Genomic DNA, 108025 nt, shown 5'->3' with positions numbered 1-108025 from the left:
GGCAGTTAACGGCACATTCTCGTCATTTAGGGCTGCCCGGAGCGCCTCATTAATCGCGGTCTGATAGCCAATGCCTCTGGCTTCAGCCCGCGCTCGAAATGACTCAATAATGTCGTTGTCAAGCATGATGGTGATGCGGGTCTTCCCGGGAGATTCTACGGCAGGGCCTCGTTTACCCTTACTGAAGTCATACTCTTTACGCATGGTAGTTCCTTGCCTCGTTTCGGCTGGCTTTTCGCGCGGAAATGATTCGGACCCGATCATCCCGCGGGGTGTGGACTACGACCAGAATTCGTCCCAGGGAATCTGCGCCAAGAGTGACGAAGCGGAGCTCACCTTCCGAGTCGGGATCCTCAATGGTGAGGCCAAGTGGATCGCGGAGCGCCTGCTCCGCATGCGCAAAGCTGACGCGGTGTTTGCGGAGGTTAAATGCCGCCTTTTCCGGGTCGAATTCGATCTCCATGCGCCTGGTATGCACATGATATGCATATCAGTCAAGTGCGCCCAACGCCGCGCTCACCGGCAATTTTGGAGCGCAGCGGAAAAATTGTCCGAGTGCAGCGCATTGTTAGCACTTAAACGCGCTGAACAACATAGGAAGCGGAGTTATCGGACACCTTTATTTCATTCTCCGACCAGCTCAAATTTATTGACTTCGGAAAGTAAATTTCAACTTCTTCAATGCCTTGAATCGCAGGTCGTATGTAGTTTTCTATGAAAACTGAAATAACTTCACCTGCTTCTTCTTCCATGTGCTGCCAAGCAGCTTCGCCGTGGTAAAAAGCACCTCCACATGACATGTATTTTTCTGATAATTCAGTTAGCCGAGTAGAGGGTGTTGGATCGAGCACCAAAAGAACAGGGGTAAAACCGGCAGCTTGGCTCTCTTCTGCAAAAGATAGCTCCTCGCCGAATCGGCCTTGTCCGCTAGCTGCAATGGTAACTCGTAGCTTTAGCTCATAAGTTCTATTATTGCCTGGTACCAGACAATCAATTTGCCTACCTTTGTTAGTTGGTTGCCCATTCGAGTCTAATCGCTTTACTGGTGAATTTCTCGATCCAACAGGTTCACCACCAAGACAACTAGCCAAAAGCGGTTCAAATAAATAGCCCGTTTCCTGTGCCGAGCGATTATCAACGTCATATATCCACTTTCGCCAGACCATCCAGTTGGCGAGCAAAGTGGATTCACAGCACCCGTACTCCAATAATGATCTTGGCCCAATCTGATCCATGTTTGGCATGGGTTGTGCCGCTAAAATTCTCCTATATTTGACTCTTCGCCGATGAAGCGCGGTCAGATTCTCTATGTATAGCCCAAAGTCATTATCTTTCTCAAAAGCAGATCTCAAAACGCTTTCGACTTCACTCGCCGTAATACTCGATTCAGCTTGCTGATCAAACCAGCTCAAAGGGATTTTATAATAGTCCGGATTAGGCGTAGAAACCCGACTGGCCCCAAAATCTGCGTGCGACCATGCCAAATCATCGATCGCGATGGAAAGAAGCGCATACAGCTCTCCATCCGATATCACTACCTGCGCTTCACCAGCACCGTGCATTTTGCATTTAGCATACAGATTACGAAAAAATGCTGAGTTGGTCATATATCATCCAAATAGTACGTGTTGTTTCTGGCTTTGATTAGTCATGAGATCCAGCAACAACATGTCTGTTGCTTTTAGCGCAGGACTCATCGCCCCTGCCTTCGTTAATAAGTACCCTAAAAGCTTACCTTCATTGTTGGGTGCCCCTGAGAAGCCATAATCGTCTCGAATATGTTCGGCAAAAATTCGGGCAAGCATAGGGGGAATAGCATTTCCGATTTGCTGTATTTTTTGGGACGAAGTCCCACAAAATACAAAGTCATCTGGAAATGTTTGTATTCTAGCGGCCTCTCTGATCGTCAAAGGCCTATCCTCAACTGGATGGATTAATTCTCTTGTAGCTGCGCCTGTAATCGTAAGACTTGGCTCATTATCTATTAATCTTTTCAAGCCAGAAGGCGCACCGCCGCGCTTTTCCGTTGGTGTCCCATCCGCCACCCGTCGATTTGCCCGTTTTCTAAATGACTCATGCTGGAGATGGTCAGGCAAGTCCTTCATTGTTTGACCAGGCTTCAGCGTGGAAATTCTTTCTAGCTGAATACCTTTAATCACAGGACAGTAATGGTCTGTGATTTCTACTGCATTACCTCTAAGCAAAACGTCAAACTTATTTCGGGCAGGTTCGAGAATAGGTTTTAATAATTGATCTTTTGAATTAGCTGCTTTAGGCAGAGTATCAATTGCATGGGAAATGGTTATATCTGAATTTCTAAATATTTGGCCTGAAACCTTTATTGTTCCCTCCGGCATTTTATAGTTATGGCCGATTCTGTTGCCAACAACTAGAACCCTTTTTCTTCTCTGAGGAATCCCATACTCTTGTGAATATACTTTTTCTATCCTTATAAAATAACCAACCTCAATAAACGCCTTAGCCGCCTCATAAACATACTTCCCATTGTTTGAAGTTAACAACCCTTCAACATTTTCCATTATGAACCATTTGGGGCGCAAAACCTCTAAAGCTTTGATATAACTCTTCAAAAGATGATTTCTTGGATCATCCCAAAATCTAGTCCCAGCAGTCGAAAACCCTTGGCAGGGTGGGCCGCCAATAAGGACATCAAGGTCACCAGGTTCAACCTTGATATCTTTCAATATTTGGTTGAAATTAAGATTGTTAATATCTTCATTGCTACAAACAGCGTCGGGGAAGTTTTGTTTGTAGGTTTTGATAGCTGCGGAATCTTTGTCATTCGCATACAGTATCTCGTAACCTGCTTGTTTGAAGCCCAGAGAACATCCACCTGCACCACAAAATAAGCTAATCGCTGTTGGTTTCTTCACTCTTTAGCCACCATAGGTAAATCCAAAACTGTTAATAATGCACCGAGGGCTACGTTATTGGTAGTGCTAACTACAACTATCTGGAAAAAGTCAGAACCGTCATTTAGCCTGAAAAATTCTGTTTAGGCTGCAGCGGGACGGGCAGTCTGGTGGAATGCTTCGTGGATTCATGGGGTTAACTCCTGCGGGCGCCTCTTTGATTATGACTTCTATCCGGTTAGTTCGCAAATTTCCTACAGCCGAAAGCGTGATTCTCTGATTTTGCTTCAAGGTGACTGCTGGTCCAATCGGGTCAGGCACTACTGTCCGTTCTGTCTATGGCCCGCAAGCTTCTTGATTTAATGCGCGATGCCATTCGCGCTCGACATTACAGCTATCGCACCGAGCAAACCTATGCGCATTGGGTTCGGCGCTTTATCCTGTTCCATGGCAAGCGTCATCCAAGGGAGATGGGCAAACGCGAGATCGAAGCGTACCTGACTCACCTTGCCGTAGATCGGCACGTGGCTGCGTCTACGCAAAATCTGGCTCTGAGTGCCATTTTGTTTCTTTATCGACATGTGCTTGAAATCGAGCTTCCATGGCTGGACGACGTGGTCCGCGCAAAGCGCCCCGCACGTATTCCGGTGGTTCTTTCGATTGACGAGGTCCGGAGGATTCTGGCCCACTTGCCACCGCCGCATGACCTGGTGGTCAAGCTGTTGTATGGCTCGGGGCTGCGGATCATCGAGGCGCTCCGGCTCAGGGTAAAGGACGTTGATTTTCGTCGGCGCGAGTTGATCATTCGGGATGCCAAGGGGGCCAAGGATCGGGTGACGGTGCTGGCGGACTCATGTATCACTGCCTTGCAGTCCAGGGTGGAACAAGCCGTGGAGTTGGCGGCACTGGATCGGCAACTCGGCCAAGGTGGGGTACTTCTACCGACCGCGCTGGACCGCAAGTATCCGAATGCTCGCTTTGAGCCCGCTTGGCAATACCTGTTCGCTGCGCGCGGCTTTGGCCGCGATCCGCGCTCTGGCCGCATGGGGCGACACCACGTGCTCGACAGCACGGTTCAAAAGTCGGTCAAGCGCGCCGCGCGAGCTGCAGAGATCCGCAAACCGGTCACCTGCCATGCTTTTCGCCACAGCTTTGCCACTCACCTGCTGGAGTCAGGCGCCGACATCCGCACGGTTCAGCAATTGCTGGGCCACTCGGACGTGCGCACCACGATGATCTACACGCATGTTATCAATCGCGGTGCGCTGGGCGCGCGTAGTCCGCTGGATATGGCCTGATCCTTTTGTTTCGTCCACGCTACCGCAGCGCGGGTGCTCAACGCAGCGCGCTGTCCGGGCGCTGGTCGGCTGGGGTTTTTCAAGTCTGGTCTACCCGCCGCGCGCCCCGGCCTTGAGTCTAGCGCCGGGGACGGGCGTAATCCAGTGAGCGGCCCGACTGGAGGCTAGCCGGCGATCTCGCTTAAGACTTTCTCGGCCGCGGCCAGCGTTTCGATGACGTCGGCCGGGGAATGGGCGCTGGAGACAAAGCCGGCCTCGAACGCGCTGGGGGCGAGGTAAATGCCTTCGGCCAGCATGCCGGTGAAGAATTTCTTGAACCGCTCCAGGTCGCAGGCGGCGGCCTCGTCGAAGTTGGTCACACGCTCAGCATCGCTGAAGAAGAAGCCGAACATGCCGCCCACGGCAACCGTGGTCATCGGTATGCCGGCCGCGTCGGCCTTGGCCTGCAGGCCGTCGGCCAGGCTTGCCGTGATTTGGCCGAGATGCTCGTAGAAATTGGGCTGGCCGAGCAGCTCGAGGTTGGCGATGCCGGCGGCCATGGCGACCGGGTTGCCGGACAGGGTGCCGGCCTGGTAGACGGGCCCGGACGGGGCGACCAGCTTCATGTATTCGGCCTTGCCGCCGAAGGCTCCGACCGGCATGCCGGCGCCAATGACCTTGCCGAAGCAGGTCAGGTCCGGGGTGATGCCGTACAGGCCCTGGGCGCCTTTCGGGTGGACGCGAAAGCCGGTCATGACCTCGTCGAACAGCAGGGCTGAGCCGTAGCGGTCGCACAACTCGCGCAGGCCCTCCAGGAACCCCGACTCGGGCAGGATGCAGTTCATGTTGCCGGCGATCGGTTCGACGGCCACGCAGGCGATTTCGTCCGGATACTGCTTGAACAGGGCCTCGACCGAATCGAGGTCGTTGAAGCGCGCGTTCAGGGTCAGCTCGGCCAGGGCCTTGGGCACGCCCGGCGAGGTTGGTACGCCCAGGGTCTGGGCACCGCTGCCGGCCTTGACCAGGAAGCTGTCGGCGTGGCCGTGGTAGCAGCCCTCGAACTTGATGAAGCGTTCGCGCCCGGTCGCCGCGCGGGCCACGCGCATGGCGCTCATCGCGGCCTCGGTGCCTGAGTTGACCATGCGCACCTGGTCCAGCGAGGGGATCATCTCGCACAGCATCTCGGCCATGGTGACCTCGCCCGGCGAGGGCGTGCCGAAACTCAAGGAATTGGCGGCCGCATGCTGGACCGCTTCGACGATCTTCGGGTGAGCGTGGCCACAGATCATCGGCCCCCAGGAGCCGATGTAGTCGATGAAGCGCTTGCCATCCACGCTCCACATGTGCGCGCCTTCCGCACGCTCGAAAAACACCGGCTCGCCGCCGACGGCGGCAAAGGCGCGCACGGGTGAGTTGACGCCGCCGGGCATGTGGACGCGGGCGCGGGCGAACAGGTCGTGGCTGAGGCTCATGTCAATCTGGCTCCGTTGTCATCTTGGGGTGGGTGGCAGCGCCGACCTGCGCGAACGGGCTGCCGATGCATTCATTTACAATAGCGCGCTTTGTCGTTACGCATTACAAGAGGAATGATATCCGTGAGCGAGGAACAGGAATTCAAAAGCTGGATGTGCATCGTCTGCGGCTGGATCTACCACGAGGAAGAAGGCGCGCCCGACGACGGCATTCCGCCCGGCACGCGCTGGGAAGACGTGCCCGAATCCTGGGTCTGCCCGGACTGCGGGGCGGGCAAGGAAGATTTCGAGATGGTCGAGATCTAGAAAAACCGCCGCCCTATCCTGCGCTGACGATGCCGCTGAGCCAGCGGCCATCCGGCCACAATCGGAACCAGCGCGCCTTGGGCCCGGTCGGGTCGAGCGTAAAGCGGTCCATGCCGGGCTGACTGTTGGCCACGCTCGAGGGCGCAGAAAGGCAGGCGATGCCGCGATGCTGGCCGCTGAACGCCTGGTGCACGTGGCCGAAAGCAACGACCTTGACCGCCTGCGGGTTTAGCATCGCCCAGAAACGCTCCGGTTCGATCAGCGGATACTTATCGATCCAGGGCGAACCCACCGCGATCGGCTGGTGATGAACAAACACGATGGTCGGGCGCTCGGCCGGCAGATCCTGCAGCGGCGCCGCCCGCACATCGTCCAGGTGTCCCTCGGGCCGATCCGAAACGGCCGAATCCACCAGCACGATCCGCCAGCCGCCCCAATCCAGCAACGGACCGGCCCGGTAGCCAGCTGCATCGAACACCTCGCTCATCGTGGCCCGCTCATCATGGTTGCCCGGGATCCAGGCCGTGTCTGGGGCCAGGCCAGCGATCATCCGGGCGGCCCGGCGGTAGGCTTCGGCGGAGCCGTCCTCGGCCACATCCCCGCTCAGCACCACCCCGTCCGGCGCCAGCAGCCGGCAGGCCGGCAGCAGGCTGAGCAAATTGGCATCGGCGTTCTGACCGCGGTACTCAGCGCCTGGATCGGCCGACAGATGGCAGTCGGACAACTGCACAAGAGTGAAGGGCTTGGTCATCGGGAAAGCAATCCGCTGCGGTCGCTCGCTCATTTTCGCAGATCCGTATCAAAGGGCATAATGCAGTCTGACTTCGACGTGGAGCGCTATCGATGAACTTCTCCACCCCGGATCTGTGCGACGCCTACCCCGAGCAGGTGGAGGTGGTCACCGGACTGCACTGGCGCAGCTACGGCGGCAAGACCGCCTTCTACGGCCCGATCGAAACGGTCAAGTGCTTCGAGGACAATTCACGGGTCAAGGACTGCCTGTCCGAGAAGGGCGATGGCCGGGTGTTGGTGGTCGACGGCGGCGGCTCGCTGCGTCATGCCCTGATCGGCGACCAGATCGCGGCCACTGCGGCCGACAAAGGCTGGTGCGGCGTCATCATCCACGGCGCCTGCCGCGACGTGGACGTGCTGTCCGGGATCGACTTCGGCGTCATGGCGCTTGACGCGGTGCCGATCAAGAGCGTGCGCCGCGGCGAGGGCCAGGCGGGCCTGCCGGTGTCTTTCGGTCGCGTCCTGTTCAAGCCCGGCGACTGGGTCTACGCCGACGTCAACGGCATCATCTGTGCCCGCCGCGAGTTGACCTGAGCAGGTCGCCTCAGTCACGCGGCTCATCAATGTCCTTCTGGGCCTGATCCTGACGACGGGGTTTGCTGTAGCGGCGAATGAACAAGGCCAGGAAAAAGGCGAATACACCCAGAATGATCGGGCCAATCCACACTTCCAGGCTGGAATCGGCCGGATTGAGCGCGGCCAGCGGCGAACGTTCATCGGGGTCCATATAGCCGGAGGGCTCCGAATCATTCGGTGGCGTTTCATCCTGCGCGGAAGAATAGCCTGGCACCGCCAGGCCAAGGACCAGTAACAGGAACGAAGTCGCGATCAATCGCATGGGTCTCCTTGCGGGTACGTTCAGTTTTACCCTAACAGCGGCAGGGCGAAGAATTCAGCAAATCGCGCTTAGAAGCTGCCGCGTTGGCCCCGGCTGGCTTCAGGCACGTCGCGACAATCCGATCACGGCCAGCAGCACCAGCGCAAACCCGATCCACTGTAACCAGACCAGCGACAGGCCGAGCAGGGCGATTTCACCCATCAGCGTCAGCAGCGGCGCCAGCGCGATCAGGCTGGCCGCGACCGTGGCGAAGGTGCGATTGAAGACCTGGTACAAGGCGACGGTAAACGCAGCCATGCACAGGCCAGCCAACAGCAGCCAGGGCCAGGTCTGAACAACCGCATCGCCGCCGTCACGAACAATCCAGGGCAGCGCCAGGACGAGAATCAGCGCGCCACCGATGGCACGGCCGGCAGCAACCACATCGGGCTCCTGATCGTTGAGCGAGCGTTTGGCGATCACATCGGCCAGTCCGATCATCGGCAGGGTGGACAGCAGCAGCCAGAAGGGCCATCCGGTCAGCGACAGCGCGCCGTTGCGCTCCAGGTTCATCAACAGCAGGCCGGCACAGACCAGACCGATCCAGGCATAGGCGCGCAAATCCAGGCGCTCGCGCAGCAGCATTCTCGCCGCCAGCGCCGTCGCTGCCGGGTAGGCGGACTGGAACAAGGCGCGGTTTGCGGCGCTGGTCTCGGTCATGGCCAGAATCCCGAACAGGGACACCAGACCGCTGCCCAGGACGCCGATCAGCAGAAGCGAAACGGCTTGCCGGGCGCTGATCGATCGCAGCCGGCTTACCTGACCGCGCGCAAGCAGCCAGCCGACCACCGCGGCCGCCGTGACCAGCGCACTGGAAAACGCCACCAGCAGCGACGAGGCACCCTGGGCCAGCGCCATCTTGTGGGCCAGGGGTGCCGCGCCCAGCGCGAGAACGGCGACCAGCAGCCAAGCCCATAGCCAGACAATGCGGTCTTTCAGAATTGGAGGCTCCAGCCTGAATACAAGGTCTCACGCTAGCGTGATTGCATGAGTGTCGCGCAAAAGGAAGACGGATCGAATGAACCTGTGCGGGTGGCGAGCCCGGAATGGCGGTGAAGCCGGGTCTCCGGGACCGTCAGGGGATCGCGGCAATCGTCAAAAATGCAGCGAAAATGACGAGGTGAAGCCCACCCTGCAGGATCGTTGTTCGACCCATGGCCAGCGAGAGGGTTGCAACGAACAGTGACAACAGCAGCAACACGATATGCTCCGCCTCCAGCCCCAGCGTCAGTGGCTGACCCAGGGCAATGGACAGGAAGGCCACCGCGGGTATGGTCAGGCAGATGCTGGCCAGGGCCGAGCCCAGCGCCAGGTTCAGGCTGGTCTGAAGTCGATTGGCGCGCGCGGCGCGCAGCGCAGCGGTGCCCTCGGGCAGCAAAACGGTCATGGCAATCACGACCCCGACGAGGGCGGCGGGCAGGCCGGCGCGCTCGACCGCGTGTTCAACGCTCGGCGCCAGGATCTCGGCCAGCAAGACCACGCCCAGGAGTGCGGCAGGCAACAGGAACAAAGCAATACCCAGCGCCCGCCCTCCTGGCTTGTGCTCCGCGAGCTCTTCCACGCGCGGATCGCTGAAATCTCCGCGATGACGCACCATCTGCACGAACAGAAACAGCGCATAAAGCCCCAGCGACACAATCGCCACGAACAGCAATTGAGGTGTGGCGTAAACGGGGCCCGGCACCGCAAGCGTGTAGTTGGGTAGCACCAGGGCGAGAACGGCAACCGTGGCTAAAACGGCGAGCGCCCCGACGGCACCGCGCGCGACGAAATCCTGTTCGCGGAAACGAATGCCGCCGACCAGAAGGCAGATTCCAACAATCCCATTCAACACGATCATGATCGCCGCAAACACCGTGTCGCGGGCAATTTCGCTGGTTCCAGCCGGCGCCTTGAGCAGCACCGAGACAATGAGCGCAACCTCGATCATGGTCACGGCAAGCGCCAGCAAGATCGCGCCATAGGGATCACCCAGGCGCGCGGCAATGGTCTCTGCGTGATGCACGGCCGCCAAAACCGTGGCCAACAGCAGCAGACCCGCGAATGGCACCAGCCACCCCGGCAAGGGCCCCGACCACAGCACCATAAACGCCGCGGCAACGACCAGGGCGAACACCGGCACCAGCACTGACCTCAGCGGGACCGGAAAAAACTTGCGTACCGCGCTCACGCGCCCAGCCACTCGGTCAACACCATCGTCCCCATCTCTTAGTTTAGGCCCACGATCATAGGGTAACCATATCAGCAGGGCGGATTGATTCGCCATCTGATCGGGTAAGCTTTGCCGATGTCTTGTCGTGCCTCGGTGGCGGCTTCAACGCGGGAGCAAATCCATGTCTGGCTGCTGTCGGCCTACCACGCCGACAGCCATGCCGCCTGGGCCAACTGGCTGACCGCGACCTTCCCCTCTATCGACTGGCAAATGCTCACTCTGCCCGGGCGTCACTTTGCCTGGCGCATTCGTGGCAATCCATTGAGCTGGCTGGATGCTCTGCCCGAACGGCGCCCTGACCTGATCATGGCCACCTCCATGGTTGACCTGGCCACGCTCAAGGGTCTGCATCCGCAGCTGCACGATGTACCCAGCTGGCTGTACTTTCATGAAAACCAGTTCGCCTACCCGCAAAGCCAGCGCCAGTTTCGCAGCCTGGACCCTTGCATGGTTCAGCTCTACGCCGCGCTGGCCGCCGATCGCTTGCTGTTCAACTCGCGCTTTAACCGCGACAGCTTTCTCGCCGGGATCGAGGCACTGATGCAGCGCCTGCCCGATCATCAGCCGGCGGGGTTGCGGGCTCGCCTGGAATCCCGCTGCGACGTGCTGCCAGTACCTGTTCGGTCGATAAAAGCCGGCAAAAGCCGCGATTGTAGGCTGATTGTCTGGAATCATCGCTGGGAATACGACAAGGCGCCGGATCGTTTCGCCGCGGCGATGATGGCGCTGGACGCTCTCGGGGTGGATTTCCGGGTGGCCTTGCTCGGGAAGCGGTCCGAAAGCGCCCCGGAAGCATTGGTCCGCATCCGAAAGCAACTCGGTCACCGGATCATCGCCGACGGTCATCTGCCCCGCGACGAATACGAGTCCTTGCTCGGCCGGGCCGGCATCATAGTCAGCACCGCCTTGCACGAGTTTCAGGGGCTGAGTGTGCTGGAAGCCGCCAGCGCCGGCGCCCGGCCACTTGTGCCGGATGCGCTGTGTTATGCCGAACAGTACCCGGCTGAGTATCGCTATCGGCCAGACGATCCGAAGGCGCTGAGCGAAAAACTACAACACTGGCTGACCGGCACCTTGCCGCCGCAATTTCGGCCTGATGACTGGCTGGTACCATCGCTGGCGCCAAAATGGAAGGGCCTGATCAACTCGATCGAAAAGCGTTGAGCATCGCCTGCCGCGCCAGCGCGCTCGTCAGTCCGAGGCCAGCTGGGTCTCGATCTCGCTCAGCCTTTCGCGCGCCTCAATCGTGCGATGAAAATCCACGCCCGCGGTGGCTTCCAGATCGACGACCGCCTGAGACAGGGCGCGCTGCGCTTCTTCAAGCAGGCCGGCATCCCCTGCACTACGCCCCAGGCCAAGGCGAAACATACCCAGCCTGAAGCGATTGTCCGGCTCCAGGCGCTCGGCTTGCGCCAGCGCGCTGCGGTGCAAGGCCAAAGCTTCCCCGGTCCTGCCCAGGTCGAGCAGGCAGTTCGCCAGGTTATAGTCGGTGACAAGGCTCTGGCCGTGTTCGGTCCCGTAGATTTCATGGGCGCTGTCCCGGGCGCGCTGGTAGAACGGCAGCGCCTCTGCGGGTCGTCCCTGCTGGCGAAGGCTGCCGGCGAGATTGCTGACAGAAGGCAGCACCATTGGATGGTCAGGACCAAACAGGTCTTCCCCCATGGCCAGCGCACGGCGCAGCAGTGGCTCAGCTTGAGCGTATTCCTGCTGGCGCAGATAGACCACGGCCAGATCGTTCAGGGTGCTGATCTCGGCCGCTTCCGCGCGCGGATCCTCCCAGATCGAAATTTCTTCCAGGACCTGGCGATAGCGCTCGATCGCCGAATCGAAGCGGAAATCATCGGAATACACCTGCGCGAGAATACGCAGCGCGCTCATGCGCTCGGCCATGGCTGTGCCGTCGTCCAGTCCCTGCGAAAACTCGACGGCCTCCAGCAGCAAGGCCTCGGCGTCGGCGTAGCGCTGCTGGGCCTGGAACGCGCTCGCCTTGACGGTGAGCGCCGCCAGCGCGAGTGAATCGGATGGGGAAAACTCCGACCGGATCGGGCCCAGCGCACGGTCGATCTGCTCCAGGGCCTGTTCGGGCCGCCCCAACAGCAACTCGATCTGGGCCAGTTCCACGAGTGCACCCAGATAGACTCGACGTGGTCCAGCCGTCTCGCTCAGATCGACCGCCGAGGCGATCTGCTGGCGCGCGACCTCATGCTCACCCACGGCCCGGTAAGCCGCGCCAATGGTGTACTGAATGTCGGCCAGCACCTGCGGCTGTTGTTCCAGCTCGATCGCTGCGCGTTCAGCCCCCTGGCTGAGTACCCGGCGAAGCAGGGCGGTGTCGAAACCCTCCGCCCAGACCGGATCGACCGAGCGGAAAAGGTTCTGGACAAACCGGGCCGTCTGCTCTGCCCGCTCTGCCTGGACTCGCGCGCGGTCGCGTTCTTGCTGGGCCTGGGTCAGGCCCCAGGTCGCCAGCGTCAGCCCGGCCAAAAGGGCGACCAGAATCGCCGTCGCGGCGGCCACCGGCAGCCGGTTGCGGCTGAAGAACTTGCGCCATCGGTATCGCAGGGTAGGCGGCACAGCTTCGACCGGTCGGTTGTCCAGATGGCGTGAGATCTCGTCAGCCAGGGCAGCGGCCGAGGCATAGCGCCGCTCGCGGTTCGGCGAGATCGCGCGGGCAATGATCCAGCGCAGTTCCTCGGGCAGTTGGCGGGCAGCGGCCACGGCTTCCGGCGAAAAGCCGGTCTCTGGCGAAGCCGCTGGCCAGGCTGTCCGTGTCTCGAGAACCTCGCAGAACGAACTCAGGACATCTCCGGAACTGTCCGCCAGCGGCCGCAGGCCGGTGAGCAGCTCGAACAACAGAATGCCCAGCGCGTACACGTCGGTCCGGGTATCCAGACTGGCCGGATCACCGGCCAGCTGCTCGGGGCTCATGTAAGCCCGAGTACCGGCACGCTCGGTCCGGATAACGCCTGATTCCAGCTCACCCAGCAGGGTGGTGGCCACCCCGAAGTCGATCAGCTTGGGCAGGGCCCGACCATCGACTTCGCTGACCAGAATATTGGCCGGTTTGAGATCGCGGTGAATTATGCCGCGCTGGTGGGCGTGCTGCACGCCCTGACAGACGCGCAGAAACAAGCTCAGGCGGTCGTCGGCACCCAGTGCTTGATCGTCGCAGTAGTCCAGAATGGGCTCCCCGCGAACCCACTCCATGGCAAACCAGGGCCTGCCCTGCTCGGTCTGGCCGGCATCCAGCACCTGGGCGATGTAGGGATGGTGCATGCGCGCCAGCAGTGCACACTCGACCTCGAACAGCGTACGGCCCGCCGAGCGGCTGAGCTCGGCCCGGATCAGCTTGATCGCGACCTGGCGCTCCACCGGCTCGGTCTGTTCGGCCAGGTAGACCTCACCCATGCCACCAGAGCCCAAAAGACGCTGCAGTCGATAGGGGCCAATGCGGGCCGGCGCGTTCTGACCGCCAACCGGACCCGTCTCACCCTGTCCTTCGACCTGGGTGCGATCGTCTTCCGGCTCGGTTTTCTTCGACGTACTCACGTCCCGGATTATAGGCCGCCGGCGGTTTGCGCAAAGCCGATCGCTATACTGTGGTTTCCGAGTTCACGCAGAGCGATCCCACATGAACAACTTCGTCGAATTGCTGGCGGCCTGGGCGCTGTTCCACGAAAGCGCCGACGAGGGCTGGAAAGCTGCGGTTGCGCGTGGTCGTGCACAGACGCCGGGCGCAATGAAGGACGGACCCGATGCGTTCGTGGAAGGACTGGCCGCGCTGGTGGACGAGGAGAAAGAGCGCCTCAAGCAGCGTCTGGCTGAAGAATCGACAACACCAGAAAAGGGCACGCCGTCAGAGTCGGCCGAACGGCTCGAGCAGCTGGGCTTCGAGATCGCCGAACTGCGCGGCCAGGTGGAATCTCTTCAGGCATCCATCGATGGCATCGCAGACCAACTGCAGCGTTGACATCCCTGCGGGCCGTGGTCGGCGCATCCTGGCTCAAGCCGCCGCCGGCCTGCTTCGAACGCTCTGGCACTGTCGCTTCGGGCTTGTCGATGCCCAGCGGCGCCGGAAAATCGTGGGCCAGCAGGCGCGGCGTTTCTGCGAAGCGATGGGACCCTCGTTCATCAAACTCGGTCAGCTCGCCTCGGTGCGGCCCGACGTGTTCGCTCCGGAAACCGTATTCGAACTGGAGCGGCTCCAGGATCGGATCGCGCCGGTATCGACCCGGGTCATTCGAGAAGCGATCACCCGGCAGCTGGGGGCCGACCCGGATCGCGTATTCGCTGATTTCGACGACGAACCGTTGGCCGCCGCCTCGGTGGCCCAGGTACACCGTGCCCGCCTGCGCCAGGCATACCGTCCGGTCCGCGGCGCTGTGCTGCCGGCTGGCACCTGGGTGGCGGTCAAAGTGTTGCGCCCCGGCATTGACTCGATCATCGCCGCCGATCTGGCCATTGCCCGAAGATGGGCGCAGCGGCTGAGCCGCTTTCGGCGTCTGGCGCGATGGGGTCCGATCGAACTGGTCGATGAGTTTGCCGACATGCTGGGACGCGAGCTTGACCTTCGCAATGAAGGGCGCACCGCCGATCGCTTCGGCCACGACTTCAAGGATGATCCGCAGGTGCGCGTGCCGCGCATCATCTGGCGGCACAGCACCTCCAGGATTCTGGTCAGCGAGTTCGTCGAGGGTTGGCGGCTCAATGAACTGGGCGCGGCTGAACGAGCGGGCATCGATGCGCGCAGACTGGCCATACACGGGGCCGACGTCTTCATGCGCCAGGTGCTTGTGCTCGGTTATTTCCATGCCGACCTGCATCCGGCCAACCTCTTCGTCACGCCCGAGGGGCAACTGTGCTTTCTCGACTTTGGCATCGTCGGCACGACCACCGCCGCCCAGCAGGAGGCCATCGCCCAGGTGCTGGCCGGGCTGGTTTACGGGGATGCAGCGCGCGCACTGCGGTATTCTCGAAAACTCGGGCTGGAGATTCCGGAAACGCAGGTCGAGCCGATTCGCGCAAAAATCGAGCAGTTGGTTCATACCCACCTGCTGGCGCCGGCCACGGCCGACGTGCGCGGCTTTGCGCTGGGCTTTTTGTCCACGCTGACCGACTTCCGGGTTCGAATCCCCGCGGGCTACGGGCTGTTGATCAAGGCGCTGGTCACGGTGGAAGGTGTTTCGCACGCCATCTATCCGGATCTGGATCTGATGGAAGCCGCGCAACCGTTCGCCACGCGATTGATCGCGGCGCAGTTAATGCGCCCGGAGCGCCTGCGGGAACGCGTTGCTGCAGCGCGCAGCGCGGCTATGGAAGCGCTGCTGGCGTGAAGAAACTCAGCCCAGAGCGCCCGGCGGAAAGAGCAGGAGCATCACTTCGGCCAGGCTCCACCCAATCAAGGCCCCCACCAGCACGTCGGTCGGGTAGTGCAGCCCCAACAACGGTCGCGACAGCGCGATCAGACCGGCAAACACAAACAGGGCCGGCGCCAGTATCGGAAACCAGGCCGAACCCATGACCGCGAAGAAAACGGCGTGCAGGGTATGGCCAGAGGGGAAGCTGTAGCGATCCAGCGGCGCGGTCAGGCAGTTGATGTCGGCGTGAGAGATGTATGGACGCTCGCGCACCAGGGCTACCTTCAGCCCTTTGTAGATACCCAGACCGGCCACGGCACCCAACGCCATGACAAGTGCGGCTTCCAGCCCGGTTCGACCAGCCAGAATCGGCAAGCCAAGCAGGAAGGCATACCAGATCGGACCATTTCCCAGGCGACTGATGGCCTGGAAGGGGTAGCGCACCATCGGCCAGCGGCCAGCGCGATGAATGAACACGCACAAGCGGTATTCGAACAGCCCGATGGTCGCGAAAGTTCGAATCGGTTGGGACATGCGCGTTTCCTGGGTCAGTTTAATCGTCAGCTTATTTGGCAGAGTGCCGCATCCAGACAACCGTTGTATGGCAAAACGGTAACAGTTTGGTGACGCAACAAGCTGCCGCTGTCACCGCTTCTTGATGAACCGGTAATCGCCACGTCATGCACGCTGGCCACTATGCTGGGCATGAAAATCCTGCTCATCAGCGATGCCTGGCAACCCCAGATCAACGGCGTGGTTCGCACCCTGGAAAACACGCGGGTCGAACTTGCCGCAATGGGCCACGAGGTCCTTGTTATAGGACCGGACAGGTTCCATTCCGTTCCAATGCCCGGGTATCGGGAGATCCCGATTGCCCTGCGCCCTGCCGGTCGGCTTGCCAGGCTGATCGAGTCGTATGGGCCGACCTGCATCCATGTCGCGACCGAGGGACCGCTGGGGATGGCGGCGCGCCGCTGGTGTCTTCGTCACGAGGTTTCTTTCACGAGTTCATATCACACCCGTTTTCCGGAATATCTGCGGGTGCGCGCCCCGGTGCCGACCGGCTGGACCTATCGCTGGTTGAGGCGGTTCCATGCCGCGGCGACCAAAACCCTGGTGCGCAGCCGCACCCAGATGAAGCTGCTCGCCGCGCACGGGTTTTCCAATTTAGGTGTGTGGCCTGGCGGGGTGGATATCCACCTGTTCCGACCACGGCGGGAACGGGTGCTGGATCTGCCCCGCCCCATTGCCCTGTATGCAGGGCGGGTGGCGCCGGAAAAGTCACTCGAGGCGTTCTTGTCAGTCGACTTTCCCGGCAGCAAGGTCGTTGTCGGAGACGGGCCGGCTCGGAACACGCTGCAGAAACGCTTTCCGGGCGCGCATTTTCTCGGTTACCAACACGGTGAAGCGCTGGCCCGACACATCGCCTCCAGCGACGTGTTCGTCTTCCCAAGCCGGACCGACACCCTGGGCCTGGTAATGCTGGAAGCGATGGCTTGCGGGGTGCCGGTGGCCGCTTTCCCGGTGCCCGGGCCGGCTGACCTGGTGCTTCACGGCGTCAGCGGCTGCCTGGACAATGATCTCGCAGCGGCGATGCAAGGCGCGCTGGAACTCGACCGCAGCGATTGCCGGGTTTTTGCCAGCGAGTTCTCCTGGCGGCGCTGTACACAGACTTTTCTCGACCAGTTGCAGCCGGCCAACATCCACCCGTCCAACATCCCCGACCCTCTGGCGGCCGCCAACGCATAGCTCGGAGCGAACCGTGCGCGACGCTGCGGCCATTCCAGGCGCCTGATTCAGGGCAAGACAGAAGCTATCGAAAAAGGAAAGTGGGGGCCCCGGCCTGGAGATTGAGGAGGAGGAAAGGAGGAGAGCCGGCCGGGGCACCCCGCGCGTTGTCTGAACGCGAAACCATGATAACGAAAACTATTTGCACTTGCAAGTGGTTCTCATAAAAATTCCTGTTCATAAGGCAAGGCGCTGCCGGACCGGCAAAATCCGGCCGGATTGGCCGATACCGGCGTTCTTTCAGCGGTGTAAAGATCCGGGCACGAATTTTGCTCAAGTCCCGTCGTGGCCCACAACGAAAAAAAAATCGGACTGACATGAGCGCCAATCCCATCATTTCCATGGCCGGCTACTCGGCCGCTCGCAGCTTCGAGCCCGCCCACTTGTTCGGGAGCGATCCCGACCGAGCCGATCTGTTTGATTTCCTTGTCGGGTTGCAAACCTCGATGGAGATTGCGGTGTTGCTCGAAACCTTCAGCCTCCGATTACAGGCCGACTATGCCCATCGCGGCGTGCGCTTCGAGACGCTGTGGGCCGACGCCGGACAATCTTCGAGCGACTTCATGTTCGGTCAGCTGGACGGACACTGCAAGCGACTGCTGCTCCATGTCGGCGGACAAGAACTGGGCTGGCTGGAGATCTATTCCTCCACACCGCCGGATTCCGGCCAGCAGCGCATCGTCGATCGCCTGCTCGCCTGCCTGATCCATCCGCTGCAAAACGCCATCCGCATTGAGCGCCTCACCCGCCAGGCCATGCTGGACGACCTGACCGGCGTCGGCAATCGACCCGCGCTGATCAAAGCGCTGGGTCACGAAATCGCGCGGGCCGAGAGAAGGGAGGAATACAGCGCGCTGGCCCTGATGGTGCTTGACCTCGACGGCTTCAAGGAACTCAACGATCGCCAGGGTCACCTGGTTGGCGACGAGGGGCTGCGTCAGTTCGCCCGGGTCTTGAGAAAACATCTGCGCGATACCGACCAGCTGTTCCGCTACGGTGGCGACGAGTTCGTGGTGATTCTCCCCGACGCCGATGAAGCTGCCGGTCTCGAGATTGCCGCCCGTCTGGAAGCCCGTGTCGGCGCCGAATGCGTCAAGCCTGCGCTTCGCACCAGTACCGGTGTAGCCCAGTGGAAACGCGGAATGTCGGGCCGGGATCTGTTCCAGGCCGCCGATGCGGCCATGTATGACCGCAAGCAGCAAAAACGGGCCGATCAGACCAGTTCGTCGATCAGATAGCCCAGCACCTCGCTTTCGGTTCGAACGACCTGCACGGCTGCCTCGACGTCGCGCTGGGCCGCCTTCATGTCGACCACGCTGGCGGCAAACCCGGGCGCGACGGGTCCCTGGCTCACTTTCAGCGCCGCCTCGCTGACCCGTTCCATCGCCGCCTGGACGGGACCGGCGGATATATTCACGCTCATGGCTTTTCCTGCCGAGTGATCAGTGGATCACTATAACAGCGGGCACCCGCAGCGCAAAGCAGGTGCCGTCTAAAGCCGTCTCACGTGAATCCAACGCTTCGTGGCATACCCTCGTCCGGTAAACTGAAGGTCGGCGGGACACTCGAAGCGTTTCAGCTCATGCTCCTTATTATTGGTTGGGTCATCGTACTGGTCGTGGTGTTCGGCGGCTTCGTGTTGTCCGGTGGACACATCGCGGCGCTGATCCACCCGGTCAAGATCGTCATGATCGCCGGCGCCGGAATCGGCGCTTTTATCGCTTCCTGCAGTCCCGGCGCGTTAAAAGCGGTCAAAGAAGCGCTGCCCAAAGCGCTCAAGGGCGAAAAATACACCAAGGCGGTCTATACCGAACTGCTGTGCCTGCTTTACGATCTGCTCAACAAGGTACGCCGCGACGGCCTGATGTCGATCGAGGGCGATGTCGACGACCCGGCCGAAAGCGAATTTTTCTCCAAATACCCCAACCTGCTGTCCGAGCATCACCTGATCGATTTCATCTGCGACTATTTCCGGCTGATGCTGTCGGGCTCGATGGACGTCCACGAGCTCGAATCGCTGATGGACCAGGAAATCGACACCCATCACGAAGAGGCCGAAGTGCCGCTGAACCTGCTGACCAAGATGGGCGATTCCATGCCGGCTTTCGGCATTGTGGCCGCGGTCATGGGCGTGGTCATCACCATGAGCTCGCTGCATCTGCCGCCGCAGGAGCTGGGCCCGATGATCGGCGCCGCCCTGGTCGGCGCTTTCGTCGGCATCCTGTTCGGCTACGCCATCGTCGGCCCCATCCCGGTGGCGTTGGAGCACAAGGTCACGGATGAAGCCAAGGCGCTGGAGGCGGTCAAGGCCACGCTCCTGGCCAGCATCGCCGGTGCTCCGCCGGCCGTCGCGGTCGAACACGGTCGAAAGATGCTGTTCAGCGCCCACCGCCCGAGTTTCCAGGAGCTGGATGAAGCCGTTCGCGGACCGCGCTGACGCCTGAGCATGAGCAACGAAAAACCGGTCATCATCAAGCGCGTCAAGAAGGTCAAGGGCCACGCCCACCATGGCGGTGCCTGGAAGATCGCCTATGCCGACTTCGTGACCGCCATGATGGCCTTTTTCCTGCTGATGTGGCTGCTGACGGTGGCGACCGAAGAACAACGTCGCGGCATTTCCGATTACTTTGACAACCCCCTCCAGGTTTCGATGATGGGTGGGGAAGGCGTGGGCGAGCAGACCCGGCCGCTGCCCGGTGGGGGAGAGGACCTGAGCCTGAGCGATGGCGAGGTGCGCTGGGGTGACCCCTTGCCGCAGGATGTCGAGGAAATGTTGCGCGAACAGGAACAAAAAGAGCTCGAAGCGCTGGAAACCACCATCCGCGAGGCGATTGAATCAACTCCATCTTTAAACCAGTTCAGCGAACAGCTGCTGATCGACATCACCGATGAGGGCCTGCGCGTTCAGATCGTCGATAAGGAAAATCGCCCGATGTTCGAGATCGGCAGCGCCCGGCTGCAGCCTTACGCCGCCGAAATCCTGGCCGAACTGGCGGATCTTCTCAACGAAGTCGGCAATCGGGTCAGCATCACCGGACATACCGACGCTGCGCCCTACCCCGGTGGCGCGGTCGGCTACAGCAACTGGGAGCTTTCCAATGACCGCGCCAATACGGCCCGGCGCGAATTGATCGCCGCTGGCCTGGATCCGGACAAGATCCTGCGCATTGTTGGATTGGCCTCGACAGTACCGTTGGACCCGGATAATCTCCTGAGTCCCATCAACCGGCGCATTTCCATCCTCGTGGTCAATCGCCAGACCGAGCAGGCCATCGTGGAAGGGCAGGCCGCGGCAGAAGACTGATGCGGCCTGCCTGGCTGGTGCTCTAGCGCCAGCCGGCGCGATCGAATACCCGTACCGCTTCGGGATTGGTGCGACCGAGCACGTCCATGCCCAGTTCGTCAAATTTCATCTCGCCCAGCGCCTCCAGGGTGGGATGTTTCTCGACACCGTCGACCACCGGGAATTCGTAGGTTTCGTTGGCGAACAGTTCCTGGGCCTGATCCGAGGCCAGGAACTCCAGGAAACGAACAGCATTTTCGCGATTGGGCGCACCGGCGACCACGCCGGCACCACCCACGTTAACGTGTACGCCACGGCCCTCCTGGTTGGGAATGATCAGCGATACTTGCTGGGCCACGGCCCGGTCTGCCGGATCCTCCGAGTTGACCAGGCGCAAATAGTAGTACTGATTGCCAACAGCGACATCGCATTCTCCAGCAGCCACCGCCCGAATCTGATCGGTATCGCCACCTTCGGGCGAGCGGGCCATATTCGCGACCACACCCCGGGCCCACTCCTCGGCCGCTTCGGCCCCGTGGGCCTCGATGATGGACGCCATCAGCGACTGGTTGTAGATGTTGTTTGAAGACCGGATGCAGATGCGGCCTTCCAGCTCCGGCCGGGTCAGATCCTCATAGCTGCTGACCAGGCTCGGGTCAAAGCGCTCGGGGCTGTAGTAGATCACCCGCACACGCTGGCTCAGGCCGAACCACAGCCCCTCGGGATGACGCAGGTAGGCCGGGATTCGATCATTGAGAAACTCCGAATCCACCGGCTGCAGGATGCCGGCGTCTTCGGCCCGCCACAGGCGTCCTGCATCAACGGTCACCAGAACATCAGCCGGACTGGCCATGCCTTCACGGCGAATCCGCTCGACGAGCTGATCGGAACTGCCTTCGAGGACCTGGACCTCGATGCCGGTTTCTTCGGTAAACGCATCGTAGAGCATCTGATCGACATCGTAGTGACGGGCCGAGTAGACATTCACCACCTCCGCCAGCGCGAAACTGCCTGGAACGAGGAATACCAGCAAGGCCACGACGTGAATCAGGCGACGGGATAGAGCAACACTCATAGCTAAGAATCTCCTTGGGGATAAGGCAACGACAATCATTCTCATTATAGTCTCATAACCGCTCTTGGTTTACAAATGATTCTTGTTTGCCTAAACTGGAGGGCCGCCCATGTACGGGGGATAGCGACCGATCCGTCCGGTCGGTTCCTTTCATCGACAGGCCAAACCGCATGAGCCAGACCGCCACTCACGTCGCCGCAAGCGTTTTCAGGCAGCCGCCCATCGACAGCGTGGCCGACCATGCGATGCTTTACATGGAAGGCATCTGTCACGACTTCGGCAACCTGCGCGCGGTCGACCGGGTCACGCTGGATGTCCAGCCGGGCGAAGTGGTTTGCCTGCTCGGACCGTCCGGCTGCGGCAAATCAACCTTGCTGCGCATCGCCGCTTCGCTGGAAGAACTGCAGCAGGGACGGGTCTTCATCAACGGCGAGGACATGCGCTCGGCCTCGGGCCGGCTGGTACCACCCGAGCAGCGCAATGTCGGCCTGATGTTCCAGGACTCGGCCCTGTTTCCGCATCTGTCCGTGCTCGACAATGTCAGCTTTGGACTGGGTCGGCTCGCCGGAGCCGAACGTCGCAAACGGGCGCTCGAACTGCTTGAAACGCTGGGTATGGCGGCTTACGCAGACCGCTACCCGCATATGCTCTCCGGCGGTCAGCAGCAGCGCGTGGCGCTGGCCCGCGCGCTGGCACCCGGTCCCGGCCTGATGTTGCTCGACGAGCCGTTTTCGGCCCTGGATGCCCGGCTGCGCGATCGCATCCGCGACGATACGCTGCACCTGCTCAAAAAAGCCGGCGCCGGCACCCTGCTGGTCACCCACGACCCGGAAGAGGCCATGTTCATGGCCGACCGGATCGCATTGATGAAAGACGGCCGGGTGCTGCAGATGGATCGACCGGTCGATCTGTACTGTCGCCCCAAAGACCCCTTCGTGGCCACGTTTTTCGGCGAGGTCAACCGCATGGAAGGGGTGGTTCACAACGGCGCTGTCGATACCCCGCTGGGTCAAGTCGAGGCGCGCGAACTGCCCGAAGGGACGCCGGTGCTGGTCATGGTTCGTCCCGAGGCCATTCGCGTTGTCGTCGTCGGCCAAGCGCACAAAGGCCATCGCAAGAGCCACGTCATCATGTCGCGGCTGCTCGGCCGCAACAGCATGGTGCACATCTGCCTGCACGATCGCGACAACCGGGAGTTCCACATGCACTCGACCATGCCGGGTGTCTTCCTGCCTCAGGAAAACCAGCAGGTTGAACTGCACCTGGATCAATCCCAGGCTTTTGTCTTCCCGCTGGAGGCAGCCAACGACTAAGCGCCAGGCGCGCTTACGAGTTCGGCATACCGCCACCCGGGCGCGACTTGCGCATCGCGATACTCAGCAGGATCACCGGCACGATTCCCACAACGACGATGCCCAGCGCCGCGGTCGAGGCCTGCGCCAGGCGTTCATCGGAGGCCAGTTCGAAAGCACGCACGGCCAGGGTGTCGAAATTGAACGGCCGCAGGATGATCGTCGCCGGCAGTTCTTTCATGACGTCGACAAACACCAGGATGGCGGCTGCCAGGAGACTGGAGCGCATCACCGGGAGGTGTACCAGCGCCAGCGTCTTGGCGGCCGTCTTGCCCAGCGTGCGCGAGGCAGCGTCCATGTTGGGGGTAACCTTGGTCAGGCTGGCCTCGACCGTGTTGAACGACACCGCCAGAAAACGCACGACGTAGGCATAAACCAGGGCCACCATCGTGCCGGTTAGCAGCAAACCCGGCAGCACGCCGAAATATTCACGCGCAAACAGGTTGATCTGCTGGTCCAGCCACCCCAACGGAATCAGGATGCCGACGGCGATCACCGAGCCCGGAATGGCATAGCCCACCGAAGCCATGCGCGCGGCCGTGCGGGTCAGCGCCCGCGGCTTCAGGCGCACGCCGTAGCCGATCATCACCGCCAGACTGACCGCGACGATTGCCGTCACCGTTGCCAGGATCAGGCTGTTCCAGGCAAAACCCCAGAACCGGCTGCCCATCAATGGATCGCCAACGCGAAAATGCATTTCCAGCAGCAGCGCGGCCGGCACCGCGAAGCCGATCAGGATCGGCAGCGCGCAGGCCAGAAACGCCAGTGTGGCCGCGCCCTTGCCAAGTCGGTACTGCGGCAGCTCGCGATAGCGACCGGTCGTGTGATGAAACCGGGCCCGACGGCGGGAAAAGCGCTCGAGCATCACCAGCACCAGCACGAACACCAGCAGGCAGGCGGCCAGCTGGGCGGCCGCGGCGGCCTCGCCCATGCCGAACCAGGTCCGGTAGATGCCGGTGGTAAAGGTATCGACGCCGAAAAACTGCACCGCCCCGAAGTCGTTGAGCGCTTCCATCAGCGCTAAAGCCACGCCACCGACGATGGCTGGCCGGGCCAGCGGGATCGCCACCGAGGAAAACAGTCGCCACGGTCCGCGTCCCAGCGTGCGGCCCACCTCCAGCGCGCACACCGACTGTTCCATGAACGCCGCCCGGGTCAACAGGTAGACGTAGGGATAGAGCACCAGCGACATCAGCGTGATCGCCCCGCCCAGCGAACGCACGTTGGGAAACCAGTAATCGGCTCGACCCCAATCGAACAGCTCGCGCAGCCAGGTCTGCACCGGCCCGGCAAACTGCAGGAAGTCGGTGTAGGCGTAGGCGATGACGTACGTCGGCACGGCCAGCGGTAGCAGCAGCGCCCACTCGAACACCCGTTTCCCGGGGAAGCGGCACATGACGACCAGCCAGGCCGTACCCACACCGATCAACAGGGTGCCCGCGCCCACGCCCAGCATCAGACCCAGCGTATTGGCCACGTACCGAGCGAGCACGGTTTCGTAGAGATGCGACCACACTTCGCCGGAGGGCACCAGTACGTGCAGAAGTACCGTGATCACCGGTAGCGCGACCAGGCCGGCAACGGCCACGGTCAGGAGCGTCCAGCCGTCTGGCCGGAAGCGGCGGGGCGTCGCGTGCGGCTCGGCGGCGTGTTGAGGCGTGATGGACAAGGAAAAACTCGGGGCGGTTCAAAGCAGAGGAATGATAACGGTTTCCAAATAAGCCCGTAGCGTCGGGCTGCTTTCATGCCACTGCCTTAACCCTCTGGGCTTTATCCTGACGCCCCTTCCCGCAGCATTCTGACCGAGCTTGAATTCCACCCGCACCTGGCCAATTGCCCTGGGTATCTTTCTGATCATGCTGCCGGTCACGGCCGTGGTGCCGCTGCTTTTCGAACTCACAGAAGGCCGGTTTCCCGGAAGATCCGAACTGGACCGGCACCTGTTCATGTCGGCCAACATGGCCGGCTCTCTGCTGGTTGCTCTGTTCGCCGGCCTGGTCTCCGACCGCCTGGGCCGCCGCAAGCTGCTGGTGATACCGGCGCTGTTTGTTTATGGCGGCTGCCTGCTGCTGATGTACGGGCCCTGGCCTTATCCGGTGCAGCTGGGCCTGCGCTTCGTCGAGGGCGCCGCCCACATGACCGCGCTGGTGCTGGCCATGACCATGATTGCTGACCAAGCCGCCGGGGCGCAAAAAGGCAGGGCCATGGGCATGGCAGGCGCGGCGCTGAGCCTCGGCGTTGCCGCCGGCACGGTATTGGGCGGGCGCATCGGCTCGGAAGCCGCCACCAGCGTGTTTCTTTTCGGCGGTCTGCTGATCATGGCGGTTGCCATCACGGCAACGCGAATCCTGCACGACGTTGAACTGCATCGCTCGGCCGAACGGCTCGGCGATATGGCCCGGCTGGCGCTGCAGCACCGGGCCTTGCTCGTTCCCTACGCCTTTACCTTCGTCGACCGGCTGACGGTGGGCTTCATCATCTCCACCGTTTCGCTGTACTTCGCCACGGCTCTTGACTTGCCGCCGGCCGGGATCGGTCTGGCCATGGCCGCGTTTTTACTGCCCTACGCGGTGTTGACCTATCCGGCCGGCCTGCTTTGCGACCGCTTCAGCCCCGTGGTGTTGATGGCGGCAGGCAGCCTGGGTTACGGATGTTTCCTGATCGGACTGGGCTTCACCGGCGCCGATCATCTGATTCCGGTCATGGCCGGCGGCGGGATCATCGCCGCCCTGATGCTGGCGCCATCGCTGGTGCTGACCGTTCGCCTGGCCGGCGCCGCCCAGGCCACCGGCATGGGCGGCTTCCACCTGACCGGCTCGCTGGGCTTCATGCTCGGACCCCTGCTGAGCGTGGCCCTGCTAACGTCGCTGCGCGCGCTCGACCTCGAGCCTTATCCAGCGGTTTTCGTGGTCTTCGGCCTGTTCGAAATTGGTTGCGTGGTGCTGTTACTGCCCTGGCTCTGGCGTCTTCATCACGGCGGGCGCGAAAGCGTGCCGGCGTCGTGAAGAAAAAAGCGCCGCGGCGCCGGCTTTTGCAAACTCATTGCGAATCGGATCAAGGCGCTTGGATTCGAATCAGCGATACTGGACGGCATGATCATTCAATCGCTGCTCGACACCGACATCTACAAGTTCTCGATGATGCAGGCGGTGCTGCACCAGTTTCCCGGCGCGGAGGTGGAATACCGCTTCCGGTGCCGCACCGAGGGCGTCGACCTGCGGCCGCTCAAAAGCGAGTTGGAGCGCGAAATCGCCCACCTGTGCAGCCTCAAGCTTGCGCCCGAAGAACTGAATTTCCTGAGCAGCCTGCGCTATCTCAAGTCCGACTTCATCGAGTTTCTGCGCCTGTTTCACCTCCAGGCGCGATTTATCGACATCGGCGAACAAGATGGCCAGCTCAGCCTGGTCATCCGCGGCCCCTGGCTGCACACCATCTTGTTCGAGGTCCCGCTGCTGGCCATCATCAGCGAGCTCTACGCCCGCCATGCCCACCCCGACCATGACCTGGACGAGGGCCGGCGACGGCTGAGCGAGAAGATCGAACAGGTGCAAGCCCTGGACCGGCCAGACGAGTTCATCTTCGCCGACTTCGGAACCCGCCGGCGCTATACCCGAGCCTGGCACGATGAGGTCGTCACCACCCTGGCCGGCGAGATCCCCGCCAGCCTGCGCGGCACCAGCAACGTCCACCTGGCGCGCATCCTAGGGCTGGTGCCGATCGGCACCATGGCCCACGAGTTCATCCAGGCCTGCCAGGCGCTGGGTCCGCGCCTGGCCGAGACCCAGCGCTTTGCTTTCGAGGTCTGGGCGCGCGAGTACCGGGGCGATCTGGGCATCGCGCTGTCTGATACCTACAGCCTGAAGGCCTTTCTGCGCGACTTCGACCTGTATTTCTGCAAGCTCTTCGACGGCGCGCGCCAGGACTCCGGCGACCCCTTCGCCTGGGGCGAGGCGATGCTCGAGCACTACCGCGCCAACCGCATCGATCCGAAAACCCGCAACCTGGTGTTTTCCGACTCGCTCACGATCCCCAAGGCGGCCGCGATCTGGCAGCGCTTCCGCGACCGCATCAACGTCACCTTTGGCATCGGCACCAACCTGACCCACGACACCGGCGTCGAGCCGATCAACATCGTTATCAAGATGACCGAGTGCAACGGCCAGCCGGTGGTCAAGCTGTCGGACTCCCCGGGCAAGGTGGTCTCGACCAACCAGCAGTACCTGGCCTGGGTGCGCCAGGCATTCGATACGCCGGAGCCGGAATAAGGCCGACGCCGGGAGCCGACCTGTCAGGGCTGGCGATGGGGCGTGAACAACGGCTGGCCGGCAATCCGGAAATCGGCAATGCGCTGCTGGCCTTCATCGGAGAGCAGCCAGTCGATGAACGCCTGGGCCATCTCGCTCTTGACATTCGGGCAGCGTCGCTCATTGACCCGGATCACCCCATACGGATTAAACAGCGCCGGATCGCCCTCGACCAGGGTCGTCATTCGACCGCGGTTGCCGAAACTCAGCCAGGTGCCGCGGTCGGCCAGGGTGTAGCCATCCATGGCGCTGACTATATTCAGGGTCTGGCCCATGCCGGCGCCGGCCTCGCGATACCAGCTGCCGGCAGCCGCGGCCCATTCGATCCCGGAGGCTTCCCACAGCCGCAACTCTTTTTTATGCGTCCCGCTGTCGTCGCCGCGCGACACGAACGGCACTCGAGCCTCGGCAATACGGGCCAGCGCCTTTGCCGCACTGTCGAGTTCGGCAATCCCGGCCGGATCGCTCTCGGGGCCGACGATGATGAAATCATTGTGCATCAGCGAATGGCGCTCGAGCCCGTAACCGGCGGCAACAAACTCTTCTTCCGCCTCCGGGGCATGGACCATGACGACGTCGGCATCGCAGCGTCTCCCATACTGCAGCGCCGCACCCGTGCCGACCGCGATCACGCGCACTTCGAACCCGGCCTGCTTTTCGAAGGTCGGCAGCAGATGGCCAAACAGACCGGAGTTTTCGGTCGAGGTGGTCGAGGCAACAAGGATGAAATCGCTCGCCCGGGCCGGCCCAATCACACCCGAACCCAGGGCGAGGGCAGCGGCAATCAATAACAAGCTGCGGAAAAACATGCTGACGAAATCCTGATTGGCCGACCACTTTGGACTGGACGCTGGGGGCAGGCGTTCCCAAGGTACGAGTATATCGGGCCATGGAGGCTCAAGAGAAGGCCAGCGTCTACAACCCATCGATAAGCTGATGGTTAACATGAGAAGATAGCAGGCATGAACGAAAGAACAAACGGTCAAACCCGCTGGGCGGCGATCGGGTTGCTTGCAATCGCCATTCTGATTTTCGCCGTCTACAAGAGTCTTCAGCCTGATCGGCTGGACCTGCCGGATTTCGGCGAGATCGAGCAGGTCGAACAGCGCAAGACCGCATTCTTCGAGTTCCTGGCACCGATCGTGGCCGAGGAAAACCAGCGCGTACTGGCGCAGCGCGAGCGTCTGCTTGCTCTGGCCGAAAGCCTGGAGGCCGGTGAGCGCCTGCCGCCGCTGCACCGTCGCTGGATGCGCGACCTGGCTCGAGAGTACGAGCTGGAATGGCCGGGCGAGTCGCGCGAGGAAACGCTTTCGGCACTGCTGCGCCGGATCGACACCGTCCCGCTGCCGCTGGCCCTGGTGCAGGCGGCCAAGGAATCGGGCTGGGGCCTGTCGCGCTTTGCCCGCGAGGGCAACAACCTGTTCGGCCAGTGGTGTTACAGCCCGGGCTGCGGCATCGTCCCGGCCCAGCGCGCGGCCGGCGCCCGCCACGAGGTCGCCGCCTTCGACTCGGTGCGCAAGGCCGTGCGGCGCTACGTCAACAACCTCAACACGCACGAATCCTATCGGCCGCTGCGCGAGCTGCGCCAGGCCGAGCGGCTGGCCGGCAGGACGCCGACCGCGCTGAACCTGGCCGACGGACTGATCCTGTATTCCGAGCGCCGCGAGGCCTATGTCGAAGACATCAGGGCCATGCTGCTGGCCAACCGGGACCTGATTGTTGAGGCTGCCAAGGGGGCCGAAGGCGCCACGCGGTTCGCTGGAGAGAACCGGACATGATCCGTTGTGCCTGCATCGCCCTGGTGCTGGCCGGCGCGCTGTGGTCGGGTTCGGCCACGGCGGCCGTGGTGCTGGTCTATCACCACGTCAGCGATCAGACCCCGCCGTCGACCAGCGTCACCCCGGCACGCTTCGCGGCCCACCTGGACTATCTGGACGAAAACGATTTCGAGGTCTGGCCGGTCGAGCGCCTGCTGGCGGCGGCCATAGACGGGGCCGAGAGGCTGCCCGAGCGGGTGGTCGCCATCACCTTCGATGATGCCTACGCATCGGTTCATCGCACCGCCTGGCCGATGCTGCGCGAGCGCGGCTGGCCGTTTGCGGTGTTTGCCAACACCGACGCCATCGACGCCGGCCACGCGCCCTACATGGACTGGGAGGCACTGCGCGAGCTACATAATGACGGCGCAAACATCGGCAACCACAGCGCCAGCCATGCCCACCTGATCGCGCGCCAGCCCGGCGAAAGCGCCCGGGCCTGGCGAGAGCGCGTGCGCGCCGATCTCGACCAGGCCCGGCAGCGCATCAGCGAAGAAATCGGCCTCGAGCCTGAGATTTTCGCCTATCCCTACGGCGAGGATTCGTCGGCGCTGGCCAGGCTGGTGGGCGAGGATCACGAATTCGCCCTGGTCCAGCGCTCGGGCGCCGTGGGCGCCCACACCGACCCGCTGACCGTGCCGCGTTTTCCCATGGCCAGCGGCTTCGACAGCATGGAGCGCTTCAGGCTGGCCGTGCATTCGCGCGCCCTGCCGGTCACCTCCGCTGAAGCCTCTCCGCCCGGCGACGGCGTGCGCGATCCGGTTCAAAGCCTGCGCCTGATCCTTGCCGAAGGTGACTACCGCGCAGGTCAGATCGCCTGCTTCTCCAGCGCCGGCGCGCGGCTGGAGACGCGGCTGGCCGAAGGACCCCCGCACCGTCTGGACATCGCCGTCGACGGCCAGGGCTCGGTCGGCCGCAACAAGATCAACTGCACCGCCCCGGCCGCCGACGGCAGCGGCGATTTCTTCTGGTACTCGTTCCAGTGGGTACAAGAGGCGGTGCTCGACTGAACCAGCCGCCGGCAGAGTCAGCGTAGCGGATTGCGAGCCGCCAGCGCCCTGCCTATACTCGCAGACCCGCCACCGTCAATAGCCCATCCATGACCCTGTACCGCCTGCTCCTGCCGATCTTCTGTCTTGCCCTGAGCCTGCCGGCCTGGGGCCAGCGCACGCCGCGCGAGGTCTCCGAAGCCGAAGCCTGGGCGGTGCACGAGCGGGTGCTGACCATCGACACCCACGTCGACATCGCGCTCGGCTATGCCACCCACCGGCTCGATCCCGGCGGTTTCACCCGGGCCCAAGTGGATCTGCCCAAGATGCGCGCCGGCGGGCTCGACGCGGCCTTCTTCGTCGTCTACGTCGGCCAGGGACCGCTGACCGAAGCGGCTTACCGCAGCGCGCGCGAAGCCGCCGAGCGGGGATACCGGGCGATCGAGCGGATGGTGCGGGGCTATCCGGACCAGATCGGCCTGGCCCGAACCGCCGACGAGGTCGAGGCCATCCACGCCAGCGGGCGGCGGGTTGCGCTGCTGGGCATGGAAAACGCCTATCCGCTGGGCACTGCCACCGATGACGTTGCACTATGGGCCGAGCGCGGGGTGCGCTACGTCGGCCTGACCCACATGGGCCACAACCAGTTTGCCGGCAGCTCCAATCCGCGCGCCGAGCTTGGCGATGATGAGCATGACCCCGGCCTGAGCGAACTGGGCGGCGAACTCGTTCGGGCGCTCAACGATCACGGCATCCTGGTTGATGTCTCCCACGTCGGCAAACGCTCGATGCTCGAGGCCGTGGCGCGATCGCGCGCTCCGGTCATCGCCTCACATTCCGGCGCCATGGGCCAGTTCGCCAACGCCCGCAATCTCGACGACGAGCAGCTCAAGGCCATCCGCGACAACGGCGGCGTGGCCCAGATGGTCGCCTTCCGCAGCTACGTCGCTGCGGTGCATCCAGACATCGAGCGCGGCCAGGCGGCGTTGCGCGAGCGCTACCTGGCCGACGGCTGGGGCAATGCCAGCGCAGCCGAACAGCAGGCCTACCGCGACGGACTGGCCGCGCTCAGGCGGGCCCATCCGGACGTCACCCTGGCCCAGTTTGTCGACCACATCGACTACGCGGTCGACCTGATCGGCATCAACCACGTCGGTATCGTCGCTGATTTCGACGGCGGCGGCGGTGTGAAGGGCTGGGACGATGCCTCCGAAACCGTCAACGTGACCCGCGAACTGCTGCGCCGCGGCTACGACGAAGACCAGATCCGCGCCCTGTGGGGCGGCAACGTGCTGCGCGTCCTGCGCGCGGCCGAAGCCGCCCAGGCCCAACGAAGCGCGCCATCTCCGACAGCCAAGCAGGGGAAATGAGGTCGGCACAGCGATCGATTAGGGCCTCGATTCCGGCTGGTGGCCGGCGCATCCATCACTCTTGAGAAGCGCGTTGGCGCAGGCGCCGCGCGACAACCCCGCGCTGCGGCGCAAACAGAAATGCCAGCAGGAAAAAGGCGGTGGCGACCAGCACGATGGCGCCGCCCGAAGCGACGTTGAAGCGAAACGCCAGAAACAGGCCGAGCACCGCTGAGACCACGCCGATCAGGGTTGCCAGCATCATCATGACCGGCAGACGGTTGACCAGCAGGTAGGCGGTCGCTCCGGGGGTGATCAACATGGAGACCACCAGAATGATGCCCACGGTCTCCAGACTGGCGACGATGGTCAGCGTCAGCAGCAGGATCAGCCCGTAGTGAATCACGCGCGTATTGAGGCCCAGCGAGCGCGCCTGAACCGGGTCGAAAGCGTAGATCAGCAGCTCTTTGTAAAACAGCAGGACAACGGTCAATGTCACCGCCCCGGCCGCCAGGGTCAGCATCAGCGCGGGGTAGCGCACGCCCAGCACGTTGCCGAACAGGATGTGCATCAGGTGCGTGGAGGTGGCGATCTGGCTGATGATGACCACCCCGAGGGCGAACGCGGCGGTGAACATCAGGCCCATGGCTGCATCGGACTTGATGCGGCTGTTGCGCTCGATCACGCCGATGCCCAGCGAGGTCAGCGCCCCGGTCGCGAACGCGCCGATGAAGAACGGCCAGCCCAGCAGGTAGGCGATCGCCACGCCGGGCAGCACGGCGTGGGAAATGGCATCCCCGAGCAGCGCCCAGCGTTTGAGAATCACGTAGCTCGACAGCAGGCCGCAGACGGCGCCGACCACGATCGAGGTCAGCAGGGCCCGCTGCATGAACGCGTACTGGAACGGCTCGGCGAGGGCTTCGGGCAGCAGGTTGACCAACACCATCAGCCCGGCGATAAGGAAATCAATGATCGCCTCTGCGGGCGCAAGGAATGAGACCCTCATGTCGATTCGAGGGGTTCGGGCCGAGCCGCGCTGGAGGCGTGCTCGCCCAGCCAGGCGGACGTGGCGGTGAAGGCCAGCTGGTCGTCGGTCAGCACCGTCTTCGGATCGCCGGCGTCAATGACCCGCCGGTTGATGAGAACGGCAAAGTCCGTGTCCCGCCGGGCGCCGGCGATATCGTGCGTCACCATCACCACCGTGCGGCCCTGATCGCGGGCCTGATGCAAAACCTCCATGATCAGCGCCTCGCTGCGCCGATCCACCCCGACCAGGGGCTCATCGAGCAGCAGCAGCCGGGCGTCCTGGGCCAGGGCCCGGGCCAGCAGCACGCGCTTGCGTTGGCCGCCGGACAAAGTGTCGATCGAGCGCTGCTCGGCCTGGTCCAGGTCGACGGCCGCCAGCGCCTGGTCGACCGCATGCCGATGGCGGTCGGGCACCATTGGAATGGGGAGAAAACGGCGCCAGCCGTCCTCGATCCGGATGCGGCCATAGCGCCCGGACATGACCACGTCGCGCACCGACAGCGGGAAGTCCCAATCGACCTGCTCTTGCTGGGGCATGTAGGCGATCCGGCCACGGCGGCGCTGGCGTTCGGCCTGTTCGCCGAAAATGCGCACCGTGCCGCGGCTGGGTTTGAGACTGCCGACCAGGGCCCGCAGCAGGGTCGACTTGCCGGCGCCGTTGGGCCCGACCACGCTGATCACACGAGCTGCCGGCAGCGACAGTTCGACCTGGTCCAGGGCGACCGCCGAGCCGTAGGTCACCGACAGATCCTGGATCTGGATCGCCGGCGGCGTTTCCGGGCGCGTTTTAGCCGTCATCCAGCAACGCATCGCGAAGAACCCGGACATTCTCGCGCATCATGCCGCGATAGCTGCCCGCCGGGGTGCCAACCTCACCCAGGGAATCGACGTACAGCGGGCCGTCGTAGGGCACACCGGTATCGGCCGAAACGCTTTCCACGGTGCGGCTGGAGACGGTGCTCTCCCAGAACAGCGCCGGCGGCCGGCGCTGGTCGATGAGATCAATGATGCGCATCAGCTGGCGCGGGGCGCCCTCGCTTTCGGCGTTGTTGCCCCAGATACCGTCGTGGAGAAAATCGAAGGCCTCGGCAAAGTAGACGAAGGCGGCCTCGCTGCTGATCAGCACCCGCCGCTCGGGCGGGATCACGTCAAGCGCATCGGCCATTTCCCGATAAAGGTCGTCCAGTTCCTCACGGTAAGCCTTGGCATTGGCGCGAAACGTCGAGGCCCGGTCCGGTATCACCCGGGACAGTTCCCCTGCTATCGCGACAACGTATTCGCCGGCCCGGCGCGGGTCCATCCAGGCATGCGGATCGGCCTGGCCGCGGTAGTCGCCGGACACGATCGGCAGGGTCTCGACCCCGCTTTCGGCCGCAACACTCACCACCGCCACATCCGCGCCAACGACCGCCCGCACCTGGCCCATCCACTGTTCCAGTTCAAGGCCGTTGTAGAACACCAGTTCGGCCTGCTCCAGGGCCCGGAAATCACCGGGTCGGAGCTCGTATTCGTGCACCTCGGCACCGCGGGGCGTCAGACTCACGATCTCGGCGTGTTCGCCGGCTACCCGCGCGACAAAATCCTCAAGAACGCTGAAGGTCACAACAACCGTCGGTCGGTCTTGCGCCCAGCCAAGGGGTGACAACAGCGAGGCCAGCAGCAGGATCAGGAATCGGCGCGTCATGATCAGTTTCAAGTCCCGGCTTTCCATTCTGTGTCCGCGGGTCAGAAAACGCAGCCTAAACCAAGAAAGTCGCCCTATGCAAAATTTTTTAGCACTCGCTAAGTTTGTCGATGGATTGTGGCCGGCAATGGCGTCGGCTAAGATGGGGTCAATGAGTCGATCCGAACCCCTGCGCTCCCGCAACGCTGAACAAAAGGCCACCGACGTGCTGCCACCACCAGAACAGCACGCGCGCCAGTACGCGGCCGTTCGCAGCGCCCATGAAACCGAGCTGATCGAGGACTACGTCGAGTTGATCGGCGACCTACTCGAGCACAGCGGGGAAGCGCGCGCAACCGACGTCGCAGCCAGAATGGGCGTCAGCCAGGCCACGGTGGCGCGGATGGTGCGTCGCCTCAACGAACTCGGCTACGTCAGCAACGAACCCTACCGATCCCTCTTTTTGACCGAGGAAGGCCGCCGGATGGCGGCGTGGTCGCGCGAACGCCACGCCATCGTGCTGCAGTTCCTGCGCGCTCTGGGCGTCGACGATGCCACCGCGCGCATCGACGCCGAAGGCGTGGAACACCACGTCAGCGAAAAGACCCTGGAATTGATGCAGCGGTTCGCGAACGAGCGCGACCGCGGCACCTGAAACGCCTGCTTTGCCTCCAGCGATTGTTCGCCCTAAGCGGCTACCGCCGCACGAGGATGTAGGGATCGCGCGCCGGACGGCCAGGGTTGGTGGCATCGACAATCATGTACTTGCAGCCTGGCTCGGCGCTGCATTCGTTGTCGTCGGCCACGCGTAGCTGGGTCTGGCCGGAATCACCGACCTGGAACTGGAAGACCCGGTTGCCGCGCTCGTCGATGAAGGGCGTCTTGCCGGTGAAGATCACGCGCGCGCGCACGTTGGTGGAAAAGGTCACCATCTCGCCCGCTTCGACTTCCAGCGTTTCAGGCCTGGAACCCGGTTCCTGGCCCTGGTTTTCGGGAACATCGATGCGAACACCGCACCGTGGCGGGCACTGTTCGCGGTCGGCAGGCTGAGCCGTAGCAGGGCCGACGGCAAGGCAGGCCCACAGGCCTACAGCGGCGAGGACCGCGTTCTTTGTTATATTTTTCAACTGCTTTCTCCTTCGGTGACGGGGGTGGGGTTGTGATGCCGCGCGGCCAGGGCGGCGAAATCGACGTCGTTCCACGCGGCCTTCAGCCGTGGGTCGGCTTCCAGCAACGAAAACGGCAGGCCCTTATCGATGGCGAGGTCAAAAGCCTGGACGGCGCGCGCTTTTTGCCCGAGCAGATAATGGGCAAAGCCGGTGGTCATGAGCACGTTTTCGTCCAGCTCGGCGTAATCGCCCAGCCCGACCAGCGCCGCCTGGGCGGCGATGTCCTGATCGAGGGCGGCCAGGTGCAGCGCCATCACCGACCGGGCTTCGTTGTCGCGCGCGTTGATCGCCAGGCGCTCGGTGGCGTTGCGCACGACCGCCCAGTGGTGGGGCGCGGCATCGGCCTCGCGCCCGGCCTGGGCACGGATCGACCAGGCCAGAAAACCGGTTTGGCGCGGGTCGTCAGGCGCCAGTTCGACGGCGCGCTGGAACATCGCCTCGGCCCGGGCGAGCTCGTTGGCGAAGAAATAGTTGGTGCCGGCGTTGGAATAAGCCATGGCGTTGGGTTCTTGCTGAATCGATTGTTCGAAGGCATCGCCGGCTTTGAGGAATTGCCCCTGGGCAAAATAAATCGCGCCGAGCAGGTTGAACGGCGCGGGGTTGCTCGGACTTAAGCGGATGGCCTGCTGCGCGGCATCGAAGGCTTCGTCGAAGCGACCGGCGAAGTAATGGATGGTGGCCAGCTGCGAATGGTAGAGCCAGTAGGCCGGATCCATTTCGATGGCGCGGCGGATTTGCCGCTCGGCCGCCTCCAGGTCGTCGCGGCGCAGCAGCGCCTGGGCCAGCCCGGCGTGCGCCTCGGCGTTGTTGGCCTCGCGTGCCAGGGCGCGGCGAAAAGCCTCCTCGGCCGCCTCGGGTTGGCCGGTGCCAAGCAACAGCGAGCCGATCGCGATCTGGGTCTCGGCCAGGTTGGGGAAACGCTGCTCGGTCTCCTGGCATCGGGTCATGGCCAATTCGGCCATCTGCGGGTCACGCAGAAGCTCGTACTGCTCCCAGCGCGCCCGGCACAGGCCGGCGGCGGCCAGGGCAAAGTCGGGGTCCGCCTCCAGGGCATTCTGGAAGAACTGCACGGCCTGCTCGAGGGTGCGCCGCGAGCTGAATCCGCGGAGCTGATCGCGCCCGCGCAGGTACTGATCGTAGGCTTGCGCATTGCCGGTGGCGATCTCCTCAATGCCCGGAAGCCTGAGCTGGACCTGCATGACCCCGGCGATGGCACGCGAAATCTGGTCCTGGAGTTCGAATACGTCGGTAAGTGCGCCCTCGAAGGTCTCGCTCCAGACCTGGGTGCCGGAGTTGCCGTCAATCAGCCGGGTGCTGATGCGAAGACGGGATCCGGAGCGACGCACGCTGCCTTCCAGCAGCGACTCCACGCCCAGCCGCCTGGCGGTGTCACGGGCATCCAGGCCGGCACCGCGCAGCGCGAAACTGGAGGTGCGCGCGGCCAGCTGGATACCGGCCACCTGGGCCAGGCGGTCCATGATGGCCTCGGCAATACCGTCGGCGAAATACTGGTTGTTCTGTTCGGCGCTGAGGTCGCTGAACGGCAGCACGGCAATGCTCGAGCCCACGGCCGGGCGGTAGCCGTCGCGCTGGACCAGGACAAACGCCAGGATCAGCACCAGCGCAGCGATGATGACGTAATCCACCCAGCGACCACCAAGGAGTCGTACCGGCACGGCGCCGGCATCGAGCTCGGCAAGGTCGTCGGTTCGGCGCACGCCTTCGGTGGTGAGGTCATAAACCCAGGCCAGCGCGAACACCACCGGGGCACCGACGATGCCGATGCCGATCAGCACCAGCATCACCCAGTCGGGGGCACCCAGCGGCGCCAGGATCACGTCCCCGACCTGCAGCACCACCCAGAAGCTGACCACGTATCCGCCCATCACGCGGAAAACGTGACGACGCTTGAGTTCGCGCAGGAAGTGGTTGAACCCCTGGCTGATTTCGGTCATAGCCGGCCGCTCCAGCGAGCCTTGACTGCCGCTGCCACCCCGCCCCGGCCGCATTAGTCCCAAGGTCGTCCGGTCAGAAACCGGCGACCCTCAAGCCGGTGAGTATACCGGCGGCTCCGGGAATGTGAAACCTCGCACTTTTTAAACCGCTTTTAGCGCCCCAGTTCAGTGGGCAAAGGCGGCGGCTCGCGCGGGATGTCGTCGCTGTAGGTTTCCAGCATCTGCAGAATCTCGTCAATGGCCCGCTCCAGCTGGGAATCGCGGCCCTCGTTGGTGGCAACCGGGTCAAGTTCGACGCGAATGTCGGGCGCAACCCCTTCGTTCTCAATCGTCCAGTTGTCGTCGGTATCGACAAAGCGGAAATGCGGGACGGTCATGACGCCGCCGTCGATCAGCGGGGGGTTTTTGAAAATGCCGATCAGGCCGCCCCAGGTGCGCGTGCCCAGCAGCGGCCCGATGCCCAGCTCCCGGAAAGCGTAGGGCAGGTAGTCACCACCCGAGCCGGCGTCCTGGTCAATCATCATGAGCTTGGGTCCGTGCAGGGCACCCATGGGCGTGGTGGCCATAATGCCGTCGCGGTAGACCCAGTTGGACAGGTGCGGTCGTGACAGTACCTCGACGATGTAGTTGGCCGCCTGGCCGCCGCCGTTGGCGCGCTCGTCGATGATCACGGCTTCCCGGTCGAGCTGGGCATAGAACATGCGGTTGAAGAAGGTATAGCCGGGGCCGGCGGTATTGGGCAGGTAGACGTAGCCAACCCGTCCGTCGGTAGCATCATGCACCGTCTGGCGGTTGACCTCGATCCACGCCCACAGCCGCAGCGCGCCCTCGCTGCTGATCGGCTCGACCAGCACATCGCGCGCATCGCGCCCGTCGGCTTGCGGGCCGATGGTCAGGGTGATCTGTTCATCGACCGCGTTGTGGAGGTGCCTGAACAGGTTGTCCTCGGCGGTCAGTTCGCGGCCGTTGACGGCCAGAACGTATTCGCCGGCCTCAGCTTCCGAGCCGGGGCGGGCCAGCGGTCCTTGAGCGAACGGCGTCCACGCCTCACCCGAATACACCCGGCTGATCTGCCAGCGATCGTTTTCGATGACGAAGTTGGCGCCGAGCAGACCGACGCCGGGTCCGGACTCGCGGTGAACATCGCCGCCGCCAACCCGGTTGTGGCCGGCGTGGAGCTCGGCGATCATCTGGACCATCAGGTCGTTGAGGTCCTCGCGCCGACCGACGTGGGCCAGCAGTGGCCGGTACTGCGCGTAGACCGCGTCCCAGTCCAGCCCGTGCAGGTTGGATGCGTAGAAGAATTCGCGCTGGAAGCGCCAGCCTTCATCAAAGATCTGGGCCCACTCCCGCGCCGGGTCGATGTACATGCGCAAATCGGACAGGTCGAGGTTTTCCGGCTTGAGGGTTTCGCCGACCTCGGCCACCGCCAGGGCACCGGAATCGCGCTGGATCAGCACGTGCTTGCCGGCGGCCGCCAGCTGGTAGCCGTTGAGGCCGCTCATGACGGTCGCAGCCTCGCGCTTGTCGAAGCCGAAACGCTTGAGCTCGTTGTTGCGCGCAACGCTGTCGCCGGGCTGCTCGACGGTCGCCCCCGGCTGGACCCGGTGCATGTAGAACAGGCCGCCGTCGTGGGCGACCTGGAGGTCGCCGTAGTTGCCCAGGGCCACCGGCAGCGCCACCTTGCGCGCGATCAGGCCGTCGAAATCGATGGCGACCGCGGCAGGCTTGTCGTTCTGGTCCTCACCGTTGTCGTCGTTCTTGCTGTCCTCGTCGCCCTCGACCGCGACTTCCTCGTCGCCGGTGCGCGGAGCCAGCGGGGATTCACCGTCAGCCTGCAGCACCAGGGCATACAGCCCGGCCCGGAACGGGCGCTCCTGGCTGGTCATGTCCAGACCGAATCGGGTCGGTCCGGCGTTGGTGGAAGCGGCAAAATACAGGTAGGCGCCGTCGGGGCTGAAGGCGGGCGAGGCGACGTCAGCCATGCCGTCGCTGACGGTCTCGGCCTGGCCGGTCTCGAAGTCGAGGATGCGCAGATCGCGCAGGTAGTTGGGCTGGCGCAGGGTATAGGCCAGATAGCGCCCGTCCGGCGAAAAAGCGACATCGAACCCGCCCTGACGCTCGCTGTGGGCGATTTCGGTGACCTCGCCGGAGGCCAATTCGATCACGTGCAGGTGCATGCGGTTGTCCTCGAACACGATTCGGCCCTGCTCGGCATCCCAGGCCTCGAGGCTGTAGAAGTCCGGGCCCAGGTCGAACTCGCGGGTTTCGTTCAGACCCGACTGATCGGCCACGACCAGGGTCTGGCCTTCCAGCGACTCGACGATCCAGGCAACCTGGTCGCCGGCCGGGGACCACAGCGCGGTGTACTCACGCACCCCGTCGGTCCCGGTCAGGTTGCGGGTCGAGCCATGCTCGACCGGGACGGTGAAGACCTCGCCGCGGGCCGTGACCACCGCGCGCTTGCCGTTGGGCGACAGGCCGACGTTCTGAATCTGGCCGCGCACGTCCTTCCATCCGGGACGGCGCTGCGGCAGATCGGGATTGAGTTCAATCTCCAGCGTGCGCTGGCTCTGGGTACCGATATCGAACTCGTGCAGACGACCGCCGGCCTCGAACACCACGTGGTTGCCGCGCAGCGCGGCCCAGCGAATGTCCCAGGTATCCTGGTCGGTCAGCCGGACGAGCTGGCCGGTCTCCAGGTTGAACAGGAAAAGATTGAAGACCTTGTCGTCGCGATCGGATAGAAACAGCACGTAATCGCCGAACCACAGCGGGTTGAGATCGTTGACGCGCTCACCGGGGATGGCGACGACCTCGCCGCTGGACGGATCGAGAATACGGATCGAGGGCGTGGTGCCGCCGCGATATCCGCGCCAGCCGGCGGTGCCGCCGTACAGGCCGTTGTAGGCCGGGCCGTGATCGATGTAGGCCAGGCGCTCGCCAGATGTATCCCACTGGCCGCGGAAAAAGCGCGCTTCCATCTGCCGGACCGGCGCGCCGCCTTCGAGCGAGACGTGGTAGAGCTGGGCCGAGCGGCCGTGGTCGGTCTCGCGCCGCGAGGCGAAGGCGACGGACTCGCCGTCGGCCGACCAGCCCACCGGGATATCGCTGCCGGGGTGCCAGGTCAGACGGGTCGGGTTACCGCCGTCGACGCCGATGACGTAAACGTCGGTATTGCCCTCGTAGTCGGCGGCAAAGGCGATCATCCGTCCGTCGGGCGAGAAGTGCGGATTATTCTCCTCGGCCGGGCTGGTGGTCAGGCGGCGCGGATCAGCGCCGTCGCGATCCGACACCCACAAATCCCCCGCATAGACGAAGGCCACGTGATCGGCCGAGACCGTGGGCTGGCGCAGCAGGTGGGTGGGTTCGGCGGCCAGGAATCCGGCCAGGGACCAGAGCAGCAGGGCGGCAAGAAGTTTCGAGCGCATCGACATAAGGTTTCCAGGATAAAAAAAGCAGGGCGGAATCATAACTCAGCGCGGCACGACGCTATCGGTACCGGTCAGCGCGGGTTTCATAGCCGAGTCCTTGCCATCGTTGACGCGCACTGTTTATTCTTCGCAGGCCTTCACGCCGGAACACGGAAATTTGAAGCCGATTACCGTCCATGTCTGGGATCTGCCGCTACGGCTGTTTCACTGGTTGTTACTGGTTGCCGTGGCCGGCGCGCTGATTTCGGTGCAGCTGGAGGCCATGGAATGGCACGGACGCTTCGGGCTGGCGGTGTTGGGCCTGCTGGTTTTCAGGGTCTTCTGGGGCTTCATCGGTTCGACCCACGCACGTTTTGCGTCATTTGCGCCGGGTCCTTCCAGCCTGGCCGATTACCTGCGCGGCCGGTGGCAAGGCCTGGGCCACAATCCGCTGGGGGCGCTGTCGGTGTTTGCCATCCTCGCGGTACTGGCCTTCCAGGCCGGCAGCGGACTGTTCGCCGACGACGTCATTGCCTATACCGGGCCGCTGCGGCGAGCGGTCTCCGGCGATACCTCGAGCTGGCTGACCGGCTGGCACATGCGCATGGAGTACGTGATCTACGGCCTGATCGCGCTGCACCTGGGCGCGATCGCGTTTCATGAGTTCATCAAGCGCGAGCGCCTGGTCCGGCCCATGATCACGGGCCGCAAGCAGATCGAGACCACCAGCCCGCAGGATGCCCGCGGCGGCGGCTGGATGGCGTTCTTGATCGCGGTGCTGATCGCCGCCGCGGCGGTGTGGTTGGCCAACGGCGCTCTGCTTTCACCCCCGCCACCGCCGCCGCAGGATCTGGGCTGGTAAGCCTCGCCCGCCGTCCTGGTCACGCCGGCGGCGCTATCCTTTCAGCCATGAACGACGTCAAACTCGATATTCTCTTTCACCGCCGCACGCCCGAACAGGATGACCGCGAACGCCTGATCTGCGAGCGCTGCGGCTTTGTTGACTACGAAAACCCCAAGATCGTGGTCGGTTCGGTGGCCACCTGGAAAGACAAGATTCTGCTGTGCCGTCGTGCCATCGATCCCCGCGACGGCTACTGGACCCTGCCGGCCGGCTACCTGGAACTTAATGAGAGCCCGGAAACCGGCGCCTTGCGCGAGGCCTGGGAAGAAGCCCGTGCAAGGCTCGAAATCGATCAGCTGCTGGCGACCTACGCGATCACGCGCATCAGCCAGGTGCAGCTCATCTACCGCGCCCGCCTGATCACGCCCGAGATCTCGGCCGGACCGGAATCGCGCGAGGTGGGGTTGTTTACCTGGGACGAGATTCCCTGGGACGAACTGGCGTTTCCCTCGGTGCGCTGGGCGCTGGACCACTTTTGTCAAACCAGGGACCAGCCGACTTTCGCGCCACTGGGACAAAGCGACGCCGGCGCAGGCGGCCTGTAGCCGAGCCGCGTGTCGGGATTCTTTCAGCGCGCGAACACACGCTGCAACGCGGGCCGCAGCCGCAAAAAGACCCGGTACATTCTCTCCAGCAGCCACAGGATGGGCGGAAAACGCGCGAGCAGACCCAGCGGAAGCAGCACGGGGATGGCGCGCCACATCGCGGCAAAGGCTTCGGCACCATCGACGACGCGACCGTCCTCGCTGGCGTGAAAACGCGCCAGCAGCTGGTCTCGATCCAGCGGACAGGGGGTGGATTCGGAAGCAACATCGACAAAATCGATGTTTGCACGCCGATCAAGGCGGCGCATCAGCGCGATCTCGCGCTGGCACAAAGGGCAGGCGCCGTCGTACCAGACGGTCACCGGTGCATTTGCCGTACTCATTTCATGAGCCTAGCGGATCCAGGCCGACAGCCCGTGAATCCCGTCGACCCGAGCGCGACAGGAAAGACAAGGCGGGGCACGCAACGCGCGCCCCGCCCGCGCCAGCGCCTTATTCGGCGCGGTAGCTCTTGTGGCAGGCCCCGCAGGATTCACCGGTGGCCTTGAACTGCTCGGCGATGGCGTCCGGATCCCCACCCTCGGCGACCTCGGCCAGGGCGTTGGCCTCGCGCACGAAGTTACCGGCGATTTCGCCGACCTTGTCGAGCTCGTCGAAGAACTCGGGCTTCAGGCGGGTCGGCTTCCAGCCGGTACCCTCGACCGAGGCCGGGCTGTACATCGCGCTCATGCCGGAGTTGGCGGTCGCGGCAATGGCGTTGGCCCAGCCGCGCACCTGGTCGGCGTTGAACTCGACTTCCTTGTCGACGACCTGGGCCTTGATCTGGCCCATGTTCCAGCTCATGAAGGTATAGGCCGACTGGCGGGCCTTGATCTGGTCTTCGACGCTGGGCTGGGCCAGCGCCATCGTGGTGATGCCGAGTGACAGGACAAGCAGCGCGGTCAGCGCGATGCGGGTGTTCATGGTGGTTTTCCTCCTTAAGGTGTCGGTGAAAAGAGCGGCAGTTTTACCGCAGGTGATGGCGGCGTCAAGTGAGCGTGACCGTTGCGTAGACAGCAAAAGGCCCCGCGGGACGGGGCCTTTTGCCTTGGCTCTTGCTTTGTGACCGTCAGGTCGGGCGATCAGAAAACGACCGTGACGGTGTCGGAGCACACGTTGCTGCCGGCTTCGCACACCTGGAAAGTGTAGCTGGCGCCGCCGCGGTTGTTGCTCGACCAGGTGTAGGCGCCATCGTTGGGGGTCGTGGTCAGCACGCCACCGTCGAGGTAGATGTCGACGTTGTCGGACGATGCGCCGCCCCAGGCCAGGTCGACGTTGTGACGGCCACGCTGCTTGTAGCCGGTCGCCGACAGCGTGATGCCGCCGGTGGCCGGTTCTTCGACCGTAACCTCCTGGCTGGCGGTGTCGGTCGCGCCGTCATCGTCGGTGACCGTCAGCGTGACCGTGTAGGTGCCGCCGGCCGCGTAGCTGTGGCTGGCGGTCTGCCCGGTCGCCGAACTGCCGTCGCCGAAGTCCCAGGCGTAGCTGGCAATCGTGCCGTCGCTGTCGCTGGAGGCGCTGCCGTCGAAGCTGCAGGAAAGGTCAGTGCAGTTTGAGTCGAACGCCGCGGTCGGCGCTTCGTTGACCGGCTCGGCGCCGCTGACCGACACCAGGCTGCTGTCCGAACCGGTGGCGCCGGCGTCGTCGGTGACCGTCAGGGTCACGGTGTAGCTGCCGTCGCCGTCGTAGGTGTGGCTGGCGGTCTGCCCGGTTGCCGAATTGCCGTCGCCGAAGTCCCAGGCGTAGCTGGCAATGGTGCCGTCGCTGTCGCTGCTGGCGCTGCCGTCGAAATCGCACGACAGATCGGTGCAGCTGAAGGTAAACAACGCCGTCGGTTCGGCATTGGTGTCGCCACCGCCGTCACCGCCATCACCGCCCAGGAAGGCCACCGCGTCGGCAGCCTGGACCAGGCCGTGTCCGTAGCTGTCGTCGCGCCCGGCGTCACCGAGATCTTCGGCGCTTGCGGCCAGCGCGTTGCGGATATCGGCCGCGCTCGCGCCCGGGTTGCGGCTCCACACCAGCGCGGCCACGCCGGCCACGTGCGGCGTGGCCATAGAGGTGCCGTCAAAGAACTCGTAGCCGTCGGCCGGCGCCGTGGTTTCAGTGGAAACCGTCGCGCTTGCGCCCAACTTGTTGCCGACCAGGAATTGGCCATCGGCCTGGCTCATGCTGACCGCCGGGATCGCCGAGCAGGCCCGGAACGACGGGCCGTTGCACTCGAGCGTGCCGAGGAAGCTGCCCGATGCATTGTTGTAGACGATCGCCGCGGCGCCGCCGCCGGCTTCGACATTCGCGACCTTGTCGCTGAACGAGATGGCGCCGCGTTCGCACAGCACGGTATTGCCGTTCCAGTTGCCGGCGCTGTCGCACAGCCCACCGTCGACCAGGTTGCCACTGGCGGTGGTGCTGGCGGCCCGATCGAACGCCGATACGGTGTAATCGGTGCCGTCTACCCGGGCGTTGGCGCTGATCGTCGGCACCGTGCTCAGCACGCCCACGCCGGGTCCGGCCAGTTCGACCTGGCTGTTTTTCTGCGAGAAGTCGGCGACCACCTTGTTTTCGTCGATCGCGGCCACCGAGACCACGGCCGGGTAGCTGGCCGGGTAGCTGAGCGTGGTGGTGCCGTCGTTGCCGGCCGCGGCGATCGAAAGCACGCCCTGGTCGAGCAGGTCCTGGAAGCCCTGCTCGGCAGTGCTGGAGGCGCCGCCCCCGCCCAGGCTCATGTTGATCACGTCGGCGCCGGCGTCGCGGCAGGCAAAGGCCGCCTCGATGATGCCGGAGGTGTAGCTGTAGCCGCACGAGCCGGAAGTCCAGCTGTCGTCGCCGAAGACCTTGGCGATGGTCAGCGTGACGTTGCCGCCGGGCAGGACGCCGATCACGCCGTCGCCGTTGTTCAGGGCCGCGATCGTGCCGGCCACGTGCGTGCCGTGGCCGCAGGAGTCGATGAACGGGTCTCCGCTGCCGCTGAGCTCCAGGCCGATGACGTTGGTGTCCTGCAGGTCGAAGTGTCCGATGTGGTAACCGGAGTCGATGACGCAGACGTTGAGCGCGCCGGCGTCGGCGTCGCTGACCAGGTCGGACTGGGTCATGGTGATGCCAAACGGGACCGTTTCGGCCATCGGGTAGACGCGGGAATCCTCTTCAATCTTGACGATGTTCGGGTTTCTATCCAGCGCCCCCAGCGCGGCTTTTGGAATCGTGATCGCCATGGCGTTGATGGATTCATCGGTCAGGTCGATCTCGACCCGACCACCTGCAGCCTGGACGGCGGCCTTGCCCTGGCCGGCCGCGCCCGGCGCGAACTGGATGATGTAGCGGTTATCCTCGGCCAGGGCCGCGGTGCTGCCCAGGGCCAGGCCGAAGACGGCGGTCAGCGCGGGCAGCAAACGATGTGATGCACTCATGCGATCTCCCTTTGAATTCTTGCTGGATTCGGATTTAATTCAATGCAGTCGGACGCTGTTTTCAGCCCAATCTTTTTACTGTGCCGAGAGCATCGGGTGAAAGTCAAGTGAAAAATGCATCTTTTGGCGGGCGTCTGTACAGCGTGACGACACGCGGCGGCCACTGCTGCTAGGCTACGAGCAAGCTTCTGAAATCCATGGCTTTCCCTGCAGACATGCCCGCGGCACCCCGCTTCGACAACAGCTATGTCCGACTGCCGGATGCGTTCCATGACCGCATTCGGCCCACGCCCGTTGCCCGTCCGGAACCCATCATGCTCAACCGGGCGCTGGCCGAAGAACTGGGCCTGGATCCGGACTGGCTGGCGGGCGACGAAGGGATGGCGATGCTTTCCGGCAATGCCCTGCCGAGCGGCTCCGACCCCATCGCCATGGGCTATGCCGGCCACCAGTTCGGCCAGTGGGTGCCGCGTCTGGGCGACGGGCGCGCCATTTTGCTCGGCGAAGTGGTCGACAATTGCGGCGAGCGCCGCGACATCCAGCTCAAGGGCGCTGGCCCCACGCCTTACTCGCGGCGCGGCGATGGCCGGTCCTCGATCGGCCCGGTAGTGCGCGAATACCTGGCCAGCGAATTCATGCACGCCCTCGGCATTCCGACCACGCGTGCGCTGGCGGCGATCTCGACCGGCGAAGATGTGGTCCGCCAGAAGATTGAGCCCGGCGGCATTCTGTGCCGGGTAGCACGCAGCCACGTGCGCGTGGGCACCTTCGAATTCTTCGCCCGCAGCGGTCGCGGGGAGGAAGTCCGGCAACTCGCCGACTACGTCATCGACCGTCACTACCCCGACTGCCGCGAGGCCGAGCACCCCTATCGCGCTTTGTTATCCGCCGTCATCGAGCGCCAGGCCCGCCTGGTGGGTGACTGGCTACTGGTGGGCTTCATCCATGGTGTGATGAACACCGACAACTGCTCGATCATCGGCGAGACCATCGATTACGGACCTTTCGGCTTCATCGACCGCTTTCATCCAGGCACGGTCTACAGCGCGATCGACCGCGGCGGCCGCTATGCCTACAACCAGCAGCCGGCGATTGCTCACTGGAACCTGGCCCGCCTGGCCGAGTGCCTGCTGGACTTGCTCGACGACGACCGGCAACAGGCCATGGAACAAGCCAATCGGATTCTCGGCGAATTCCCGCAACATTTCGAGGCGCATTTTCACCGCGGCCTGGCCGCCAAGATCGGGCTCTCGCCCGCTGAAGCGCACGCCAAACTGGCCCTTGATCTGATGGATGCCATGGCCGCAGGAGAAGCCGACATGACGCTGGTCTTTCGTAACCTGGGCGCGTTGCCGGCCAGCGGCCCGGAAGAAAATCAACCGGTGCGGTCGCACTTCAAGGACCCGAGGCTTTTCGACAGCTGGGCGCAGCACTGGCGAGCGCATCTGGCCGCCGAAGGCCGCGACGATGACGAGCGGCGCGCGGCCATGGATCGGGTCAATCCGGCCTTTATCCTGCGCAATCACCTGGCCCAGCATGCGGTGGACGCGGCCATCGAACGCCTCGACTTCCAGCCAATGCACGAACTGCATGCGGTGCTGTCCCGTCCCTACGAGGATCAGCCGCAACACGCCGACCTGGCGCAACCGCCGCGACCCGATCAACAGGTGCTGACCACGTTCTGCGGAACCTGAGCTGGCGGCGCTCTCGGAAGGACGAATGACTGTGTCAGACTGTCGTCATGGATCTTCATTCCGTCACGGCGCCCTGCCGAAAGACTCTGGTTCTGGCCGCCGTGATCGCACTGTCGCTGATGGCGTTTGCAGCCATCGGTCAAACCGACCGCGCCGAGCTGCTGGAACAGGCGAAAAGCCTGCGCAACGACGATCCCGAGGCGGCGCTGAAGCTGCTGGATCGGGCCCTGGCTGATCAGCAGACGGATCGATATAGCGCTCGCGAGCTCGCCACGGTCGCGGGGCTGCTCGAAATGCGGGCAGCCGTGCAGCGGGGTCGGGCTGAGTATGATGCCGCCAGCGCCGACGCGCAGCGGCTGGGTGAGCTGGCCAAGCGCAGTAACGAGCCCGGCCTGGCGGCCGACGCGGCTTTCCTGCAGGGCAGCATCGAGGCCGAGCGCGGACAATTCGCTGCGGCCCTGGACCGCTTTCACGCCGCCCGCCGCCGACTGGAAGGCATCGACCGGCCGGTCGAACTGGCACGAATCTTCAACGCCATCGGCGTCACCCACAACTTCACCGGCGACCAGGCCCGCGCCCGCGAGTACTTCCAGCGCGCCGTGGACGCCGCCCGGGACGCCGGGGCAGAGGGAGCGGCCGCGACCTACCTGGGAAACCTGTCCCTCACCGTTGCTGAACTGGAGGGGCCAAGAGCAGCCTTGCCAATGCTGCGGGAAGTACTGCAACTGAGTGAAGAAACGGGTGCCGAAACCACGGCGACGATGGCGCGGGCCAACCTCTGCGATCAACTGGTCAAGCTCGAAGAGCATGATGAAGCCGAAACCACGTGCCTGGCCGCCCTGGACGAAGTCGATCGCATGCACCAGGCACGGTGGCAGGCAGGCATCCGGCTGACCTTGGGCCACCTTCGACGCGATGAGGGTCGGTTGGAAGAAGCGGTTGACTGGTACCGCGAAGCACTGGCCATTGCCTCGGCCTCGGTCCCCACGATCGAGGACGAGGTTCTCGCGTCCTTGAGCGAAGCGCTTGAGGACCTGGGACAGACCGCCGAGGCGCTGACCTTGACGCGTCAACGGGTGGCACTGCGCGACCAGCAGCGCCAATCCGAGCGCCGCGAACTGGTCGAGGAACTGGAAGTCCGGTACGAAGTAGAACGCAGCGAGGCCGACCTTGAGCTGCTGCGCCTGCAGTCTGCGCTGCAGAAAACCCAGCTTCAGCAACGCAACATGATGCTGATGGCTCTGCTGATCGGGCTCGCCGTCACCCTTCTGGCCGCCATCGGGGCCGTGCGCAGTTACTGGATCACGACCCGCTTGAAACGTGATCTGGCAACGCGAAACAGCGAACTGGAACAAGCGGTTGCCGAGATCACCGATCTGGCACGGCACGATAGCCTGACCGGTTTGTTCAATCGGCGCGCACTGGAAGAACTGGGGCAACGCGAGGTCAACCGACAACAACGCCACGGCGAACCGCTGTCGGTCATGCTCATGGATATCGACTACTTCAAATCCATCAATGACCGCTTCGGCCATGCCGTCGGTGACGAAGTGCTGCAGAGCCTGGCTGCGCTGCTGCGTGAAAACCTGCGCGACACCGATCTGGTCGGACGCTGGGGCGGAGAGGAGTTCCTCTGCATCCTTCCGAAAACGGATCTGGCAGAGGCCGAACATTCAGCGCACCGCATCCAGTCGGCACTGGAGGCAGCTCCCATTCAGACCGCCGGCGATCCCGTTCGCTTAACGGTCACCTGCGGGATCGCGGCGGTCGACACCCGACTGGATCAGGCAATACAGCGAGCCGACCAGGCCATGTATCGCGGCAAGCACGAAGGCCGTAACGTCATCGTGGTTGCGGGTCGAGGCGCGCCGGATCCAGGCTGAGCCGAACTCAGCGAGCTGGAAATCGGATCGCGCGATCATGCGGCCGGTGAAAATCAAGCGCTGGCCCCATGGGAATGATGTAGTGCGGGTTGATGGTGTCGTGACTGCCGTAGTAGTGCATCTTGATCGCCCGCAGTTCCACGGTCTCGGCAATACCCGGCATCTGGTAGAGCTCGCGCACGTAGTTTGAAAGATTGGGGTAGTCGTCGATCCGGCGAATGTTGCACTTGAAGTGGCCGACGTAGACCGCGTCGAAACGAATCAGGGTCGTAAAGAGTCTCCAGTCGGCTTCCGTCAGGCGCTCGCCGCATAGATAACGCTGGGTATCGAGCCGTTTTTCCAGAGCGTCCAGGGTTTCGAACAGCGGGACGACAGCTTCTTCGTAAGCCTGCTGGGTGGTCGCAAAACCGGTTTTGTAGACTCCGTTGTTGACGTTGTCGTAGACCACCGCGTTGATTTCATTGATTGGCTCGCGCAGGTCTGGCGGATAGAAGTCACCCTCGGCCGCACCGACTGCGTCGAAGGCCGAATTGAACATGCGAATGATATCGGCCGATTCGTTGCTGACGATGGTCTCTTGCTGCTTGTCCCAGATCACCGGCACTGTCACCCGACCGGAATAGTCGGACTTGGCTGCTGTGTAGACCTGATGCAGAAACTGCGCGTTGTGGATGGGATCGGGCACGACCTTGTAGCCATCCCGGAAGGTCCAGCCGTGTTCGCGCATGATCGGGTTGACGACAGAAACAGTGATCAGGCCTTCGAGTTTTTTGAGCTTGCGAAAGACCAGCGCGCGGTGCGCCCAGGGACAGGCGTAGGCTACGTAGAGATGGTAGCGATCCGGTTCGGCCTTGAAACCGCCGACGCCTTCCGGTCCGGCGCTGCCGTCGGCTGTAATCCAGTTGCGAAATGCGGCCGCCGAGCGCTCGAAACGCCCGCCGGTGGAATCGGTGTCGTACCACTGATCCTTCCACTCGCCGTCGACCAACAGTCCCATGAGTCTGGCTCCGTCATTGCATCATTGGTTTCAAGTGTAACAATCACCACGGTAGCGTCGTGTGGGCTTGGCAGCATCAGGTGCGGCCAATGAGCGCTCGCATGCGGTTTTCGACGCTGGCCAAATAGCCGCCGCCGAACAGATTGGCGTGGTTGAGCAGGTGATAGAGCTGATAGAAATCGCGCCGCTGCTGCCAACCATCGGGCAAGGGCCAGGCCCGCTGGTACGCATCGAAGAAGTCAGCGGCGTATCCACCGAACAGGTTGGCCATGGCCAGGTCGCACTCGCGATCGCCGTAGTGGACGGCCGGATCGTAGATCACGGGCGTACCGTCGGGCAGGGCGGATGCATTGCCGGCCCAGAGATCGCCATGCAACAGAGACGGTTCGGGATGATGATCGGCGCTGAGCGTCATCCATGAATCCAACAGTGCCTGGGTCAAATCTTCCAGGTTTCGTTGGCGACAGGCTCGGCGCAAGCGCTCGATCTGCGGAGCCAGGCGATGCCGATGGAAAAACTCACTCCAGCTCGAAACGCTCGTGTTGGACTGAGGCGCGGGACCCAGATAGTTGTCGCAATGCCAGCCGAACGCCTCCCCGCGATGGCGATGCAGTGCGGCCAGCTGCGTGCCCAAACGCTGATCGACGGACCGGCTTCGCGGTTGCAGGTCCAGCGCTTCCAGCGCCAACCAACTCCCCTGGCCGACCTCGAAGCCCGCGTGGCCCAGGACCGCCGGGACGCGCACGGTGCCGGTCCGGGCCAGCGCGCCCAGACCGTCGGCTTCGGCCGACAATAGCCCGGAACGCGCTGGCGCCTCGCACTTGATGAACACCGAGCTGCCGCCGGCCCTGATCAGGAAGGCCTGGCTGGTGTCTCCGCCAGCAACTTCACGAACACGCGGGTTGTCGTCAGCCAGCCCCAGCCGGCGAAGAACGCTGGCCGCCTGGTCCGTGGTCATGCCCATCGCAACATGCGTCCTTTTCGGCGCTTACTTGCCGATACAGAAACTCGAGAATATCCGCCCCAAAAGCTCGTCCGCGCTGATTCTGCCTGTGATTTCGCCGAGGGCTTCGGCGGCTTCGCGCAGGTCTTCGGCCAACAGCTCACCCGAACCGCTGGCAGTCAGTTCCGCCACGCCGTGATCGACCCGGTCAAGCGCGCACTGAAGCTGGTCAACGTGGCGCTGGCGAGCCGAAAACTCGCTGTCGCCCGAATCCGCCAGGCCCAGCTCCGCTATAACCAGCTGCTCGAGCAGATCCAGTCCGTCACCCGTGGCCGCCGACAGCCAGACCGAGCGCTGCTCCGACTTTGCCGGATGACCCGCCAGATCAATCTTGTTGTGGATGCGGATCAGGGGTACATCGGTCGGCAACCCCGGCGGCGGCAGCGGCTCGGGTACGCTGGCGTCGATCACCCAGAACACCAGGTCCGCGGAACGCATTTCACGTCGCGCGCGGCGCACGCCCTCGGCCTCGATGTGATCGCGGGTCTCGCGCAGGCCCGCGGTATCGGACAGGGTAATGCTCAGTCCGGCGATCGAGATGGTTTCACGCAAAACGTCGCGGGTGGTGCCGGGCGTTTCGGTAACGATGGCCGAATCCCGCCGGCTGAGGGCGTTGAGCAGGCTGGACTTGCCGGCATTGGGCGGGCCGATGATGGCAATGTGGATGCCATCGTTGAGCAGGCGACCGCCATCGGCCCGATGGAGCAGTTCGGCCAATTGACCGCGAAGCGCCTCGACCCGGGACAGGACGTCACCATCGGCCAGAAAGTCCACGTCCTCGTCAGGAAAATCCAGTGCCGCCTCGATCCACACCCGCAGTTCGGTCAGTGCTTGTGCCAATCCGTCGACGCGGCGGGAGAACTCCCCTTCCAGACTGCGCTGGGCGGCCCGTGCGGCCTTTTCGGTATTGGCCGCGATCAGGTCGGCGACCGCTTCGGCCTGGGCCAGGTCCATGCGCTCGTTCAGAAAGGCACGTTGGGAAAACTCGCCCGGGCCGGCGCGACGGGCGCCGGCGGCCAGGCAGGCAGCAGTCAGCAGTTCCAGGACCACCGGCGAACCGTGGGCCTGAAACTCGACCACGTCTTCGCCGGTAAAAGAGGCCGGACCGGGGAAGAGCAAAACCAGTCCCCGATCAATCTCCCGGCCCGCATCGTCGCGGAAGGCGCGAAGGCTGGCCGTGCGCGCCGGCGGCAGCGATCCGCTGATGCGCTCGGCGATGGAGAGGCTGTCAGGGCCGGAAAGCCGGATCACGCCGACCCCCCCGCGACCGGGCGGGGTGGCGATGGCGCAAATGGTGTCAGCCTTCGCGTTCAAGCCGCTTGAGGATGTACCACTGCTGAGCCAGCGAGACACCGGCGTTGGTTGCCCAGTAAAGCACCAGCCCGGCCGGGAACAGCGCGAACATGAAGGCAAAGACCACCGGCAGCCACATCATGATCTTGCGCTGCGTCGGGTCCATGCCGGCCGTCGGCATCAGGCGCTGGGTAATGATCATGAACGCGCCGTTGAGGATCGGCAGGATGAAATAGGGATCCGGGCGACTCAGGTCTGGCACCCACAAGAACGATGTCTGGCGCAGCTCGACCGACTCCAGCAGGACCCAGTACAGCGAGATGAAGATCGGGATCTGAACCAGGATGGGCAGACAGCCGCCGAGCGGGTTGACCTTCTCTTTTTTGTAGATGTCCATCATGGCCTGACCGAACTTCTGGCGGTCATCGCCATAGCGCTCCTTGAGCTGCTGGATGCGCGGCTGCAGTTTGCGCATCTTGCCCATGGAGCGGAACTGCGCTTCGGTCAGCTTGTAGAAGATCAGCTTGATCAGCAGGGTCAGCACCACGATGGACCAGCCCCAGTGGCCAATGACGATGTGGATCTTGTCCAGGGCCCAGAACAACGGCTGCGAAAGGATGCGGAACCAGCGGTAATCGACGCTCAGCACCAGACCGTCGGCGATCTCGTCGAGCCGGTTCTGCAATTTCGGACCGGCATAAAGACGGGCGGCGAAACTGTGGCTGTCGCCGTCAGCCACGGTCACCTGCGGGGAAGTTGCGGCTATGACATGGCGCGGCAGTCGATCGGCCGACACATAGCGGGTTGAGTAGCGATGCGTCTGGTCTTTCGGCGGAATCCAGGCGGCCAGGAAATAGTGTTGAATAAAGGCCGCCCATCCACCTTCGAAGGTGTCGCTGTGGCTACGCGATTCGATATCCTCGAAAGGCAGTTTACGCATGCCGTCCCCGGGACTGAACCAGGCACCGCCGTTGTAGCTGAACCGTTCGGGGTTGGTGAAGGCCGGGCCGGCGTCGCTGAAATCCGGTTCCGTGCGCTGCAGCTGGACATAGCGCGCCCCGCGCCATTCCTGACCGCTACCGTTGCGTACTTCGAATTCCAGGTCGACCACGTAATCGCCCCGGTAGAAAATCCAGGTGGCGACCACTTCCAGGCCGGATTCATCGCGCCAGCTCAAAGGCACTTCCAGCCGATCACTGCCCTCGGGTATTTCGTAGTAATCGCGCTCAAATTCCCAGCGGCTGGTGTGGTTGGGCGCCGGCATGCCGTCGGCCAGCAGCCCGGCCTGGGCAACGAACAGCTCGGGCAACTGCTCGACCAACAGCACGAACGGTTCATCGGGCTGATCCACGGCGACCGGATAGTCTTTGAGGCGCAGGTCAACCAGGGTGCCGCCATTGGCGTCGATATCGACTTTCAAGACATCGGTCACCACCTCGATCCGGCGGCTGGCCCTGATTTCGGCGGGCGGTGGGGTCGCCGCCTCGCTGTCCGGCGCATCTTGCAGCGTCGGCAGATCGGGCAGGTCGGCTACCGACTCGGTCGAGGGCTCCGGTTCTGACGGGGAAGAATCCGATGCGGTATCGGTAGACGGCCGCGGCGGGGCAGCATAGTCGCGCTGCCATTCCATGAACAGCAGGAAGCTCAGGATTCCGAGCGCGAGAATGAAGAAAGTCCGAGTATTCATGCTGTCAGATAAACCGCTGCCAAAGTTGTTCCAGCGCCGTTCGCAGGGCCGCCCGGTCGAGTTCAGCCGCAGATGGCTGCGCGAGGACCACGTAATCCATGCGGGCCAGTCTCGGTCGGTTCAGGCGGAAGGTTTCGCGAATCTGTCGCCGGATGCGATTACGGACCACGGCCCGGCCGGAAACCCGGCGAGAGACCGCCATGCCCAACCGGGCCTGCGTCGATTCGGCGAAGTGAATCCGAAAAACGGCGTTGCCGTGTCGTCGTCGACTCTCAAAGACCCGCTGAAACTCCGGGCCCGAAAGCAGGCGCGCGGAGCGGGGCAGGTCATGCACGCCAGCCGGCTTAGCGGCTGTTGCTTGCCGCCAGTCGCTTGCGGCCCTTGGCCCGGCGTGCATTGATGATCGCGCGGCCGGCACGGGTTGCCATCCGGGCGCGGAAACCATGCCGGCGGGCTCGCTTGATTCTGCTGGGTTGAAAAGTACGTTTCATGACGTTTGTCCTTGAATCCTGCCGAACTCTACGATGTAAGATGGAGCGCGGCGTTCGGCCAGCCTGACTGGCAGACACAAACCCGCAACAAAAGACGTCAAGGATAGCGTTTTCCGGACCTCCCAGTCAACGCTTTTGACGGAACCCATCGGAGCAGTATGAACAAGTCCGTCAACAGCCCATCTGCCTCAGTCCTCTGGCAACAGTGCCTGGAGCGTCTGGAGCGGCAGGTGCCGCTGGACGAACTCAACACCTGGCTGCGTCCCCTGCGCCTGACCCATCAAGGGTCTTCGCTCTTCCGTCTCAACGCGCCCAATGATTTTGTCCGCGACCAGGTGGAAGCCAATTACCTCGGCATGATCCGCGACTTTCTGGCCGGCCAGGGGATCGATCGAGAGGCGGTTTCGGTGGCCGTCGATGACGGTCCACGCCCGCGCCCCCCGGGAAATCGCAGTCGACCGAAGGGAGAAAAGCCGGCGCTGGACGACCGCTACCAGTTTGATAATTTCGTGCTGGGCAAGTCCAACGAGCTGGCCTTTGCGGCCGCCCGCCAGGTGGCCAAGAATCCGGGTACGGTCTACAACCCGCTGCTACTCTACGGCTCGACCGGGCTGGGCAAAACCCACCTGCTGCACGCGGCCGGCCAGTTCATTGTCGAGGCCAATCCCGAGGCGCGGATTCTGTACCTGCATTCCGAGAAGTTCGTTTCGGAGATGATCCAGGCGCTGCGGCGCGACAGTATCGATCAGTTCAAGCGCCGCTATCGGTCGGTGGAAACCCTGCTTATCGACGACATCCAGTTCTTTGCCGGAAAAGATCGTTCTCAGGAGGAATTTTTCCATACATTTAATAGTTTGCTGGAATCCAGACAACAGATTATCCTGACCTGCGACCGCTATCCGAAAGAGGTAGACGGGATTGAATCGAGGCTGCGATCGCGCTTCGGCTGGGGATTGACTGTTTCGATCGAGCCACCGGATTTCGAGACTCGGGTTGCGATCCTGCAAAAGAAAGCCGCTGAACGCGGCCTGGACCTGGAAGAGGAAGTCGCCAGCCTGATCGCCAAGCGCATGCGTTCCAACGTGCGAGATCTGGAGGGCGCGCTCAATTCGCTGATTGCCAACGCCCGCTTTTCCGGGCGTCGTATCGATCTCGACTACACCCAGGAAATCCTCCGCGACGTTCTGGCCGTGCACGATCGCCTGATCACGATCGAGAACATTCAGAAAACGGTCGCTGACTTTTACCAGTTGCGTGTCGCCGATTTGCTGTCGAAACGGCGGACCCGCTCCATCGCTCGCCCACGGCAAATGGCCATGTTTCTGGCCAAAAATCTCACCGACCACTCTCTCCCCGAGATCGGCAGCGCCTTCGGCGGACGTGACCATACGACAGTGTTGCACGCTTGTCGTAAAATCGAGAGTTTGTGCGAAACCGATGGCCGCTTGCGCGAAGAGCGGGCACGACTGACGCGGGAGTTGTCCTCCTGATGGGGTTAGCAAACGGTGATCAAGCTGTGGATAATGCAGGAGTGCAAACTTATCCACATTTCCCTCACAGCTTTGGCACCCATGTCGTCGGCAAGCAAAAAAATCGCAAGGGTTTAAAACTATTAATAAAAATAGGCTATCCACAGTATGCACAAGCCCTATTACTACAGTCTTTTTCTTTTCTTTCTTTAACCAACTGATGTTCTGACCTCGTGTCTTCATCCGACCCGGACCTGCAAGGAGCCACCATGAAGTTCTCCATCCAGCGCGAAGCATTGCTTGCACCGATTGCCCAGGTGGTCAATGTGGTGGAGCGTAGACAGACCTTGCCGGTACTGGCTAATTTCCTGATCGAGGCGGTCGATACCGGTTTACGGATTACGGGCACCGACATGGAGGTCGAGCTGGTTGCGCGAGCTCGCGCCGAGGTCGCGCAAACCGGGAGCATTACGGTGCCGGCGCGCAAGCTGGTCGATATCTGCCGGGCCTTGCCTGAAGGCGTGCAGATCAACGTTCAGCTCAACCAGGACAAGCTGGCGCTGCATGCCGGGCGCAGCCGATTCACACTGGCAACGCTTCCAGCCAGCGAGTTTCCATCCAGTGATCAGGCAGAGAGCCTGCAAACCTATTCGGTTCCGCAGGGCAGGCTGCGCTGGCTGATGGAAAAGACCGGCTTTGCCATGGCGCACCAGGATGTTCGCCATTACCTCAATGGCCTCCTGCTTGAATTTCGCGAAGGCGTGGTGCGAGCGGTGGCGACGGACGGGCACCGGCTTGCGTTGGGCGAGATCGAGGCCGGGACCAGTGGCGAGGTACGCAGCCTGATCGTCCCGCGAAAAGGGGTGATGGAGCTCAATCGGGTACTGGAGGACAGCGATGAGGCGCTCAGCCTGGTGGTTGGCCAGGGCTTTTTGCGGGTCGATCGAGAGCGTATCGTGCTGACCACCAAGCTGATCGATGGGCGGTTTCCCGATTACGAGGCGGTGGTACCCATCGCGACCGACCAGTCGCTGGTCGCCGATCGCGGCGCGTTCGTCCATGCGCTGCAGCGGGCCGCGATCCTGTCGAACGAAAAATATCGGGGTGTGCGGCTGGAAATGACGCCCGGGCTATTGCGAATCATCGCGCACAACCCGCAGCAGGAAGAGGCCACCGAAGAGATCGAGGCAGAGCACACCTACGAAAACCTCAAGGTGGGCTTCAACGTCAATTACCTGCTGGACGCCTTGGGTTCCATCGACGGTGATCAAGTTCGCCTGGCGCTGCGGGACGCCAACAGTTCCTGCCTGGTGACGGCGACCGACAACGAAGCGGTACGTCAGGTCGTCATGCCGCTCAAGCTCTGACCGCTATTCAACTCCAGCTCGCCGGATCGGGGTCGCGATGGGGCGTTGATCGGGGCCGCGCGGTTCAGTGAGCCTGAAGCGTCTCAGCATCGAGGGGGTGCGCAACCTGGCACCGGTAGAGATTGCCCCCGGGGAGAATCTGAACTGGTTTCACGGCGCGAACGGGGCCGGCAAGACCAGCGTTCTGGAAGCGGTTTTTCTGCTCGCGCGGGGGCGCTCTTTTCGCAGCCACCGGATTTCCTCGGTGATCCAGCATGGCCAGGATCGCGTGCGCGTTGTTGCTTGTCGTTGGCCAGACGGAATGACGCTGGGTATGGAGCGCTCCGCGGGTTCATGGCGGGGTCGCATCGGTGGCAAGGAGTGCCTGCGCTTGAGCGAGTTTGCCGCTTGCCTGCCGCTGGTGCTGATGCAGCCCGACAGTCACCGCCTGATCGACGGTGGGCCGGAGCATCGACGACAGTACCTCGACTGGCAGTTGTTTCACGTGGAACCTCACTATCTCGAAACCTGGCAGCGTTATGCCCGATATTTGCGCCAGCGCAATGCGGGGCTGAGGTCCGGCGCCAGCGACGCGGTTTTACAGGCTTTGGAGCAGCCGATGGCCGAAGCGGGGGAGCGCATGAGCGCGTTCCGGGCTGGCCTCGTCGATAAAGCACGCGTCGTGATCGACTCGCTGGCGGCAACGCTGGGGATTCACCTGCCTGGCGCAGTCGAGTTTCGCTATCGGCGGGGGTATCCGGCGGAGGAAGGGCTGCTCGGCGCGCTGTCGGCATCGCGGGCGCGAGACCGGGAGCTGGGCTTTACCCGCCCGGGTCCGCATCGAGGCGAGCTGGTGATTCAGTGCGCGGGGCAGGCCGCAGCGCAAGAGCTTTCCCGGGGGCAGCAAAAACTGCTTGCGCTTTTGCTGCAGCTGTCGCAGCTGGATGGGCTGGTGGGCGAAGGGGTGCGGCCCCTGCTGTTGCTGGATGACCCGGTCTCCGAACTCGATGGTCGGCATTTTGGTCTGGTGCTGGACTGGTTGGAGCAACAGCCGGTGCAGGCCTGGGTGACCGCGACGGTGCCTTGTCCGACGGCCGGCCGGATGTTCCACGTGGAACAGGGCAAAATCGAGCGGGTGCTATAATCGGCCGATTGTTCAGAGCGGATTTGCAATGACCGAAGAAAGCTACGGATCCGGCAGTATCAAGGTTCTCAAGGGCCTGGATGCCGTTCGAAAACGGCCGGGCATGTACATCGGGGATACCGATGACGGCACCGGGCTGCACCACATGGTGTTTGAGGTCGTCGACAACTCCATCGATGAGGCGCTGGCGGGACACTGTGACGAGATCAGCGTGGTCCTGCACGATGACGGTATGGTCAGCGTGTCCGACAATGGCCGCGGCATTCCGGTTGACCTGCACGAGGAAGAGGGGCGGTCTGCGGCAGAAGTCATCATGACCGTGCTCCATGCCGGCGGGAAGTTCGACGATAACTCCTACAAGGTCTCCGGCGGGCTACACGGGGTGGGGGTCTCGGTCGTCAATGCGCTGTCCGAAAGACTGGAGCTGGTCATTGACCGCCAGGGCAAGCGCTGGGTTCAGACCTTTGAAGACGGCGTGCCGGTGGCGCCGTTGTCCACCACCGGTACGAGCGAGCAGACCGGGACGACCATTCGCTTCCTGCCGAGTCGGGAGACGTTCTCGGATATCGAGTTTCACTACGACATCCTCGCCCGGCGCCTGCGCGAGCTGAGTTTTCTCAATTCCGGAATCGCGATCAACCTGACCGACGAGCGCAGCGGCCGCGAAGATCGTTTTCGCTACGAAGGGGGTATTCGCTCATTTGTCCAGCACCTCAGCGACAAGAAAACACCGCTCCATCCCAACACCCTGCATTTTAAGGCGGCCTCGGACGATATCGAGGTCGAAGCCGCGCTGCAGTGGACCGATGCGTACCAGGAAAGCGTGTTCTGCTTTACCAACACCATTCCGCAGCGCGATGGCGGCACCCATCTGGCGGGGTTCCGGGCGGCCCTGACGCGCACCTTGAATGCCTACATCGACGAGTCCGGCATCGCCCGGAAGTCCAAGGTTCAGACCACCGGCGACGACTGCCGAGAAGGTTTGATTGCCGTGCTGTCGGTGAAGGTGCCGGACCCGAAGTTTTCCTCCCAGACCAAGGACAAGCTGGTTTCTTCGGACGTCAAGTCTGCCGTCGAGGCGGTGATGGCCGAACAGTTGCGCGATTTCCTGCTCGAGCACCCGGCCGACGCCAAGGTTATTACCGGCAAGGTGGTCGAGGCGGCCCGGGCCCGGGAGGCCGCGCGCAAGGCGCGCGACATGACCCGCCGCAAGGGCGTGCTGGACGTCGCCGGCCTGCCCGGCAAGCTGGCCGACTGCCAGGAAAAGGATCCGGCCCTGTCTGAACTGTTTATTGTCGAGGGTGACTCGGCCGGCGGTTCAGCCAAGCAGGGGCGCAACCGCAAGTACCAGGCCATTTTGCCGCTCAAGGGCAAGATTCTCAACGTCGAAAAGGCCCGGTTCGACAAGATGCTGGGTTCGGCCGAGGTCGGCACCCTGATCACGGCCCTGGGCACGGGCATCGGCCGGGACGAGTTCGACCCGGACAAGCTGCGCTATCACCGCATCATCATCATGACCGATGCCGACGTCGACGGGTCCCACATCCGGACGCTGCTGCTGACGTTCTTCTACCGCCAGATGCCGGAACTGATCGAGCGGGGCCACGTATACATTGCCCAACCCCCGCTGTACAAGATCAAGCAGGGCAAACAGGAGTGGTATCTCAAGGACGAGGCCGAGATGAACCGCTACCTGCTCGAGCGCGCGCTCGACGGCGCGCGCTTGTATCCGGGCGAAGAAACGCCCCCGCTTAGCGATACTGCCCTGGCTGATCTGTTGCGAAATTTCCAGCAGGCCGCCCAGGTTGCCGAGCGGTTGAAGCTGCGCCATGATCACACGGTGATTGGACAACTGATTGATTTTGAACCATTTCCTCTGGACTCCCCGGGTTCTGTGGAAGGCTGGTCGGATCGATTCCGGACCCGCCTGGAGCAGGCCACACCACCGGGCGTGGTCTGGCGCATCCAGGCGCTGGGGATGGGTGGTGTCGTGATATCGCGCCACGCCCAGGGCGTGGTCCAGGACACTTTGCTGGACGAGGCGTTTTTCCGGTCTCCGGAATATCGCCACCTCGCCCGCGTCGGCGAGGTGGTTGGCGACTTGTTCGGACCCGGCGCGCGGATTGAGCGCGGCAACCAGTCGGCTCGCGTTTCCCGCTTTGCCGAGGCCTACGACTGGCTGATGGCCGAATCCCGCAAGGGCAGGAGCTTCCAGCGCTTCAAAGGGTTGGGTGAAATGAACCCTGATCAGCTGTGGGATACCACGGTCAACCCCGACACGCGCCGCTTGCTCAAGGTCACCATCGAGGACGCCGTGGCAGCCGACGAGGTCTTTTCGACTTTGATGGGCAATGAAGTCGAGCCCCGGCGGGCCTTTATCGAGTCCAACGCCCTGCGCGTCAGCAACCTGGACGTCTAAGGCCGCGGCGAGGCCTGTTCCGGCGGCATGACCGCCGCGAAACAGGCGAAATTCAGGCACTGGAACCAGTCAATGACCTGCTCGAAACCCGCCGCGCGCAAACGTTGGTGGTGGGTTTCGCGATCCTCGGCAATCAGAACGTTTTCCAGCGCCTGACGCTTGCGCGCAATTTCCAGGTCGGAATAGCCCTGGGCGCGCTTGAAGTCGTGGTGGTGCGCATCCAGCCAGGATTGCTGGGCTGGCGCAAAGCTCAGTTTTTCGGCCAGCAGCAAGACACCGCCCGGCAACAGCCCCGACGCGATTCTTGCGATCAGAGCGTCGCGCCGAGCCGGCTCGATGAACTGCAGGGTGAAGTACATCATCACCAGTGAGGCGCGTTCAATCCGGAGATTGCAGGCGTCGCCTTCCAGAATATGAACAGGGACGATCGAGTTGTCTTCTGCAACGATTTGTCGGCAACGTTGCACCATCTGTCGCGAACTGTCGATACCAATGATTTCCACATCGGGGCTCTGGACGGCCCGTCTGGCCGCCAGCGTGGCCGCCCCCAGCGAGCAGCCAAGATCATAGATGCGCGATCCTTTGCCGACCGCTCGACGAACGATCAGGGGCGTGAGCTCCAGCAACTGTCGGTAGCCCGGGACTGAGCGCTCAATCATGTCCGGAAACACCCGCACCACCGACTCGGTGAATTCGAATGGCGCGACGCCGCGGTCCTTGCCGGCGTAGATTCGGTCCGTACCCATGCCTCAGTCGGTCTGCCGAGCGGGGTCTTGTTCAACCAGCTCGGCGAAGCGGCCGAGCACTTCTTGCCCGGAGGGGGTGGGCCGCAGCGAAGCGAGCAGGCGATCGGTGTAGATGCCTTCACCGCTCAGCACGGCCGCCCGCGAGCGAATGTAGCAATCCATGATCTCGACGTTGAACTCGGGATGGAACTGCAGGCCCCAGCTGGCCTGGCCAAAATACAGGCCGTGGTGGTCGTCGCCCTCGCTGCGGGCGATGATCTTCGCGCCCGGCGGCGGCTCCAGCACGGCTTCAACGTGCGTGGCCTGGAAATGCCGCGATGGCGCGAAGCCGCCCAGCAGCGGATCGGCCGGTTCGACGATATCGACCTTGAGGCTGCCCATGCGCCGGCCGTGCGGATTGGGACCGACCCGTCCGCCCAGTGCATGGGCGAGCAACTGGTGTCCGTAGCAAACGCCGAGCATGGGAATACCGGTGGGTTGCGCCTCGGCCAGCCACGCTGCCGCGCGCTCCGACCACTCGTGGCGATGCGAGACCATGGCCGGCGAACCGGTCACGATCACACCATCGAGTAAAGCACACTCGTCGGGCAGCGGCTGGCCCTCGTAGACGTTGACCGTCGTGAACTCGAATCGATCCCGACCGATGCTGTCGATGAACCAGTCATCGAAGTCCCCGAAGCGCTCCCCGGCTGCCGGCACGCTGGAGCCGGTCTTGATGATCATCACTCGCTTGCCCATGGGGCCAATGATACGGCCTTGCCCGTTATACTGCGCGTTGACCTCAAGCGCTCTTGTCGGGAAGCCCGCCACCGTGAACTTTCAGGATTTCATCCGCGCTCTGGACGACTACTGGGCCGGGCAGGGCTGCGTGTTGACCGCACCGCTGGACCTGGAGGTCGGCGCCGGGACGTTTCATCCGGCCACCTTCCTGCGCTCGATCGGCCCCGAACCGTGGAACGCGGCCTACATCCAGCCCTGCCGTCGCCCGACCGACGGCCGCTATGGCGAAAACCCAAATCGCCTGCAGCATTACTACCAGTATCAGGTGGTGATGAAGCCTTCGCCGCTGAACTTCCAGGAGCTCTACCTGGGCTCGCTGGATGCGGTTGGCATTGACCCGAAAGTGCACGATATCCGCTTTGTGGAAGACAACTGGGAATCACCGACGCTGGGCGCCTGGGGCCTGGGCTGGGAAGTCTGGCTCAACGGCATGGAGGTCACCCAGTTCACCTACTTCCAGCAGGCCGGCGGTCTGGAGTGCCGGCCGGTCATGGGGGAGATCACCTACGGCCTGGAACGACTGGCGATGTACCTGCAGGGCGTGGAAAGCGTATACGACCTGGTCTGGACACAAGGTCCGTTCGGCCCGGTCACTTACGGTGAGGTTTATCACCAAAACGAGGTGGAGCAGTCAACTTACAACTTCGAGAAAGCCGACATCGTCAGTCTTTTCGGCTGGTTTGATACCTGCGAACAACAGGCCCGCGACCTGGTGGCAGCGGATCTGCCCCTGCCGGCTTACGACCAGGTGCTGAAAGCCTCGCACACCTTCAACCTGCTCGACGCCCGGCAAGCCATATCGGTGACCGAACGCCAGCGCTACATTTTGCGGGTGCGCGATCTTTCGCGCCTGGTGGCCGAGGCCTACCTGGCCCGCCGCGAGGCGCTGGGCTTTCCCGGCCTGAAGCGCTCGGGGGAAGCCGCATGAACGCAGCCAGCGAAATGGATTGCCCACTGCTGATCGAGCTGGGCTGCGAAGAATTGCCCGCGGGCCAGATCGACAGCCAGCTGAAACTGCTCGGTGAGGGTTTGCACGCGCGTCTGCAAGAAGCCGGTTTGGTCGAAGCCGGAACGGCGCCGATATTGCTGGGGACGCCGCGGCGGCTCGCTGTCCGTTTCGACGCGGTTCGCGCTCGCCAGGCCGACCAGGTCCTGGAACGGAAAGGCCCGGCAGAGTCTGTGGCATTCGAGGCCGATGGCAAACCGACCCGGGCCGCCGAAGGCTTTGCCCGCAGCGTCAATGTCGCAGTCGAAAACCTTGAGCGAATCGAAAACGAACAGGGTCGCTGGCTGTTTGCCAGGATTCACAAGAAAGGTGAATCGCTGACAGAGCTTCTTCCGGACATGCTCGATTCCACGGTGCGCGCCATGGCTGGCGCGCGCAGCATGCGCTGGTCAGATCGCTCTGAGCGCTTTCTGCGTCCGGTTCGCTGGCTGATGATCCTGCACGGGGACCGCGTGGTGCCGGTATCGGCTTTCGGCCTGGATGCCGGCCGCGAAACCCGGGGCCATCGCATCCATGGGCCCGGAGCACGGGTTGTCGACCACGTCGATCAATACAGCGCCGTTCTCCGGGCCGGTTTTGTCGAGCCCGATGCCGGCGAGCGCCGAGACCGGATTCGCACCGGGGCTGAGCGGCTGGCGCGCGGAGCAGGCCTTGAGCCGGTCATCGAGGAGCGCCTTCTCGATGAGGTGGCGGGTTTGACCGAATGGCCGATGGCCGTGCTCGGGGGGTTCGATGAGCGCTTTCTGGAGGTGCCGGCCGAGGCGCTGATTTCATCCATGCAGCAGCACCAGAAGTGTTTCCCGCTGCGCCATCCTGATGGCCGCCTGGCACCGCATTTCATTGCCGTGGCCAACATTGAAAGCACCGATGTTGCTGCCATGACGGCGGGCTTTGAGCGTGTGATCCGACCGCGCCTGGCCGACGCGCGGTTTTTCTTTGAGCAGGATCGGCGGATCCCGCTGGCCGATCGCCTTGATCGCTTGGCATCGATCAAGTTTCAGGAAAAACTGGGTTCGGTCGCGGCCAAGACGAAGCGGCTGCAGGAGTTGGCCGCATCCATGGCCAATCTGTTCGGCGCCGAGCTCGAAACCGTGAAACGGGCCGCGCGGTTAAGCAAGTGTGACCTGGTGACCGAGATGGTCGGCGAATTCCCGGAACTGCAGGGCATCATGGGTCGCTACTACGCGTTGGCCGACGGCGAGCCGGAAACGGTGGCGACCGCGGTGGAAAGCCACTACCTGCCGCGCCACGCGGGGGATACTCTGCCGCAGGATGCGGCCGGCCGGGCGCTGGCACTGGCCGACCGGCTGGATACCCTGGTCGGCGTCTTCGCCGCCGGGCAGAAGCCGAAAGGCGGCAAGGATCCGTTCGCCCTGCGCCGGGCTGCGCTGGGCGTGGTCCGCATTCTGGAAGCGGCGGCGATCGAGGTCCCGGTGCGCGATCTGCTCGGACGCGCCGGCCGAGCACTGGCGGCCGACCTGGGCGACATGCTGACCATCGACGAGGCTCTGATCGCGGAGGTTGACGATTTCGTTGCCGAGCGCCTGCGTTCCCATGCCGCCGATGCCGGCATCGAAGCCAATACCGTGCACGCCGTGGCCGCAAGCGGTGAGCGCACTGTGGTTGACTTCATGGCCTGTGCCCGGGCGGTTCAGGCTTTCGCCGCCGACCCGCATGCCGACAGCCTGATTGCCGCCAACAAGCGTATCGCCAACCTGCTGCGCCAGGCGGGAGATCCGATATCCGGGACCGTGACAGGCGAGGCGCTGGTCGAGCCCGCCGAGAAGGAGCTGGCCGAGGCCGTGACCGAAACCGCACGGAATCTTGATGAAATTCTGGCCCGAAACGACTATACCGCGGCGCTGGAAAATCTCGCGCAGCTGCGCGATCCGGTCGATCGCTTCTTTGAGGCCGTGATGGTAATGGCTGAGGACGACGACCTGCGCCAGAACCGGCTTGCGCTGCTGGCCGGCTTGCGCCAGCAGTTTCTGCGAGTGGCCGATGTGGCCCGCCTGGGGCGCTGATGGTGGCGTCTGGGCCGGTTCTGGTGCAGCGCGGGCTGCTGCTTGACCGGGCGCGTGTGCCTGATCCCGATCGTATAGCCGAAGTGGTTGCTTTCCAGCGCTCTGGCCACCGGGTTCTGCTGCTGGCGCGACAACCCCAGCGTTGGCGACCCACGCGAAATTCGATGGATGCCGACCTGGGTCTGCAGCAGCAGCTGCATCAGGCCTTTCGGCGCGCCGGGGCCGAGCTGGACGGCACTTTGTACCTGGCCACCGGCCTGTTTGCCCGGCGCCAGAGTCGGACCGAAGAGCTGGCCCGGGCCGCGCGCCGCTATGGCGTGGAAGCCGGGCAACTGATCGCCGTGGGTTCTGACGATACGCTACTCGACAGCGTGGTCCAGTCCGGTGGTCGTGCCCTCAACGTGGGTTCGGTCCGCGTCGCCGGTGCCAGTCGGCACCGGCACCTGAAGGCGGCGCTGCTCGCGCTCGACTGATCGGGATGGCGGGTCCCGACGCCGAGCTTGCCCAGACCCTGCGCGCCGCCTTGGCGCAGACCTGCAACCCGGAAACGGTCGATGACCTCCTGGCCGCGCATTCGAATCATCTGTCCCGGCACGGCGATTTTTCCCGTTGGCAGAATCACCTGGCCGGATTGCCGCCGGTGCACCGTGACTGGCATATCGATGGCGGCACCCTGGTCGCCGGGCGACGCGTGGGGAAGGCGGAAGCGCTGATCGAACACCTTCGTTCGTTCATTCCTTGGCGCAAAGGTCCGCTACGGCTGGCCGGCGTGAACATCGATACCGAGTGGCGCTCGGATTGGAAATGGGACCGCATTTCCCCCCATCTTGATCTGACGGCCAAGCGGGTCCTGGACGTGGGTGCCGGCAACGGCTACTTTGGCTGGCGCATGCTTGATCAGGGTGCCGAGGCGGTGATCGGCTGCGATCCAACGCCGCTGTTTGTGATCCAGCACGCTGTGATTCGCCACTTTGCCGGGCCGGCCGCAAACCATTTGCTCGCTCAGCGGCTGGAAGACCTGCCGCAAACGCTGGCGGATTTTGACGCGGTTTTTTCCATGGGCGTGCTCTATCATCGACGTCGCCCGATCGACCACCTGACCGATCTGCGAAAGCGCCTGAAACAGGGCGGAACGTTGATCCTGGAAACTCTTGTCGCGCCGGGTGATGCCGCACAGCTGCTGCCCACGCCGGATCGCTACGCGGGGATGCGCAACGTGCACGGATTACCCACCGTGGCGCTGTTGCACCAGTGGCTGGAGCAAAGCGGCTTCAGCACGGTTCGCTGCGTGGATCGCACCGCGACCACGATCGAAGAGCAGCGCAGCACCGACTGGATGCCCTACCACTCCCTGGCCCAGGCGCTCGACCCGGCGCGCCCGGGATGGACGGTGGAAGGTCTGCCCGCCCCGGCGCGCACGGTCTGGCTGGCGCGCAGTGTCTCACCGCCGGACAGCGCTTGCTGATATGCTCCGGCTGCCATGATCAAGCAAGCCCTGATTACCCTGCTGGTGGCCGTGATCGTCATCGTTGTCGCGCGCATGAAGCGCGGCCGCGAACAGGCGCGCGAGCGCGGCGATGCCGCCTCTGCAGATGAACAGCCGTGGTATCAGTCCACGACCGCGATTGTCGGATTTATCTTTGCCGGTATCGTAATTCTGTCCACCGCCGGAGTGACCTGGCTGCGCTACCAGCACGCCAACGAGGTGGTTCGGGTCGAGGTGGTCGAACCCTCCTCGGGCACCCGCTCGGTCTACCAGGTGCGACGCAAGGACCTGGGCGAGCGGGAGTTTCGTACCGTGGACGGCCGCCAGGTTTCCCTGGCCTCCAGCGACCGGGTCGAGCGGATCGAATAGTTTTTCCGGCCGCCTAGAAGACCCCGAGAATACCCGCCATCACCACCAGGATGAGCAGCGGCGTGACGATGCGGGTCAGCCATAGCCAGCCCTTGAACGCCCAGTCGTGCATCTTGTCGTCGAGCTCCTCGCGGGTGATGGTCTTCGACAGGACCCAGCCGGCAAAAATCGCAGTGAGCAGACCGCCGATGGGCAGCATGATGTCGGCCGCCAGAAATTCGATCGCGTCCATGACCGACTTGCCGCCGACGGAGACTTCAGACCAGATATTGAACGAGAAGACCGACGCCAGCCCCGCCAGCCAGCCCAGTACAGCGACGGTCAGAGCGGCGGACTTGCGCGAAAGGTTGGTGGATTCCACCAGGTAGGCCACGGCTGGTTCCATCAGCGAAATGGCACTGGTCCAGGCGGCTACAGAAAGCAGCAGGAAAAACGCCATGCCGTAGGCGATGCCGAAAGGCATCTCGGCAAAGGCCAGCGGCAGCGAGGTAAAGATCAGTCCGGCGCCGCCGCTGCCTGGGTCGATGCCGAAGGCGATGATGACCGGAAAGATCGCCAGCCCGGCGATCAGCGCCACTGCAGTATCGGACAATGCGACGGCGGTGCCGACCTTGGGTACGTGGACGTGCGAGGGCAGATAGGCTCCGTAGGTCATGATGGCGCACATGCCCAGGCTCAGTGTAAAGAAGGCCTGGCCCATGGCGGTCACGATCATGCCGCCGGAGACCTGCGACCAGTCTGGTTTGAACATGAACGCCACCGCGTCCATGAAGTGTCCGGTACTGACGCCGTAAAGCAGCAGGATCAGCAGCAGAACGAACAGCACCGGCATGAGGATACCCACCGCCCGTTCCAGGCCCTTTTCGACCCCGAGCGCAACCACACCGACGGTCATGACCATGAACACCCCGTGCCAGAACGTCAGTTCCCCGGCGTTGGCCAGCAGGGCGCCGAAGGTTGCGTTCGGGTCGGTAATCCCCGCCCCACCGAACAACTCCTTGAGATACAGGAAGCCATAGTGCAGCGTCCAGCCGGCAACCACCGAATAGAACGACAGAATCAGGAAACCGGCGAGGATGCCGAGAAAGCCCAGCCCCATCCAGGCGCGTGAGGCGCCGACGTCGTCGGCCAACTCGCGCATCGAGTTGACCGGGCTCATTCGCCCGCGCCGCCCGATGACGATCTCGGAAAACATCACCGGCAGACCGACCAGGGCGATGCAGATGAGATAAACCAGCACGAATGCGCCGCCGCCGTTTTCAGAAGTGATGTAGGGAAAGCGCCAGATATTGCCGAGGCCGACTGCCGAGCCGGTCGCTGCCAGCACGAAGGCCAGCCGGGATGACCACATCCCGTGGATGGAAGAGGTTTTCATGGTGGGCGTTGGGGTTTGGTCCCGCGTTGTTGTTGTCACCAGGCCGTCATTGTGCTTCAAGCGACCCGATGGCGCAAACGATGGTGATCAGGTGCTGGAACCTTCGGCTTGCGGCAGCCGGCAAGAGCCCGACTTGAGGTTCCAGTAGTGGGCACCGGCCAGCAGGATGCCGGCAGCCAGGGTCACCAGGCCCATCCACTGGTTGGCGAAATGCAGCGAGGTGGCAACCACCAGCGTCATGAGCACCAGCGATGCCGTGGCCAGCACGGCGGGTCCGACCCGTCGATGGCGAAGCCAGCCGCTCAGCATTGCGGCGATCACCAGCAGCCAGGCGGTGACCAGCAGACCCCACTCCAGCCACAGCAGTTTTTGCCAAAGACCCATTTCCCAGTATTTCCGGTTCATCCACAAAGCCGGGTAGAGGATGAACAGCAGCGATAGCGCGGCGCAATGCACGCCACAACCGGCAGCGACGAACATACCCAGACGGTCGGCCCAGCGCGTATCCAACATGAAACCCCGGAACTTTGTTTTTACGGTAACCTTGTTACAAGGTAACACCTCCCCTGATGCAAATTGGAGTTTCGAACATGATCAAGCGACAAATGCTGGCCCTGGCTATTCCCACGGTCCTGTTGAGCGGTGCGGTGATCGCACAGCTGGACCGGCAGCACGACGCTCACAGCCACGGGACAGCGACCGGCAACCTGTCTCTTGATCAAGGCGATTTGCGCCTGGAGCTGGAAATTCCCGGCATCAACCTTGTCGGCTTTGAGCACGCCCCGAACAACGATGAGCAGACCGCTGCCCTGGATTCAACTGAGAGATTCCTTCGCAGCGCCGACTGGCTGGCTGCTGATTCCCGGGGTGGCTGTGAAATCGCCAGCATCAGTGCGCACAGCCACGGTTTTGGCGAAGACGACGCCAATCAAGCCGATTCCCATGAGCATGACCACGATCAAGGTCACGACCATCATCATGACGGCGGAACTGAGCACGCCGAATTTCATCTGGTGGTGACGATGGAATGTGCAACACCCGATCGCCTGGGCTGGATCGATCTGCGGCTGTTCGAGAACTTTCCCGGCAACGAGGAAATGGTCATCAATGTGCTGACCGACGCCGTGGCCACGCAGGCTCGTCTAACGGCCGGCAACGAGCGCATCGGGCTGGATTAGTGGTAGTCTCGGCGCCCCGATGAGCATGCTGCTAAACATCGAAGATCTGCGTTTTAGCTGGCCGGGGGACACCCGACCGGTGCTGGCGATGGACTCCCTGGCGCTGACTGCGGGCGAAAAAGTATTCATGTTCGGACCCAGTGGGTCGGGGAAATCGACCCTGCTGGCGTTGATCGGCGGTCTGGTCCGTCCACAGGCCGGGCGGATCTTGTTTCAGGCACAGGACCTGACGGCGCTGGGCGGGGCCCGGCGCGATCGCATCCGGGCAGAACATCTGGGCGTGATCTTCCAGCAGTTCAATCTGCTGCCGTGGTTGGACCTGAAGGCTAACGTCATGCTGCCGTGCCGCTTTTCGCGGGCTCGCGCTGCCCGCGCCGGTGATGTGGGGGCGGCAGCGCAGAACCTGCTGGGGGCCATGGGCCTGGACCCTGTCCTGTGGGGCCGACGCGCTGATCGCCTCAGCGTCGGCCAACAGCAGCGGGTCGCCGCCGCCCGGGCGCTGATTGGTCGCCCGGCGCTGATCCTGGCTGATGAGCCGACCTCGGCGCTCGACCATGACCGACGACAGGATTTCCTGGATCTGTTGTTTGGCCAGGTCGAGGCGGCCGGCAGCACCTTGCTGTTCGTGAGCCATGACCGAGAGCTTGCCGGACGCTTTGATCGTGCCGTGGATCTGACTGAACTCAACCAGGCGGGGGTGGCGGCATGAACCTGCTGGGTCTGGCCTGGCGATCGCTGGTCAATCGCCGCTTTGCCGTCATTTTGACCGTGTGCACTATCGCGCTGTCGATCGGTCTGCTCGTGCTGGTCGAGCAGCTTCGAAGCGAGGTTCGTCAGGGTTTTTACCGCTCCGTGTCGGGCGTGGACCTGATCGTGGGCGGGCGCACGGCACCGGTCCAGCTGTTGCTTTACTCGGTGTTCGGCATCGGCGATGCAACCAACGACATTTCCTGGCAAACCTACACCGAACTCGAGGATCTGCCGGAGGTGGAATGGGCGATCCCCATGGCGCTGGGCGATTCTCATCGGAGTTTCCGCGTGCTGGGTACCAGCACGGCGTTTTTCCGGCACTATCGCTTTGGCGACGGGGAGGCGCTGGCATTGGCCAGCGGTCAGGTCTTCGACGACCTGTTCGATGTTGTCGTCGGCGCCCAGGTCGCGCGTCAGCTTGGATATGAAGTTGGCGACCGGATCGTCCTGGCCCACGGTACCGGCAACGTTTCGCTGCAGGGACACGACGACCATCCATTCACCATCACTGGCATTCTCGCACCGACCGGAACGCCGGTCGATCAGCAGCTCTACGTCAGCCTGGCGGCCCACCGCGCCATCCACATCGGCTGGGAGCGCGGCGTACAGATGCCGGGTTCGGCGATCGACCCCGATCGGGCCCGGGCCGAGGCCGAAGCGCTGACCCCCACTTCGGTGACCGCGATCATGCTGGGCCTGACGACGCGGGCTGCCGTTTTCGGCCTGCAGCGTCGGATCAACGAATACCGCGAGGAGGCCTTGAGCGCCATCATGCCCGGCATCACCCTGCAGCAGCTGTGGCGGATTACCGGTCTGGCCGAACAGGTGCTGCGCGTTGTCGCCGGGCTGGTCGTCCTGGCTGGACTGCTCGGCATGCTGACCGTTCTGTTGGCCACCCTGGGCGAGCGCCGGCGGGAAATGGCGATTCTGCGCGCCAATGGCGCCCGACCCTGGCAGATCGCCGGCCTGCTGGTGTTCGAGGCCGGTCTGATCGCCGCCGCGGGTATCGTTCTGGGCGTTTTGCTGGCGATCCTGGTCCAACTCGCAGCCGCACCCTGGCTGTTGGCCAATTTCGGCCTGCACGTCGGTCTGAGCTGGCCGGCGCCGTGGCAGCTTGGCGTCCTCGGGCTGATTTTCCTGGCCGGTCTGCTGGTGGCGCTGGTGCCGGCCCTGATGGCCTACCAGCGAACGCTGGCCGACGGCATGCAGGTCAGGACTTGAACGCGTGACCTGAATCGCTTGTCTGTAGAATCGTGCCCATACAATCAGGAAGCTCAAGGAGCGAAATGATGAATTTCAAAAACCTGGTCGTCCTGGCCGCGGCCGTCGTGGCCCCGCTGCTGGTGCAGGCCGAAGTGCGCGAACTCGAGTGGCTGGAGCTGATGCCGGAAGAGGAGTTCAATTCCTGGCTTGAGGAATCCGAGCAGGTCGATCATTCCGGTTTCGGCTCGCCCGAGCCGTTCCAGTCCTTCCGCACCATGCCCGAACTCGATGGCCTCGAGGCGCGCATCCCTGGTTTCGTGGTGCCGATCGAAACCGACGGCGAGGGGAACCTCAAGGAGTTTTTCCTGGTCCCGTACTTCGGCGCCTGCATCCACGTGCCGCCGCCGCCGGCCAACCAGATCATCTACGGCCGGCTGGAAGAGCCCATCCCCATGGTCAACATCTGGGACGCGTTCTGGATGGAGGGCACGCTCAACATCGAAGACATCTCCAACGATACCGCGGCCTCGGCCTACACCATGGACGTGACCAAACTCGAACTGTACTAATCGCCAAAACAACAAAATCGAATAAAAAAGGAACAATCGTATGCTCAAGCAAATGTTCTGGATTCTCTTGCTGGTGCCCATGCTGGCCTCAGCGCAAGACACCCGACCGCTGTCGGTCGACGTTCTCTGGGAAATGGATCGGGTCGGCTCGCCGGTGGTCTCCCCCGCTGGCGGCGACGTCGTGGTCCCGGTGACCAGCTACGACACTGAGACCGACGAGTCCGAGACGCGGCTGTGGCTGTTGTCGACCGAAGGCGAAGTCCAGCGCCCGCTGACCCAGTCTGGTGCATCGGCCGGTAACCCGGTTTTTGCTCCCGACGGCAAGACCCTGGCCTTTACCGCCCGGCGCGACGAGGACGAAGCCGCCCAGATCTACCTGCTGCCCATGGACGGCCCGGGCGAGGCCACCCGCCTGAGCGAAGTCCCGACCGGCGTGTCTGCGCTCAAGTGGGTGGGCGAACACATCTACTTCATCAGCCGGGTCTGGCCAGACAAGACCTGGCAAGAGATGGCCGAGCAGCGCAAGGCCGACGAAGAGTCGAAGGTCTCGGCCCACCAGTGGAACGCGCTGCCCTATTCGCAGTGGGATCACTGGATCGAGGAGGACCGTCAGGCGCACGTGTTCCGCATACCTGCCGCCGGCGGCGATGTCGAAGCGATCACCCAGCCGCTGGGCCGCGAACTGCCGCGCTCATCCCAGGGCACCGGCAGCTACGACATCCATCCCGACGAGACGCATATCGCCTTTACCTCCAACAGCAGCGAGCAAAGCGTCCATCCGGAAATCGACCTGTTCCTGGCCAGGATCGGCCAGGGCGACGCGCGCAATCTGACCCCGGATAACCCGGCCGGCGACGGTAACCCGATGTTTAGCCCCGATGGTCAGATGCTGGCCTGGGGCAGCCAGGCCATCCCCGGCTTCTACGCCGACACCGTCAACATCATGGTGCTGGATCTTGACAGCGACGAGCGCCGCAACGTGACCGCCGACTGGGATCGCTCACCCGGCGGGCTGGTCTGGGCGGCCGACAGCACCGGCTTTTTCGGCACCGCGGCCGACAACGGCACCACCCGCGTGTTCCACATTGCCCTGGAAGAAGGCCGGGTGCGCGCCATCACCGATCAGACCGACTTCGGCGGCCTGAGCATCGCCGAAGACGGCACCTTGGTCGGCAGCAACCAGAGCTTTCTCTATCCGCCGCGGGTGGTTCGCATCAACGCCGACAACGGCGCGGCGCTGCGGCTCGATACCTTCAACGACGAAGTCCTCGCCAACGTAGATCTGGGCACCTACGAATCGGTGACCTATACCGGCCACAACGGCGCCGACATCCAGATGTGGGTGCACTATCCGCCCGGCTTCGACCCCGACGGCGAATACCCGCTGTTCCTGCTCATCCACGGCGGCCCGCACAGTCCGATCACCGATGGTTTCCACTTCCGCTGGAACGCCCAGACCTTCGCGTCCTGGGGCTACGTGACCGCCTGGCACAACTTCCACGGTTCGCCCGGCTGGGGCCAGGATTTTGCCGACTACATCAACCCCGACTGGATCACCGCGCCCTACAACGACACCGTCGCGGCGGCCGAATGGTTTGCCGACAAGGACTGGATCGATGACGAACGCATGGTCGCCGGCGGCGGCAGCTACGGCGGTTACCTGGCGTCGATCCTGCTGGGCAAGGAACATCCCTTCAACGCCTTGTTGATTCACGCGCCGGTCTACAACATGTACTCGCAAATGGCCGCGGACTTTGCCGTGCACTCCGCCCGCTTCGGTGATTTCTGGGACGAACCGCAGATCTACCGCGATATCTCGCCGCATTATTTTGCCGAAGACTTCGACACGCCGGCGCTGATCATTCACGGCCAGAACGATCTGCGGGTGCCGGTGGGCCAGGCCTTCGAGCTGTTCCGGACCCTGCAGAGCAAGGGCATCGAGTCGCGCCTGATTTACTACCCGGACGAAAACCACTGGATTCTCAAGCCCAACAATTCCGTGTACTGGTACAACGAGGTCCAGCGCTGGATGGAGCAGTTTGCCGAGCCGGGTCCGCGCTGATCTGATCGTGGTTCGGTAGTCGTTTCCGGTATCGACGATGGCGCTGGAAATCGAGCGAAAATTTCTGGTGCGCGGCGATTTTCGGCCGGACGTGGTCAACAGCACCCGTATCCAGCAGGGCTACCTCTGTTCAGCCCCTGAGCGGTGCGTTCGCGTCCGGCTGACCGGAGATCAGGGATTTCTGACGATCAAGGGGGGCACAAGCACGTCCGGTCTGACCCGCTACGAGTGGGAGCATCAGCTGCCTGTCACCGAAGCGCTGGAGTTGCTGTCACTGTGCGAGCCCGGGCGGATCGAAAAGGTTCGTCATCGGGTCGATTTCGCCGGCAAGACCTTTGAGGTCGACGAGTTCGGGGGCGACAACCAGGGCTTGATGATCGCCGAACTGGAACTTGAGTTCGAGGATGAGCCGTTCGAGCGTCCGGGCTGGCTGGGACAGGAAGTCACCGGAGATGCTCGCTACTACAACAGCAGCCTGATTCGAAAGCCCTATCGGGACTGGTGAGAACCACCCTCTGCCTGTCTGGCGAGGCGGCGGAGTTCGGCGAGCATTTCAGTGCCCTTCCGGCGCTGCTCCTGAAGGATTCGGATCTTCTTGCGCAGCTTGCTGGCAGTCTCGACGTCGTGGCATTCGGCCAGTTCCTCTTCCAGCTCCTTTTGCTTTTTGCGCATCTTTTTCAGTATTTTGTGGAGCTTCTCGCGCTTGAGGATGCGTTCGCGCTCTTCCCTGGAAAGGAACTTTCGGAACTTCTCGATCACGGATTGGCTCATGGGGAATCTCCGGTCTGGCGGCCGCTCGCACCGTTTATTTCATTGAGGATGTCGCGGACTTCGTCGGGGCGAAGTTCCAGAGCCTGACGAAGCTCGGCATCGATTTGTTCAAACGGCAGAAAGGTTGCACGCGCCATGGCCAGCAGATTCTTGGCGATCCGATAGCCGTAGGCGGTGTCGTTCATCAGCGAAGTGGCCTGCTCGGCGCTGATTCTGCCCTGTCGGATGAGGTCGTCCAGGCGGCCGTTGTGGACGATGTCGCCGGCCTCGATCTCCGAGTCCAGATCGGCCAGTTCCAGTTCCAGGTCCAGGTCCTCGTCGCCGGCTTCGGCGCGGGCGGCCATCCGATCGAGCTGGTGCAGCAGGTAGCCCAGGTTGCAGCGAATGGCGAGGTATTCAGCCTTCAGGTCACGGTTGTTCGCGGTCAGCGATGGAATCATGTTTTTTTGCAGGTGTTTGGCGTCTTTGACGGCTTCGATCAGGTCCTGGGCGGCGACCCGCAGCATGACCAGTTGTCGAGCGCGGTGCCCCTGGACCGGCAGTCGGGCGAGATAGTCAAGGATCAGGCCGTGCAGCGGCTTGATCTGTTGTCGGTATCGATCGTCCACATCCACAACCCGAATGCGTCTGGGCTCGATGGCCAGCTCGGCGTTGCTGGTTGGCTGCCTGAGCTGGCCGGTTTCGTAGTTGAGTACCTTGGCAATCAGGCTGAAGGCCCGCCGGAACAGTCGCAGCAACTCCCGCCGGGTGGCCTCAAGCGCCGCGGCCGGGGTTTCGAGCATGGTCTCACTGATGAATTTCGGCTCATCCAGAGTAGTGGGCCGAGGTTGCATCTTTGTTTCAAGGAGCTCAACCAGCCGATTGACGAACGGCACCATGATGACGATGCCGGTCAGGTTGAACAGGCTGTGGAACAGCGCAAGTTTTAGCGTGTGATTATCGGAGGCGATCCCCAGCCAGCTACTGACCGTATCTACTGCGCCAAGAAAGGCCTGGATGAAGACAAGCGCGATCAGTCCGGTGGTGACATTGAAGATTACATGCGCGGCCGCCAGTCGTCTTCCGGCGATGTTGGCGCCCCCTGCACCAATCAGCGCGGTGATGGTGGTACCGACGTTTGCTCCGATCGAAAGGGCAAGCGCGTTCTCGTAGCCGATCTGGCCGGCAGACAGTGCGGTGATGGTCAGAATCAGCGTGGCGTGGCTGGACTGCATGACCACCGTCGCGACCATGCCGATCAGGATGTAGAGAAACAGCCCGGGCACGCCGCCGACGGCATACCGGGCCAGATCGATACCCTGCTGATAGGCCTCGAAGCCCTCTTTCATGTAATGGATGCCGAGAAAGAGAAAGCCGATGCCGGCCAGCACGTAGCCGGCTCCCTTCAGCGATCGAGAGCGGTTGAAGATCAGCAGCACGCCGAAGATCAGCAGTGGCATCGCGTAGGCAGAGATATTGACCCGGATGCCAAAGCCGGCCATCAGCCAGGCGCCCGAGGTCGTGCCCAGGTTGGCGCCAAAGATCACTCCGATCCCCTGCCCCAGACCCAGCAGGCCGGCACTCAGGAAGCTGATGGTAATGACAGAAACCAGCGAGCTCGATTGGGTCGCCGTGGTAGCCAGTGCGCCGAACGCCAGGCCTTTCCAGAGTCGGTCGGTGGAGCGCTTGAGCAGATTTTCGAGCACTCCCCCGGTGAAGGTTCGAAAACCCTGCTCAAGAATCAGCATCCCGAACAGGAAGATGGCAATGCCGGCCGCGATTTCGGTCAGCGTGGGACTCGCCAGCAGGGCCCAGCCCAGCAGCGCCATGGCGAAAATCAGCGGTAGCTGCCTGAAGCGCAAGAGATCTCCCCAACGGTCAGGCGATCATGCCAGCCCCGCCTGCCTTGGCAGGCAGAGCGGCCGGGCGCAGACGCGGCGGTGTGACTTTCGCCGCCGCGCCGGAAGGCCGTACCGTTCAGTACTTGATGGTGCAGCCATAAGGTCGGGTGACGGCCTGAGCGACCTCGCGGCCAGCCGCCAGGTCTTCGAGTGCGGTCACCACGTACTGCGTGGCTTCGGGAATATCGGCCGAGTGCCGGCTGGGATTGGAGTCGATGCCGCCCATGTAGCGCAGGATGCCTTCGGGGTCGATGATGTACATGTGCGGGGTGACCCGGGCGTCGTAGGCGCGGCCCATGTCGCCGGACTCGTCCAGTAAGACCGCGCTGGGGTTCGCTTCGCGGCGCGCGGTCAATTCATCGGCCTGCTCCGGACTGACGTGACCCTGCTCCCCGGCGCGCGAGGAGATGACCGTCAGCCACACGGCATCGTGCTCCTCGCGGGCAAGGCGCTGCTGGTCCTGCATGTTGCCGGCGCTGTAGTGCTTGACCACGAACGGACAGTCATGGTTGGTCCACTCCAGCACCACGAGCTGGCCGGCGAAATCGCCCAGCGAATGGACCTGGCCCCGGGTGTCGACGACGCTGAACTCCGGCGCCGGTTCGCCGATCTGGGGAGCCGCAGTCAGCGGGCTGACCAGCCCCAGGGCAACAACAAGGGTGAAAGACTGCAAAAAACGCGATTTCATCGGGATGTCTCCTTGGCGGTTGAGGGAAAAGTCAGAGTGATTCGAGCGCCTGCACGACCAGTCCGGGGGTGAGCACCTGCGGCAGGACCTGCGGCTGACCGCCGTTGCGTGGATAGACCACATACAGGGGTACACCGTTGCGCTCGAAGCGGGCCAGGTATTCAGTGATCAGGGGATCACGCCGGGTCCAGTCGCCTTTCAGGTAGATGACCTCGTGTTCGGCCAGGGCGGTGCGCACGTCGTCGGTGTCGAGAGCGACTCGTTCGTTGACCAGGCAGGTGACGCACCAGTCGGCGGTCATGTTGACCAGCACGGCGTAATTCGGGTCGTCGATCACCTCCTGCAGGCGCGCCGGAGACCAGGGTTCCCACGCGGCCGCTGCGCTGTCGGTCGCTTCTTGCTCCAGCCGCGCCGCGCTGCCCAGCGCTGCCAGCGCGAACAACAGGCTCATCGCCACGCCGACGTGCCGGGCCGTGGCGAGCGTCTGGCCGCGATCCGGGCGGCCGGCCAGCCATAGCGCGAAGGCCAGCGCGACCATGCCGGCCAGCACCAGGGCCAGGCCGTTGGCGTCGGTCTGGCGGGCCAGGACCCACAGCAGCCAGACCGCGGCCAGGTACAGCGGAAAAGCCATCGCCTGGCGGAACGTTTCCATCCATAGTCCCGGTCTGGGCAATCGATCTCCCAGCCCGGGCCAGAAACTCAAGACCAGCATCGGTAGCGCGAGGCCGAAACCCAGCACCAGAAAGACGCCCATCGCCTGCGGCCACGGCAAAATGATCGCCACGCCCAGCGCAGTGCCCATGAAAGGTGCGGTGCACGGGCTGGCCACCACGCAAGCCAGCACGCCGGTAAAAAACGAGCCGCCCAGGCCTGATCGCCGGGCCAGGTTTTCGCCGGCGCCCATCGAACCCGTGCCGAAGGTATACACCCCGGACAGACCCAGTCCCATGGCAAAAAAGAGATAGGCCAGCGCACCGACAAACCAGGGCGACTGGAGCTGAAAGCCCCAGCCCAGGGCCTCGCCGCCGGCGCGCAGGATCAGCAGGACGCCGGCCAGGATGGCGAAGCTCAGGACCACACCGGCGGTATAGGCCAGGCCGTGACGTCGCTGGTCATGCCCGGCGCCTGCGGCCAGGCTCAGGGCCTTGATCGAAAGCACCGGAAACACGCACGGCATCAGATTAAGCAACACACCGCCGGCCAGCGCCATTAGCAGCACCAGGGCGAAGTTGGGCGACGCTGTGGCGGGGATGGCCGCCGCCGTGCTCGCCAGATTCCCGGCTTGTGCCTCCAGCGCAAGCGCCGTGCCGGTTTCCGCGTGCACCAGTACGAAGGGCAGCGTGTCGGGCGCAGCGGTGAAATAGGTCGACAAGGGCTGGCTGAGCTGGACCAGGCCGTCGCTCACGGTGATGAAGGTGTCTCCGGCATGGTCGACCAGATTTTCTGTGGCCGGAAAGAACGCCCAGCCGTCGACTGGGAGTGGCCGTGTCGCTTCGGTCTGGACGCTCAGCTGGCCGCCCTCGGTACTGAACCGGGCCGGCCAGTCGACGATCTCGGGTCGACGCGCGTCAGCCCAGGCAAACAGTTCGCGGGTCGCCGGGTCGGGGGCCGGCGCGGCGGCGACGATCGGCAGTTCCAGCCTGAGGTCGGCGTCTCCGGGAATGCACTCGACCCGGCATACCAGCCAATCGGCGTAAAGATCGAGGACGAAAGTCTGCCCCGGAACCAGATCGGACGGTACTTCGACCGTGACCGGCAGCAGGTGCTCGCCTTCATAGCCGAAGTTGACCAGGTGACCGATTGGCAGGCGATCCGGGTAGGGCCAGTCGACTGTCGAGATCGTCGAGTCCGGGGGTGCGGTCCATTCCAGTTCGATCGGCAGGCCGGAGTCGCCCGGGTTGATCCAGTAAGTATGCCAGCCCTGCTCGGGCAGCATGCGTAACCCGACGCGGACAGTGCTGCCGGGCTGGACCGCGAGATGTTCTGCGACCAGCTCGACCTCGATGTGATCGCGCTGAACCGGGCCTTTCTCTGGCCCGTTCCCGGCCGCGATGATCGGCAGCAGAAGTAACAGGCCCATCAGCAGCCGCTGCACCGACGCGATTATGCGCAAGCGCTGCATTCGCAAGCGTCTTGCTATCGGGTCTTGCCGCCGAACAAGGTCAGCAGCAGCCCGACGACGGCGGCCGCCGCGCCGCCGATCAGCTGCCAGGTGGTTTCGTCGCTGTACTGGCCGGTGACCAGTTCCTGCGCCTGTTCGCCCAGCCCCTCGGTGGCCTGCCAGCCAAAGTAGACCAGGCCACAACCGACGATTAAGAGGGCGATGCCCAGCAGTCTCCAGATACTCATGATGGTGTTCCTTTGCCGGTCGTGGGTAGGCTTGCAGTTTACTAGTGCTGACAGCGCGGGCAGAAAAAGGTGCTGCGCTGGCCGATCACCACGCGTCGAAGCGGCTGCGCGCAGTTGCTGCAGGCCAGGCCCTCACGGCCGTAGGCCTGCAGCGATTGGCCGAAATAGCCCGGCGTGCCGTCGCCGACGGTAAAGTCGCGCAGGCTGGTGCCGCCGACCTCGATGGCCTGGGCAAGGATGCGTCGGATCGCCTCAGCCAGGCGCTGGTAGCGCTGCCGGCCGATCCGTCCGGCGGCCCGGCCCGGATGAATCCCGGCCAGGAACAGCGACTCACAGGCGTAGATGTTGCCGACGCCGACAACAACCCGCCCGTCCATGATGAAGGATTTCACCGGCGCCCGGCGGCCGCGCGAAAGCCGCCAGAGATACTCTCCGTCGAAAGCCTCGTCAAACGGCTCAGGGCCCAGGCCGGCCAGGCGCGGATGGGTGAGCGGGTCGGCTTCGGTCCACAGCAGCGCGCCGAAACGGCGCGGATCGGTGTAGCGAATCAGGTGGCCTTGCGCGATCTGCACGTCGATATGGTCGTGCGGGCCCGGCTTTGGCGCCTCCAGCCAGCCGCGAAAGGAGCCGGACATGCCCAGGTGCCAGAGCAGACTACCGCGCTCCAGCCGCCAGATCAGCCACTTGGCGCGCCGTTCTATGGCGAGTACCGGCTGATCATGCAGGCTCAGGACGGCTTGCGGTACCGGCCAGCGCAGCTGCGGCTGGCGCACCGTGACCGACTGGATGCGGCCACCAGCGGCCAGCGGTGAGAGACCGCGACGGGTGGTTTCGACTTCAGGCAGCTCGGGCATTCATGTGATTATGCCCGAGCTGCCTGCCCGGCAGAATCAGAATCCCAGCGTCCAGCCCACCCAGGCCTTCAGGTCCTTGTCGAAGGTGTCTTCGTATTCCAGGTTGAAGCTGAATTCACCCAGGGAGTCCGTGGCCTTGGCCAGGCTACCGGTGTAGTGGGTGTAGTCTTCGCGTGCGGAGTCATCAAAGGCGGTTCGGCCGACAAGAAACCCCATGCTGTAATCGTCGACCAGATCGAAGCCCAGGCCGGCGTAGTAGTAAAGATCGTCGTTGACCAGCGCCGATTCGCTGCTGTCGTTGACGACGTAGGCCGCACCGACAGAGAACATGCCGAAGCTCAGCTCACCGTAAATCTCGCCGAAATCGGCGCTGCCGGGCGCATCGGGATAGGCGTAATAGATATAGCCGACGTCATAACCCACACCTTCCCCGAGTTCGCCCCCAAAACCGAGATAAAGGTCAAGCTCGTAGCTGGTGCTGTCGCCGAAATCCACGTTGGATGCCCAGGTGCCGGCATAAAACCCGCTTTCGGCTTCGTAGTCCAAACCACCCTGAACCGCGGCGCCGCCATCGCTTTCGGAAAAGCCGCGGAAAAAGTAGCTCGAGACCACGCCGATGTTGGCGCTGACCTCGGCTTGCGCGGGTTGTGACGATCCCAGGGCCAGCGCGCCGGCGGTGGCCAGGGCAGCCGATGTTGTCAGTATTCCACTAGTCTTGATCATGTGACCTGCTCCTCATTGCGAGTTGAACGCTCGGGCAGCGAGAGTGCTGCTGACTAGTGCGTTGCACAAGACGTGCCATAAAAAAGACACTCTATTTTTCAGTAGGTTATGAGAAGAAGAGCTCTTCCGTCCGCTGCGGGAGAGCAATTTTCGCGCACATCGCGAGTCTTTCTGCTTTTTTTCCGCGCAACGCCCCGGACCGTTACGCCAGGGGCGACAGGTTCGTTACTCGACGTGCACTTTTGTGCGGCGCGCAATATCAGTGCACCCGCGGCTTATTTTGCTGAATTTCGAGGCACCGTCTTTTGCCTGTCTTTCAGGAAAAGTAATCGTATCAGGGCTTTAAAGAGCCCTGCTTGAATGGCACGGCACTTGCGATGACGGTGGGCAGCATGATCATTCGAACCCGACCACGGAAACAAGAACAGCACCGGCCTCGCAGGCCGAACCATCAATAAGGAGATGCGGCATGAAGCAGATTACCGCCATCATCAAGCCCTACAAGCTCGATGACGTACGCTCGGCCCTGGAGCAGGCCGGCGTGCAGGGACTCACAATCACCGAAGTCAAGGGCTACGGGCGCCAAAAGGGGCATACCGAGCTCTATCGAGGTGCCGAATACAAGGTTGACGCGCTGCCCAAGGTCAAGCTGGAAGTTGCCGTCAAGGACGATGATCTCGAGCTGGTCGCTGACGCCATCCTGGCTAGTGCCCGCAGTGACAAGGTCGGCGACGGCAAGATTTTCGTGACCTCACTGGAGCGCGTGATTCGAATCCGCACTGGCGAAGTCGACGAAGCCGCACTGTAGCCACCCACCACCAGCCAGGGAGAAAAACCAATGGAATCAACAATTACTGAAGTCCAGTATGCGCTCGACACCTTTTATTTCCTCGTTTGCGCGGTGCTGGTCATGTGGATGGCGGCCGGTTTCACCATGCTGGAATCCGGCCTGGTCCGCTCGCGCAACACGGTGGAGATCCTTACAAAGAACGTCGCGCTCTACTCGATCGCGTGCCTGATGTACATGATCATCGGCTATAACCTGATGTACGGCGACGGGGCCAACATGTATATCCCGGGCATCAGCCTTTTCCTGGGCGGAGACAACACGCTGGAAGAGGTGCTGGCCAGCGACGGCGATATCTATTACTCCAACCTGTCGGACTTCATGTTCCAGGTCGTATTCGTGGCGACGGCCATGTCCATTGTTTCCGGCGCGGTTGCCGAACGCATGAAGCTATGGGCTTTTCTTGCCTTCGCCGTGGTCCTGACCGGCGTGATCTATCCGATCCAGGGCTACTGGAGCTGGGGTGGCGGTTTCCTGAGCGAGATCGGCTACAGCGATTACGCCGGTTCGGGTATCGTCCACATGGCGGGGGCTGCCGCCGCGCTGGCCGGCGTTTTGCTGCTGGGGCCGCGCAAGGGCAAGTACGGTGCCGACGGCAAGATCAATGCAATTCCCGGCAGCAACCTGCCGCTGGCCACGCTGGGCATGTTCATTCTCTGGATGGGCTGGTTCGGCTTCAACGGCGGGTCTGAACTGATGGTGTCGAACGTGGCTTCGGCCAACAACGTCGCCATGGTGTTCGTCAACACCAACCTGGCCGCGGCCGGCGGCCTGGTCGCGGCTTTACTGCTGGGCCGCTTCATGTTCGGCAAGGCGGATCTGACCATGGCGCTGAACGGCGCCCTGGCGGGACTGGTCTCGATCACCGCCGAGCCGCTCGCGCCCGCACCACTGCTGTCGGCGGTCATTGGCGCGATCGGTGGCCTGATCGTCGTTTTCTCGATCGTCGGCCTGGATCGGCTCAAGATCGACGACCCCGTTGGCGCCATTTCCGTCCACGGCGTTGTTGGTGTCTGGGGCATCCTGGCGGTGCTGCTGAGCAACGGGGATGCCACCCTGGTCGGCCAGCTGGCAGGTATCGCCGCGATCTTCGTGTTTGTCTTCGTCTCCAGCCTGATCGTCTGGGCCATTCTCAAGGCCGTGGTCGGTATCCGTGTCGGTGAAGAAGAAGAGTTCTCCGGCCTGGACATGGGCGAATGCGGGATGGAGGCCTATCCGGAATTTGTTTCGACCAGGGCTGATTGATCTCGGCAGCGGCTGACGCAATCCCTCCTCTCTCTACCCCGAAGCAGTCGCGTCGGTCGCTTTCTGGTCCAACCCCGGCGGGGTCTTCCCGCCGGGTTCTTTTTTGCTGAGCGGTGGCCAGTTTACGGCGCTGCTTTTTCAGGGCCTTTCAGTCAGCACCGTGGTGTAGGCCGCGCCGCCCATCTGTGCCGGCAAACGGCCTTCGGCCTTCAGGGTCGTGCGCGGAGCCGACTGGTCCAGCCACACGGTCTGGTCGCCGCCTTCATCGTCGAGGGCGCTGACCGAGACGCGCCAGGCACTGAACTCGCCGGCCGGAACTTCGATGACCTCGCTGCCCTCGACCTCCACGGCAAAGTAACGCACCCGTTGCTGGGCGCCGATTTCGGCCACGCGCAGCGAGGTCCGGTAACCTTCGGCCAGCGGCAGCGAGGCCAGTACGGCTTCGAGCCCGGACTCCCCGGCAAAGATCGGCGCATCGAATTCGATCTGGACGGGGATGGTCTGACCGCCGGCTTCGATGGCGCCGCTCACTTCGCGCCTGCCGAAAGATGCCTCGATGGTGGCTCCGGCCTGGTCAATAGAGCGCGAGACCGGCCGCAGGCTGTCGGCCTGCAGGATCAGCTCGTCGCTGACCTCACCCATCGGTGTGTCCGACGTCGAGCGGATGCGCAGCAGCGATTCGCCGTCCCGTTCAATGGACTCGATCTGGCGTCGGGCGCTGATCTGCATTTCCTGGTCACCCATGCTGACGGTGGTCTGGTAGCCAAACTCGCCCCGGGCCAGCTGTTGCGGCTGGACGGCCGGCAGCGGCAGCGTGCGGGCCGTGTCCAGCTCGTCGGCCAGCTCCGGCATTTCGACGGTGGCAACGTCGACCGTGATCGCGGCCAGGCGCTCGGCGATCTCCTCGGGCATCTCCGGCTGATAGCGCCCACCCAGGTGCTGGGCCAGGAACTCCTCGATACGGGCATACATGGCAATCCGGTTGATGCGCTGGGAAAATCCGTGGCCTTCGTCCGGCGCCAGGATGTATTCCACCGGCAAGCCCGCCTCGCGCATGGCGACCACGATCTGGTCGGCTTCGGCCTGCTTGACGCGGGGATCGTTGGCACCGTGAACGATCAGCAGGGGATTGCGAATATTGGCGACATGGTTGATCGGGGACTGGCGCTCCAGCTGGGCGCGCCCTTCCTCGGTTTCCGGGTCGCCCACCCGCAGGGTCAGCATCTGGCGGATGGGCCCCCAGTAGGCCGGGATGGAGTTGAGCAGGGTAATGATGTTGGACACCCCGACAATGTTGACGCCACAGGCGTAGAGGTCGGGGGTGAAGACCATGCCGGCCAGGGTGGCGTAGCCGCCGTAGGAGCCGCCCATGATGCACACCCGATCCGGGTCGGCGATGCCCTGATCGACAAGGTACTGAATGCCGTCGGTGATGTCGTCTTGCATGGCGTCACCCCATTCCTCGTTGCCGGCGTTGAGGAATTCCTTGCCGAAACCGGTGGAGGCGCGGAAGTTGGGCTGCAAGACCGCGTAGCCGCGGTTGGCCAGAAACTGCACCAGCGAACGGAAACCCCAGGTATCGCGCGCCCAGGGGCCGCCGTGAATCAGGGCCACGACCGCCAGGTTTTCAGGCTCCACGCCTTTGGGCAGGGTCAGATAAGCGGGGATCTCAAGACCGTCGCGGGCGGTATAGCGAATCGGCTGCATTTCAGCCATCTGGCTCGGCTCGATCTCCGGGCGGACGCGGTAGAGTTCCTCAACCGTGCCGGCCTCGCGGTCAAACAGGTAGACCGTGGCCGGGTCGACGTCGCGCGACAGGCTGATCAGGGCCAGGGACTCGTCGCGGGTCTGCGAACTGATGCCAATCTCGCCTTCGGGCAACTGCTCGCGCAGGAACTCCAGGGTTTCGGCAAAGGCTTTTGTCTGCGGATAGATGCGAGGCTTGTCACCGATATAGACGGTGGCCTGCAATTCGCGCGTGGCCGGAGAAAAGATCGCACCACTGAAGTCGACTTCGCCTTCCGGGTCGCGCTCGACCAGGGTGACCTCGCCGCTGTCGGCGTCCATCGTATACAGCCCGACCAGGTCCACGTCTTCACCGCGATTGGACATGAACCAGACCGTCTCCCCGTCTGGCTGGAAACCCATGGGCCCACAGGTTTCCTGCCAGTTGCAGGTGAATATGGCCTCGCCGAGGCTGCCGTCCTCAACGCGCAGTATTTCGGTGCCGCCGTTCGCGGTCTGGCGTGAGGCCAGGCGCACGTTACCCTCCAGGTCGGCGGTCCAGCCGGCCACGTTCTGGTCGTTCTCGATCAGCAGCTCGCGCTCCCCGGTGCTGATGGACAGGGCGTAGACATCGTGCAGGGCCGGGTCGCGGTCGTTGAGGCCGACCAGCATCCGGTCGGGGGTGTCTTCCGGCACGGCGATGATCATCGCGCGAACGCCTTCCAGGTCGGTCAGGTTGCGCGCCGGCGGCGTGCCGGTTTCCGGATCGATCTCGCCGGCCGGGTCGACGGCCCAGACGTGAAAGTCCTCGTTACCGTCGCGGTCCTGGACGTAGAGCACGAACCGGCTGTCCTGGCTCCAGAAGTAGCCGGGCACCGGGCGATCGTCCCGGGTCAGCGGACGGGCTTCGGAAAACGGCTCGTCAACGGCCTTGATCCAGATGTTGCGCACGCCTTCGAAGGGGCGCATGAAGGTCATCCAGTCGCCGTCCGGCGACAGCTGGGCGCCGGAGATTTCCGGGTCGCCGAAAAACAGGTCACGGTCGACGAGTTCCGGCAACTGCTCCAGGTAGGGCAGCGGGCTGGTTTGCTCGTCCTGGGCAAGCCCCGGAATGCTCATCAGGGCCAGGCCGGCCAATAAGGCGGCGATCAGGAAAGGTCGGGAAGTCATTGGGCAAGCTCCGGTGGTAAAAGGGTTTCGATCAGCCCAACCATACCGCGGGCGCTGGCGCCGTCCAATAGTCCAAACGTCACTGTCCGCTAAGCGCTTGCATCCTCCTAGGCCTGGAGACTACACTCAGGGGAGAAACTTTTGGAAGCGTTAAACTTTTGATATGAATAATAAATTTATGACAACTGGTGTGACTTCTCTTCGCCTTCGGGCCGGTTTTGTGCTGTTCGGCCTAATCCTCATGGCTGCCGTGGCATCGCCGGCTGCGGCGTTCAAGGTGACAGGCAGCTTCACTGGCTGGTGGGATCAGCCCGATGAGCAGAACCACGGTCTCATCATCGCCATCTCCCGGCTTCCCGGGGGTGACCAGACCGCAGTGGTGTTCTGGGCTCACTACAACGATAGCGGCAGCCCAACCTGGCTGCTGGCCCAAGGCCCGCTGCGAGATGACACCATCGAGGCCGACCTGTTTCAGGTGCGCGGGGTCAATTTCATGCAGGCCAGCGGCACCCGGCCGGATGCCGAAGAGCGTATTGGCACTTTTGAGATCGTGTTCGAAAACTGCGATCGCGGCGAGGTGAGCTACACCACAGAGCTGCCGGCGGTTGGGGCCGGTGGATTCGCGATTCAGCGCTTGACCACGGTGCCCGGCATGGAATGCAGCGGTGGGGTCAGCGACAACGTCCCGCCCAGCGCGCCGCCTGAAAAGTTTGAAATTGACCTCGATCCGACGCCGGACTATCCGGATGCGCAGGGCGAGGCTGAATGGGTGATGCGTCCCGGTTCCGCCGAGTTCGAGATAGAGATCGAGGACGTCCAGCCCGGCGAGTATAGCGTCGTCGTCGGCGGTGAAGAGCGCGGCACCCTCGTTGCCGTCATGGATGACGATGACGACGACTGGGCCGAAGGCGAGCTCGAGTTCCGGTCGCCGCAGCGTGGCGACAAGCCGCTGCTGGATTTCGATCCGCGCGGCCAGAGTATCGAGGTGTTTCTCGATGGAGAGCTGGTGCTTTCCTCGGACGCTCCGGAAGAAGGCACGCCGGTCGGCGAAGGCAAGGGTCCGGGTTTTGGTGGCCAGGAAATCGAAGTCGAAATGACCAATTCCGGAGTCTATTCAGATGGCGAAGCGTCCGCCGAACTGGAACGCGAACGACGCCTGGTCAGCTTTGAAATCGAGGTTGAAGACATCCCCGTCGGTGAATACCCGGTCTGGGTCGACATGACCGAAGTGGGCGTGATCAGCGTCGAGCTTGACGACGACGGCGATACCGAAGGCGAGCTGGAGTTTCGTTTTCCGTTGACCGCTGGTTATCCGTTGCTGGACTTCGACCCGCGCGGCTCGCTGATCGAGATCGTCGAGGGAGATACAACGCTGTTTTTCGTTGACTTCCCGAGCTCCGGTGATGATTCCAATTCGGATCGGCCGGGGCACGGCGGACCTGGCGGTAAAGGGCCGGGACCGGACCTCGAGATCGATTTCGATCTGCCGAATGAAGGGGTTTACCCGGATGCCTCCGCGGAGGCGCAATACGAGATTGATGAAGACGGCCGCGAGTTTGAGGTCGAAATCGACGACGTGCCGGCCGGCACTTACACCTTGACGGTAGCTGGTGTCGAGCGGGGTGACATCGTCGCGGTCGTCGATGAAGATGATGACGATGGCTTCAATGCCGAAGGGAAAATCACGTTTTCCGATCCCCGGGACTCTGACGATGAACTGCTGAACTTCAATGTTCGCGGCGAATCGATCGAGATTCTCGAGGGTGGCACCGTCATCTTCAGTGGTACCTTCCCCAACAGGTGATCGTATCCCGTATCGGCTCGGCAGCGCCCGTCCCTCGCGACGGGCGCTGTCTTTTTGGGAGACCGGCTTTACAGCCCTCTCGCCCAGGCCGGCCTGAGCGGCGCGCTTTCAGGTTGAGCGATGGCTGCACGGACCTGGGCCAGGAGTCGTTCCTTGTCGGCACCCAGCCGGCCCTTGAGCACCAGCCAGTTGGAGGCGTGGTCGGAGCGAAACACCGTGTCTTCCAGTTCCAGAGCGGCCAACAGCCGTTCCATTTCGCGAAACAGTCCGCTCTGATCCAGCGGCTCCCATTCCGGGAAGCCAGCCCGAAAGCGTTCCTCGCCCTGCGGAAAGCTGACCACCAGGGTCGCCAGGAACTCCGGCTGGGTCGCGTTGGCCAGCCGGGCCGAGTTGTCTGCATGCTGGTCCGAGTAGACCTGCCCGCCCAGCCCGTTGAGGATCATCACCGACCGGGTGATACCGGCTGCGCGTAACTTGTCTAGCGCCTCGACGGTGGATTCGAAGGTCTCGCATTTGTTGACCTTTTCCAGCACCAGATCGTCCCCGGACTCGGCGCCGACGTAGGCCATCGCCAACCCCGCTTCGCGCAGTTCGGTCAGCTCGGCCACGCTCTTGCGCTTGAGGTTGCGCGGCAGGCAGTAGCTGGACACCCGTTCCACTGAGGGCATGTGTTCCTGGATCGCCTGAAGAATGCGCAGCAGGCGATGGCTGGGCAGCACCAGGGCATCGCCGTCGGCCAGGAACACGCGCCGGACGCGGTAGCCGAACGCTTCGCCCGAGCGCCGGATGCTTTCGAGGACTTCAGCTTCATCGCGGGCGCGGAATCTTTTCTGCGGCGCGGTGTACATCTCGCAGAACGTGCACTGGTTCCAGGAACAGCCGTCGGTGACCGGCAGGATCAGCGAGTTGCCTTCACTGGGCGGGCGGAACACGGGTTCGACGTAGCGAATGGGGACGGCGCTGGCCATGGTTGATTCAGCTTGAATGTTCGGTAAGTGACTCGCCAACACTATACTGATCCTGCTCACCCTGCGGCAAAGAGATCCTCTGGCCATCATGCGAAATTCAAGCTATTCCAGCCTGCGTACCCGTCTATGGACGCGGCGCCTGTTCAATCCATTCCTGGAAAAAGCGTCTCTGTGGCTGGCGCCGGCCGCCTCGCTGCAGGCCCGGGAATTGCTCTACCAGAACATCGTCCATCGTGACCTGGACCGTCTCGGCATCGATCTGCCGCTGTATCCGGTTCGCAGCGCGGCGACCTATAGCTATCTTTATCTGTTGCTCCGGCTGGTTCAGGAGACCGGTCCGCTGCGGATCCTGGAGCTGGGCGCTGGACTTTCCACCGTGCTGCTCGATCGTCTGCGCGAGCACTTCGGTCTGGAACTGACCTCGCTGGAACACGATGAGGACTGGGTGGAACGCATTCGCAAGCAGGGCGCCAGCGCCGTGGTTCACGCCCCGCTCGTCGAGCGCAGCCTTCAGGACTATAGCGCGCGGGTCTATGACAGCAGCGTGCTTAGCAGCGGCAGCCGCTTCAACGTGCTGCTGGTGGACGGGCCCAGGCGCAGCCGCCGGCGTTCGCGCTGGACCGCGCTGGAGTTCATCGAGGGCTGGCTGGAGGAAGACTTCGTGATCGTGTTCGACGATGCCGAGCGACCGGGGGAGATCGACACGATCTCGGCCGCGCTGCGGCTGCTGGACCAGCGCGGCATTGGCTACGGCGGGCATCTGACCCGCTCGGTCAACAGCCAGTTCGTGATCGCGACCGAAGGATTCCAGGCCGCGCTACATTTCTGACGACTGACCGCATCCGGGCAGTGAAGCATCCAGGCGCGGCGGCCGCGGCCGCTGGCGGGCAAACGCGGCCAGCAAGGCCGGGTTGAGGTTGCCCGGGACCGCCCGGCTCAGGCGCGAGGACAGCAGGCGGGCCGGAAAGCGGGCCCCGGGCTGGCCGCGAAAATTCCAGCAGGCGACGGCCCACATCGCGCCCAGCACGCGCTTAAAAACGCGCTGATCGTAGCGGCCCACCTGGCGGTTGGCGCTGGCCAGCCGGTTCAACCACGCCTCCGCCCAGTCCAGGTATTCGGCGGCGTTGACGATCGCCGGATCGCGCTTCTGGGTCAGCTGGTAGTGCCAGGCCAGATCGTGCTCGCTGTAGTCGATGCCAAGATCGGCCAGGCCCTCACTCTGGATGGCCATCTTGCGATCCCGGCCCAGGCCCGTGGTGTTTTTGGTGATGCGGCCGGCATGCTCGCGCCCGCAGACCAGCAGATGCGGCAGGTTCGCCATGCGATGGCCGCGGGCCAGGCGCAGGTGCAGGTGGTAGTCCTGGCAGCGGGGGAAGGCCTCGTCGTAGCCGAAATCGCGCAGCACGTCCGTGCGCGCCATGATCGTGCGGTTGATCAGGGCGCAGTGGAACAGCAGGTGGGCGTCGACGGCTTCGGGCTTTAGCGGGTGGCGGCGAACGCGCGGCAGCCGCCGACCTTCGGCGTCCATCAGGGTGCAGCCGCTGCCGACCTGGACGATGTCGGGGTGGCAGTCGAGAAACTCGACCTGGCGGCCGAGGCGGTCCGGATAGGCATAGTCGTCGCTGTCGAGCAGCGCGATGTAGTCTCCGCGGGCCAGTTCCAGCCCGCGGTTGCGGGTCGCCGGGATGCCCAGGTTCGAGGGGTTGCACTCCAGACGCACGCGCGGATCGGAGTACGCGGCGATCCGTTCGACCGTGCGGTCACTGGAGCCGTCGTCGACGATCAGAATCTCGAAGTCCGTATACTGCTGGGCCAGCACGCTGTTGATCGCGGTGCAGACGTAGTCTTCGCGATTGAAGACCGGAATGAAGACGGTGACCTTGGGAGTTTGGCGCATGACCCGGCTGCGACTCGGGATTGGTTACGGGCGACGGCGCAGTATAGAGGCTCGCTCCGGATCGTGTTTGGAGCGGCCGAGGTGATCGGCCGGATTCGTCAGCGGCCGGTGCACGGTCCCGGTCGCCGCCTGCTGAACTGGTTCCGCGCGCGCCTGAGGAAAGGGGTGGGCAAATCCCAGCAGGCATTTTTCGTCACCATCAACGGCCATCGCTACAAGCGCGTGGTGTTCGGCGACAGCGTCCAGGCGGCCGAGGTGGCCGGGGCGCTGGAGGCCTGTCGCGACCGCGTTGGACTGCCGGAACTGGTTTTGCTCCAGGAATCGGAGGTCTGGGTCCGCTTTGTCGAGGGGCGCAAGGTCGATCCCGGCCTGGCTTCTGACTGGGAGGCGCTCAACGACTTCTTCGCTGCCCTCTATGCCGGGGATTCCCGGCTCGTCGACCTGGCCGAAACCGCGCTGCATTCGCGCCTGCTTATTGATCTTGTCTTTCTCCGCGACAGCGGCGTGTTCGATGATGCTCGCTACCACAAGCTCTGCGATCGCGCGGAGCAGCTGCGGCCCGAACAGATCCGGCTGGGCTACGACTACGTCGACCCGGTGCTGAAGAATTTCGTCATGAACGAACAGGGTCTGTTCGCGATCGATATCGAAAGCCTGCACAACGGAGTGGCCCTGGGCAGCGGCATCGCCAAGAGCGGCCTGCACTGGCTGAATGATGACCGGCAGCGCTTTTTGGAACGCCTCGCACAGCAGCCGGGCGTGCCCGAGTTGGCTCGGCAGCAAGCCTATGTCGATTTATGCTTTGTGGCCGGCTGGACCAAGCGCAAGCTTTTGACGGGCAAATGGTCGCGCGTGCGGCCGGACCGATTCGACCGCTTCTGTCGCGGCGATGCGTAATCGGGCGGTGCCGGCTGAATGCGGCGGCCGGGCCGGCTGTGATATCCTTGTCGGTCGTTTTACCCCCGACCAGGTTGTCCGGAAGCGATACACAATCGCCTCCAGCCTGGTTTCGCCGCTGACGGCCCGGAGGCCGATACCCGATGAAAACCCTGTTTGTCCGCAATATCCATCCCGAAACCCGTGAAAGCCAGCTGCGCGAACTGTTTTCGCGCTGCGGTACGGTGCGCAAGCTGGACCTGCCGCTGGATATCTTTACCCGTCGCTGCCGTGGCGTGGCCATGATCGACATGGAAGGCCACGAAGCCCGCGCGGCCATTGCCGAACTCGACGGCGTCGAGCTCAACGGCCAGTCGATCCAGGTTCGGGAAGAGCGTCCGCGCGGCAAGAAAAAGCGGGGCGGACGCCGGCGCTAGATCTTATTGTTCATCGCAGACAGCGAATCACCCAGCCGCACGCTGCCGCCTTCAAGTACACCGTAATGGGCGCTGATGTAACAACTCCGGCCCATGGAAAACCAGCGCGCCACCACCACGACCGGACCGGTGCGTGCCATGAGTTCCTCGGAGACCGGTTTGGCGGCCTGCCAGCTGGCGCTGTACGGACCGAAACGATCAACGAAGGGTGCAGCGAATCGATCGCGAAGCGCCACGCAGGCCTGACGATCTTGTGCTTGTGTGGGGCTGTACAGCATGGCCTCCACTTCCCGAATCCGGCCCTCGTCGGCCATGGCCATGACCCCGACCGGATGCTCGCCCAGCCAGCCGTCGTAACGGATTTCATCAAGGCCCGCGCAGCCGACGCCGGAAAAAGCCGTGTCCGGCGCGGTCTGGAACGCCCGGCGTTCCGCTTGCTCGAAGCCACGACCCAGCAGCAGAGGCCCGATCCCTTCTTCGTTTAGTGCCAAGGCCTTCTCGGGCGTCGGTCCCGGATTGAGGAACAGGGCGCCCGCCGCCGTTGCGGCGACGAGCAGCCCCACTATCGCAAGCAAAGCCCGGCGCATCAATCCGCCGACTGAATCACACCGCAGGCGATACGCGGCCCGGCCCCGCCGATGGGCTGGGTCATGTGATCGTCGCGGTTCTGATGAATCACGAACGCTGCGCCGTCGTCGTCGAGCATGGCCGGCCGGTCTCCGGCGCCATGGATCGAGGCCAGGTTGGTGAACAACTCGACCTGGACCGAACCGTCTTCGAGAACGATGATGTTGGGCAAGTCACCGTTGTCGGGTCCGTCCGGGTTCATCAGACCGTGCTGCTTGCCCTCGGGGTTGAGGTGCCCGCCGGAGGCGACGAAGCCTTCGTCGGGATCCTCGCAGGTGCCGACGCTGTGGATATGGATGGCGCGCCGGCCAGCCGGCATGTCGTGCAGGTCCAGATCAATGATCACGCCGTTCGGACCCTCGACCAGGCTTGCGGTGCCGACATCGTTGCCGTCGCGGTCGATGAAGCTGGCCGAAGCCTGCGTGTGATCATCGGCGTGGACTGAGCCCGCGGCCAGACCGAGTGCCGCGGCTATCGAAAGTGCCAGAATTCTGTTCATGTTCGTCTCCTCGAAGCAGTGCGAATCCAAGTGTCTCCAGCGGTTTGTTAAAAGTGCGCCGCCAATACCCATTATAGGGACAGCGCTCGGCGCTGCCAGTCCCGGGCGGCAAATCGGAGTCTGCGCCCGGCACGGCCATGCATAATGGAGCCGAATTCGATCGATGAGATAGCGCCATGAACATGAGCAAGGTGATCTTCGGGTTTTTTGTCCTGCTGGCACTGACCCTGAATTTTGGATTCTTTCTGGGCGAAATCGACAATCCCGATCACCACAACGTCTACGAGCTGTTTGCCGCCCTGGTGGTGGGTCTGATCGCCACGATCATGAAACTCGGTGAGCGCTCGCAGATGAGCGCCATGCTGCTGGCCTCCAGTCTGGTGGTGGATCTGCAGCTGCTGGCCGCGGTCTCGGTGTGGGTTCTGTCGGTGCACGTCTTCGACATCGGCTTGACCCCGGGAGTGATGGCCAGCGTGGTGTCGCTGTCGGGTGGCGCCCTGCTGGCCAATTTGCTCTCGGTCGTGCTCCTGACCATGGAAACCGCCGGGCTGAGCCGCTAGTCCGCCCGTGGCCATGCGCCGTTCCACCGCCCTGCTGTTCTTCCGCCGCATGCGGGTGCCGCTGATCGTTTTGATCTCGGCCTACTCCATCGCCACCGTCGGCTTTACCCTCATGCCCGGCACCGATGCCGACGGCAACCCCTGGCGCATGAGCGTGTTCGAGGCTTTTTACGTGGTCAGCTACACCGGCAGCACGATCGGGTTTGGCGAGGTGCCCTACGAATTCAGCAAGGCGCAGCGCTTGTGGACCATGGTCAGCATCTACCTGACCGTGATTGCGTGGCTGTTTTCGATCGGCAGCATCATCTCCCTGATGCAGGACCCGGCCTTTTCTCAGGCGCTGCGCGGGGCCCGCTTTCGGCGCGCCGTGCGCAACTACGATCAGCCGTTCTACCTGCTGTGCGGCTTCGGCGATACCGGGCGGCTGCTGGCGCGAAGCCTGAGCGAGCTTCGCCACCCGGTGGTCGTGATCGACGATGCGCCGGAAAAGATCGACGCGCTGTCGGTGGAAACCCATCGCTTCCCGATCCACGGCTATTGCATGGACGCGCGCTTGCCTGAGAACCTCATTTCGGCCGGGCTGCAGAGTCGCTGGTGCGCCGGCGTGCTGGCGGCAACCGCCAATGACCAGGTCAACCTCAAAGTGGCCGTGACCGCGCGGCTGATCAACCAGCGCACGGCGGTCTACGCCCGCGCCGACGAAAAATCGGTCGCCGACAACATGCGCTCCTTCGATACCGCCCACGTCGTCACGCCGACCGATGAGTTTGTCCGCCGCCTGCGCCTGCTGTTGACGCGACCGCACGCCTATCGTCTCTATCAGTGGCTGCATTCGCCGCCGGGCAGCCCCATCCCGGCGCTGCCGGACCCGCCCTCGGGACGCTGGGTCTTGTGCGGTTTCGGGCGCTTCGGGCGCTCGGTCTACCGACTTTTGCGGGAGCTCAAGATCGACGTCAAGGTGATCGAGGAAAACATCGATCTGCCCGGCTTGCCGGAAGGCGCCATCGGTGGCCGGGGCACCCAGGCCGAAACCCTCAGAGAGGCCGGAATTGAAGAGGCGGTCGGTATCTTGGCCACCACGCGCGATGATGTCGATAACCTGTCCATCGTCATCACCGCGCGCGAGCTCAACGACGGGCTGTTCAGCGCGGTGCTGGCCAACCAGTGGTCGAGCGAACCGCTGTTTCGCGCAGCCGAGCCGGACTTCCTCGCCCAGCCGGGAGAGCTGATCGCCGGGACCATCGTCAGCCACATCCGCTCGCCGCTGCTCAGCCATCTGTTCCGGCGCCTCGACGAGGTCGAAGACGCGGTCGCGGCCCGGATTCTCGAACGCATTGCGCCAGACCCCGACCAGGCTGAAACCCCGGAACAGCCCGAGCTGTTCACCGTGCGCCTGAGCAAAAAGCGCGCGCCGGCGCTGCACTGGCTTAAGGAGCAAGGCTTCGGAATCGACGTCAGCCTTTTCCAGCGCCACCCCGGCAGACCCGGGGAAAAGGTCCCGGTGGAAGTGTTGATGCTGACCCGCGGCGACGACGACCAGCTGCTGCCCGACGCTGCAACCCGACTGGAAAGCGGCGACCGCTTGCTGGTCGCCTGTCCGCCGGCGCTGGTAAGGCGAATGCAGAGCCTGCTCGAAAACGAGGCCGCGGCCTACCGGGCGCTGACCGGCGATGAGCTGCAGCAGGGCTGGCTGCTCAAAAAACTCGTCGGCGAACGGCCGGCGCGCAGTTGACGGGGCGATTGGCAGCTTGAGCCGGCTGGATGGCGCCTTGATCGCTGCCTACCGCGCGGCGCTCTACCGGATAGCGGATCGTTTTGACTTGAAGATTGACCAGGCCAGCCCCGAGCTTGCGGCCTGGCAGCTGGCTCATAAGGTTGACTGCAGCGCGCTGCTGACCGCCTGCAACCCGGCCGGACAACGTGTAGACGAGCGCGTCAATCAAAGCGCCACTGCAGCACTCGCGGCCCGAATCAGGCGCGCGCACTGGCCGCACAGCCCCACGCTTGGTCTGGACCCCGCGGGCCGCTGGCCGGCCGAGCCGGGCTTTCTCGTGGGTGGTCTGGCGCTGGCGCCGGCGCGGGAACTGGGTCGGCTTTTTGATCAGAATGCCATCGTATGGGCGGGGTCGGATGCGGTTCCCCGGCTGATTCTCTTGCGCTGATTTCGGGAGAAAATCCGGCGAACATTCGATCTCGACTGGTTGCGCATTGAGATGACTCGGCTGGCCAATTGTTCAACGCTCAGGCGCCGGGACCGCAGTCCATGCAGTCGCCGGCGCGCTCCGGACCCCGCTTGAGCTGGGCGGCCAGATCCTGCAGCGCCGTTCGCAATCCTTCCTCGATGACCGGGTGGTAATAGGGCATGTCGAGCATCTGGTCGACGCTCATGTGCTGCTGCGCCGACCAGGCCAGCAGGTGGGCGATGTGTTCGGCGGCCGGGCCGAACATCTCCGCGCCCATGAACCGGCCGCTGCCGTGCTCGCCATAGACCCGCAGCAGGCCGCGGCTCTTGCCCATGACCCGGCTGCGGCCCTGGTTGCGGAAGTTCAGCGAGCCGACCGCGTAGCAGCCGCGGCAGTGCTCGGCGGTCTCCTGGAGGGTGCGCCCGCAGGCGGCGATCTGCGGGTCGGTAAAAACCACCGTCAGCGGGGTGCGCCGCAGGCCGGTGCATACGTCGGGCCAGCGCCCGGCGTTGGCGCCGGCAATGCGGCCTTCGTCGGCGGCTTCGTGCAGCAGCGGCAGGCGATTGTTGGCATCTCCGGCAATGAACACCGGGCTGTTGCCGCATTGGGTGGTGTAGGGGTCGAACAGTGGCATCCCGTCGTCATCAAGCTCCAGCTCTGCAGCGTCGAGGTTGAGCCCGTCGACGTTGGGTCGACGGCCGGTGGCGGCGAGCAGGTAGTCGAACGTCTCGGTGGCTTCATCACCGTCGCTGTCGTCGAAGGTGACCTGGACGCCGCGCTCGGTTTCGCGAATCTCGCGAACCTTGCTGTCGGCGTCCAGCGGGAACTCCTGGTTGAAGGTCTCGAGCGCGATCTGACGAATCTCGGGATCGCGAATCGGGCCGACCAGCCCGCCGACGCCGAACATGCGCACCCGCACCCCCAGCCGCGACAGCGCCTGGCCGAGCTCCAGACCGATCACGCCGGGGCCAAAAACGACCACCGACTCGGGCAACTCGGACCAGTCGAAAATGTCGTCGCTGGTGATCAGCCGTGAGCCGGCCTCTTCAAGAAATGGCAGCACCTTGGTGCGCGAGCCCGTGGCAATGACGACGCGGCCTGCGTGCACCGTCAGATCCTCGCCGACCTTGAGGGTATGGCGATCGACGAAGCGCGCCCGACCCAGGATGCGATCGTCCTCGGGAATCTTTTCAATCGCGTCGAGCACGCCGCCGACAAAGCGATCGCGATGGCGCCGAACGCGGTTCATCACCGCCTGTCCATCGACCCGCACCGGGCCGGCATGAATGCCGAAGCGCTGGGCGTGGTGGGCCGAGTGGGCCGATTCGGCGGCCGCGATCAGCAGCTTGCTGGGCATGCAGCCGACCCGGGCACAGGTGGTACCGAACTGTTCGGCCTCGATCAGGACCACGCTTTCGGTGTGTTTCCTGGCCTGGCGATACGCCACCATTCCGGCCGTGCCACCGCCGATGACGGCCACGTCGACTTTGCGATCTGGCATGCTGGCTGCTCCTTGAGAAGGGGGACGAGTCAACAGTAACGCCAAACCGGACCGGCGCGGGCCAGAGCGGCTTTCATTGAGGCTGCCGTTGACAGGATGATCTGATGCCGCGTCGATAATGCGGACCGGCCTGACTGACTCGCCTATCCGTCGTGTTTCGATCGCTCGCCAGTCTTTTTTTCTACACTCGTTTTGTCCGCAGCTTCAGCGTGCTCGGCTATCGTCGGGCGCTCGCCGGCCAGGCGCCAATTGCGCCGGACTTCAGCGGCCAGACCTGGCTGGTGACCGGGGCCACCGGGGGTATCGGCCGGGCCATTGCCCTGCAGGCCAATCGATCTGGTGCCCGGGTGCTGGCCGTCGGCCGCAGCAGGGACCGGCTGAAAGAACTCAAGAGCGAGGCCGACAAGCCCGGTCGGCTGGTGCCCCTTATGGCCGACCTGTCGCTGCTGTCGGAGCTTCGCCGCCTGCCTTCGAAACGGTCGGTGCAAACCAGGCCAATCGATGTACTGGTTAACAACGTCGGGGTTTTGCTCAACGAGTATCAGACGACGACAGAGGGATTCGAGACCTCGTTCGCGACCAACCTGCTGGGGCCTTTCGTGCTGACCGAAGAATTGAAGGCGGCGGGTCATCTGGTCCCGCAAGGGCTCGTCATCAACGTCTCCTCCGGCGGTATGTATGGCTCGCCGCTGAAGCTCGAGCCCATGAACTGCATGGATCCCGACGCGTTCGACGGCATGACCGCCTACGCCATGCACAAGCGCGCCATGGTGGAGCTGACGCGCGGGTGGAACAATCGCTGGCAGGGCGAGCCGGTCGTGCAGGTAATGCACCCGGGTTGGGTCGACACCGAGGGTGTAAGGACCTCGCTGCCGGTTTTTCGGCGCGCGCTCCAGCGGGTGTTGCGGACCCCCGAGCAGGGCGCGGACACGGTCCTCTGGCTGGCCGAACAGCGTCCGTCGCCACCGTCAGCCGGCGGCATCTGGCTGGATCGATCACTGCAGCCCGAGCATGAGTTTGCCTGGACCCGCCGCTCACCGCATTCGGCCGAAGACCTGGTGACCTACCTGAGAGGCCAGGCCGACTGATTGGCAATCAGCGCCCGGTGGTGACGCGGTTTTAAAACGTCGACAGGCCGGTGGCTTCCATGATCCGGTACTGCCAGTAGCGGATCCAGTGCTCGTCGGCGTAGCGCTCGTAGTCGAGGCTGAACGAGCGCCCGTCGTCGTTGGTCCAGCGTCGCTCGAACCAGGCCGCCGCTTCGCGCATGACCGGGGCCTGGCGGCTGCCGACCAACTCCAGCACGGTTTCGGGGTTGAAGTTGTCGAGGTTGCGCCGGGTGTAGTTGGCCGATCCGCTGATCAAGCGGGCCGCGCCGTCGCGGTAGCGGACAAGCAACTGCTTGCTGTGGCATTGCTCGCCGGTCGTGTGGCACCAGCGAATCTCGATATCGTGCCGGCGCAATTCGGCGGCTACCGGTCGATTGGGCACGCCGTTCTTGCGGCGTCCGAAAGCGTGCTCGTTGGGGTCGAGCAGCAGTCGAAGCCGGGCCCCTCTGGCGCTGGCGCGGGCCAGGGCGCGGATCACGCCGCGATGCGAGAGATAAAACATTGCCAGATCCACCTGGCTGCCGGGCCCGGCCTCGTCCAGAGCGGCGATCGCCGCGTCCCGAATCGCGGCCTCGGTCAGCACGCGTGCGCGCACCCCGGCGACGGTCGCGGCGTCCGAAGATCCTGCCAACGGCCATTCCAGACCCGGTTTTGAGAACGCAGCGATGGCGCGTTCGGTTTCGAGCACGTCCAGCGCGGCCGGCCCGGTCACCACCAGCGCGCTGTTGCCGTGGGCGCTGGAGGCATCGTGCGGGTTGGCCGAGGTCACCAGCGCGGTCCAGTCCGGGCCCCGGTCGACGATCAGGGTCTTGCGGTGATTGGCCTTGAAATTGGCCACCCGCAGCCAGGTGCGCAGCCCCACTTTCTGTTCCCCGACCGGGTTTGGCAGCCAGCCGCCGCTGTTGGCGTTGCCGAACCACTGGCAGCACAGCCGCCATGTCGCCGACCAGAGCGGATTGGAGTCGCGCAACGGTTTAAGATCGGTGACGACGACGTCCACGCCCGCGGCCCGAAGCGCCTCGAGGTGCGGCGACTCGACGCCGCCGTAGAGGGTATTGATCGGGTCGGTGATAAAGATGATGCGCAGCTCCGGAAGCTCGTTTTTGCGCTCGATCAGCGCGCCGGTCAGGGCATCAGCCAGCGGCCGCAGGTCTTTGCCGTCGGGATCGCCGGCAAACTCGTTGAACAGGAACAGATCGGCCACGATCAGCTTTTCGGCCTGATCGATCAACTCCAGCTTGCGGTCGAAAATCTCATGCTCGGTGCGGCGCTGACCGCTCTGGTCGACCCAGGTCAGATCGGCGAGGAACTCCACGGCCACGATCTCGCGCAGCGGCCCGGCCACATCCAGGCCCTCCGGCAGGGGTTTCCAGACGTGCCACGCGCCCGTGCCGATCCACAGCAGCAAAAGCGCGGTGCAGATCCAGCGCCAGTCGAGCTTTGTTCGTCCAGCCATGCAACCCCGAGTCTTTGTGGTCTTGGCGCAGTCGCCAGTATAGCCGGGTGGCCCACCAGGCCCCCATCAGGACATCAAGCGCGCCGCCTGGTGGATAATGGCGCCATGAGCGACTCAGACCGCGCAATCCCCGACTTTGCCGCCATCGAGCAGGCGGTCCGCCGACTCGAGGGCCTGGCCCACCGCACGCCCATCCTCACCTCGGCCTATTTCGACCAGCGGACCGGGGCCGAGCTGTTTTTCAAGTGCGAGAACTTCCAGAAGGTGGGCGCGTTCAAGTTTCGCGGCGCCTGCAACGCCATCGCCGCGCTCACCGACCAACAGGGACGGCGCGGCGTCGTCACCCACTCCTCGGGCAACCACGGTCAGGCGGTGGCACTGGCGGCCCGATTGAAGGGCTATCCGGCCACCGTGGTCATGCCCGACAATGCCGCCCGGGTCAAGATCGAGGCGGTGCGCGACTACGGCGCCGAGATCGTGTTCTGCGAACCCAACACCCCGGCGCGCGCCGCTGCGGTCGAGCGCGTGCTGGCCGAGCGCGGCGGGGTGTTCATCCCGCCCTACGACCACTCCGACGTCATCGCCGGCCAGGGCACGGCGGCCAGGGAACTGCTCGAGGACTGCCCCGGCCTGGATGTGGTAATCGCCCCGGTCGGCGGCGGCGGCCTGATCAGCGGAACGGCGATCGCGGTCAAGCACTTAAAGCCCGACTGCCGGGTGATCGCGGCCGAACCGGCCAACGCCGACGATGCGGCCCGCTCTTTTCGTTCCGGAAAAATTGAGCCGGTGGCCAGCACCACGACCATCGCCGACGGCCTGCGCACCTCGCTGGGGGAGCTCACCTTCGCCGTCATACGAGACCACGTCGACGATGTGGTCACGGTGTCGGAGACGGCGATTATCGATGCCATGCGCCAGGTCTGGGAGCGCATGAAGATCGTCATCGAGCCCTCGTGCGCGGTGCCTTTGGCAGCACTTCTTGAAGGCAAGATCGAGGTGACCGGTCAGCGTGTGGGCATTATCGTTACCGGCGGGAATGTCGATCTGGATGCCATGGGCACGCTGCTTGCCAGAATCTAGATCCCTGCGGGCGACCTGTCGGTCTGCCGATCCCGGCGTCTCCCCCAACCCGTTCTGTCCGGCAGATTGACCGCACCTGGTGGTTCTCCAATGGACGAATCTTCTACTGCGATCGCATTGAAGGGTGAGGTAAGCCGGACTGGCTTGAACGCAGCTTTCGATTGAAAGACGTGTTCAACTGATGGTAGTTTCTTTAATCTTGTTTGTTTCCCGGCGATGGGTCAGATTTCAAAGCCCCCTGATTTTGCGTAAAACACGGTACGCCAATGGTACGTCTGGGGCCGATAGACGAGTGAGTGAGTATGAAGTGGCTGACCTCCAGAAGGCGCCGTGCCTGGCGGCGCCAGATCGTCGAGTTTTTGGCCGGACGCTTCACTCAACGGTCTTCTGATGGTAGATCAATAATCGACACGGCGCCGGAGCGGGTCGCGATCATTCGTCCGAACCATCGCCTCGGCAACATACTGATGCTCACGCCGCTGGTACAGGAGATCGAATCAATCTGGCCAGCAGCGCAGATCGATATCGTTGGCGGCGGCAGGCTCAACGATATTTTCAAAACGTTTTCTTCGGTCAGAAAATCTATTCAAACACCAAAGCCGGCGCTCAAGTTGCTGTTGCGCCGGTCTTTCGTCCATGGCTTGCCGGCCAATTACGACCTGGTGATCAATGTCGACCCCCAGTCGCAATCTGCACGCCTGATCTCGCGAAGGCTTAAAGCAAAGCAAGTGCTCGAGCCTCCAAGACAAGCAGATCACTTGGACTCAGCGAGTCGACACATGGCATTGCAGCCCGTCGACACTCTGCGCTCGGCGCTTCCCCGGCCACCAGCAAGCGAATATCCTCCCCTGTCGCTAAAGTTAACCGAAAGCGAACGCATCGACGGTCATCGTAAGATAGAACGCCTTGCCGGAGGGGCGCTGAAGGTAAGGCCGATCATCGGGCTCTATCCATTCGGCGACAAGGGGCGCGCGTATCCGCTGTCATGGTGGGACGAGTGTGTATTATTGCTGCGACAAAGAATCCCCGAGCTTGTGCTAATCGAGGTCTTGCCGGCCCATGGCCAGACCTTGTTGAAGCGGGTAAATGCCCGATTGAACAGCCGGGCGTTAAGAGATTTATGCGCGCAGTTGGGAGCGATGGATCTGGTTCTGGCCACCGATAGCGGAATGATGCACCTGGCAGCTTCCTCTGGGGCCACAACCTTCGGGCTGTTTCGGGTGACCGACCGCTCGGTCTATGCGCCCTACGGCGGTCAAAACCGCGCCTGGGACTGGCGGGATGCACGCTCGCCCGAAGCGATGGTATCGGCAGTCGAGTCAGCGCTGGGCCTGTCGGGCTGATCAAACATCTCGTGACCACGACTAAAGCGAGTCCGTTAGCTGCCGCTGCCTCAGCCAGGCCGCGCTATTTCGAAACTCTAGTTTCATGACAAAATGGGATACGCTGACTCCAGCGTCCAGCCCGCTTTGCTAGGAAAGCCAGAATAAAAGGTAACAGTCCATGGATTTACACATTATTCGCTTTTGGGTTCTTTGCGCCGTCCTCTGCGCCTCGGTAGCTACGCCTGCGGTTTGGGGTCAGGCTGAGCAGGGCGTGATTGTTCAACCGGCCGCGCACGCGGTGATCGACTCCCGGGCCCGCATCGAGCCGGAAAACCGTTTGCTGAGCGACCGGCTGGAAAACCTGCTGCCCGAGTTGATGGCCGAGGCCGACCTGGACATGTGGCTGGTGCTCAACCGCGAGTACGCCGAGGATCCGGTCTACTTCACCCTGGTGCCGCAGCCGAGCTTCGCCGCCCGGCGCACGACCATGCTGGTTTTCCACCGCCAGGAAGACGGCGGCGTCGATCGCCTGACGGTCAACCGCTATCCGCTCGGCGAGCCCTATGAGGAAGCCTGGTCGGGCGGCTCGCTGGACGCCCAGTGGGCCGCCCTGGGTGAGCTGATCGGCGAGCGCGACCCGGCCCGCATCGGCATCAACGTGTCGGCCACCTGGCCGGAAGCCGACGGCCTCACCCATGGCCTGCACCAGAAGCTCGTCGCCGCGCTACCGGAGGGTTTTGAAGACCGCCTGGTGCCGGCCGAAGACCTGGTTATCCGCTGGCTGGAGACGCGCAGCGAGCAGGAGCTGGCGGTCTATCCGCACGTTGTGTCGATCGCCCGCGGCGTCATCGCCGAGGGTTTTTCCAGCCGCGCCATCACGCCCGGGGTTACCACCACCGACGATGTCGCCTGGTTCCTGCGCCAGCGCTTTGAGGCGCTGGGGCTGCCGATCTGGTTCATGCCCTACGTCAACCTGCAGCGCCCGGGCGTGGAATGCGATGAAGACACGCCGTTTTGCGGCATCAGCGGCGTGATCCAGCCCGGTGACGTGCTGCATACCGATGTCGGCATCTGCTATTTCAAGCTGTGTACCGACACCCAGGAAATGGCCTACGTCCTCAAGCCCGGCGAGGCCGATGTGCCGCAGGGACTCAAAGACGCGCTGGCCCAGGGCAACCGCTGGCAGGACCTGCTGACAGAACAGTTCGTCAGCGGCCGGACCGGCAACGAGATACTCGCCCGGGCCCAGCAGCGCATGGACGACGAACCCTGGTCGTTCAATATCTACACCCATCCGATCGGCTATTTCGGCCACGGCCCGGGACCGACCATCGGCATGTGGGACCTGCCCGCCGAGGTGCCCGGCACCGGCGACTGGCCGCTGTACGCCAACACCGCCTACGCCATCGAGGGCAGCATCAAGACCGAGGTGCCCGAGTGGGACGGTCAGCTGGTCAACATCAAGCTCGAGCAGACCGCCGTCTTCGACGGTGAAAAGGTGATCTACCTGGCCGGGCGCCAGACCCGCTGGCATCGGGTGCGGTGAGAGACTGACGTCCACTTTTGCCGGATTCGCGCCTGATTTCGGCGCGCCCGCAGCCGGTTCTTCATACTGGAGGCGGACTTCAAATCGAGGTGGAACGACATGAACGCCAGCACCAAGCACATCGCCATCCTGGTCGAAAACGGCTATCAGGAACTGGAACTGCACTACCCCCGGCTGCGCTTGATCGAGGCCGGCTACAAGGTCAGCGTCGTCGGCGGCGGTGAGGAGGTCTACCACTCCGGCAAGGGCTACGCGGTCACGCCCGACGCCGATGCGTCCGAGGTCAGCGCCGATGACTTCGATGCGGTCGTCATCCCGGGCGGTATGGCGCCGGACAAGATGCGCAGAAACGAGGCCATGGTGGCCCTGGTCCGCTCCTTAAGCGCGCGCGAAAAGCCGGTCGCCTGGATCTGTCACGCCGGCTGGATGGCTGTTTCGGCCGACATCATCCGCGGTCGCCGGGTGACCTCCTTCCCTTCCATCCGCGACGACATGGTCAACGCCGGCGGCGAGTGGGTCGACGAACAAGTCGTCGTCGACGGCCACCTCATCTCCAGCCGCGTGCCCGATGACCTGCCGGCGTTTTGCCGGGCGCTGCTCGATCAGCTGGGCTGACGGCGAGACGCGGGGCTTTTTAGCCCTGCAGCACGTACATTCGCAGCGGCATCCAGATGCCCATCAGCACCATGATCAGGTTTTCGGTTAGCGAGACAAAGCCCAGCGGCACGTTGGAGTCGCCGCCGGCGCAGGCGCACTTGAGCTCGCGCCGGTCGACGTAGACGGCCTTGAACACCGAAACGGCCCCGACCGTGCCGATGAAAAGCGCCACCGGGGCGGCCAGCCAGATCAGCGCGCCGGCGATCATCAAAATCCCGGCCCCGGTCTCGGCAAAGGGATAGACGTAGCCATAGCGGACCTCGCGCTGGGCCAGCAGGTCATAGTTGAGAAACATATTGCTGAAGCTCTCGAGGTCCTTGAGCTTCTGCAGTCCGAGCAAGCACATGGCCGTTGCGACAAACCACTCAACGGTTCGCAAGCCTAACAGGCCGCCGGTGGCCGCCCAGCTGAACGCAAGCGCGATCAGCAAGCTGGTGGCAAAAATCGCGATGATGGGTTGGTAGCTGGTGGCCTCGGGATCGGGCACGGACTTGCCGAAATACTCGCGCAACTCTTCGTAGCCGCCGATGCGGCGGCCGTCGATAAAGGTCTGGGGCGTGGTCTCGACGTCGTGCTTTTCCTTGAACGCGTCGGTTTGCTCGCGCGTGGTCAGCCACTGGTCGTCGACTTTCATGCCTTCACGTTCAAGCAACGCCTTGCTTTTCAGCCCGAACGGGCACACGTGCTCGTCGGTCACCATGCGGTGTATCGTGGCCTTCTTGGCGGTCTGATTCGGCATCAGTGCACTCCTTTTATTGCGAAAAAGGCAATCGATCGGATGGATATTGCCGATTGGCCTGCGCACCAACCTAAGGGTTGTTAGGGTGGTGATTAATAGCTTGAGTCTACCGCCGAGCGGACGGACTGTTTACCAAACAGGCTTGATTGGAGAAATCGCTTTTTAAGTGATTTTTCTGATGCATTCGACAGACCGCCATAAGGAGTCAGCCATGAGTATTGCCAAGACCATCGAAATTTCATCAGAATCCACAACCAGTTTCGAAGATGCCATCAACAGCGGTATCGCAAAAGCCGAAGAGTCGCTGAAAAACGTCAAGGGCGCCTGGATCAAGGAGCAGAAAGTGGCCATCGAGAATGGTCGCATCATCGAATACCGCGTCATCATGAAACTGACCTTCGTCATCGACTGAGCTTTTCAAGTCCAGGATCTATAACCCACGCTGATACCGATTGAACTGGCAGGTGATCCTGACAGGAAGCGCACAGGAGGGTTTCATGAAAAACGTTTTCGTGATGGGTCTTGACCCATTCAACGAGGAGCTGCTGGAAACGATCGACGATCAAGCAGGCAGCGAGGAGAAATACTGCTTCCATCCGCTGCTTGATCTATCTGAAATCGTTGACGCGGAAGGCGGCGAATATCCAAGCCTTGATGAGGTCAGAGAGCGGGCGAAAAAGCGGTTCACTGAGGTCGAGGGCGGACCTGATGCGGTGATGGGCTACTGGGACTTTCCAACCAGTTCCTTCGTACCCGTTGTTGCCCACGATGCCGGGCTGCCGGCTCAGCCGCTGGAGGCGGTAGCGCGCTGCGAGCACAAGTACTGGTCGCGCCTGGAGCAAAAGAAGGTTCTGCCGGACATGGTGCCAGAGTTCCAGGCCTTGAACCCTTTCTCGGAGGATCCGGCCGCCGAGGTGCGGATCAATTACCCCTTCTGGCTCAAACCCGTCAAGTCGCATTCCTCTTTCCTCGGTTTTTACATCGATGGTCCCGACGCCTTGCGTGAACACATTCCGGAGATCCGCGAAAAGATCGGCTTGTTTGCAAAGCCCTTCAACGAGTTTCTCGCGTTGCTGGATCAACCCGAAGAGGTTGCAGCAGTAGACGGTTACCACTGCATTGCCGAGGAGATCATTTCCTCCGGTTTCCAGGCCACGGTGGAAGGCTATTGCTGGCATGGCGAAGTCCAGGTCTTCGGCGCGATAGATTCGCTGCGCTCGGGAAAGCATCAATCGAGTTTTTCACGTTACCAATATCCATCCAAGCTGCCGCGAGAAATCCAGGCCAGAATGATCAAGGCTGCGCGGACTTTCATGCGCCATATTGAATACGACCAGGGCACTTTCAACATCGAGTTCTTCTGGGATCACGACGACGACAGCCTGATGCTGCTGGAGGTCAACTCGAGAATCTCGAAATCGCATTCGCCGCTGTTTTTTATGGTGGATGGGGCCACCAACCACAAGGTGGTGCTGGACCTGGCGCTGGGACGCGAACCGGATATGCCGCACCGCAAAGGCGAGCACGAGCTGTCCGGAAAATTCATGATGCGAATCTTCAAAGACGAGGTCGCCGACGGTGTTGTCCGCCAGGTGCCTGATGAGGACGATATCGAGCGCGTCAGGGAACGCTATCCCGATGCCTTTGTGCTGCCTCTGGTCGAGGAAGGAACGAGGCTGAGCGACCTGAAGTTCCAGGACAGCTATAGCTACGAGATTGCCGTGGTTTTCCTGGGCGCGGACCGTCAGAAACAACTGCTCGATCGGTTCGATAAAGTCGAGGAAATGCTGCCTTTCAAGATCGACGCCGATGAGTGAACGGCCTCCATCGCAACCGACTAGTAGGGTTTGATGAAGCTTGTCAGACCGCAGGATCTTCCCCAAGAGGTCACTGAGGAATCCAACGTCTGGATTCCCATGGCCGACGGCGTCTCTCTGGCCGCCCGCATCTGGCGGCCGCGTCACGGCGAGCCCGTTCCCGCCATACTCGAATACATTCCTTATCGGAAGCGCTTCGGAACGGCAGTTCGCGACGAGATGATGCATCCCTACATGGCGGGCCACGGCTACGCCTGCGTGCGCGTTGATCTGCGCGGTAGCGGCGAATCCGGCGGGGTGCTTGAAGATGAATACCTGCAGCTGGAGCTTGACGATGGCGTCAGCGTCCTGAAATGGCTGGGTGAGCAACCCTGGTGCAACGGCGATGTCGGGATGATGGGCATTTCCTGGGGTGGCTTCAACGCACTCCAGATCGCCGCGATGCAGCCGCCCGAGCTCAAGGCCATCGTCGCCGTC

103 protein-coding genes (1 of these 103 cut by a window edge) are annotated in these 108025 nt (G+C 63.2%); 54 read left to right on the top strand and 49 right to left on the bottom strand.

The annotated features are described in order from the left end of the window. The 4 genes from G3I74_RS05660 to G3I74_RS05645 form a co-directional block, all read right to left on the bottom strand. Nucleotides 1-204: BrnA antitoxin family protein (locus tag G3I74_RS05660; RefSeq protein WP_239056624.1), on the bottom strand; the 204-nt coding region annotated here is incomplete at its 3' end. Then, nucleotides 197-463 (bottom strand): BrnT family toxin, encoded by a 267-nt coding sequence (locus tag G3I74_RS05655; protein WP_164209321.1) that lies wholly within the window; start codon nucleotides 461-463, stop codon nucleotides 197-199. The genes G3I74_RS05660 and G3I74_RS05655, both read right to left, overlap by 8 nt. Nucleotides 464-575: 112 nt before the next feature. Beyond that, nucleotides 576-1607: a hypothetical protein gene (locus tag G3I74_RS05650; protein ID WP_203594569.1), complete on the bottom strand. Its 1032-nt coding sequence runs from the start codon at nucleotides 1605-1607 to the stop codon at nucleotides 576-578. A 3-nt stretch (nucleotides 1608-1610) separates the two neighbouring features. After that, nucleotides 1611-2894, bottom strand: coding sequence for a DNA (cytosine-5-)-methyltransferase (locus tag G3I74_RS05645; protein WP_164210605.1), 1284 nt, complete (start codon nucleotides 2892-2894; stop codon nucleotides 1611-1613). Between the two features lie 317 nt (nucleotides 2895-3211). Between G3I74_RS05645 and G3I74_RS05640 the strand changes: the two genes are divergently transcribed. Then, nucleotides 3212-4171 (top strand): integron integrase, encoded by a 960-nt coding sequence (locus G3I74_RS05640; protein ID WP_164210604.1) that lies wholly within the window; start codon nucleotides 3212-3214, stop codon nucleotides 4169-4171. A gap of 164 nt (nucleotides 4172-4335) precedes the next feature. Here G3I74_RS05640 and hemL read toward each other — a convergent pair whose 3' ends face one another. After that, on the bottom strand, nucleotides 4336-5622 hold the full coding sequence (hemL, locus tag G3I74_RS05635) for a glutamate-1-semialdehyde 2,1-aminomutase (protein ID WP_164210603.1): 1287 nt from the start codon (nucleotides 5620-5622) through the stop codon (nucleotides 4336-4338). Nucleotides 5623-5775: 153 nt separating this feature from the next. Between hemL and G3I74_RS05630 the strand changes: the two genes are divergently transcribed. Then, nucleotides 5776-5928 carry a rubredoxin gene (locus tag G3I74_RS05630; RefSeq protein ID WP_239056644.1) on the top strand — a complete coding sequence of 51 codons (153 nt, stop codon included), beginning with the start codon at nucleotides 5776-5778 and terminating at the stop codon, nucleotides 5926-5928. Nucleotides 5929-5941: 13 nt separating this feature from the next. On the opposite strand, the gene G3I74_RS05625 is transcribed toward G3I74_RS05630, so the two are convergent. Next, the gene (locus tag G3I74_RS05625; RefSeq protein ID WP_164210601.1) at nucleotides 5942-6712 is read right to left on the bottom strand and encodes a metallophosphoesterase; all 771 of its coding nucleotides are present in this window, start codon (nucleotides 6710-6712) and stop codon (nucleotides 5942-5944) included. A 59-nt stretch (nucleotides 6713-6771) separates the two neighbouring features. Between G3I74_RS05625 and rraA the strand changes: the two genes are divergently transcribed. Then, complete coding sequence (gene rraA / locus G3I74_RS05620) at nucleotides 6772-7254, top strand: ribonuclease E activity regulator RraA (protein ID WP_164210600.1); 483 nt, start codon at nucleotides 6772-6774, stop codon at nucleotides 7252-7254. Between the two features lie 10 nt (nucleotides 7255-7264). Here the strand turns inward: rraA and G3I74_RS05615 are convergent, their stop codons facing one another. The 3 genes from G3I74_RS05615 to G3I74_RS05605 form a co-directional block, all read right to left on the bottom strand. Continuing rightward, nucleotides 7265-7558 (bottom strand): hypothetical protein, encoded by a 294-nt coding sequence (locus G3I74_RS05615; protein WP_164210599.1) that lies wholly within the window; start codon nucleotides 7556-7558, stop codon nucleotides 7265-7267. Nucleotides 7559-7657: 99 nt separating this feature from the next. Further along, nucleotides 7658-8500 carry a DMT family transporter gene (locus G3I74_RS05610; RefSeq protein ID WP_476726640.1) on the bottom strand — a complete coding sequence of 281 codons (843 nt, stop codon included), beginning with the start codon at nucleotides 8498-8500 and terminating at the stop codon, nucleotides 7658-7660. Between the two features lie 172 nt (nucleotides 8501-8672). Then, nucleotides 8673-9767 carry a calcium:cation antiporter gene (locus tag G3I74_RS05605; protein ID WP_203594568.1) on the bottom strand — a complete coding sequence of 365 codons (1095 nt, stop codon included), beginning with the start codon at nucleotides 9765-9767 and terminating at the stop codon, nucleotides 8673-8675. 117 nt (nucleotides 9768-9884) lie between these two features. On the opposite strand from G3I74_RS05605, the gene G3I74_RS05600 reads away from it, so the two are divergent. Next, nucleotides 9885-10973: a tRNA-queuosine alpha-mannosyltransferase domain-containing protein gene (locus tag G3I74_RS05600; RefSeq protein ID WP_164210596.1), complete on the top strand. Its 1089-nt coding sequence runs from the start codon at nucleotides 9885-9887 to the stop codon at nucleotides 10971-10973. 27 nt (nucleotides 10974-11000) lie between these two features. Here G3I74_RS05600 and G3I74_RS05595 read toward each other — a convergent pair whose 3' ends face one another. Further along, the gene (locus G3I74_RS05595) at nucleotides 11001-13358 is read right to left on the bottom strand and encodes a protein kinase domain-containing protein (protein ID WP_164210595.1); all 2358 of its coding nucleotides are present in this window, start codon (nucleotides 13356-13358) and stop codon (nucleotides 11001-11003) included. 82 nt (nucleotides 13359-13440) lie between these two features. On the opposite strand from G3I74_RS05595, the gene G3I74_RS05590 reads away from it, so the two are divergent. Then, on the top strand, nucleotides 13441-13779 hold the full coding sequence (locus tag G3I74_RS05590) for a hypothetical protein (protein WP_164210594.1): 339 nt from the start codon (nucleotides 13441-13443) through the stop codon (nucleotides 13777-13779). Further along, nucleotides 13751-15142 carry an ABC1 kinase family protein gene (locus G3I74_RS05585; protein ID WP_164210593.1) on the top strand — a complete coding sequence of 464 codons (1392 nt, stop codon included), beginning with the start codon at nucleotides 13751-13753 and terminating at the stop codon, nucleotides 15140-15142. Before G3I74_RS05590 ends, G3I74_RS05585 begins: the two co-directional genes overlap by 29 nt. Before the next feature lie 6 nt (nucleotides 15143-15148). Here the strand turns inward: G3I74_RS05585 and G3I74_RS05580 are convergent, their stop codons facing one another. After that, a complete protein-coding gene (locus G3I74_RS05580) occupies nucleotides 15149-15700 on the bottom strand; it encodes a phosphatase PAP2 family protein (protein WP_164210592.1) in 552 nt (183 codons plus the stop codon). 171 nt (nucleotides 15701-15871) lie between these two features. Between G3I74_RS05580 and G3I74_RS05575 the strand changes: the two genes are divergently transcribed. Continuing rightward, nucleotides 15872-16915 carry a glycosyltransferase family 4 protein gene (locus G3I74_RS05575; RefSeq protein ID WP_164210591.1) on the top strand — a complete coding sequence of 348 codons (1044 nt, stop codon included), beginning with the start codon at nucleotides 15872-15874 and terminating at the stop codon, nucleotides 16913-16915. Nucleotides 16916-17271: 356 nt separating this feature from the next. Then, entirely contained in the window at nucleotides 17272-18192 is a 921-nt protein-coding gene (locus G3I74_RS05570) for a GGDEF domain-containing protein (RefSeq protein ID WP_164210590.1), read from the top strand. Here the strand turns inward: G3I74_RS05570 and G3I74_RS05565 are convergent. Further along, a complete protein-coding gene (locus G3I74_RS05565) occupies nucleotides 18168-18377 on the bottom strand; it encodes a hypothetical protein (RefSeq protein ID WP_164210589.1) in 210 nt (69 codons plus the stop codon). The two genes, G3I74_RS05570 and G3I74_RS05565, sit on opposite strands and share 25 nt — an antisense overlap. 159 nt (nucleotides 18378-18536) lie before the next feature. On the opposite strand from G3I74_RS05565, the gene motA reads away from it, so the two are divergent. After that, a complete protein-coding gene (gene motA, locus G3I74_RS05560; protein WP_164210588.1) occupies nucleotides 18537-19391 on the top strand; it encodes a flagellar motor stator protein MotA in 855 nt (284 codons plus the stop codon). A gap of 9 nt (nucleotides 19392-19400) precedes the next feature. Then, entirely contained in the window at nucleotides 19401-20258 is an 858-nt protein-coding gene (gene motB / locus G3I74_RS05555) for a flagellar motor protein MotB (RefSeq protein WP_164210587.1), read from the top strand. A gap of 22 nt (nucleotides 20259-20280) precedes the next feature. Here the strand turns inward: motB and G3I74_RS05550 are convergent, their stop codons facing one another. Beyond that, entirely contained in the window at nucleotides 20281-21312 is a 1032-nt protein-coding gene (locus G3I74_RS05550; protein WP_164210586.1) for an extracellular solute-binding protein, read from the bottom strand. A gap of 170 nt (nucleotides 21313-21482) precedes the next feature. On the opposite strand from G3I74_RS05550, the gene G3I74_RS05545 reads away from it, so the two are divergent. Next, nucleotides 21483-22625 carry an ABC transporter ATP-binding protein gene (locus G3I74_RS05545; protein WP_239056623.1) on the top strand — a complete coding sequence of 381 codons (1143 nt, stop codon included), beginning with the start codon at nucleotides 21483-21485 and terminating at the stop codon, nucleotides 22623-22625. Between the two features lie 13 nt (nucleotides 22626-22638). Here G3I74_RS05545 and G3I74_RS05540 read toward each other — a convergent pair whose 3' ends face one another. Then, a complete protein-coding gene (locus tag G3I74_RS05540) occupies nucleotides 22639-24333 on the bottom strand; it encodes an ABC transporter permease (protein ID WP_203594567.1) in 1695 nt (564 codons plus the stop codon). 139 nt (nucleotides 24334-24472) lie between these two features. Here G3I74_RS05540 and G3I74_RS05535 point away from each other — a divergent pair, with 139 nt between their 5' ends. Beyond that, on the top strand, nucleotides 24473-25669 hold the full coding sequence (locus G3I74_RS05535; protein ID WP_239056621.1) for an MFS transporter: 1197 nt from the start codon (nucleotides 24473-24475) through the stop codon (nucleotides 25667-25669). 87 nt (nucleotides 25670-25756) lie between these two features. After that, entirely contained in the window at nucleotides 25757-26929 is a 1173-nt protein-coding gene (gene pncB, locus G3I74_RS05530) for a nicotinate phosphoribosyltransferase (RefSeq protein ID WP_164210585.1), read from the top strand. 23 nt (nucleotides 26930-26952) lie between these two features. Here the strand turns inward: pncB and G3I74_RS05525 are convergent, their stop codons facing one another. Further along, a complete protein-coding gene (locus G3I74_RS05525; RefSeq protein ID WP_164210584.1) occupies nucleotides 26953-27777 on the bottom strand; it encodes an ABC transporter substrate-binding protein in 825 nt (274 codons plus the stop codon). A gap of 153 nt (nucleotides 27778-27930) precedes the next feature. Here G3I74_RS05525 and G3I74_RS05520 point away from each other — a divergent pair, with 153 nt between their 5' ends. The 3 genes from G3I74_RS05520 (at nucleotide 27931) to G3I74_RS05510 (ending at nucleotide 31144) form a co-directional block, all read left to right on the top strand. Beyond that, complete coding sequence (locus tag G3I74_RS05520; protein ID WP_164210583.1) at nucleotides 27931-28746, top strand: glucosaminidase domain-containing protein; 816 nt, start codon at nucleotides 27931-27933, stop codon at nucleotides 28744-28746. Continuing rightward, nucleotides 28743-29795, top strand: coding sequence for a polysaccharide deacetylase family protein (locus G3I74_RS05515; RefSeq protein ID WP_164210582.1), 1053 nt, complete (start codon nucleotides 28743-28745; stop codon nucleotides 29793-29795). The genes G3I74_RS05520 and G3I74_RS05515 overlap by 4 nt, the downstream gene beginning before the upstream one ends. A gap of 89 nt (nucleotides 29796-29884) precedes the next feature. Further along, the gene (locus G3I74_RS05510) at nucleotides 29885-31144 is read left to right on the top strand and encodes a dipeptidase (protein WP_164210581.1); all 1260 of its coding nucleotides are present in this window, start codon (nucleotides 29885-29887) and stop codon (nucleotides 31142-31144) included. 55 nt (nucleotides 31145-31199) lie between these two features. Here G3I74_RS05510 and G3I74_RS05505 read toward each other — a convergent pair whose 3' ends face one another. Genes G3I74_RS05505 through G3I74_RS05495 form a run of 3 tightly spaced genes read right to left on the bottom strand, consistent with a single transcriptional unit; the run spans nucleotide 31200 to nucleotide 33833 of the window. Further along, entirely contained in the window at nucleotides 31200-32129 is a 930-nt protein-coding gene (locus G3I74_RS05505; RefSeq protein WP_164210580.1) for a metal ABC transporter permease, read from the bottom strand. Then, entirely contained in the window at nucleotides 32126-32947 is an 822-nt protein-coding gene (locus G3I74_RS05500; RefSeq protein WP_164210579.1) for a metal ABC transporter ATP-binding protein, read from the bottom strand. Before G3I74_RS05500 ends, G3I74_RS05505 begins: the two co-directional genes overlap by 4 nt. Continuing rightward, nucleotides 32937-33833, bottom strand: coding sequence for a metal ABC transporter solute-binding protein, Zn/Mn family (locus tag G3I74_RS05495; protein WP_203594566.1), 897 nt, complete (start codon nucleotides 33831-33833; stop codon nucleotides 32937-32939). The genes G3I74_RS05500 and G3I74_RS05495 overlap by 11 nt, the downstream gene beginning before the upstream one ends. Nucleotides 33834-33984: 151 nt before the next feature. Between G3I74_RS05495 and mntR the strand changes: the two genes are divergently transcribed. Then, nucleotides 33985-34467, top strand: a complete 483-nt coding sequence (mntR, locus tag G3I74_RS05490) for a manganese-binding transcriptional regulator MntR (RefSeq protein WP_164210577.1) — start codon at nucleotides 33985-33987, stop codon at nucleotides 34465-34467. A 40-nt stretch (nucleotides 34468-34507) separates the two neighbouring features. Here the strand turns inward: mntR and G3I74_RS05485 are convergent, their stop codons facing one another. The 3 genes from G3I74_RS05485 to G3I74_RS05475 form a co-directional block, all read right to left on the bottom strand. Beyond that, nucleotides 34508-34939, bottom strand: coding sequence for a hypothetical protein (locus G3I74_RS05485; RefSeq protein ID WP_164210576.1), 432 nt, complete (start codon nucleotides 34937-34939; stop codon nucleotides 34508-34510). Then, nucleotides 34936-36936: a tetratricopeptide repeat protein gene (locus G3I74_RS05480; protein ID WP_164210575.1), complete on the bottom strand. Its 2001-nt coding sequence runs from the start codon at nucleotides 36934-36936 to the stop codon at nucleotides 34936-34938. Before G3I74_RS05480 ends, G3I74_RS05485 begins: the two co-directional genes overlap by 4 nt. A gap of 152 nt (nucleotides 36937-37088) precedes the next feature. Beyond that, complete coding sequence (locus tag G3I74_RS05475) at nucleotides 37089-40367, bottom strand: S41 family peptidase (protein WP_164210574.1); 3279 nt, start codon at nucleotides 40365-40367, stop codon at nucleotides 37089-37091. A gap of 160 nt (nucleotides 40368-40527) precedes the next feature. On the opposite strand from G3I74_RS05475, the gene G3I74_RS05470 reads away from it, so the two are divergent. Both G3I74_RS05470 and G3I74_RS05465 read left to right on the top strand, forming a co-directional pair. After that, the gene (locus G3I74_RS05470; protein ID WP_164210573.1) at nucleotides 40528-41211 is read left to right on the top strand and encodes a cytochrome b/b6 domain-containing protein; all 684 of its coding nucleotides are present in this window, start codon (nucleotides 40528-40530) and stop codon (nucleotides 41209-41211) included. A gap of 47 nt (nucleotides 41212-41258) precedes the next feature. Beyond that, entirely contained in the window at nucleotides 41259-41798 is a 540-nt protein-coding gene (locus tag G3I74_RS05465; protein ID WP_164210572.1) for an NUDIX hydrolase, read from the top strand. Between the two features lie 23 nt (nucleotides 41799-41821). Here the strand turns inward: G3I74_RS05465 and G3I74_RS05460 are convergent, their stop codons facing one another. From G3I74_RS05460 to G3I74_RS05450, 3 genes are all read right to left on the bottom strand, one after another. Then, nucleotides 41822-42181 (bottom strand): thiol-disulfide oxidoreductase DCC family protein, encoded by a 360-nt coding sequence (locus G3I74_RS05460; RefSeq protein ID WP_164210571.1) that lies wholly within the window; start codon nucleotides 42179-42181, stop codon nucleotides 41822-41824. Between the two features lie 109 nt (nucleotides 42182-42290). After that, on the bottom strand, nucleotides 42291-42761 hold the full coding sequence (locus G3I74_RS05455; protein WP_164210570.1) for a c-type cytochrome: 471 nt from the start codon (nucleotides 42759-42761) through the stop codon (nucleotides 42291-42293). Between the two features lie 158 nt (nucleotides 42762-42919). Next, nucleotides 42920-45241, bottom strand: coding sequence for a PKD domain-containing protein (locus G3I74_RS05450; protein ID WP_164210569.1), 2322 nt, complete (start codon nucleotides 45239-45241; stop codon nucleotides 42920-42922). A 215-nt stretch (nucleotides 45242-45456) separates the two neighbouring features. Between G3I74_RS05450 and G3I74_RS05445 the strand changes: the two genes are divergently transcribed. Both G3I74_RS05445 and G3I74_RS05440 read left to right on the top strand, forming a co-directional pair. Then, nucleotides 45457-46935: a protein adenylyltransferase SelO gene (locus tag G3I74_RS05445; RefSeq protein ID WP_164210568.1), complete on the top strand. Its 1479-nt coding sequence runs from the start codon at nucleotides 45457-45459 to the stop codon at nucleotides 46933-46935. 47 nt (nucleotides 46936-46982) lie between these two features. Beyond that, entirely contained in the window at nucleotides 46983-48818 is a 1836-nt protein-coding gene (locus G3I74_RS05440) for a tetratricopeptide repeat-containing diguanylate cyclase (RefSeq protein ID WP_164210567.1), read from the top strand. A gap of 7 nt (nucleotides 48819-48825) precedes the next feature. On the opposite strand, the gene G3I74_RS05435 is transcribed toward G3I74_RS05440, so the two are convergent. From G3I74_RS05435 to rpmH, 6 genes are all read right to left on the bottom strand, one after another. After that, complete coding sequence (locus G3I74_RS05435; RefSeq protein WP_164210566.1) at nucleotides 48826-49815, bottom strand: glutathione S-transferase family protein; 990 nt, start codon at nucleotides 49813-49815, stop codon at nucleotides 48826-48828. Between the two features lie 76 nt (nucleotides 49816-49891). Beyond that, nucleotides 49892-50779, bottom strand: a complete 888-nt coding sequence (locus tag G3I74_RS05430) for a fructosamine kinase family protein (RefSeq protein WP_164210565.1) — start codon at nucleotides 50777-50779, stop codon at nucleotides 49892-49894. 24 nt (nucleotides 50780-50803) lie between these two features. Next, nucleotides 50804-52132, bottom strand: coding sequence for a tRNA uridine-5-carboxymethylaminomethyl(34) synthesis GTPase MnmE (mnmE, locus tag G3I74_RS05425; protein ID WP_164210564.1), 1329 nt, complete (start codon nucleotides 52130-52132; stop codon nucleotides 50804-50806). After that, on the bottom strand, nucleotides 52116-53798 hold the full coding sequence (gene yidC / locus G3I74_RS05420) for a membrane protein insertase YidC (protein ID WP_164210563.1): 1683 nt from the start codon (nucleotides 53796-53798) through the stop codon (nucleotides 52116-52118). Before yidC ends, mnmE begins: the two co-directional genes overlap by 17 nt. Nucleotides 53799-53802: 4 nt before the next feature. Further along, nucleotides 53803-54132, bottom strand: a complete 330-nt coding sequence (gene rnpA / locus G3I74_RS05415; RefSeq protein WP_164210562.1) for a ribonuclease P protein component — start codon at nucleotides 54130-54132, stop codon at nucleotides 53803-53805. A 10-nt stretch (nucleotides 54133-54142) separates the two neighbouring features. Continuing rightward, a complete protein-coding gene (rpmH, locus tag G3I74_RS05410) occupies nucleotides 54143-54289 on the bottom strand; it encodes a 50S ribosomal protein L34 (protein ID WP_164210561.1) in 147 nt (48 codons plus the stop codon). A 158-nt stretch (nucleotides 54290-54447) separates the two neighbouring features. Between rpmH and dnaA the strand changes: the two genes are divergently transcribed. The 5 genes from dnaA to gyrB all read left to right on the top strand — a co-directional run bounded on the left by dnaA (nucleotide 54448) and on the right by gyrB (nucleotide 60667). After that, on the top strand, nucleotides 54448-55779 hold the full coding sequence (gene dnaA / locus G3I74_RS05405; RefSeq protein ID WP_164210560.1) for a chromosomal replication initiator protein DnaA: 1332 nt from the start codon (nucleotides 54448-54450) through the stop codon (nucleotides 55777-55779). Continuing rightward, entirely contained in the window at nucleotides 55779-55979 is a 201-nt protein-coding gene (locus G3I74_RS05400; protein ID WP_164210559.1) for a hypothetical protein, read from the top strand. The genes dnaA and G3I74_RS05400 overlap by 1 nt, the downstream gene beginning before the upstream one ends. Before the next feature lie 48 nt (nucleotides 55980-56027). Then, on the top strand, nucleotides 56028-57125 hold the full coding sequence (gene dnaN, locus G3I74_RS05395) for a DNA polymerase III subunit beta (RefSeq protein WP_164210558.1): 1098 nt from the start codon (nucleotides 56028-56030) through the stop codon (nucleotides 57123-57125). A gap of 67 nt (nucleotides 57126-57192) precedes the next feature. Next, nucleotides 57193-58248, top strand: a complete 1056-nt coding sequence (gene recF / locus G3I74_RS05390; protein WP_164210557.1) for a DNA replication/repair protein RecF — start codon at nucleotides 57193-57195, stop codon at nucleotides 58246-58248. A gap of 28 nt (nucleotides 58249-58276) precedes the next feature. Then, entirely contained in the window at nucleotides 58277-60667 is a 2391-nt protein-coding gene (gyrB, locus tag G3I74_RS05385; RefSeq protein ID WP_164210556.1) for a DNA topoisomerase (ATP-hydrolyzing) subunit B, read from the top strand. Here gyrB and cmoA read toward each other — a convergent pair. Continuing rightward, complete coding sequence (cmoA, locus tag G3I74_RS05380) at nucleotides 60664-61413, bottom strand: carboxy-S-adenosyl-L-methionine synthase CmoA (RefSeq protein ID WP_164210555.1); 750 nt, start codon at nucleotides 61411-61413, stop codon at nucleotides 60664-60666. The two genes, gyrB and cmoA, sit on opposite strands and share 4 nt — an antisense overlap. Before the next feature lie 3 nt (nucleotides 61414-61416). Then, nucleotides 61417-62151, bottom strand: a complete 735-nt coding sequence (locus G3I74_RS05375) for a glutamine amidotransferase (protein WP_164210554.1) — start codon at nucleotides 62149-62151, stop codon at nucleotides 61417-61419. 73 nt (nucleotides 62152-62224) lie between these two features. On the opposite strand from G3I74_RS05375, the gene glyQ reads away from it, so the two are divergent. Genes glyQ through G3I74_RS05350 form a run of 5 tightly spaced genes read left to right on the top strand, consistent with a single transcriptional unit; the run spans nucleotide 62225 to nucleotide 67078 of the window. Further along, nucleotides 62225-63121: a glycine--tRNA ligase subunit alpha gene (gene glyQ, locus G3I74_RS05370; RefSeq protein WP_338063065.1), complete on the top strand. Its 897-nt coding sequence runs from the start codon at nucleotides 62225-62227 to the stop codon at nucleotides 63119-63121. Continuing rightward, the gene (gene glyS, locus G3I74_RS05365) at nucleotides 63118-65223 is read left to right on the top strand and encodes a glycine--tRNA ligase subunit beta (RefSeq protein ID WP_239056619.1); all 2106 of its coding nucleotides are present in this window, start codon (nucleotides 63118-63120) and stop codon (nucleotides 65221-65223) included. Before glyQ ends, glyS begins: the two co-directional genes overlap by 4 nt. Next, complete coding sequence (locus G3I74_RS05360) at nucleotides 65223-65696, top strand: hypothetical protein (protein ID WP_164210553.1); 474 nt, start codon at nucleotides 65223-65225, stop codon at nucleotides 65694-65696. The genes glyS and G3I74_RS05360 overlap by 1 nt, the downstream gene beginning before the upstream one ends. Before the next feature lie 5 nt (nucleotides 65697-65701). Then, nucleotides 65702-66688: a tRNA 5-methoxyuridine(34)/uridine 5-oxyacetic acid(34) synthase CmoB gene (gene cmoB / locus G3I74_RS05355; RefSeq protein WP_164210552.1), complete on the top strand. Its 987-nt coding sequence runs from the start codon at nucleotides 65702-65704 to the stop codon at nucleotides 66686-66688. A gap of 15 nt (nucleotides 66689-66703) precedes the next feature. Further along, complete coding sequence (locus tag G3I74_RS05350; protein WP_164210551.1) at nucleotides 66704-67078, top strand: hypothetical protein; 375 nt, start codon at nucleotides 66704-66706, stop codon at nucleotides 67076-67078. Between the two features lie 13 nt (nucleotides 67079-67091). Here G3I74_RS05350 and G3I74_RS05345 read toward each other — a convergent pair whose 3' ends face one another. Together G3I74_RS05345 and G3I74_RS05340 are read right to left on the bottom strand one after the other, a co-directional pair. Beyond that, nucleotides 67092-68453 (bottom strand): sodium-dependent transporter, encoded by a 1362-nt coding sequence (locus tag G3I74_RS05345; RefSeq protein ID WP_164210550.1) that lies wholly within the window; start codon nucleotides 68451-68453, stop codon nucleotides 67092-67094. 87 nt (nucleotides 68454-68540) lie between these two features. Further along, nucleotides 68541-68966 (bottom strand): MerC domain-containing protein, encoded by a 426-nt coding sequence (locus tag G3I74_RS05340; protein ID WP_164210549.1) that lies wholly within the window; start codon nucleotides 68964-68966, stop codon nucleotides 68541-68543. 77 nt (nucleotides 68967-69043) lie between these two features. Here G3I74_RS05340 and G3I74_RS05335 point away from each other — a divergent pair, with 77 nt between their 5' ends. The 6 genes from G3I74_RS05335 to G3I74_RS05310 all read left to right on the top strand — a co-directional run bounded on the left by G3I74_RS05335 (nucleotide 69044) and on the right by G3I74_RS05310 (nucleotide 74720). Further along, the gene (locus G3I74_RS05335) at nucleotides 69044-69631 is read left to right on the top strand and encodes a ZrgA family zinc uptake protein (RefSeq protein ID WP_164210548.1); all 588 of its coding nucleotides are present in this window, start codon (nucleotides 69044-69046) and stop codon (nucleotides 69629-69631) included. A 19-nt stretch (nucleotides 69632-69650) separates the two neighbouring features. Beyond that, nucleotides 69651-70340, top strand: a complete 690-nt coding sequence (locus G3I74_RS05330) for an ABC transporter ATP-binding protein (protein WP_164210547.1) — start codon at nucleotides 69651-69653, stop codon at nucleotides 70338-70340. Next, nucleotides 70337-71602: an ABC transporter permease gene (locus tag G3I74_RS05325; RefSeq protein WP_164210546.1), complete on the top strand. Its 1266-nt coding sequence runs from the start codon at nucleotides 70337-70339 to the stop codon at nucleotides 71600-71602. The genes G3I74_RS05330 and G3I74_RS05325 overlap by 4 nt, the downstream gene beginning before the upstream one ends. Before the next feature lie 68 nt (nucleotides 71603-71670). After that, complete coding sequence (locus G3I74_RS05320; RefSeq protein WP_164210545.1) at nucleotides 71671-72153, top strand: DUF3299 domain-containing protein; 483 nt, start codon at nucleotides 71671-71673, stop codon at nucleotides 72151-72153. A gap of 40 nt (nucleotides 72154-72193) precedes the next feature. Next, nucleotides 72194-74215: a S9 family peptidase gene (locus G3I74_RS05315; RefSeq protein WP_164210544.1), complete on the top strand. Its 2022-nt coding sequence runs from the start codon at nucleotides 72194-72196 to the stop codon at nucleotides 74213-74215. Nucleotides 74216-74252: 37 nt separating this feature from the next. After that, nucleotides 74253-74720, top strand: a complete 468-nt coding sequence (locus G3I74_RS05310) for a CYTH domain-containing protein (RefSeq protein ID WP_164210543.1) — start codon at nucleotides 74253-74255, stop codon at nucleotides 74718-74720. On the opposite strand, the gene G3I74_RS05305 is transcribed toward G3I74_RS05310, so the two are convergent. The 7 genes from G3I74_RS05305 to G3I74_RS05275 all read right to left on the bottom strand — a co-directional run bounded on the left by G3I74_RS05305 (nucleotide 74705) and on the right by G3I74_RS05275 (nucleotide 81480). Continuing rightward, nucleotides 74705-74986 (bottom strand): hypothetical protein, encoded by a 282-nt coding sequence (locus G3I74_RS05305; RefSeq protein ID WP_164210542.1) that lies wholly within the window; start codon nucleotides 74984-74986, stop codon nucleotides 74705-74707. The genes G3I74_RS05310 and G3I74_RS05305 overlap by 16 nt on opposite strands. Continuing rightward, nucleotides 74983-76827, bottom strand: coding sequence for a Na/Pi cotransporter family protein (locus G3I74_RS05300; protein ID WP_164210541.1), 1845 nt, complete (start codon nucleotides 76825-76827; stop codon nucleotides 74983-74985). Before G3I74_RS05300 ends, G3I74_RS05305 begins: the two co-directional genes overlap by 4 nt. Nucleotides 76828-76942: 115 nt before the next feature. Continuing rightward, nucleotides 76943-77554, bottom strand: a complete 612-nt coding sequence (locus G3I74_RS05295) for a thioredoxin family protein (RefSeq protein WP_164210540.1) — start codon at nucleotides 77552-77554, stop codon at nucleotides 76943-76945. 31 nt (nucleotides 77555-77585) lie between these two features. Beyond that, nucleotides 77586-79634 (bottom strand): protein-disulfide reductase DsbD family protein, encoded by a 2049-nt coding sequence (locus tag G3I74_RS05290; protein ID WP_203594565.1) that lies wholly within the window; start codon nucleotides 79632-79634, stop codon nucleotides 77586-77588. Between the two features lie 56 nt (nucleotides 79635-79690). Further along, the gene (locus tag G3I74_RS05285) at nucleotides 79691-79903 is read right to left on the bottom strand and encodes a DUF3185 family protein (RefSeq protein ID WP_164210538.1); all 213 of its coding nucleotides are present in this window, start codon (nucleotides 79901-79903) and stop codon (nucleotides 79691-79693) included. 41 nt (nucleotides 79904-79944) lie between these two features. Next, complete coding sequence (gene mutM / locus G3I74_RS05280; protein ID WP_164210537.1) at nucleotides 79945-80757, bottom strand: bifunctional DNA-formamidopyrimidine glycosylase/DNA-(apurinic or apyrimidinic site) lyase; 813 nt, start codon at nucleotides 80755-80757, stop codon at nucleotides 79945-79947. A 36-nt stretch (nucleotides 80758-80793) separates the two neighbouring features. Next, nucleotides 80794-81480 (bottom strand): TorF family putative porin, encoded by a 687-nt coding sequence (locus G3I74_RS05275; RefSeq protein ID WP_164210536.1) that lies wholly within the window; start codon nucleotides 81478-81480, stop codon nucleotides 80794-80796. Between the two features lie 469 nt (nucleotides 81481-81949). Here G3I74_RS05275 and G3I74_RS05270 point away from each other — a divergent pair, with 469 nt between their 5' ends. Beyond that, nucleotides 81950-82288 carry a P-II family nitrogen regulator gene (locus tag G3I74_RS05270; RefSeq protein WP_164210535.1) on the top strand — a complete coding sequence of 113 codons (339 nt, stop codon included), beginning with the start codon at nucleotides 81950-81952 and terminating at the stop codon, nucleotides 82286-82288. A gap of 30 nt (nucleotides 82289-82318) precedes the next feature. Beyond that, a complete protein-coding gene (locus G3I74_RS05265) occupies nucleotides 82319-83572 on the top strand; it encodes an ammonium transporter (protein WP_164210534.1) in 1254 nt (417 codons plus the stop codon). 138 nt (nucleotides 83573-83710) lie between these two features. On the opposite strand, the gene G3I74_RS05260 is transcribed toward G3I74_RS05265, so the two are convergent. After that, the gene (locus tag G3I74_RS05260) at nucleotides 83711-86467 is read right to left on the bottom strand and encodes an alpha/beta fold hydrolase (protein WP_203594564.1); all 2757 of its coding nucleotides are present in this window, start codon (nucleotides 86465-86467) and stop codon (nucleotides 83711-83713) included. Nucleotides 86468-86708: 241 nt separating this feature from the next. Here G3I74_RS05260 and G3I74_RS05255 point away from each other — a divergent pair, with 241 nt between their 5' ends. Beyond that, a complete protein-coding gene (locus tag G3I74_RS05255; RefSeq protein WP_203594563.1) occupies nucleotides 86709-88271 on the top strand; it encodes a hypothetical protein in 1563 nt (520 codons plus the stop codon). A gap of 68 nt (nucleotides 88272-88339) precedes the next feature. Here the strand turns inward: G3I74_RS05255 and G3I74_RS05250 are convergent, their stop codons facing one another. Beyond that, on the bottom strand, nucleotides 88340-89239 hold the full coding sequence (locus tag G3I74_RS05250; protein ID WP_164210532.1) for a radical SAM protein: 900 nt from the start codon (nucleotides 89237-89239) through the stop codon (nucleotides 88340-88342). A gap of 88 nt (nucleotides 89240-89327) precedes the next feature. Between G3I74_RS05250 and G3I74_RS05245 the strand changes: the two genes are divergently transcribed. Continuing rightward, nucleotides 89328-90068, top strand: a complete 741-nt coding sequence (locus tag G3I74_RS05245) for an O-methyltransferase (RefSeq protein WP_164210531.1) — start codon at nucleotides 89328-89330, stop codon at nucleotides 90066-90068. On the opposite strand, the gene G3I74_RS05240 is transcribed toward G3I74_RS05245, so the two are convergent. Next, the gene (locus G3I74_RS05240; protein WP_164210530.1) at nucleotides 90057-91136 is read right to left on the bottom strand and encodes a glycosyltransferase family 2 protein; all 1080 of its coding nucleotides are present in this window, start codon (nucleotides 91134-91136) and stop codon (nucleotides 90057-90059) included. The two genes, G3I74_RS05245 and G3I74_RS05240, sit on opposite strands and share 12 nt — an antisense overlap. Nucleotides 91137-91199: 63 nt before the next feature. Between G3I74_RS05240 and G3I74_RS05235 the strand changes: the two genes are divergently transcribed. Next, nucleotides 91200-92033: a hypothetical protein gene (locus G3I74_RS05235; RefSeq protein ID WP_164210529.1), complete on the top strand. Its 834-nt coding sequence runs from the start codon at nucleotides 91200-91202 to the stop codon at nucleotides 92031-92033. Between the two features lie 143 nt (nucleotides 92034-92176). Beyond that, nucleotides 92177-92449, top strand: a complete 273-nt coding sequence (locus G3I74_RS05230; RefSeq protein ID WP_164210528.1) for an RNA recognition motif domain-containing protein — start codon at nucleotides 92177-92179, stop codon at nucleotides 92447-92449. Here the strand turns inward: G3I74_RS05230 and G3I74_RS05225 are convergent. Both G3I74_RS05225 and G3I74_RS05220 read right to left on the bottom strand, forming a co-directional pair. Next, on the bottom strand, nucleotides 92446-93024 hold the full coding sequence (locus tag G3I74_RS05225) for a hypothetical protein (protein ID WP_203594562.1): 579 nt from the start codon (nucleotides 93022-93024) through the stop codon (nucleotides 92446-92448). The genes G3I74_RS05230 and G3I74_RS05225 overlap by 4 nt on opposite strands. 11 nt (nucleotides 93025-93035) lie before the next feature. Beyond that, nucleotides 93036-93575 (bottom strand): superoxide dismutase family protein, encoded by a 540-nt coding sequence (locus G3I74_RS05220; protein ID WP_164210526.1) that lies wholly within the window; start codon nucleotides 93573-93575, stop codon nucleotides 93036-93038. A gap of 176 nt (nucleotides 93576-93751) precedes the next feature. Between G3I74_RS05220 and G3I74_RS05215 the strand changes: the two genes are divergently transcribed. The 3 genes from G3I74_RS05215 to G3I74_RS05205 are packed head-to-tail and all read left to right on the top strand — an operon-like array spanning nucleotide 93752 to nucleotide 96297. Further along, complete coding sequence (locus G3I74_RS05215; RefSeq protein WP_164210525.1) at nucleotides 93752-94135, top strand: DUF6394 family protein; 384 nt, start codon at nucleotides 93752-93754, stop codon at nucleotides 94133-94135. 13 nt (nucleotides 94136-94148) lie between these two features. Next, nucleotides 94149-95867, top strand: coding sequence for a potassium channel family protein (locus G3I74_RS05210; protein ID WP_164210524.1), 1719 nt, complete (start codon nucleotides 94149-94151; stop codon nucleotides 95865-95867). 16 nt (nucleotides 95868-95883) lie between these two features. Beyond that, nucleotides 95884-96297 carry a DUF3293 domain-containing protein gene (locus G3I74_RS05205; protein WP_203594561.1) on the top strand — a complete coding sequence of 138 codons (414 nt, stop codon included), beginning with the start codon at nucleotides 95884-95886 and terminating at the stop codon, nucleotides 96295-96297. Between the two features lie 79 nt (nucleotides 96298-96376). On the opposite strand, the gene G3I74_RS05200 is transcribed toward G3I74_RS05205, so the two are convergent. Next, nucleotides 96377-97819, bottom strand: a complete 1443-nt coding sequence (locus tag G3I74_RS05200) for a dihydrolipoyl dehydrogenase (protein WP_164210522.1) — start codon at nucleotides 97817-97819, stop codon at nucleotides 96377-96379. A gap of 152 nt (nucleotides 97820-97971) precedes the next feature. Between G3I74_RS05200 and G3I74_RS05195 the strand changes: the two genes are divergently transcribed. Further along, nucleotides 97972-98907: an SDR family NAD(P)-dependent oxidoreductase gene (locus tag G3I74_RS05195; RefSeq protein ID WP_164210521.1), complete on the top strand. Its 936-nt coding sequence runs from the start codon at nucleotides 97972-97974 to the stop codon at nucleotides 98905-98907. Nucleotides 98908-98938: 31 nt separating this feature from the next. Here G3I74_RS05195 and G3I74_RS05190 read toward each other — a convergent pair whose 3' ends face one another. Further along, the gene (locus G3I74_RS05190) at nucleotides 98939-100384 is read right to left on the bottom strand and encodes a phospholipase D-like domain-containing protein (RefSeq protein WP_164210520.1); all 1446 of its coding nucleotides are present in this window, start codon (nucleotides 100382-100384) and stop codon (nucleotides 98939-98941) included. Nucleotides 100385-100489: 105 nt separating this feature from the next. On the opposite strand from G3I74_RS05190, the gene G3I74_RS05185 reads away from it, so the two are divergent. The 4 genes from G3I74_RS05185 to G3I74_RS05170 all read left to right on the top strand — a co-directional run bounded on the left by G3I74_RS05185 (nucleotide 100490) and on the right by G3I74_RS05170 (nucleotide 104950). Further along, nucleotides 100490-101464, top strand: a complete 975-nt coding sequence (locus tag G3I74_RS05185) for a threonine ammonia-lyase (RefSeq protein ID WP_164210519.1) — start codon at nucleotides 100490-100492, stop codon at nucleotides 101462-101464. 302 nt (nucleotides 101465-101766) lie between these two features. Beyond that, nucleotides 101767-102807, top strand: a complete 1041-nt coding sequence (locus G3I74_RS05180) for a glycosyltransferase family 9 protein (protein WP_164210518.1) — start codon at nucleotides 101767-101769, stop codon at nucleotides 102805-102807. A 253-nt stretch (nucleotides 102808-103060) separates the two neighbouring features. Then, complete coding sequence (locus G3I74_RS05175) at nucleotides 103061-104335, top strand: M24 family metallopeptidase (RefSeq protein WP_338063064.1); 1275 nt, start codon at nucleotides 103061-103063, stop codon at nucleotides 104333-104335. A 99-nt stretch (nucleotides 104336-104434) separates the two neighbouring features. Further along, nucleotides 104435-104950: a type 1 glutamine amidotransferase domain-containing protein gene (locus tag G3I74_RS05170; protein ID WP_164210516.1), complete on the top strand. Its 516-nt coding sequence runs from the start codon at nucleotides 104435-104437 to the stop codon at nucleotides 104948-104950. Between the two features lie 19 nt (nucleotides 104951-104969). Here G3I74_RS05170 and G3I74_RS05165 read toward each other — a convergent pair whose 3' ends face one another. Further along, nucleotides 104970-105731: a glutaredoxin family protein gene (locus tag G3I74_RS05165; RefSeq protein ID WP_164210515.1), complete on the bottom strand. Its 762-nt coding sequence runs from the start codon at nucleotides 105729-105731 to the stop codon at nucleotides 104970-104972. A gap of 211 nt (nucleotides 105732-105942) precedes the next feature. Here G3I74_RS05165 and G3I74_RS05160 point away from each other — a divergent pair, with 211 nt between their 5' ends. The 3 genes in view from G3I74_RS05160 to G3I74_RS05150 are tightly spaced (at most 40 nt apart) and all read left to right on the top strand, a layout consistent with a single transcriptional unit that may run on beyond the window. Then, nucleotides 105943-106143, top strand: a complete 201-nt coding sequence (locus tag G3I74_RS05160; RefSeq protein WP_164210514.1) for a dodecin family protein — start codon at nucleotides 105943-105945, stop codon at nucleotides 106141-106143. A gap of 40 nt (nucleotides 106144-106183) precedes the next feature. Next, nucleotides 106184-107548 carry an ATP-grasp domain-containing protein gene (locus tag G3I74_RS05155; protein ID WP_239056617.1) on the top strand — a complete coding sequence of 455 codons (1365 nt, stop codon included), beginning with the start codon at nucleotides 106184-106186 and terminating at the stop codon, nucleotides 107546-107548. A 33-nt stretch (nucleotides 107549-107581) separates the two neighbouring features. Continuing rightward, on the top strand, nucleotides 107582-108025 hold the 5' portion of the coding sequence (locus G3I74_RS05150) for a CocE/NonD family hydrolase (protein ID WP_164210513.1). The gene runs 1590 nt beyond the window's last position; only the first 444 of its 2034 coding nucleotides appear in the window; its start codon is at nucleotides 107582-107584; its stop codon lies beyond the right edge, outside the window.

The sequence above is a fragment of the Wenzhouxiangella limi genome (assembly GCF_010499265.1).
Classification (GTDB): domain Bacteria; phylum Pseudomonadota; class Gammaproteobacteria; order Xanthomonadales; family Wenzhouxiangellaceae; genus Wenzhouxiangella; species Wenzhouxiangella limi.
Note: the sequence above shows the minus strand (reverse complement) of the source record. Positions and strands in the feature narration are given on the sequence as shown.

Excerpts from the sequence above, each read along its gene's own strand:
- G3I74_RS05630 (WP_239056644.1), top strand. The coding sequence starts at position 5,776 with ATGTGCATCGTCTGCGGCTGGATCTACCACGAGGAAGAAGGCGCGCCC.
- gyrB (WP_164210556.1), top strand. The coding sequence starts at position 58,277 with ATGACCGAAGAAAGCTACGGATCCGGCAGTATCAAGGTTCTCAAGGGC.
- G3I74_RS05640 (WP_164210604.1), top strand. The coding sequence starts at position 3,212 with ATGGCCCGCAAGCTTCTTGATTTAATGCGCGATGCCATTCGCGCTCGA.
- G3I74_RS05180 (WP_164210518.1), top strand. The coding sequence starts at position 101,767 with ATGAAGTGGCTGACCTCCAGAAGGCGCCGTGCCTGGCGGCGCCAGATC.
- G3I74_RS05345 (WP_164210550.1), bottom strand. The coding sequence starts at position 68,453 with ATGAAAACCTCTTCCATCCACGGGATGTGGTCATCCCGGCTGGCCTTC.
- G3I74_RS05600 (WP_164210596.1), top strand. The coding sequence starts at position 9,885 with ATGTCTTGTCGTGCCTCGGTGGCGGCTTCAACGCGGGAGCAAATCCAT.
- rraA (WP_164210600.1), top strand. The coding sequence starts at position 6,772 with ATGAACTTCTCCACCCCGGATCTGTGCGACGCCTACCCCGAGCAGGTG.
- mutM (WP_164210537.1), bottom strand. The coding sequence starts at position 80,757 with ATGCCCGAGCTGCCTGAAGTCGAAACCACCCGTCGCGGTCTCTCACCG.
- G3I74_RS05165 (WP_164210515.1), bottom strand. The coding sequence starts at position 105,731 with ATGCCGAATCAGACCGCCAAGAAGGCCACGATACACCGCATGGTGACC.
- cmoA (WP_164210555.1), bottom strand. The coding sequence starts at position 61,413 with ATGGGTACGGACCGAATCTACGCCGGCAAGGACCGCGGCGTCGCGCCA.
- G3I74_RS05520 (WP_164210583.1), top strand. The coding sequence starts at position 27,931 with ATGAACGAAAGAACAAACGGTCAAACCCGCTGGGCGGCGATCGGGTTG.
- G3I74_RS05435 (WP_164210566.1), bottom strand. The coding sequence starts at position 49,815 with ATGGGACTGTTGGTCGACGGCGAGTGGAAGGATCAGTGGTACGACACC.
- cmoB (WP_164210552.1), top strand. The coding sequence starts at position 65,702 with ATGGCGGGTCCCGACGCCGAGCTTGCCCAGACCCTGCGCGCCGCCTTG.
- G3I74_RS05570 (WP_164210590.1), top strand. The coding sequence starts at position 17,272 with ATGAGCGCCAATCCCATCATTTCCATGGCCGGCTACTCGGCCGCTCGC.
- G3I74_RS05500 (WP_164210579.1), bottom strand. The coding sequence starts at position 32,947 with ATGACGGCTAAAACGCGCCCGGAAACGCCGCCGGCGATCCAGATCCAG.
- G3I74_RS05215 (WP_164210525.1), top strand. The coding sequence starts at position 93,752 with ATGAACATGAGCAAGGTGATCTTCGGGTTTTTTGTCCTGCTGGCACTG.
- motA (WP_164210588.1), top strand. The coding sequence starts at position 18,537 with ATGCTCCTTATTATTGGTTGGGTCATCGTACTGGTCGTGGTGTTCGGC.
- G3I74_RS05185 (WP_164210519.1), top strand. The coding sequence starts at position 100,490 with ATGAGCGACTCAGACCGCGCAATCCCCGACTTTGCCGCCATCGAGCAG.
- G3I74_RS05400 (WP_164210559.1), top strand. The coding sequence starts at position 55,779 with ATGGGGTTAGCAAACGGTGATCAAGCTGTGGATAATGCAGGAGTGCAA.
- G3I74_RS05265 (WP_164210534.1), top strand. The coding sequence starts at position 82,319 with ATGGAATCAACAATTACTGAAGTCCAGTATGCGCTCGACACCTTTTAT.
- G3I74_RS05340 (WP_164210549.1), bottom strand. The coding sequence starts at position 68,966 with ATGTTGGATACGCGCTGGGCCGACCGTCTGGGTATGTTCGTCGCTGCC.
- pncB (WP_164210585.1), top strand. The coding sequence starts at position 25,757 with ATGATCATTCAATCGCTGCTCGACACCGACATCTACAAGTTCTCGATG.
- G3I74_RS05275 (WP_164210536.1), bottom strand. The coding sequence starts at position 81,480 with ATGATCAAGACTAGTGGAATACTGACAACATCGGCTGCCCTGGCCACC.
- G3I74_RS05160 (WP_164210514.1), top strand. The coding sequence starts at position 105,943 with ATGAGTATTGCCAAGACCATCGAAATTTCATCAGAATCCACAACCAGT.
- G3I74_RS05220 (WP_164210526.1), bottom strand. The coding sequence starts at position 93,575 with ATGAACAGAATTCTGGCACTTTCGATAGCCGCGGCACTCGGTCTGGCC.
- G3I74_RS05655 (WP_164209321.1), bottom strand. The coding sequence starts at position 463 with ATGGAGATCGAATTCGACCCGGAAAAGGCGGCATTTAACCTCCGCAAA.
- G3I74_RS05240 (WP_164210530.1), bottom strand. The coding sequence starts at position 91,136 with ATGCGCCAAACTCCCAAGGTCACCGTCTTCATTCCGGTCTTCAATCGC.
- G3I74_RS05210 (WP_164210524.1), top strand. The coding sequence starts at position 94,149 with ATGCGCCGTTCCACCGCCCTGCTGTTCTTCCGCCGCATGCGGGTGCCG.
- G3I74_RS05295 (WP_164210540.1), bottom strand. The coding sequence starts at position 77,554 with ATGAAATCGCGTTTTTTGCAGTCTTTCACCCTTGTTGTTGCCCTGGGG.
- G3I74_RS05285 (WP_164210538.1), bottom strand. The coding sequence starts at position 79,903 with ATGAGTATCTGGAGACTGCTGGGCATCGCCCTCTTAATCGTCGGTTGT.
- G3I74_RS05230 (WP_164210528.1), top strand. The coding sequence starts at position 92,177 with ATGAAAACCCTGTTTGTCCGCAATATCCATCCCGAAACCCGTGAAAGC.
- G3I74_RS05545 (WP_239056623.1), top strand. The coding sequence starts at position 21,483 with ATGAGCCAGACCGCCACTCACGTCGCCGCAAGCGTTTTCAGGCAGCCG.
- G3I74_RS05550 (WP_164210586.1), bottom strand. The coding sequence starts at position 21,312 with ATGAGTGTTGCTCTATCCCGTCGCCTGATTCACGTCGTGGCCTTGCTG.
- G3I74_RS05650 (WP_203594569.1), bottom strand. The coding sequence starts at position 1,607 with ATGACCAACTCAGCATTTTTTCGTAATCTGTATGCTAAATGCAAAATG.
- G3I74_RS05575 (WP_164210591.1), top strand. The coding sequence starts at position 15,872 with ATGAAAATCCTGCTCATCAGCGATGCCTGGCAACCCCAGATCAACGGC.
- G3I74_RS05465 (WP_164210572.1), top strand. The coding sequence starts at position 41,259 with ATGAACGACGTCAAACTCGATATTCTCTTTCACCGCCGCACGCCCGAA.
- hemL (WP_164210603.1), bottom strand. The coding sequence starts at position 5,622 with ATGAGCCTCAGCCACGACCTGTTCGCCCGCGCCCGCGTCCACATGCCC.
- motB (WP_164210587.1), top strand. The coding sequence starts at position 19,401 with ATGAGCAACGAAAAACCGGTCATCATCAAGCGCGTCAAGAAGGTCAAG.
- G3I74_RS05250 (WP_164210532.1), bottom strand. The coding sequence starts at position 89,239 with ATGGCCAGCGCCGTCCCCATTCGCTACGTCGAACCCGTGTTCCGCCCG.
- G3I74_RS05305 (WP_164210542.1), bottom strand. The coding sequence starts at position 74,986 with ATGAGCCAATCCGTGATCGAGAAGTTCCGAAAGTTCCTTTCCAGGGAA.
- G3I74_RS05475 (WP_164210574.1), bottom strand. The coding sequence starts at position 40,367 with ATGCGCTCGAAACTTCTTGCCGCCCTGCTGCTCTGGTCCCTGGCCGGA.
- G3I74_RS05290 (WP_203594565.1), bottom strand. The coding sequence starts at position 79,634 with ATGGGCCTGTTACTTCTGCTGCCGATCATCGCGGCCGGGAACGGGCCA.
- G3I74_RS05455 (WP_164210570.1), bottom strand. The coding sequence starts at position 42,761 with ATGAACACCCGCATCGCGCTGACCGCGCTGCTTGTCCTGTCACTCGGC.
- G3I74_RS05510 (WP_164210581.1), top strand. The coding sequence starts at position 29,885 with ATGACCCTGTACCGCCTGCTCCTGCCGATCTTCTGTCTTGCCCTGAGC.
- G3I74_RS05615 (WP_164210599.1), bottom strand. The coding sequence starts at position 7,558 with ATGCGATTGATCGCGACTTCGTTCCTGTTACTGGTCCTTGGCCTGGCG.
- G3I74_RS05445 (WP_164210568.1), top strand. The coding sequence starts at position 45,457 with ATGCCCGCGGCACCCCGCTTCGACAACAGCTATGTCCGACTGCCGGAT.
- dnaN (WP_164210558.1), top strand. The coding sequence starts at position 56,028 with ATGAAGTTCTCCATCCAGCGCGAAGCATTGCTTGCACCGATTGCCCAG.
- G3I74_RS05585 (WP_164210593.1), top strand. The coding sequence starts at position 13,751 with ATGGCATCGCAGACCAACTGCAGCGTTGACATCCCTGCGGGCCGTGGT.
- G3I74_RS05565 (WP_164210589.1), bottom strand. The coding sequence starts at position 18,377 with ATGAGCGTGAATATATCCGCCGGTCCCGTCCAGGCGGCGATGGAACGG.
- G3I74_RS05430 (WP_164210565.1), bottom strand. The coding sequence starts at position 50,779 with ATGGGCATGACCACGGACCAGGCGGCCAGCGTTCTTCGCCGGCTGGGG.
- G3I74_RS05325 (WP_164210546.1), top strand. The coding sequence starts at position 70,337 with ATGAACCTGCTGGGTCTGGCCTGGCGATCGCTGGTCAATCGCCGCTTT.
- G3I74_RS05320 (WP_164210545.1), top strand. The coding sequence starts at position 71,671 with ATGAATTTCAAAAACCTGGTCGTCCTGGCCGCGGCCGTCGTGGCCCCG.
- rpmH (WP_164210561.1), bottom strand. The coding sequence starts at position 54,289 with ATGAAACGTACTTTTCAACCCAGCAGAATCAAGCGAGCCCGCCGGCAT.
- G3I74_RS05245 (WP_164210531.1), top strand. The coding sequence starts at position 89,328 with ATGCGAAATTCAAGCTATTCCAGCCTGCGTACCCGTCTATGGACGCGG.
- G3I74_RS05440 (WP_164210567.1), top strand. The coding sequence starts at position 46,983 with ATGGATCTTCATTCCGTCACGGCGCCCTGCCGAAAGACTCTGGTTCTG.
- yidC (WP_164210563.1), bottom strand. The coding sequence starts at position 53,798 with ATGAATACTCGGACTTTCTTCATTCTCGCGCTCGGAATCCTGAGCTTC.
- glyS (WP_239056619.1), top strand. The coding sequence starts at position 63,118 with ATGAACGCAGCCAGCGAAATGGATTGCCCACTGCTGATCGAGCTGGGC.
- G3I74_RS05330 (WP_164210547.1), top strand. The coding sequence starts at position 69,651 with ATGAGCATGCTGCTAAACATCGAAGATCTGCGTTTTAGCTGGCCGGGG.
- G3I74_RS05495 (WP_203594566.1), bottom strand. The coding sequence starts at position 33,833 with ATGACGCGCCGATTCCTGATCCTGCTGCTGGCCTCGCTGTTGTCACCC.
- G3I74_RS05505 (WP_164210580.1), bottom strand. The coding sequence starts at position 32,129 with ATGAGGGTCTCATTCCTTGCGCCCGCAGAGGCGATCATTGATTTCCTT.
- G3I74_RS05360 (WP_164210553.1), top strand. The coding sequence starts at position 65,223 with ATGGTGGCGTCTGGGCCGGTTCTGGTGCAGCGCGGGCTGCTGCTTGAC.
- G3I74_RS05310 (WP_164210543.1), top strand. The coding sequence starts at position 74,253 with ATGGCGCTGGAAATCGAGCGAAAATTTCTGGTGCGCGGCGATTTTCGG.
- G3I74_RS05255 (WP_203594563.1), top strand. The coding sequence starts at position 86,709 with ATGGCTGCCGTGGCATCGCCGGCTGCGGCGTTCAAGGTGACAGGCAGC.
- G3I74_RS05480 (WP_164210575.1), bottom strand. The coding sequence starts at position 36,936 with ATGACCGAAATCAGCCAGGGGTTCAACCACTTCCTGCGCGAACTCAAG.
- G3I74_RS05375 (WP_164210554.1), bottom strand. The coding sequence starts at position 62,151 with ATGGGCAAGCGAGTGATGATCATCAAGACCGGCTCCAGCGTGCCGGCA.
- G3I74_RS05515 (WP_164210582.1), top strand. The coding sequence starts at position 28,743 with ATGATCCGTTGTGCCTGCATCGCCCTGGTGCTGGCCGGCGCGCTGTGG.
- G3I74_RS05580 (WP_164210592.1), bottom strand. The coding sequence starts at position 15,700 with ATGTCCCAACCGATTCGAACTTTCGCGACCATCGGGCTGTTCGAATAC.
- dnaA (WP_164210560.1), top strand. The coding sequence starts at position 54,448 with ATGAACAAGTCCGTCAACAGCCCATCTGCCTCAGTCCTCTGGCAACAG.
- G3I74_RS05350 (WP_164210551.1), top strand. The coding sequence starts at position 66,704 with ATGATCAAGCAAGCCCTGATTACCCTGCTGGTGGCCGTGATCGTCATC.
- G3I74_RS05460 (WP_164210571.1), bottom strand. The coding sequence starts at position 42,181 with ATGAGTACGGCAAATGCACCGGTGACCGTCTGGTACGACGGCGCCTGC.
- G3I74_RS05590 (WP_164210594.1), top strand. The coding sequence starts at position 13,441 with ATGAACAACTTCGTCGAATTGCTGGCGGCCTGGGCGCTGTTCCACGAA.
- G3I74_RS05190 (WP_164210520.1), bottom strand. The coding sequence starts at position 100,384 with ATGGCTGGACGAACAAAGCTCGACTGGCGCTGGATCTGCACCGCGCTT.
- G3I74_RS05450 (WP_164210569.1), bottom strand. The coding sequence starts at position 45,241 with ATGAGTGCATCACATCGTTTGCTGCCCGCGCTGACCGCCGTCTTCGGC.
- mntR (WP_164210577.1), top strand. The coding sequence starts at position 33,985 with ATGAGTCGATCCGAACCCCTGCGCTCCCGCAACGCTGAACAAAAGGCC.
- G3I74_RS05625 (WP_164210601.1), bottom strand. The coding sequence starts at position 6,712 with ATGAGCGAGCGACCGCAGCGGATTGCTTTCCCGATGACCAAGCCCTTC.
- G3I74_RS05200 (WP_164210522.1), bottom strand. The coding sequence starts at position 97,819 with ATGCCAGATCGCAAAGTCGACGTGGCCGTCATCGGCGGTGGCACGGCC.
- G3I74_RS05260 (WP_203594564.1), bottom strand. The coding sequence starts at position 86,467 with ATGACTTCCCGACCTTTCCTGATCGCCGCCTTATTGGCCGGCCTGGCC.
- G3I74_RS05170 (WP_164210516.1), top strand. The coding sequence starts at position 104,435 with ATGAACGCCAGCACCAAGCACATCGCCATCCTGGTCGAAAACGGCTAT.
- G3I74_RS05525 (WP_164210584.1), bottom strand. The coding sequence starts at position 27,777 with ATGTTTTTCCGCAGCTTGTTATTGATTGCCGCTGCCCTCGCCCTGGGT.
- G3I74_RS05270 (WP_164210535.1), top strand. The coding sequence starts at position 81,950 with ATGAAGCAGATTACCGCCATCATCAAGCCCTACAAGCTCGATGACGTA.
- G3I74_RS05315 (WP_164210544.1), top strand. The coding sequence starts at position 72,194 with ATGCTCAAGCAAATGTTCTGGATTCTCTTGCTGGTGCCCATGCTGGCC.
- G3I74_RS05335 (WP_164210548.1), top strand. The coding sequence starts at position 69,044 with ATGATCAAGCGACAAATGCTGGCCCTGGCTATTCCCACGGTCCTGTTG.